Source organism: Hydrogenophaga sp. LT287 (assembly GCF_055702805.1).
The window spans coordinates 169701-281612 of record NZ_JBVPZC010000001.1 but is presented as its reverse complement, the minus strand read 5'-3'; the positions used below and the strand labels follow the sequence as shown (position 1 = coordinate 281612).

Below are 111912 nucleotides of genomic sequence, written 5' to 3'. Positions count from 1 at the left end.
CCAACGTGGTGCAAATCTACACCGGCCTCATCTACAAGGGCCCGGCCCTGGTGAAAGAATCGGCCTTGGCCATCAAGGCGCACGCTCAGCGGGCCTGATCACAGCGGGCCCGGTCACAACAGGCCAACGACGTGGTCCGCAATGGCCAGGCAACTGGTCAGCCCGGGTGACTCGATGCCCAGCAGGTTGACCAAGCCCGGCACGCCGTGCGTTTCGGGTCCCTGAATCAAAAAATCGGCGGCTGGGTCTTGTGGCCCGCTGATCTTGGGCCGAATGCCGGCATAGCCCGCCTGCAAAGCGCCGTCGGGCAGCGCTGGCCAATACCGGCGCACCTCGGCATAAAAAGCCTCACCCCGTGCCGGATCCACCTGCAAGTCGTCGGGTGAATCCACCCACTGCACATCAGGGCCAAACTTGGCCTGCCCGCCCAGGTCAAGGGTCAGGTGCACACCCAAACCTGCCAGGTGCCGGTCGGGCTCCGGCGCGGGGTAAATCAATTGGGAAAATGGCGAGCGTCCCGCGAGCGTGAAGTAGTTGCCTTTGGCAAAACGGGCCTCGGGCACATACCGGGTAGCCAACCCCTGGGTGCGCTGCGCCAGGTTGCATGCGCTCAAGCCGGCGGCATTCACCACCGTGCGCGCCAGCAAACGGGTGCCCTCCTGGGTGGTCAACTCCATGCCTTGGTCCACGGCGCGCAGCTGCGAAACCCCCGCATGAAAGGCCACCAAGCCTCCCGCATTTTCAAGGTCGCCCTGCAAAGACAGCATCAGCGCGTGGCTATCCACAATGCCTGTGGAAGGTGAATGCACCGCACCCAGACACGACAAGGCCGGCTCCATCGCCCTCGCCTCCTCGCTGGTCAACAAGCGCAGGTCGTTCACACCGTTGGCACGGGCCTTTTCCACGATGGCGGGTAGAGCCGCCAGCTGGCTTGGCGTGGAGGCCACGATGAGCTTGCCGCAGCGCCGGTGGCCAATACCGCGTTCGGCGCAATAGGCATACAGCTGGCTGCGCCCCTGCACACACAGCCCGGCCTTGAGCGAACCGGCGGGGTAGTAAATGCCCGCGTGAATGACTTCGCTGTTGCGCGAACTCGTGCCCGTGCCCACCGCTGCTTCGCGCTCCAGCACCATCACCTCGCGCCCGCCCAGCGCCAGCGCACGGGCCACTGCCAGCCCCACCACACCAGCGCCAATCACCACCGCGTCTACCCGGTCCATGTCTATTTCCTGCTCAACGTTGAGCGTGAAAGCATAGCGCCTGACCTCTGGTCATTGAACATTGGGATCCCGCCTCGCAGACTACAAGTCATTCCACCAGGCATTGCGGCCTTGCGCCCCCCCAAAAGCCAGAACGTGATCCCTACATCCCCAACCGGCAGGGCTGGAAGTGGCGGTACACGGACAGCTGCCTCCCAGCATAAAAAATGCATTCATCGGCCGGGCCACCGCAACGGCGCGGCCGGTAAAATCGCAGCTGTCTTTGACGTCAACCCCCCAGGAACTTCCAGCATGTCTCTTTTTTCAGCCGTTGAAATGGCTCCGCGCGACCCGATTCTGGGTCTGAACGAACAGTTTGCCGCCGACACCAACCCCAACAAAGTCAACCTTGGCGTGGGCGTGTATTTTGATGACAACGGCAAGCTGCCCTTGCTGCAGTGCGTGCAGGCTGCCGAAAAAACCATGATGGCCACGCCCAGCGCTCGCGGCTACCTGCCCATTGACGGCATTGCAGCCTACGACGCAGCCGTGAAGAGCCTGGTGTTTGGCGCCGACAGCGAGCCTGTGCAGTCGGGCCGGGTGGCCACGGTGCAAGCCATTGGCGGCACCGGCGGCTTGAAGATTGGTGCGGACTTTTTGAAACGCCTGAGCCCGAATGCCAAGGTGCTGATCAGCGATCCGAGCTGGGAAAACCACCGCGCGCTGTTCATCAACGCCGGCTTTGTGGTGGACACCTACGCGTATTACGACGCTGAAAAACGCGGCGTGAACTTTGAAGGCATGCTGGCCAGCCTGAACGCTGCCGAAGCCGGTACCGTGGTGGTGCTGCATGCTTGCTGCCACAACCCGACCGGCTACGACATCACCCAGGAGCAATGGGACCAGGTGATTGCCGTGGTGAAGGCCCGTGGCCTCACACCCTTCCTGGACATGGCCTACCAGGGCTTTGGCCATGGCATTGCCGAAGACGGCGCCGTGATCGGCAAGTTCGTGGCGGCTGGCCTCACCTTCTTTGTGTCAACCTCGTTCTCCAAAAGCTTCAGCCTGTATGGCGAGCGCGTGGGCGCACTGTCGGTGCTGTGCGAAAGCAAAGAGGAAGCTTCGCGCGTGCTGTCGCAGCTCAAGATCGTGATCCGCACCAATTACTCCAACCCACCCATTCACGGCGGTGCCGTGGTGGCCGCCGTGCTGAACAATCCGGAGTTGCGTGCCCTGTGGGAAAAGGAACTGGGTGAAATGCGCGTGCGCATCAAGGCCATGCGCCAGAAACTGGTGGACGGCTTGAAGGCCGCCGGCGTGAAGCAAGACATGGGCTTTATCACCAGCCAGATCGGCATGTTCAGCTACTCAGGCCTGAGCAAAGACCAGATGGTGCGCCTGCGCAGCGAGTTCGGCGTGTATGGCACAGACACCGGCCGCATGTGCGTGGCAGCGCTTAACAGCAAGAACATCGACTACGTGTGCCAGGCCATTGCCAAAGTGGTCTGATGGCTGCAAAGCCATGATCGGCGCTGCACAGCGCTGATTCAGCAGCAACGAAGCCCCCGACCGCCGGGGGCTTTTTTTCGCCTGCGCTCACCACGTGCAGGCGAAAAAAACCTGCCACGGTGTGTAGCAGGCTTTTCATGCCGTAAGGCTTGTTTGGGTGGTGGGACGTGCGGGGGTCGAACCCACGACAAACGGATTAAAAGTCCGCTGCTCTACCAACTGAGCTAACGTCCCAACAATTTCAGAGCCAACCCGAAGGGATGACCCCAAAACCTGGGTAGGAGAACCAGCAGAGCGTGGTTGCAACCTAAAAGACTGGTGGGACGTGCGGGGGTCGAACCCACGACAAACGGATTAAAAGTCCGCTGCTCTACCAACTGAGCTAACGTCCCACTTCGCTCCGCACAACAGTTTGCACCGTTCCGCGAAGCCTCAAATTATAGCGTCACTTTCACCCCTCTTTTAAGAGGCATCGGCGCTTTTTTTATTTTGCAGCCAGGGTGTTCAAAACCCAACCCGCTGCGCACAGGCCGAAGGTCGCGGTCACGCTCACCACGGAACCGTATCCGTGGCAGTTGAGCGAGCCGTCCACGTTGTCAATGGCGCAAGAAGCGTCGGGTGGTGCCACGGCCTCGCGGCTGAAGACACAAGCCACCCGCATGCGGCCTGTGCGCGCGCCGCCGTGCTGTTTGCGCAAGCGGTAGCGCAGCTGCGCCAGCAAAGGGTCGTGCGTGACGTCGGCCAGGTCATCCACCTCCACCGCCTGCGCCCGGCGTTTGCCACCGGCTGCGCCCACCGTGACGAAGTGCACCCCATTGGACGCAGCCCAGGCCGCCAGCGCGGTCTTGGCGCGCACCTGGTCGCAGGCATCGATGAGCGCACAGGGCATGGGTACACCAGGGCCCAGGGCTGCATGGAGCAAAGCGGGCCAGTTGTCGGGTGTGACGAAGTCGTCGATCACGTCAACCCTGCAGGTGGGGTGAAACAGCGCGATGCGCTCGCGCATGGCCTCGGCCTTGGATTGCCCCAGCGTGGGTTCCAGCGCATGAATTTGCCGGTTGATGTTGGATTCGGACACGTGATCGAGGTCGATCAGGGTGAGCCTTCGCACCCCGCTGCGCGCCAGCGCTTCGACCGACCAGGAACCCACACCACCAATGCCAACCACCACCACATGCGCATTGAAAATGCGCTGCGCACCCTCAACACCATACAGGCGACGCAAGCCACCGAAGCGGCGCTCAAAGGACTCGGCGGTGTCTGGCTGATTCGGTTCGGCTTGTGGCATCGCGCTCACTCGCGCTCCAGCAACCACATCTGAAAGCGAAAACCAACGATGGACCCAAGAAAGATGCCCGCGACCGCAATCATGCTGGTGAGGCTGAGTGTGGACAGACCCGACAAGCCCTGCCCCACCGTGCAACCCATGGCGGTGACGCCACCCACGCCCATGCACACGGCACCCACCAGGTGCAGTGCGGTGTCTTCGGTGCTGCGAAAGCCTTCCCAGCGAAAGCTGCGGCTCAGTTGGGCCTGCACGAAAGCACCCACGACCACACCAACCACCGTGACCACACCCAACGTCAAGACTTTGGAGGTGTCGCTGAAAAAGATCACCCAGTCCAGCGTGTAGGCCATAGGCGCGGTAAAGGTCAGCGACTCCATGCGACCGGTGTTGGTGGCCAGGTACACCGCCTCCAGGGTTTCAGGGTGCTCGGCCACAAAACCCAAGTGACCGCTGACCCACCACATGGCCGCAATGACCAACCCCAGGCCACCGCCAGCCAACAGGTTGTTGGCATTGCGGAAGTCGGTGCCAAGCAGAGCCCACACGATCAGCGCACCACCTACCAGCAAAGCCACCAGCATGCCGGTGGAGGCCGGGTCAAGGCCGAAGCCGGAAGCCACCCAGGCGGGCACAGCGCTGCCGGCGGGTATTTCAAAAGCCACGCGGTCAACCGTGTTGACGCGCAGCACGGCCAGCACGCCGCGCAAGGTGGCGAAGGCGGCGAAACCCATGACGAAAAAGACCACCAGGGACTTCAGGCTGCCGGCACCGATGCGCGCCAGGGTTTTGCTGCCACAGCCCGACGCCAGCACCATGCCAAAACCGAACAGGCCACCACCCACCAGGGCGGAAAGCCAGATGATGCGGCCCGAAGCGTAAATGGTACTTTTGGCATCGATCCAGCCCAGCCAGGCCATGGCGTGAAACCCGATCATGGCCACACCTACCGCCATGCCCCAGGTGCGCATGCGCGTCCAGTCGCCCATGTTCACGATGTCGCTGAGGGCGCCCATGGTGCAGAAATGGGTGCGTTGCGCAATGAAGCCAAACGCCACCGCGACCGCGAAAGCGGCCCACAGCACCAGGGTTTGCAGTTTTATAAGGTCAGCGATTTCCATGGCCGCCATTGTAGGAGCACGCAGCCATGCTCCGCCCGCGCGGGGGCGTTCAATAAACGCTGAAACGGCCTCAGCGCAGACGGGCGAGACGCTCCCGGCCAGCGGCCGCTGCTTCCGAGTCGGGGTGGGTCTTGACCAAGTCTTCCAGGGTACGGCGCGCAGAGCGGACGTCCTTCAGCTCAATCTGGCTGTTGGCCATGGCCAGCATGGCTTCTGGCGTGCGCATATGGGCTGGAAACTGGGTAACGAGCCGGCGGTGGCTCTCCATGGCCTCTTTGTAGGCGCGGCTGGCGTACTGCGCGTTGCCCAACCAGTAGAGGCTGGATGGGGTATAGCCGCTGTCTGGGTAGCGGCGCAAAAATGCTGCGTAGGCTGTGGCCGCCGCTTCAAATTCGGAACGGCGAAGCACTTCCATGGCGGCGTCGAAGTCGCGCTTTTCGGCAGGGGCTGCGGTGAAGCTCAACCCGTCGTGGGTGATGCGCAGGGGCTCGACCTGGCGCAACCGTTCGTCCAGTCCCGTCTGCGCGTCTTTTTGCTGGCGCTGCAGCTCGGACACTTCACGCGAGAGTTGTTCGTTTTGACCACGCAAGCGCGCTATTTCGGCCCGCAACTGTTCGAGCTGGTTGGCCAGATCGAGCAGGCTGCGGCGGGTGACCGCCTGTCCCTCGCGAGCTTCGGCTGCGGCGGCGTCCGTCACCTGTCGGTTGGCGTCTACCTTCTGACGCAAATCGATGATGGCTTTGCGGGCTTCATCGTCGCCAAAAAGAGCGTGAGCCTGCAATGGCCACAGCGCCGAAGCGCCCAGCAGCAAGGCCGACAGCGCGGGAGAGAAGGAACGAAGAGAAGTCGGCATGGTGTTCAACGGTAGGTCAGCTCAACCCGGCGGTTCTTGGCGAAGGCGGCTTCATCAAACCCGACCACGGCGGGCTTTTCTTCACCAAAGCTCACCGCTTCCATCTGGGCTTCGCTCACACCCAGCAGCGACAGCGCCCGGCGCACCGCCTCGCCCCGCTTCTGGCCGAGTGCGAGGTTGTACTCGCGCCCACCACGTTCGTCGGTGTGCCCTTCCAGGGCCACTCGGCGGCTGCTGTTGGCCGCCAGGTATTTGGCGTGGGCTTCCAGCGTGGCGGCAAATTCGGCGCGCACCTCGAAGCTGTCGTAGTCGAAATACACGGTACGCGCCATGGCGTTGGGCTGAGCAACATCACCGCCGGCGACCTCGACGCCCGAAACCCCGCGCTGATCGGCGGCACCCGTGCCGGCTGAGCCTCCAGCCTGTGCCAACGTGCTGGCGTCCGTACCGCTGCGGTCAACCACCGGCACGTCATCCAGCTTCACGTTGGAGCCACAGGCAACCAGGGTCGTGGCCACCAGAGCCGTGGCCAGGACACCGGCCCAGCGGCGACCGGACGATGGGCGGGCAAACGATCCGTCAAAGGCCTGCATCGGCTCGGCTGGGGTGCGTGTGTCATTCAACATGGGGTGTCCTCTTGGGGTGGTCGTTGGGGTGTTTGAAAGAAAAGCGAGATCGCCGCCGCGCGGCAGCGCATGGCGGCATGGGTTAACGCAAGAAGGGACCCCATTCAGGTTCGCGAATATCCCCCTGCGCGCCGGCCAGCCGGGTCTTGATGCGGCCGTCGACACTGGTGGTCATCAGCGCCTCCTGGCCTTTGTCCCGGGTGGCATAAATGACCATGCGGCTGTTGGGCGCAAAGCTGGGGCTTTCGTCCGCGGCGCTGTCGGTCAGTGCCGTCACCGTGCCGCTGGCGAGCTCCATCACGTGCAGGCGAAAGGCTCCATTGACGCGGGAGATGAACGCCAGCCAGCGGCCATCGGGGCTGGGTGCGGGCGAGATGTTGTAGTTGCCAGCAAAAGACACCCGCTCGGCGTTGCCGCCCTGCGCACCCATGCGGTAGATCTGGGGTGAGCCGCCGCGATCGCTGACGAAATAGATGCTCTTTCCGTCGGCACTGAACACGGGCTCGGTGTCGATACTGGCCGTCTGGGTCAGGCGGCGTGGCTGACCACCGTTGACGTCCATGGCATACACCTGCGCATTGCCCGAGAGCGACAAGGTGGCAACCAGCTGGCGGCCGTCCGGTGACCAGGCGGGCGCGCTGTTAGAGCCTTTGAAATTGGCCAAAAGGCGGCGCTTGCCCGAGGCGACGTCGTGCGCGTAGATCACGGGCTTGCGCGCTTCAAACGACACATAGGCCAGCTGCGAACCACCCGGCGCCCAGCTGGGGGAGATGATGGGTTCTGGGCTGGTCAGCGCGGCACGGGCGCTCTCGCCGTCTGCATCGGCCACCCACAGGTTGTAGCGCGGCCCAGCTTTGGTCACATAGGCGATGCGGGTGGAAAACACGCCCTTTTCGCCGGTGATCTTTTCGTACACATGGTCGGCGATGCGGTGTGCGGCCAGCCGCAGCTCTTGCGCGGACACCGGGTAGCTCAGGCCACCCAGGTCTTGACCGCGCACCACGTCCCAGAGCCTGAAGCGCACATCAAAACGGCCATCGGCCAGTCGCGTCACGCTGCCCGTGAGCAAGGAATCGGCGCCCTTGTCGCGCCAAGGGGCGAGTTCGGGACGCGAGGTCTCGTCAAATCCGCCGGTGATGGGCGGAACAAACCGGAATTGGCCGCTGCGCTCCAAGTCGGCGCGCACGATGGCGGCGATGTCTTGGCCGGCTCCGTCGTTGCCACGGAAGCTCACAGCAGAGAAAGGGAACTGGGTCAAACCCACGCCAGAGACTTCCACTCGAAACTGTGCGCGGGCATCGCGAAGCGGCCAGGTGAACAAGGGCAAGGCCGCCATGGCGCCCAGCACCGTGCGCCGTTGGGCCGAAAGTCTGAGGTCAAATCGGGTCAAATCCAGCATCCTTTTGGGGTATTGATCAAGCCTGTGCAGATCCCATAAGGGACCGGCTGGGCCACTGCGACCGATAATAACGGACACCTAAAAGAGGCCCGTGACAAGATGTGCGCACCGCCAGACGGTTGCCCATGACACGCCACACCCACAGTACCCTGCTGATTTCCGATTCCCCGATGGGCCGAAACGTTCCTCAAGCTCCGAATTTTTTGATCGCCATCCGTTGACTTCCATTCCCATCACGCCCATGTCCATCCCGACCGATACCGTGTTGCAGCGGTTGAAACGGTTGTGGCCCTATTTCCGCTCCGCACGCACCGGCATCGTCTTGGCGGCGGTGGCCACGCTCATCGGCGCGCTCACCGAACCCCTCATCCCGGCCCTGCTCAAAACCTTGCTGGACCGCGGCTTTGCCCAGGGCAATATCGACCTCTGGATGGTGCCGGTGGCGCTGCTGGGTTTGTTTGGCGTGCGCGGGCTGGCCGGCTTCGTGGCGCAGTACGCCCTGTCGTACACCGCCAGCCTGGGCATGCTGAACATGCGCCGGGCCATGTTTGTGAAGCTCAATGAAGCGCAAATGACGCTGTTTGCCCGCCAGAGTGCCAGCAAGCTTTCAAACACCTTGGTTTACGAGGTGCAGACCGGTTCGACCATGCTGGTGGCTGCCATGCTGACCCTGACCAAGGACAGCCTCACACTGCTCGCCCTGCTCGGGTATCTGATGTACCTGAACTGGAAGCTCACGTTGATCGTGCTGCTGCTGTTTCCGGGTCTGATTTTGATCATGCGGGTGCTCTCGCGGCGGCTCTACAAACTCACCCGCGCCAGCCAGCAGGCCACCGACGAGCTGGCCTACGTGGTCGAAGAAAACGCACTCGCCCACCGCATGGTGCGCTTGCACGGTGCCCAGCAACGCCAGACCCAGCGCTTTGACAACCTGAGCGTGGCGCTGCGCCGCCTCGCGCTCAAGTCGACCGTGGCCATGGCGGCCATGACACCGCTGACGCAGATGCTGGCCGCCACGGCGCTGTCGGCCGTGATCGCGGTGGCCCTGTGGCAAAGCAGCCAGACCGGCGTGACGGTGGGCAACTTTGTGGCGTTTGTCACCGCCATGCTGATGCTGATCGCACCCATTCGGCACCTGGCCGAAATCGCCGGGCCCATCACACGGGGGCTGACAGCGCTCGAACGCGGGCTGGACCTGATTGAAAACACCCCCGTGCAAACCGGTGGCACGCACACAGCGGGCCGTGCGCTGGGCGCCATTGATCTCGACGACGTGTGGGTGCGCTACCCCGCAAAAGACGGCGCAACACCGGGCGCCGACGACGACGACAGCCGCACCGCCCTGCGCGGCATCCACCTCCGCATTGCGCCGGGCGAGGTGCTGGCCTTTGTCGGGCCTTCAGGTTCGGGCAAGACCACGCTGGCCAACCTGTTGCCCCGGTTCGTCGAAGTGCAGAGCGGTGTGGTGCGCCTTGATGGCGTGCCCCTGCCCGACTGGAGCCTGCCCAGCCTGCGCCAGCAGTTCGCTATGGTCAGCCAGGACGTGGTGATGCTCAACGACACCCTGGCCGCCAACGTAGCCCTGGGGTCAACCGACAACGCCATCGACGAAGCCCGCGTGCTCGCGGCCCTGCAGTCGGCCAATCTGGGCGACCTGATTGCCCGTTTGCCCCAAGGCATACACAGCACCGTGGGACACAACGCAGCCGAACTCTCGGGTGGCCAGCGGCAGCGGCTGGCCATTGCCCGGGCCATCTACAAAGATGCGCCCATCCTGATCCTGGACGAAGCCACTTCGGCGCTGGACAACGAGTCAGAGCGTCTGGTGCAAGACGCACTGTCCCGTTTGATGAAAGGCCGGACCACGCTGGTCATTGCGCACCGCTTGTCCACCATCGAGCACGCCGACCGCGTGGTCGTGCTGGCCGACGGCCAAATCAGCGAACAAGGCACCCACCAGCAACTGATGCGCGCCGACGGTCTTTACGCACGCCTGCACGCGCAGGGCTTCTCGACCAATGACACGGAAAAGCCTGCGGAATAAGTGACGCAAGCGCGTTTGCTGTGCGGAGCGCGTGGCCCAGCCCAGCACACTGCTTGGACCTACGCATCCGGCGCGCATCTCCACTCAGCACTCGCCGTGGAACCGGCTCAGCCGGGCCACCAGCGTGGTCCACCCTTGGGGGGAAGCCGCGCAGCGGCGCAGGGGGGGGCACTACAGCAGCACGATGTCGTATTGCTCTTGCGTCATCGAGCTTTCAGCCTGCAAGGAAATGGGCTTGCCGATGAAATCACTCAAACCCGCCAGGTGCTGGCTTTCTTCGTCCAGAAACAGCTCCACCACTTTGGGTGAAGCCACCACACGAAATTCGCGTGGATTGAAGGCCCGGGCTTCGCGCAAAATTTCCCTCAACACGTCGTAGCACACGCTGCGCGCTGTTTTCACCACGCCCTTGCCGCTGCACGCCGGGCATGTCTCGCTCAGCATATGGGCCAGCGACTCGCGGGTGCGCTTGCGGGTCATTTCCACCAGGCCGAGCTGAGAGAAACCACCCGTCATAGTTTTGACGCGGTCGCGCGCCAGCTGCTTGCGAAATTCGGTCAGCACCGCGTCCCGGTGGTCTTCGCGCACCATGTCAATGAAGTCGACAATGACGATGCCGCCCAGGTTGCGCAGGCGCAGTTGCCGCGCAATCGTCTGCGCTGCCTCCAGATTGGTGCGAAACACGGTGTCGTCAAAGTTCCGGGCGCCCACATAGCCACCCGTGTTCACGTCCACCGTGGTGAGCGCTTCGGTCTGGTCAATCACCAGGTACCCGCCCGACTTCAACTCGACCCGCCGGCTGAGCGCACGGGCAATGTCTTCATCGACGTTGTACAGATCAAAAATGGGGCGCTCGCCGCTGTAATGCTGCAGCTTGCGCACGGTGTCGGGCATGAATTCGGCGGCAAAAGCCTGCAACAAACCGTGCTGCTCGCGCGAATCGATGCGAATGGACTGCGTCTGCGTGCCCACCAGATCGCGCAGCACCCGCTGCATCAGGTTGAGGTCTTCGTGCAGCAGGGTGGCTGCCGGTTGGCGCGTGGCCGCCTCCTTGATGCGCAACCAGGTCTTGCGCAGGTAGGCGGTGTCTTCAATGAGCTCTTCGTCGCTGGCATCTTCGGCGTTGGTGCGCAAAATGAAACCCCCGGCAGCCGTGCCGTCGGCCGTGGCGGTCAGCCGCACCAGCCGTTGGCGCAGCGCTTCGCGCTGGGCCGGCGGTATTTTCTGGGACACGCCAATGTGGGTGTCTTGCGGCAGAAACACCAGCAAGCGCCCGGCAATGCTGATTTGCGCTGTTAAGCGTGCGCCTTTGGTGCCAATCGGGTCTTTGAGCACCTGCACCATCAGCGCCTGGCCTTCAAAGATCTGGCGCTCAATGGGCAGCACCGGGTTGGGCGTGAGCACACGGGCGTTGCCGTTGCCGTTGCCGTTGCCAGGCTCAACTGGTGGCGCTGCAGGCTCAGCCACGGACCCGCCGGCCGCACGCTCGCGCGGTGCGGCGTGCTTGGCCGCTATGTTGGGCATCAGGTCGGCCACGTGCAAGAAGGCGGCGCGGTCCAGACCAATGTCAATAAAAGCGGACTGCATGCCCGGCAGCACGCGGGAAATTTTGCCCAGGTAGATGTTGCCGACCAAGCCACGCTCCAGCGTGCGCTCCAGGTGGACTTCTTGCACCGCCCCCTGTTCCACCACCGCCACGCGGGTTTCCTGTGGCGCCCAATTGATCAGGATGTCCTGGCTCATGTGAATGGTTTGTCCCAGTTGGTTTTTTTAGAGCGCCGCGGCGTCAGATCAGGCGCACGCCCGCAGCGCCCAGCACCTGCGCGGTTTCGTGTGCAGGCAGGCCCATGATGCCCGAATAACTGCCGCTGATGTGGCTAGCCCACAGCGCAGCGCGGCCCTGAATGGCATAAGCGCCCGCCTTGCCCATGGGCTCACCGGAGTCCACATAACGCCGGATCTGCGCGGCGCTCAGTGCCTCGAAAGTGACCCACGAGGTGGACAGCGCCGCCCAGCTTTTGGCACCGCGCGCGCCCGGTCGGCCCACGGCCACCGCTGTCAACACCCGGTGGCGGTGCCCGGCGAGGTCGGCCAGCATCTGGCACGCATCGGCGGCGTCGGCCGGTTTGCCCAAAATGCGCCGCCCCAGCGCCACCGTGGTGTCGGCACACAGCACCGGCGCAGGCGGCAGCCCCCTGCGTTTGAGCCGCGCCAAAGACGCCTGCAGCTTCAACCCGGTCACACGCTGCACGTAGGTGGCCGGAGCCTCGCCGGGCGCCACGGCTTCGAGCGCTTCGACGTCTTCGTCAGCGTCGGGCAGCAGCAGTTCGCAGCGCACACCCCATTGCTCCAGCAACTGCAGGCGGCGCGGGCTTTGAGAAGCCAGGTAGATGAAGTCAGACATGGTGTTTCGGTTGGGAGGGAGCAGAGCAAGCGGCGACAACGCGTGCCCCGTCGGCAGCGGCAGGCCCGATGGGGCTAGGCCCTCGCCGGCTTCATTCCCGGTGGTAGGGGTGGTTCGCGTTAACCGACCAGGCTCGGTAGAGCTGCTCAATCAACAGCACGCGGACCATGGCGTGCGGCAGGGTGAGGTCTGAGAGGCGGATGCGCTGGTGTGCGGCCGCCCGGAAAGCGGGTTCCAGTCCGTCGGGGCCGCCAATCACCAGCGCCACGTCGTCGCTGTCCAGTTGCCACTGCTGCAGCTGTTGCGCCAGTGCTTTGGTGGTGAGCGTGGTGCCGCGCTCGTCCAGCACTACCACGCGGCAGCCACGCGGCAGCACCGCCTGAATGCGTTCGCGCTCAGCGGCCAGCAGCGTGTCCAGCGTTTTGGAGCCACGCGGCTCGGTCTTCACCGTTTTGAGCTCCACCCGAAGCTCGGGTGGAAAGCGCTTGGCGTAATCGTCGTAGGCGGTTTGGGCCCAGTCGGGCACCCGTTGCCCGACTGCGACGATCAGCAGCTTCATGCCTTTTTCTTGGCGGCCGGTTTGGCTGCGGCTTTGGGCGCGCTTTTGGCTGCAGGCTTTGCAGCCGCCTTGGGCGCAGCTTTAGGTGCCGCTTTGGGGGCTGCCTTGGCAGCTGGCTTGGCCGTGGCGCGGGGCTTGTTCACCACCAGCTTTTGCAACGTGGCCTTGGGCTGAGCGGTCGTACCAGTGGCCGTCTTGCGGGCGGTGGTGGTTTTCTTGGCTGCCGCGGTTTTCACCGCGGTCTTGCTTGCGGGCTTCGCCGCTGCCTTCGGGCTGGTTTTCGCGGCTGGCGTTGCGGCGGCGGTTTTGGCTGCTGACTTGGCTGCCGAGCGCGCCACGGTTTTGGCGGCAACGGCTTTCACCGGCGCGGCGGCTTTGCGCTTGCTGGTTTTGGCGGCAGGCTTTTCGGCCACGGCTGGCTTGGGCGCGCCGTGCTTCAGTCGCACAGGGGTAGCGCCCCAAATTTCTTCCAGACGGTAATACTGGCGGATGACGGGTTGCATGATATGGGCCACGGCAGCGCCGCAGTCCACGATGATCCATTCGCCGTTTTCTTCGCCTTCGATGCGCGGCTTGTCAAAGCCGGCTTCGCGCACCGCATCGCGCACGCTGGCAGCGAGGGCTTTCGTCTGGCGGTTGGATGTGCCACTGGCCACAATCACGCGCTCAAACAGGGGCGAGAGTTGTTCCGTGTTGAAGACCACGATGTCCTGGGCCTTGACGTCCTCGAGTCCATCGACGATGGCCCGCTGAAGTTTCTGGATGTCTTTTTTGGCTGTGGTTTCGCTGGTCATGAATGGTTCTGATAAAGGGAATGGTGTGAAATATAGCCTGCGACGGCCTCGGGCACCAGAACGTCGAGTGCGCCGCTGCGGCTCACGGGTCGCTCAACGTGGGCGCGCACGGCTGTGGCGCTGATGTTTTTGAGCGGCATGTGCAACCGCTCAAAGGGCAAATCAACGGCGGAGAGGTCCATTTCCTGAACCTGGTCCAGCGCACCGTCTGCCCCAATATTGGTGGCGCGGTTGGCCACCGCCAAGGTGGCTTGGGACAACACCTCGGGCCAACGCACCCAGCTTTTGAAGGCCAGCAACTGGTCGGCACCCAGCACCAGAAAGAGCTGGGCTCCGGGGTATTCGCCCGCCAGCTCACGCAAGGTGTCGGCCGTGTAGCTGGGGCCTCGGCGGTGAACTTCGCGCGCATCCAGGCGGGTGCGCGGCAGGTCACCAAACGCCAGCTCGCACATGGCCAGCCGGTGCTCGGCGGGCGTCAGCACGCGCGATTTGTGCCACGCCTGGCCGGTGGGCAAGATATGCAGCACGTCCAGCCCCAGCTGGCTCAGCGCCGCTTCGGCCAGCGCACGGTGCGCCCAGTGCGGCGGATCGAACGCGCCGCCAAACACGCCCACACGCGCAGGCTGCGCGCCCGCAAAAGACGCGTCGGTTGAAAGAGCGTCCGTTGGCACGCGGTTCAAACCCAGTCCTTGCGAACCAGGAATTCTTTGTACAGGCGGTCTTCGGGCGTGCCCTTTTTGCTTTGGCGGTTGTAAGCCCAGCTCACCAGGGGCGGCATGGACAGCAAAATGGATTCGCTGCGCCCACCGGACTGCAAGCCGAAATGCGTGCCACGGTCCCAGACCAGGTTGAACTCCACGTAGCGGCCGCGCCGGTACAGCTGAAAGCTGCGCTCGCGCTCGCCGTAGGGCATGTTTTTGCGGCGATCCACGATGGGCAGGTAGGCATCCAGAAAGGCGTCGCCCACCGAGGTCATCATGGCAAAGCTGCCGTCAAACCCCAGTTCGGAAAAGTCGTCAAAAAACACGCCGCCAATGCCGCGCTGCTCGTCCCGGTGCTTGAGGTAAAAATACTCGTCGCACCAGGTTTTGAAGCGGGGGTATTTGTCCACGCCGAACGGATCGAGGGCGTTTTTGCAGGTGGTGTGGAAGTGCACCGCATCTTCCTCAAAGCCGTAATAGGGCGTCAGGTCCATGCCGCCTCCAAACCAGCACACCGGCTTGCCATCGGCCGGGGTGGCCGCGATCATGCGCACGTTCATGTGCACCGTGGGCACGTAGGGGTTGCGCGGGTGAAATACCAGCGAAACGCCCATGGCCTCAAAAGGTGCGCCGGTGAGTTCAGGGCGGTGTTGGGTGGCGGAAGGCGGCAGGCGCGGCCCGCTCACATGCGAAAAACCGCAGCCAGCGCGCTCAAACACCACACCGTCTTCGAGGATCTGCGTGATGCCGCTGCCCTGAAGGGTCTCACCGGCTGGTTTCTTCCATTTGTCCACCAGAAACTGGCCGCCGTCGACCAAGGCCACGGTCGAGGTAATGCGCTCCTGCAGATCGGTCAGGTAGTCGCGAACGTCTTGGGTCGGGTTGTTCATAAAAATGGAATGTACTGGGTACTGCGGCGCCGCGCCGGCAGCGGCGGTTGGCGCCAAGCGATCAAAGCGCCCGGTAACCGATGTCTCGGCGGTACTGCATGCCGTCAAACCGGATGCCGTCGATCAGCGCATACGCGCTGCGCTGCGCATCGGCCACGGTGGGCGCCAACACGGTGGCGCACAACACGCGGCCGCCGGCGGTGAGCACCGCCCCGGCGCCGTCGGCGGTGCCGGCATGGAACACCATGCGGTCGGCTTCGTCGGCCGGCAGGCCGGTGACGGCATCGCCCTTGCGGGGGTTCATGGGGTAACCGGCCGCAGCCAGCACCACGCCCAGTGCCACACGGGGGTCCCATTCCAGGGTCACGCGGTCCAGCTCGGTGCGGGTGGCAGCCAGCAGCACCTGCGCCAGGTTGCTTTGCAGCCGCATCATGATCGGCTGGGTTTCGGGGTCGCCCATGCGGCAGTTGAATTCCAGCGTCTTCACGCGGCCGTCGGGCGTGATCATGAGGCCCGCGTACAAGAAGCCGGTGTACGGAATACCGTCGGCGGCCATACCGCGCAGCGTGGGCAAAATCACCTCGTCCATCGCACGCTGGTGCACCGCCGGCGTGACCACCGGGGCCGGCGAATACGCGCCCATGCCGCCGGTGTTGGGGCCTTGATCGGCATCCAGCAGTCGCTTGTGGTCCTGGCTGGTGGCCAGTGCGAGCGCATGCTCGCCGTCGCACAACACGATGAAGCTGGCTTCTTCGCCTTCCAGGAACTCTTCGATGACCACCCGCGCGCCGCCTTCGTTGTGGGCCACACCCAGGGTGTTGTCCAGCAGCATGAAGTCAATGGCTTCGTGCGCCTCGGCCAGCGACATCGCCACCACCACGCCTTTGCCCGCGGCCAGGCCGTCGGCCTTGACCACGATGGGCGCACCCTTGGCGTCCACATAGGCGTGCGCCTGCTGCGGGTCGGTAAAGGCCTGGTACTCGGCCGTGGGGATGCCGTGGCGCTGCATGAAGGCCTTGCTGAAAGCCTTGGAGCTTTCAAGCTGTGCGGCTTGTTGGGTCGGGCCAAAAATGGCCAGACCGTGCGCGCGAAACTCGTCCACCACACCAGCGGCCAAGGGCGCCTCGGGCCCCACCACCGTCAACCCAACGCCGTTGGCCTGAACCCATTCGCGCAATGCCACCTTGTCGGTGATCGGCAGGTTGACCAGTTGCGCGTCACGGGCCGTGCCGGCGTTGCCCGGTGCCACAAACACCTGGCTCACGCCCTCGGACTGCTTGAGCTTCCACGCCAGCGCGTGCTCGCGACCACCGCCGCCAATGACCAAAACTTTCAAATCTATCTCCAAATTCAATCAGCGCACCGAACAGACCTGCCGGAGCGAATATGCCCACCCAGGCTGCCGCAGAACCGGCTTTGCCGGGCTGCCAGCAGCGCCCCCTTGAGGGGGTGACGCGCGCAGCGCGGCGCGGGGGGAGCGCCATTAAATGCTCGCGTTGTGAAAAACTTCCTGCACATCGTCCAGGTCTTCCAGCACGTCCAGCAACTTTTGCATGCGCACCGCGTCTTCGCCGGTCAGCTCAATCGTGTTTTCTGCGCGCATGGTCACTTCAGCCACCTCAGGCACCAGGCCCGCCGCCTCCAGTGCGTTTTTCACCGCCTCGAAATCGGTGTACGCGGTCAGCACCTCGATGGCGCCATCGTCGTCGGTGATCACGTCTTCGGCGCCCGCTTCCAGCGCCACTTCCATCACTTTGTCTTCCGAAGTGCCGGGGGCAAAAATGATCTGGCCGCAGTGCTTGAACTGAAACGCCACCGAGCCGTCGGTGCCCAGGTTACCGCCGTATTTGCTGAAGGCGTGGCGCACTTCGGCCACCGTGCGCACCTTGTTGTCGGTCATGGTGTCCACAATGATGGCCGCGCCACCAATGCCGTAACCCTCGTAACGAATCTCTTCCAGCGCCTGGCCTTCGAGGTTGCCCGAGGCCTTGTCCACGTTGTACTTGATTCGGTCAGCCGGCATGTTGGCGGCCTTGGCTTTGTCAATGGCCAGCCGCAAACGGGGGTTCATGGCCGGGTCGCCGCCACCGGTGCGTGCTGCCACGGTGATTTCACGGATGGCACGCGTCCAGATCTTGCCCCGCTTTTCGTCTTGACGACCCTTGCGGTGTTGAATATTTGCCCATTTGCTGTGTCCGGCCACGAAAGATTCCTTATGCCTGCTGAGGGTTTGATCTAATAAGCCAGCGATTTTACGATTTACCCAACCACCCCCAAACGTCAACACCCGAAAGAAGCTGACCCCATGGCCGAACCGATGCTGATTGCCCAGAACGCCCACACCACCTGCCAACTGCTGCCCGGCTTGGCCAACCGCCACGGTCTCATCACCGGCGCCACCGGAACGGGCAAAACCGTCACCCTGCAAACGCTGGCTGAGCAGTTCTCCAACATTGGCGTGCCGGTGTTCATGGCCGACGTGAAGGGCGACCTGACCGGCATCAGCCAGCGCGGCAGCTTTGGCGAAAAGCTCAGCGCCGTGCTGAAAGAGCGCGGCATCACCCTGCCCGCCTCGCAGGCCTGCCCCACCACGCTGTGGGACGTGTTTGGCGAGCAGGGCCACCCGGTGCGCGCCACCGTGAGCGACATGGGCCCGCTGCTGCTGGCGCGCATGCTCAACCTGAACGACACCCAGGCCGGCGTGCTCAACCTGGTGTTCAAGATTGCCGACGACAACGGCCTGCTGCTGCTGGACATGAAAGACCTGCGCGCCATGCTGCAGCATGTGGGCGACAACGCCAAGCAGTTCACCACCGAATACGGCAACGTGAGCGCTGCCAGCATCGGCGCCATCCAGCGTGGGCTGATGCAGGTGGAGCAACAAGGGGGCGACCAGTTTTTTGGCGAACCCATGCTGGACATCCAGGACTTCATGCAAACGGTGGACGGCAAAGGCGTGATCAACATCCTGGCGGCCGACAAACTGCTGAACGCGCCGCGCTTGTACGCCACCTTTCTGCTGTGGATGCTGTCGGAGCTGTTTGAAACCCTGCCCGAGATCGGTGACCCTGAGAAGCCCAAACTGGTGTTCTTTTTTGACGAGGCGCACCTGCTGTTCAACGAAGCGCCCAAGGTGCTGGTGGAGCGCATCGAACTGGTGGTGCGGCTGGTGCGCTCCAAAGGCGTGGGAGTGTATTTCGTGACCCAGAACCCGCTGGACATCCCCGACAGCGTGCTCGGCCAGCTGGGCAACCGGGTGCAGCACGCGCTGCGCGCCTTCACCCCGCGCGACCAAAAAGCGGTAAAAGCCACCGCGCAGACTATGCGCCCCAAGGCCGGGCTCGACATTGAGGCCGCCATCACCGAACTGGCGGTGGGCGAAGCGCTGGTGAGCCTGCTGGACGCCAAAGGCCGCCCCTGCGAGACCGAGCGCGTGTTTGTGGTGCCACCGGGCAGCCAGCTCGGCCCCATCACCACCCAGCAGCGCCAGGCCTTGCTGCAGGGCTCGCTGGTGGCCGGCGTCTACGAAGCCACTGTGGACCGTGAAAGCGCCCACGAAATCTTGCGGGCCCATGTGGTGGCGCGCACCGCAGAGCAGCCGGCACAGGCGCCCGGCACCCCGAAGACACCCCGCATTCCGGGCGCACCACAGCAAGCCCCTGAAGCCACTGGCGGCGGTATCGGTGGCATGGTGAACGAAGCCCTGTTTGGCCGTACCGGGCCGCGCGGTGGCCAATACGATGGCCTGGTGCAGACCATGGCCAAAACTGCGGCCCGCAGCGTGGCCAGCGGCATTGGGCGCCAGATCGTGCGCGGCGTGCTGGGCGGCCTGTTTGGCGGCAAGCGCTGAACTGCGCATGACCCCCATGAAACTCTTTTCTATTGCCCTGCCTGTGCTGCTCGGCGTGGGCCTGCTGGCCGCGCAGGGAGGCGCCCTGCGCGGTACCCAGCCGACCGATCTGGGTGTGAAGGACGGCCGCCTGAAAGCGCCCTCTGCCACCCGCAACAGCGTCAGCAGCCAGGCTGCGCTGTATCCGGAACACCCGCAAAAAGGGTATGCAAGCATTGAGCCGCTGCCGCTGAAAAACCGCGATGCGGTTGCCTCTCTGACGGCGTTGTCAAAAGCGCTGCAGTCGGTACCAGGCGTGACCGTGGTGGACCAGCAGCCCGACTACGTGTACGCACAAGCCCAGACCCGCTGGCTCAAGTTTGTGGACGACATGGAGTTTTGGGCCAACCCCGCCACGGGTATGGTGGAGTTGCGCAGCGCCAGCCGCCTGGGCCGAGAAGACTTTGGTGCCAACCGAGAACGCATTGAAGCGGTACGCGCCGCCTACCTGGCGCAGCCCTGAGCGACACGCCCAAGCCCCGAGCGCAGCGCTAACAACGCGACCGCAACGAAAAAGGCCCGGTCACCCGGGCCTTTTTCTTGGCGCCTTGACGCCAGGGGTCAGAACATCGCTCAGCCCGCGGTGGCTTCTTCCGGCTTGGCCTTGCCCTCTTTCTTGGGCAGCGGCAGGATGTCGAGCTTGACCTCTTGGGTTTCCTTGCCGTCTTCGCCGGTCTTGGTTTCCAGGTCCACCGTGAGGCGGCCACCGTCGGTGAGGCGGCCAAACAGCAACTCGTCGGCCAGGGCCCGGCGAATGGTGTCCTGGATCAGGCGCTGCATCGGGCGTGCGCCCATGAGTGGATCGAAGCCCTTCTTGGCCAGGTGCTTGCGCAGCGCGTCGGTGAAGGTGACTTCAACCTTCTTCTCCGTGAGCTGGCCTTCCAGCTGCAGCAAGAACTTGTCCACCACCCGCATGATGACGTTTTCGTCCAGCGATTTGAATCCGACGATGGCGTCCAGGCGGTTGCGGAACTCGGGCGTGAACAGGCGTTTGATGTCGGCCATTTCGTCGCCGGCTTCACGCGGGTTGGTGAAGCCAATGGTGGCCTTGTTCATGGTCTCGGCGCCCGCGTTGGTCGTCATGATGACGATCACGTTGCGGAAGTCGGCCTTGCGCCCATTGTTATCGGTCAGCGTGCCGTGGTCCATCACTTGCAACAGCACGTTGAAGATGTCCGGGTGCGCCTTCTCAATCTCGTCGAGCAGCAGCACGCAGTGCGGCTTCTTGGTCACGGCTTCGGTGAGCAAACCACCCTGGTCAAACCCCACGTAGCCGGGAGGCGCACCGATGAGGCGGCTCACGGCGTGGCGCTCCATGTATTCCGACATGTCGAAACGGATCAGGTCGATGCCCATGATGTAGGCCAGCTGCTTGGCGGCTTCGGTCTTGCCGACGCCGGTGGGGCCGCTGAACAGGAAGGCGCCGATCGGCTTGTCGCTCTTGCCCAGGCCCGAACGCGCCATCTTGACGCTGGACGCCAGCACCTCCAGCGCTTTGTCCTGGCCGAACACCACGCTTTTGAGATCACGCTCCAGCGTCTGCAGCTTGCCGCGGTCGTCGTTGGACACGTTGGCTGGGGGAATGCGGGCGATTTTCGCCACGATCTCTTCCACCTCGGTTTTGCTGATGGTTTTCTTGCGTTTGGACGCTGGCAAGATGCGCTGGGCTGCGCCCGCCTCGTCGATCACGTCAATCGCCTTGTCAGGCAGGTGACGGTCGTTGATGTATTTCGCACTCAGCTCGGCCGCGGCCTGCAAGGCGGCCAGGGCGTACTTCACACCATGGTGCTCCTCAAAGCGCGACTTCAGGCCCTTGAGGATGTCCACCGTCTGCTCGACGGTGGGCTCGACCACGTCCACCTTCTGGAAGCGGCGGCTGAGCGCAGCGTCTTTTTCAAAAATACCGCGGTATTCGGTGAAGGTGGTCGCGCCAATGCACTTCATCTGACCGCTGGACAAAGCTGGCTTGAGCAGGTTGGACGCGTCCAGCGTGCCACCCGACGCCGCGCCAGCGCCGATCAGGGTGTGAATCTCGTCGATGAACAAAATCGCGTTGGGCTTGTCCTTGAGCGACTTGAGCACACCCTTGAGGCGCTGCTCGAAATCACCGCGGTACTTGGTGCCGGCCAGCAGCGCGCCCATGTCCAGCGAATACACCAGCGACTCGGCCAAGATCTCAGGCACATCGCCCTGGGTGATGCGCCAGGCCAGACCCTCGGCAATCGCGGTTTTGCCCACGCCAGCTTCGCCCACCAGCAGCGGGTTGTTCTTGCGGCGGCGGCACAAAATTTGAATCACGCGCTCGACCTCGTACTCGCGACCGATCAGCGGATCGATCTTGCCGTCTTTGGCCATCTGGTTCAGGTTCTGCGTGAACTGCTCCAGCGGTGAGGCTTTTTCGTTGGACTTGCCCTCAGTGCCCTGCTCTTCGTTTTCAGCAGCGCTCTCGCCGGGCTTGGCCGCCTCGGGCGGGTCGCTCTTGCGAATGCCATGGGCAATGAAATTGACCACATCCAGACGCGTCACGCCCTGCTGGTGCAGGTAGTAAACGGCGTGTGAGTCTTTTTCACCAAAAATTGCCACCAGCACGTTGGCACCGGTGACCTCTTTCTTGCCATTGCCCGTGCTCTGCACGTGCATGATGGCGCGCTGAATGACGCGCTGGAAACCGAGCGTGGGCTGGGTGTCCACCTCGTCCGTGCCAGCGACCTGTGGCGTGTTGTCCTTGATGAAATTCGTCAGGGATTTGCGCAGGTCATCGATATTGGCCGAACAGGCGCGCAGCACCTCGGCGGCGCTGGGGTTGTCGAGCAGGGCCAGCAGCAGGTGCTCGACGGTGATGAATTCGTGTCGTTGCTGACGGGCCTCGACAAAGGCCATGTGCAAGCTGACTTCAAGTTCCTGGGCGATCATGGACACGTCCTTTGGGCTATGGGTGATTTGAAAAGCTGACGTTCGGGAAACGGGATATCAGAGAGGATCGCCATCAAGTGGGGTGGTTCCGCCTTTATTCAACGGGCTCGCTCACACACTGCAACGGATGCCCCGCGCCGCGCGCGGCCTGGAGCACCTGGTCCACCTTGGTACTGGCCACATCGCGGGAATAAACGCCGCAAATGCCTTTGCCTTCCAAGTGGATCTTCAACATGATCTGGGTCGCGGTTTCGCGGTCTTTGCTGAAAAACTCTTGAATGACGTGGACAACAAACTCCATGGGGGTGAAGTCGTCGTTGAGCAGCACCACCTGAAACATTTGTGGTGGTTTGGTGCGCTGGGTACGGCGCTCAAGCACCACCGAATCGTCGCTGCCCACGCTGGGCGGTGACACCGGGTTTTCGGGTTTTTTGGGGTTCTGGGTTGCCATGAAATTGATTCTAGCGGTGTGCGACCACCCCCGATGGCCAACGGGCATAGGGAAACCCTTGCACCGCCCGGGGCACGACCTTGGACACACCTTTCTAGACGCAGCGATACACCCTTTTTCATACCCCATTGTGAAGTGCGCACCCAAAACAAAACCGCCGAGGAAGCGGGCTTCCTGGCGGCTTTTTAGGTGCTTGCGCTGCAACGGGTTGGGTCTTGCTGTCAACGACACGGCGGGTGCAGACCCGGCTGCCCAGAACCCCGGCAAATGCCGGACAATGCGCAACACCCATGACCCACGCACCTGCACCATGAACCGCCGTTTAGCCTCTTTGTTTTGCTTGTTGGCGCTGAGCGCCTGGCCCGCCTGGTCTCAAGACAAACCACAAACCCAGCTGCCGCGGGTGGCGCTGTCAGCCGGCATGCACCTGATCAACGCCCAGGTGGCGGCCACCCCCGAGCAGCGCGCCATCGGGCTGATGCACCGCCGGGAGATGCCCACCAACGAAGGCATGCTGTTTGCCTTTGAGCAAGCGGGCGTGCAATGTTTCTGGATGAAAAACACATTGCTGCCGCTGACCGCCGCCTTCGTGGCCGACGACGGCACCATCGTCAACCTGGCCGACATGAAACCACAGACCCTGGACTCGCACTGCTCGGCCCAGCCGGTTCGGTTTGTGCTGGAAATGAACCAGGGCTGGTTTGCCAAGCGCGGCATACAGGCCGGCAGCAAGCTGGGTGGCGCACCCTTCAACCGGCCCAAGTGATCGACCCGTCGCCCTGAAGCAAAAAAGGCGATTTGGACAGCCGAAGCCGTCCAAATCGCCTTTGTGGGCGAGGCGCTGTGCTTTGACAGCGCTTCGGCCCAAACAAACGAGCCGTTTTACGCGGGCAGCGCCTGCAGCGCAGCGTTCAGCGTGGGGCTTGGGCGCATCACAGCCTCCAGCTTCGCAAAATCGGGCTTGTAGTAACCGCCAATGTCCACTGGCTTGCCCTGCACGGCGGCCAGTTCGGCCACGATGGTTTGCTCGTTGTCGGTGAGCTGCTTGGCCAATGGGGCAAACTTGGCGGCCAGGGCCGCATCTTCGGTTTGCTCGGCCAGCGCCTGGGCCCAGTACATGGCCAGGTAAAACTGGCTGCCGCGGTTGTCCAGCTGCCCGGTTTTGGGGGACGGGTTCTTGTTGGTGTCCAACAATTTCCCGGTGGCGGCGTCCAGCGTCTTGGCCAGTATCTTGGCCGAGTTGTTGCCGGTCTTGATGCCGAGGTCTTCCAGCGACACCGCCAGCGCGAGGAACTCGCCGAGCGAATCCCAGCGCAGGTGGTTTTCTTCCACCAGTTGCTGTACGTGTTTGGGCGCCGAGCCACCCGCACCCGTTTCGTACATACCGCCGCCCGCCATCAGCGGCACGATGGACAGCATCTTGGCCGAGGTACCCAGTTCCATGATGGGGAACAAGTCGGTCAAGTAGTCACGCAAGATATTGCCGGTGGCGCTGATGGTGTCCAGCCCGCGCACCACGCGCTCCAGCGTGTAACGCATGGCACGCACCTGGCTCATGATCTGGATGTCCAGGCCCGCGGTGTTGTGCTCGTGCAGGTACATCTTGACCTTGGTGATCAGCTGGGCTTCGTGTGGGCGGTACTGGTCGAGCCAGAACACCACCGGCATACCGGAGTTGCGGGCGCGGTTCACGGCCAGCTTCACCCAGTCGCGGATGGCGGCGTCTTTCACCTGGCACATGCGCCAGATGTCGCCCTTCTCCACGTTCTGGCTCAGCAGCACCTCGCCGGTGGCGAGGTCGGTGATGTTGGCGACGCCGTCTTCTTGGATTTCAAAAGTCTTGTCGTGCGAGCCGTATTCTTCGGCTTGCTGAGCCATCAGGCCGACGTTGGGCACGGTGCCCATGGTCTTGGGGTCGAAAGCGCCGTGCCATTTGCAGAAGTTGATCATCTCCTGGTAAATCCGGGCAAAGGTCGACTCGGGCATCACGGCCTTCACGTCTTTCAGGCGGCCGTTGGCGTCCCACATCTTGCCGCCGTTGCGGATCATGGCGGGCATGGAGGCGTCCACGATCACATCGTTGGGCGAATGGAAGTTGGTGATGCCTTTGGCCGAGTCCACCATAGCCAGTTCGGGGCGGTGCTCGTGGCAGGCATGCAGGTCGCGCTTGATCTCGTCCTGCTTGCTCTGGGGCAGCGTGGCGATCTTGGCGTACAGATCGGCCATGCCGTTGTTGACGTTGACACCCAGTTCCTTGAACAGGTCACCGTGTTTGGCAAACGCGTCTTTATAAAAGATCTTGACGCAATGGCCGAACACGATGGGGTGCGACACCTTCATCATCGTGGCCTTGACGTGCAGCGAGAACATGACACCGGTCTTGCGGGCGTCTTCGATCTCTTTTTCGTAGAACTCTTCCAGCGCCTTCTTGCTCATGAACATGCTGTCCACGACCTCGCGGTCCAGCAGACTCACCTTGGGTTTGAGCACGATGGTCTGGCCGCTCTTTGTCACCAGTTCCATCTTCACATCGCGGGCTTTGTCCAGCGTGATCGACTTTTCGCCATGGTAAAAGTCGCCGTGGTGCATGTGCGAAACGTGTGAACGCGAGGCCTGGCTCCACTCGGCCATGCTGTGTGGGTTCTTGCGCGCAAACTCTTTCACGGCGCGTGGCGCACGGCGGTCAGAGTTGCCTTCGCGCAGCACCGGGTTCACCGAGCTGCCGATGCACTTGGCGTAGCGGGCACGAATGGCCTTCTCTTCTTCGGTCTTGGGCGCCTCTGGGTAGTCTGGGAGCGCAAAACCCTTGGCTTGCAGCTCCTTGATGGCGGCCACCAACTGGCCCACCGAGGCGCTGATGTTGGGCAGCTTGATGATGTTGGCTTCGGGCTTGAGCGTGAGCTTGCCGAGTTCGGCCAGGGTGTCCGGCACCCGCTGCTCTTCGGTCAGGTACTCGGGAAACGAGGCCAGCACGCGCGCGGCCACCGAAATGTCGCTGGACTCGACGTTGATGCCAGCGGGCGCGGTGAACGTGCGGATGATCGGCAAAAAGGCACTGGTCGCCAACAGCGGCGCTTCGTCGGTCAGCGTGTAGATGATGGTGGGTTGCTGGGTGCTCATGTTGTTTCTCCAGATATCGTTGTAGGCATCCCGCTGGCCTGCATGAGGGACCAGCCGAATCGAAGGATCGTCCAAGATTTTGCTTTCAGTGCTCTGACCCAGAGCCCGCTTTTTGAACCGTTATCTCACAATGCGGGAAGCGAAAGCAAATAATCCAATTTTTATGTGATTCAGGTTGCAAGCTTAGACCTTGGACAACCGACCCGACAACATCCACCCGAAAAAAAGGCCCGACGGCAATGCCGTCGGGCCTTCTCAAGCAAGCAAAACCAGGGTCAGGCGAAGTTGGCTTCTGCAAACGACCAGTTCACCAGTTTGTCGAGGAAAGTTTCAACAAACTTGGGACGCATGTTGCGGTAGTCGATGTAGTAGGCGTGTTCCCACACGTCCACGGTCAGCAGGGCCTTGTCACCGGTGGTCAGTGGGGTGCCAGCGGCGCCCATGTTGACGATGTCCACGGAACCGTCGGCCTTCTTCACCAGCCAGGTCCAGCCCGAACCGAAGTTGCCCACGGCGCTCTTGACGAAGGCTTCTTTGAACGCTGCGTAGCTGCCAAATTTGGCGTTGATGGCATCGGCCAACGCGCCAGAAGGCTCGCCGCCGCCGTTGGGCTTCATGCAGCTCCAGAAGAAGGTGTGGTTCCAGATCTGGGCCGAGTTGTTGTAGATGCCACCGCTGGACTTCTTGATGATGGACTCCAGGTCCATGCCTTCAAACTCAGTGCCCTTTTGCAGGTTGTTGAGGTTGACCACGTAGGCGTTGTGGTGCTTGCCGTGGTGAAACTCCAGCGTTTCCTGGGAGTAATGCGGCGCCAGGGCGTCAATCGCGTAGGGCAATGCGGGCAGGGTATGTTCCATGGGGTTCCTCGTTCGGTGGGTGTTGGAGAAGTCAAGCCAGCGGGCGCTGCGCCTGCGGACTGTGCCGACCGCGCATTGTAGGCAAGCCCGCAGCTAATTGGACAATCAGGGTTTCTGCAGCCGCCGCTTCAGCGGTCAACGGTGAGCCCCAGTTCACCGTCAGCCAGGGTGGCGCGCAGCGCTTGCCCGGGCCGGGCCTGGCTGGCACGCGTGATGGCAAGGCCCTGGGTATCGGTCAAGAAGGCGTAGCCTCGCTCCAGCACCAGGCGCGGGTCCAGAAGACCCAGCGACGTTTCACAGCGCTGCAACCGTCGGCTGTGCTGGTCCACCGCGCGTTGCAGCGCCACCGGCAACAGGCCTTCCAGCGCTTGAAGCCGGCTGTGCTGGCGCTGGCTGGCCAGCAGCAGCGCGCTGTGCAAACGGTGCTGCAGCGCGCTCAGTCGCTGGTGGCTGCCATGCACGCGGGCCGAAGGACGGCCCATGCGCTGAGCCAGGCGGTCCAGTTGCTGCGCGCGCTGGTCTATGGCGCCATAACTGGCTTCGTTCATGCGCTCCTGCAGGTAGGCCAGTTCACCCAGACGCAGTTCGCGCGCAGGCGCACACAACTCGGCCGCCGCGGTGGGCGTGGGCGCTCGCAGGTCGGCCACAAAGTCGGCCAGGGTGAAGTCGGTTTCATGCCCCACACCGCACACCACCGGCATGGGCGCCAGCGCCACGGTGCGCACCACCGACTCGTCGTTGAACGACCACAGGTCTTCCAGTGAGCCTCCGCCGCGCACCAGCAACAGCACCTCGCTTTCACCGGTTTCGGTGTGTCGGCGGTAGGCCGTTTTCAAGGCAGCGCAAAGCTCTCCCGGGGCTTGAAGCCCCTGCACAGCCGCCGGATAAATGACCACCGGCACATGCGGCACCCTGCGACGCAAGGCGGTGACCACGTCACGCAAAGCTGCCGCACCCAGCGAGGTCACCACACCAATGCTGTGTGGCTGCGCAGGCAAAGCACGCTTGCGCGCCGCTTCAAAAAGGCCCTCGCTCTCCAGCTGTGCCTTAAGGCGCAAAAACTGCTCAAACAGCGCACCTTGCCCGGCCGGCTGCAGGCTGTCCACAATGAGTTGCAAATCGCCCCGCGGGCCGTAAACGTCCAGCTTGCCGCGGGCTTCCACCCGCTGACCGTCGCGCGGACTGAAGCTGAGCTGGTCGGCCGCCCGGCGAAACATGGCGCAACGCACCTGCCCCGTTTCGTCTTTAAGCGAAAAGTAGCAATGACCGCTGGCTGCGCGCGAAAAGCCCGAAATCTCGCCGCGCACCGCCACCGGGTTGAAACGGGCTGCCAGCGCGTCAGCGATGGCGCGCATCAGCGGACCAACCGCCCACACCCGGCCTGCAGGCGCTGTCTCGGATTCAAAAAATGCTTCAGCCATGGGCGATACCAAGGGAAAACTGTCCACAACCCGCGCGTACGCTGGGGCTGCGCTCGACAACCCGAGCCAGGCTGCTGGCTTGTGCCCAAGCCGTTGATTTCACTGCGTTTTGTGCTGCCTGTTTTCTCATCGTTCTGTCCAAATTGAAGCGGGGCGCGGGTTCGCGCCGCAGCGGGGGCAAGTTCTTCACAAAGTTATCCACAGAATCTGTGCACGAAAGGGTTTGTGCGCCACAGGTCTGCGGGGCAATCGTTCTGCGCATGAGGTGCATCAAGGGCACGCGGGGCAGGCTGCGGTGGATGGGCACTGAGCCATAATCCCAAAGATTGCACTTGGGCCGCCAACGCATGGCGGCATTTGCCTGGAGCCCCGATTTGTTTTCCATCATACAAGCCGCCGGCTGGCCCATCTGGCCACTGATCATCTGTTCCGTGCTGGGAATGGCCCTGGTGATTGAGCGTTTCATCACGCTGAAAACCGCGAAGATCGTGCCACCCAAATTGCTGGACGAAGCCATCATGGTGTCCCGCAACGGCATCCCCGGCCCCGACGTGGTCACCCAGCTGGAGCAGAACTCGGTGCTCGGCGAAGTGCTGGCCAGCGGCTTTCGTGCGCTCAGCACCAACCCCCGCGCCAGCGAAGATGACCTGCGCTCCAGCCTGGAAGGCGCAGGCCGCAAAGCCGCCGCCAAGTTGCAGCGCTATTTGGGGGCCATCGCCACCATCGCTTCGGCAGCACCCTTGCTGGGGCTGCTGGGTACGGTCATCGGCATGATTGAGATTTTTGGATCGCAAGCTGGCGACGGCGGCATGGGTGCGGTACCGGGTGGGGGCAACCCCGGCCAGCTGGCGCACGGCATTTCGATCGCGCTGTACAACACGGCGTTCGGTTTGATCGTGGCCATTCCAGCCCTGATTTTCTGGCGCTACTTCAGGGCGCGGGTTGACGATTACCTGCTCTCCATGGAGCTGGCCGCTGAGCGCTTTGCCCGGCACCTGGTGAGCTTGCGCAAATGAGCGCGCAAATTTTCGGGGTCGCCTCGCCTGCCTTTTCGGGAGCGCTGCGGTGAACTTCAGACCCGGCAACCGCGACGAGCCCGAGATCAACCTGATCCCGTTCATCGACATCTTGCTGGTGGTGCTGATCTTTTTGATGCTCACCACCACGTACAGCAAGTTCACCGAACTGCAGGTCAACCTGCCGGTGGCTGACGCGCAGGCCCAGCGCGAAAACCCGAAGGAAGTGATCGTGGCCATCAGCAGCGATGGCCGCTACTCGATCAACAAAGAGGTGCTCGAAGACAGCGGTGTGGACACGCTCACCCGGGCGCTGGCAATGGCCAGTCAGGATGACCGCGAGGTGGTGGTCATCATCAGCGCCGACGCAGCAGCCACCCACCAGTCGGTCATCAACGTCATGGATGCGGCCCGGCGCGCCGGTCTGGTGCAAATCACCTTTGCCACCCAGCAGTCTGGTGGCAAGGCGCCTCGGACCAAGCCCTGAGCGCGGCACCGCCCGGCATGGCAACTCCGCCTGAAGGTTCCGCAGGCCGCCAGGCCCGATGGCAGGCCAGCGCCCAGCAGCGCGGGCTGCAAGCCTGGCTGCTACGGCCCATTGCCTGGGTCTACGGTTGGCTCATGGCCGTACGCAGCCGCTTTTATGCGTGGGGCCTCCTCACTTCACAGCGTCTGCCCGTGCCGGTCATTGTGGTCGGTAACGTGGTGGTGGGCGGCGCGGGCAAAACCCCCACGGTGATCGCCTTGGTGCAGTACCTGACCGCCCAAGGCTGGCACCCTGGCGTGGTCTCACGTGGCTACGGACGCAGCAGCGAAGCCCTGCTGGAAGTGACAGCGGCCATGCCAGCCAGCGAGAGCGGGGACGAACCCGCCCTGATCCAGCGGGCCACAGGCGTTCCGGTGTTTGTGGCGCGCCAGCGGGCCGCCGCTGCGCGGGCGCTGCTGGCGGCACACCCCCAGGTAAACGTGCTGCTGTGCGACGACGGTCTGCAGCACCTGGCCTTGCACCGAGACATGGCCATTGCCGTGTTTGACGAGCGTGGCAGCGGCAACGGCTGGCTGCTGCCCGCAGGACTGCTGCGCGAGCCCTGGCCTCCAGCACCCGGTGCGGCCTACCGGCCTGATGTGGTGCTGCTTCAGCACCGCGAAGGGTCAGCACCAACCAACATCGCATCGGTACCGGGCATCCCGGTCTTTACCGCCGTTCGCCGCCTGGCACACCACGCGGTGGGGCTTCGCGGACAACGCATCGCGCTGGCGCAACTGCAAGGCCAAGCCATCACCGCGGTGGCGGGCATTGCGCGACCCTCGGTGTTTTTTGACATGCTGCGCACCCGCGGCCTCACCCTCGCACGAGAAGTGGCCCTGCCCGACCACGCCGAGCCCGCGGCCTACACAGCATGGTGCAAAAGCCCAAACACCCCCATGGTGTGTACCGAAAAAGACGCGGTGAAGTGCTTTGCGCAAGCAGCCCTTGAAAACGGCACCGACCACGCCGCCGTATGGGCCGTGCCGTTGGAACTGGCGCCGGAAGCCGCCTTTTTGGCCGCCATAGACGAGCGCCTGGCCGCCCTCAAAACCCACCGCTGACGCGTCACCGTGCGCAGCCGGACTATCATCCCGCCATGGACACCAAACTGCTCGAACTGCTGGTCTGCCCGGTCACCAAAGGACCGCTGATTTACGACCGCGACAAACAGGAACTGCTCTCGCGCAGCGCCCGCCTCGCCTATCCCGTGCGCGATGGCATTCCCATCTTGCTGGAACACGTGGCCCGCACGCTCACCGAGGAAGAAGCTGCGCGGCCACCGGCACCCGCACCGCGCCCATGAAGCCCTTGCCCCAGGGCGCCGGCTTCACCGTTCTGATTCCAGCGCGGATGTCGTCCAGCCGCCTGCCCAACAAACCCCTGGCCGACCTGGCGGGTGTACCCATGGTGGTGCGCGTCGCCCAGCGCGCGCGCATGAGCCAAGCCAGCCACTGCGTCGTGGCGGCTGACGACGTGCGCATCGTGCAAGTGTGCGAAGCGCACGGCATCCCGGCGCTGCTGACCCGCACCGACCATGTGTCAGGCAGCGACCGCCTGGCCGAAGCCTGCGCACTGCTGGGCCTCGCCGACGACGCTGTGGTGGTCAATGTGCAAGGCGATGAGCCCTTGATTGAGCCTGATCTGATCAATGCCGTAGCGGCCGAGCTGCAGCGCCGGCCAGACTGCGTCATGAGCACGGCAGCGCATGCCATCGATGGCATGGCTGATTTTTTGAACCCCAATGTGGTGAAAGTGGTGCTGGACAAAGCCCAAACGGCGCTCTACTTCAGCCGCGCGCCCATACCCTGGTGGCGCGACGGCATGGCTTCGCTCGCCGGCGCCCCAGGGGCGGGTCTGCCGTCACCGGCGCCGCTGCGGCATATTGGTATTTACGGCTACCGGGCTGGTTTTCTGCGGCAGTTTCCAACGCTCGAAACGGCCCCATTGGAAAGCCTCGAATCGCTGGAACAATTGCGCGTGCTGTGGCATGGCGAGCGCATTGCCGTGCATGTCAGCACCCTCGCACCAGGCCCCGGCGTGGACACGCCAGAAGACTTGGAACGGGTGCGCGCGCTGCTTTTGCGCGGCTGAAAAAGCGCGTTGTAGCACCAATGAAGTGCGATTTTTTGCACGAATTGCGTGTAAGCCAGCGTCGGGGAAGCCCGTGCTATCCTCGCCCGGTCGCCCCCGGCCCCCGGTCCAGGGGGCTGCCGCAGTAGACAAGCGGCTCCCCATTGAAACTCTTAAAAGGAATGCGATGAGACTGATTTTGTTGGGCGCTCCGGGTGCGGGCAAGGGTACGCAAGCCACCTTCATTTGCCAAAAATACGGCATCCCCCAAATCTCCACTGGCGACATGCTCCGCGCAGCGGTCAAGGCCGGCACACCGCTGGGCCTCGAAGCCAAGAGCGTCATGGAATCCGGTGGACTGGTCAGCGACGATCTCATCATCAATCTGGTCAAAGAGCGCATCGCCCAGGCCGACTGTGCCAACGGGTTCCTGTTCGACGGTTTCCCCCGCACCATTCCCCAGGCCGACGCCATGAAGGCTGCCGGCGTCAAGCTGGACTACGTGCTGGAAATCGACGTACCCTTTGAAGCCATCATTGAGCGCATGAGCGGTCGCCGCTCGCACCCAGCCTCCGGCCGCACCTACCACGTCAAGTTCAACCCACCCAAAGTGGAAGGCCAGGACGACGTGACGGGTGAGCCCCTGATCCAACGCGAAGACGACAAGGAAGAAACGGTCAAAAAGCGGCTGGAGGTTTACAGTGCGCAAACCCGTCCTCTGGTGGATTATTACAGCCAGTGGGCACAAAACGACGCAGCCGCTGCGCCAAAATACCGCGCCATCAGTGGCATGGGTTCGGTGGACGACATTACCGCCCGTGCCTTTGAGGCCTTGGCCAAATAAGCCCGCTTGCCTCAATGAAAAACCCGGTCTCGCACCGGGTTTTTTTATGCCTGAACGCCGGCCAAAAGTTCCAGCGCCAGGGCAATGCGCGCCTTGACCGGGGACAAACCCGACACCGCTGCCAACCGATGTCCAGCGTGCGCCAGCACGCGGCCCCGCGCACAGCGGCTGGTTCGCACCACACGCACCCCTTGCGCCTCAGCCTCTACCAAAGCGGACTCCAGGCATGCATGAACGGAGCCGTTGCCTGTGCCGGCGACCACGATGCCGCGCAGGGGCTGTGCCGCATCGCAGCCAGCCTGGGTCAACGCCTTCACCAATAGCCCGTCGTCATCGGCGTGGCTCGTCACCAAGACCACGCGGGGCAAAGCAGAGCAAGCCTGCACCCGGGCATGGGCTGATGCATCGAAGAAACCCGCCTCACACGCTGCAGGCCAGGGTCGAAACTGCCTAAGTACGCCCTCTTCCACGCAGCCCAGCGCGCCGGCGTCACCGGAATCAAAAGCGTCCACGCGGTAGGTGTGGACCTTGGCCACGTCCACGGCGCTGTGCACCTGACCGGCACACACCACCACCACGCCGAACGCGCCCGCCTGGCGCGCCACGGCCACCGCATCGCTCAGATTCTGAGGTCCGTCGGGCACCAGGGCCGTGGCTGGACGCATGGCGCAGGTCAACACCACCGGCTTGCCGGGCCGCAAGACCGACTGCAGAAAAAAGGCGGTTTCCTCAATGGTGTCGGTCCCGTGGGTAATGACAATGCCCGCCACCTCGGGTCGTTCCAGATGAAATGCCACACGCGCTGCAAGCGCCTTCCACACAGCAAACCCCATATCCTTGCTGTCGAGCTGAGCCACCTGCTCCACATCCAGCGGCAAGCCCTGCAACAACGGAACAGCGCCCACCAGATCGGCCACTGACACCTGGCCGGCCACGTAACCCACGTTGTCCCCCGCCCGGGCAGACTGCCCAGCAATGGTTCCGCCCGTGCCCAGAATCACCAGGCGTTTTTCAGCCTGCGCCTGCGTTTCATGAATTGCCACTTGCCAAGACTCCAAAACTGATTAAAAATACAGGTACTGGATAAGAACACAGTCGCTCTGAAAATGATCTTGGCGGCTGTACCGAATCCCTTCATTGCCAGATGCCGACTGCCCTCCTCGTGAGCGCTCTTCAAAAGGTCACCCATGCTTGAGTCCCAGCCCTATCCGCCCAAACTCACGGCCCGCCAGCAGCAGATTCTGGAACTCATCCAGACAGCCATTGCACGCACCGGCGCGCCGCCCACCCGCGCAGAAATTGCCACAGAGCTGGGCTTCAAATCGGCCAATGCGGCAGAAGAGCATTTGCAGGCCCTTGCCCGCAAGGGCGTGATTGAGCTCGTCAGCGGCACATCGCGCGGCATCCGCCTGCGCAGCGAAGACCTTCAATCCATCAACAACTCACGGGGACGCCAGCTTACACTGCCGCTCCCCAGCCTCGCCCAGCTGATGCTGCCTCTCATTGGCCGTGTGGCGGCTGGCTCGCCCATCCTCGCTCAAGAGCACGTGGACCAGACCTACCACGTTGAGCGCAGCCTGTTTCAACGCACACCCGACTACTTGCTCAAGGTGCGGGGCATGTCCATGCGCGATGTTGGCATCATCGACGGTGACTTGCTCGCCGTACAGGCCACCAAAGAAGCCAAGAATGGCCAGATTGTGGTGGCTCGCCTGGGTGAGGACGTAACCGTCAAACGCTTCATGCGCCGGCAACACCTCATTGAGCTGCACGCTGAAAATCCAGACTACAAGACCATTGTGGTCGAGCCTGGTGAGCCCTTTGAAATTGAAGGACTGGCCGTGGGCCTGATCCGAAACAGCTTCCAAGTCTGACCCGCAGGGGTTCACGTCGCCTCAGCAGGTGGCGGGCGTTTGGTCCGGAAGGCGGTTTTTGCACTGCCTGAACGGCACAACCCTGCGTTGGCGATTCCTTTAGCAATCCTGCCTGTGTTCAACCCCTTTTGGAGTTTCGCATGGGAATCCGTTTCACGACCAACACTTGGCGCGCGCCGCTGCAGCTCATCGACAGCTGGCTGCCCGCACCTACTGTGATTAAGCAAGCCAAGACCGCCCCGAAAGTTGTGCAACTGTTCACCCGCGCGGGCTGGCTCGGTCGCAACACCACCACAGCCGCTGCCGCAGCGGCAAATGACCCGACCAGCCCGCATGCGCCATCGGCGCACCGGCCATCTCGGGTGCGTGTGGTGCGCAACACCGACGCTGGCGCAAGTTGCCGAATGGACGCCCGCCTCGTGATCTCCGGACGCATCAACGATGTGTGTGCCGAACTCGACAGGCTCGCTGCGCTCGAAAACCAAGCACGCCGTCAGCGCGCCTGAGAGCCCTGCACAACGACAAGCCAACGCCCACCCCGGCGATGCGGAACAAGTCCCACCCCGGTGCACGCCCCCTTATCAGTAGGGGTTGCAAGGCGTGAACCGCAGACATAGCCGAGACAATGGCGGGTATTGACAGCGCCGCAAGCTGACCGAGACGGAGATGCGCTCGCCGTGTAGACATTTCTTGAGCACCGCACTGAGGGCCGCACTGGTTGGAGCGCACTTCACAAGGTAACCAGGTGCGTACCGCACAGCAATCGCACTTGGGCATGCGGGCACAATAGAGCCCATGAATATTGTGATCCTTGATGATTATCAAGACGCTGTCCGCAAGCTGCGTTGTGCCGAAAAGTTGGAACCTTACCCGGCCAAAGTTTTCACCAACACGGTCAAGGGCGTGGGTCAACTGGCTGTGCGCTTGCGTGATGCAGATGTCTTGGTGCTGGTTCGGGAAAGAACGCAAGTCACGCGGCAGCTGATTGAAAAATTGCCGCGCTTGAAGCTGATCGCTCAGACTGGGCGCGTCGGCTCGCACCTGGACGTGGCGGCTTGTACCGAACGGGGGATTGCGGTGGCTGAGGGCGTGGGTTCGCCGGTGTCCACAGCTGAGCTGACTTGGGCGTTGATCATGGCGTCCATGCGCCGCATCCCCCAGTACGCAGCCAACCTCAAGCACGGTGCCTGGCAGCAGTCGGGCCTCAAGGCCGCGTCCATGCCCGTCAACTTCGGGCTGGGCATGGCACTCAAAGGCAAAACGCTGGGCATCTGGAGCTATGGACGCATCGGTTCTCTGGTGGCGGGCTACGGCCGGGCGTTTGGCATGCGGGTCATCGTCTGGGGCAGCGAAACATCGCGGGCTCGGGCGCTGTCTGACGGCTACGATGTGGCCACCAGCAAAGAAGGTTTCTTTGAAACGGCCGATGTGCTTTCGCTCCACCTTCGCCTGGGTGACAGCAGTGCTGGTTGCGTGACGCTGGAAGACCTTTCGCGCATGAAGCCCACCTCGCTGCTGGTGAACACATCCAGGGCTGAGCTCATTGCACCCGAGGCGCTGCTGGCTGGGCTGAACCGCGGGCGCCCCGGCATGGCAGCCGTGGACGTATTTGAATCAGAACCAATTCTTCAAGGGCACGCGCTGCTGCGCCTGGAAAACTGCATTTGCACACCGCACATCGGCTATGTCGAGCAAGACAGCTACGAGGCTTACTTTGCCTCAGCCTTTGACAATGTGGTCAATTACATCAAGGGCACACCCACCAACATCGTGAACCCGGGCGCCCTACAGGTTCGACGCTGATACCAAGCCATCGAGCTGGCAGAAATCGCGCATAAAAAAGCCGGGCTAGCCCGGCTTTTTCCCATCAGTCCGTTAGCTCAAGACGTCAAAGCACAACCAACCTCAAGCTTTGTCAGACGGCTTCGGAGCGGGCTTGACATCCTCATCGGTCATGAAGTCAAGCATCTCGAAATCAATCAGATTGTCCATCGGCTCACGGCCCGCGCTTCGTGGTGGCGGTTCTGGCTGGGCTGTTGGCTCCACCAGCACGGACACCTCCGGCAAAGAGGCTTCGAATGCTGAAAACTCTGACAAATCGTTCAAATCAACATCGAGACCCAGGCGCGGAGAAGCTGGCGGTGCGGTGTCAAAGGGCTCGGTATCGCGCCCCCCTGCGGCCTCAGCAGATGCAATGAGTTTTCCAGCGGCCTTCAACGGCTGAACAGCCGTGTGCTGAAAGTCGTTGGGCGCATGGGCTGCCGCCACATCGCGCTTGATCATGTCCTTGGCCATCGCATGCAACAGCAACAGCTCGCGGTAGGCCTCAAGGTCAAATACCTCAGAGTCGGGATCGTTAGGGTCCCGGAAGATGGATTGCTCGATGACATCCAGCACCCGGGGCTGTGGCCACAGCGCCTGAATACGTCCAAATGCGGTCTCGTAAGCCTCAAGACCAAGGCTCTCGTCTGAATACTGGTCAAAAGGAGGAGCCCCCGCATTGAATACGTGGTTGAACTCCTCGCGTGAACGCTCGTAGTCGGCTTTGCGTCCAAGACGGTGGTAAATCTTGAGCAGATCCAGATAGGCCAACGCACTGGGCTCATGGCTCTCGATGAGATGGCTGCGCAAGACTTGAATGGCCTGTTCGTCTTCACCCAGCGAAACGAAAAAGTCAGCCTGCTGCTGGACGTCGAACAACTCTTCGGTGGCAACCGAGCGCGAGGCGCCAATCATGCTGGGCGCAAAATCTCGCTTCTCTTTTTCTTCCCTCAAGGGTGCCGGTGCGCTTTCATCGAGCGGCGACAAGCTGTCTTGCCCCTTGCGAGCACCCTTGGCAGAAGCAGCTCCGCGCTTGTAGGCACCAAACGAAGATTCCCGGCCGAGGTCAAGATCCAAGTCAAGATCAACATCAAGGTCTTCTGGCGCCGCTTTGGACGCTGCTTTCTCAGCCTTGTTTCCGCCTTCAGAAGCCCACCAAGCCTTGACAGCGTCCGCCCCCGAAGCCTGATCGCGGCGGCGCCACAGGGCGGCCAATGCCATCAAGGCCAACAGCAGCGCAGCACCCAGCAGGTAGACCAGCCAGTTCATGTAGCGCTCGGCTTTGGCAGCCTCCAGTTTGCTGCTCAGCTCGGCAATGGCCGCCTTGCTTTGGTTCTCCGCATCGCGCAAGCCTTTTGACTCGGTCTCAAGCACAGACAGCTTCTGTGCATCGCTCAAGATTTCTTCGGGAGACGCGTTGATGGCCTTCCAGAGCAGCGCGGCAGCGGCTCGGGTTTCGTCGGATGTCGTGGGCTCGCTCAACAGCGAAATGGACATCTTGAGCACGGGATCGCGCTCAATCGCCAAACTCAGATCGACCGCCTCCAGCTGCAAACGCGGGGTGTTTTCTGCCGGGGGTGCCACGGGCCGACGCACCACGCTGGGCGCTTTGGGCCTGGGTGGACGAGCCACGGGCTGGGCAGACTGGACATCGGCCAATGGCCTGGCACTTGGCGCACGAACGGCTTGTTGATCGCCAACAATGGTGGCAGGGGCGGCGTCTGAGAGACCACGAGCACCTGCGGCAGTGCCGCCTGCAAGCGCAGCGTTTACGGAGGGCAAACGCTCAGGTGAAGCGAGGGAACCGGCTCCGACCCGGCCGTCTGTTGCGGGTGTAGGCGCTGGCTGTACCGCCGGTTCGGTGATCGGGTCCGCCAACAAAACGAATCGCCGAGTAAATGGCGTGTTGCACCCCGCCCTGACATACACGGTGACGATGGGCTCGTTCACGGCCTGAAAAGACTGGATCCGGACAAAACCTTCCGCTTCGGATGTTGTTTTTTGCGGCGTGCTGCGCACCTGGCTACCCGGCACCTGGGCGTCGCCGTAAAACACGTCTGACCCGATACACAAACCGCCAATGTCTTCGCCGGGTGCCAGCAAGACCTGTACCCTCACGTCCAACGGGCGGCCGATGACAGCCGCGCCACTGTGCCTTCCGAGCGTCACAGCGGCACTGCTCACCGCAGTTGATAGCAAAATACAGCCTACCCAGATCTGGCGCACGTCAGACATCCTTGTTTTCAATGTTGGAACATTTTGTCATGGCTTGCTCTGGCCGAAACCCGAATAACACTTTCATATGCAATCCATCTTTAAAACCGTGGGAATAGTTGGCACCGGTGCCATGGGCCGGGGCATCGCGCAAATGGCCGCGCAGGCTGGCAGCCAAGTGCTGTTGTTCGATGTGCAATCGGGCGCTGCCGAGGCGGCCATGAAGGCGCTGCAAAGCACCTGGCAAACGCTGCAGACCAAAGGCAAGCTCGATGAAAGCCAAGTGGGGACCTATGTCGCCAGGCTTCAGATCGCGGAATCGGTGGCCGCGCTGGCTTCGTGCGACCTGGTGGTGGAAGCTGTGGTGGAGCGACTTGACGTAAAACAACGTCTGTTTGCGGAACTCGAAGACATCGTGAGCCCAACGGCTGTGCTCGCCACCAACACCTCGTCGCTGTCGGTGACGTCGATTGCTGCCGCCCTGAAGCGGCCGGGCCAGCTCGCTGGTTACCATTTTTTCAATCCGGTTCCCCTGATGCGGGTGGTAGAGGTGATTGCGGGCCTGAAAACCAGCGATGTGGTCTGCCAGCAACTGACGGACTACACCCGGCAATTTGGGCATACCCCTGTATCGGCACAAGACACCCCGGGCTTTATCGTCAATCACGCGGGGCGCGGTTACGGCACCGAGGCCTTGCGTGTCGCGGGCGAACGCGTGGCCGATTTCGCCACCATTGACCGCATATTGAAGGACCAGATGGGCTTTCGGCTCGGTCCATTTGAGCTGATGGACCTGACGGCGCTGGATGTCTCGCACCCGGTGATGGAGTCCATCTACCGACAGTATTACGACGAACCCCGTTACCGCCCCAGCGTGATCACGGCGCAGCGCCTGGCAGGTGGTGTGGTGGGCAAAAAGGTGGGCGAAGGCTTTTACAAATACGAGGCGGGTGTGGCCCAAGTGCCCCCTGAGCCTGCTGCGCCGGTGGTGGCCGAACTGCCGCCGGTCTGGGTGTCGCCCAAGGCCGCCCGGCGCGCCGAGCTGTACCAGTTGCTGAAAAATCTGGGGGCCAGCATTGAAACCGGCGCTGCGCCGTCCAGCCAAGCGCTGATTTTGGTGGCGCCCCTGGGTCTGGATGTGACCACGCTCGCCGCCGTGGAGCGGCTGGACGCGACCCGCACGATGGGCATTGACATGATGCTGGACGACGCAGCCACCAAGCGCCGCGTGCTGGCGACCAACCCGGCCACCCGCCCCGACATGCGCGATGCGGCGCACGCCCTCTTCGCCCGCGACGGCAAGGCCGTCAGCGTGATCCGCGACAGCGGCGGTTTCGTCACGCAGCGCGTGGTGGCCACCATCGTCAACATTGCCGCCGACATGTGCCAGCAAGGCATCTGCACACCCGCAGACCTGGACGTGGCGGTGACACTCGGCCTGGGTTACCCCATGGGTCCGCTGGCCATGGGGGATCGCATCGGGCCCACCAATGTGCTGGAAGTTCTGTTCAATATGCAAACGGTGTACGGCGACACGCGCTACCGCCCCTCGCCCTGGCTGCGCCGCCGTGGCGCCCTGGGCTTGAGCCTGACGCACGAGGAGGAATAACGATCCCTGCGGCGCTTCGCGCCTTCACCCCAGGATGGAGCACACCGGCGGCCGGCACAGCCCGTTCCACGGTGTGAGCCCAGCCAACCTCTGCGAAATTTTTGAAAGGGTATCCCTTGACCGCCAGCCTCAAGAGCCACAGCCATGGTCAGACCATGGTGTTGACCATCAGCAACCCCGAACACCGCAACGCCCTGGGCCCTGACCTGTATGCCGCTGGCGTGGAAGCCCTCAACGTGGCAGAGAGCAGCCCCGAGGTCCGCAGCGTCGTCATCACCGGCGAGGGCAACCACTTCTGCGCGGGCGGCAACCTGCAGCGGCTGATGGCCAACCGCCAACAGCCTCCCGAGGTGCAGGCGCAAAGCATTGAGGGCCTGCACAACTGGATCGAAACCATCCGCGCCTTTCCCAAGCCGGTGGTGGCCGCGGTGGAAGGCTCTTGCGCAGGGGCAGGTTTTTCACTGGCATTGGCCTGCGACATGGTGGTGGCCGCGCACAACAGCGTGTTCGTCATGGCCTACAGCAACGTGGGTTTGTCCCCAGACGGCGGTGCCACCTGGAGCCTTATGCGCGCCATGCCAAGGGCCACCGCGCTGCAGTTGTTGATGGGTGGCGAGCGCATCTCGGCCGAGCGCCTGCAGCAGTTGGGCGTGATCAATGCGGTCAGCGGCACCGGTGAAGCGCTGGGCGATGCCCTGGCTTTGTGCGAGCGGCTCAGCGCGCGCGCGCCGAATGCGCTGGCCAGCATCAAAGAGCTGGCGAACGACGCGCCCACCGTGAGCCTGCATACCCAACTGGGCCATGAGCGCGACCACTTCGTGCGCAACCTGCACCACGGCAATGCGGGCGAAGGCATTGCGGCCTTCATGGAAAAGCGCCCAGCGAACTACCGCTGAAGCGCTGCGACAGGCCGCCCCGCCCAGCGCACGGGACGCTTGCGGGACAGCCCTGGCTACTTTACCCACGCAGTCGCCCGGTCTCTGTGGCGACAATCATCCCGTTTTCAGTCACTCATAAGACAGCCCATGGACGAACCGATTCTGACAATGGAAGAACGCGAGGCGATCAACAGTGGTCGCTGGTTCAGCAGCCTTTCACCCTCCCTGCGTCACGACATACTCCGATGCGCCTACGTCAAGCGATTCAAAGACAGCGACCTGATCGTTGCCCGCGGCGACCCGCCCACCGAGTGGACGGCAGTGGCCAAGGGTGCGGTGCGCGTGAGCTCGACCTCGCTCTCGGGCAAACAGATCACGCTGACCTATGTGGAGCCCGGTGTGTGGTTTGGCGATGTGGCCATGTTCGACGGCGACCAGCGCACGCACGATGCCTACGCCCACGGTCCCACCACCCTGCTCTGCGTGGCCCGCAACGATTTTCAAAAGATTCTGAGCGTGCATGTGGAGCTGTACGAAGCGCTGATGCGTTTGCAGGCGCGGCGCATCCGCACCCTGTTTGGTCTGGTGGAAGACCTGAACACCCTGCCCCTGCGCGCCCGGCTGGCCAAACAGCTGCTGCACCTGGTGCGCAGCTACGGTGTGCCGTGTCTGTCGGACGGCAACGAAATGCGCATCGGCCTGCAGCTGGCGCAAGAAGAACTGGCGCAACTGCTGGGCGCTTCACGCCAGCGCGTCAACCAGGAACTCAAGTCGATGGAGCGCGAGGACGCGATCCGCATCGAGCAGGGCGGGCTGGTGGTGCGCAACCGCGAGATGCTGATGCGCATCGCCGAAGCCGACGCCTGAACGCTGCAGCCGAACAGGCGCGGGGAGTCTGGGCTCCTATTTTTTCTCTCACGAGGCTTCCCGCATGAGCGATACGGAAAATTTCACCGGCACCCGCCCGGTGTCAGACCAGCACGTCTTTGACACAGCCGCCCTGCAACAGTGGTTGCAAGTCCACCTGCCCAGCTTCAGTGGGCCGCTGATGGTGGAAATGTTCAAAGGTGGCCAGTCCAACCCGACCTACAAACTCATCACGCCTGAGCGGTCTTACGTGATGCGCGCCAAGCCTGGCCCGGTGGCCAAGCTCTTGCCATCGGCCCACGCCATCGAGCGGGAATTTCGGGTGATGAGCGCACTGCACGGCACGGGCGTGCCGGTGGCGCAAATGCACGTGCTGTGCGAAGACGAGTCTGTCATCGGTCGCGCCTTTTACGTCATGGAGTGTGTGGATGGCCGGGTCATGTGGGACCAAGCCCTGCCCGACATGACCCGCGAGCAGCGCGGCGCGATTTACAACGAAATGAACCGCGTCATGGCCGCCCTGCACACGGTGGATCCGATCGCCATCGGGCTGGAAAGCTACGGCAAGCCGGGCAATTACTTTGAGCGCCAGATCGGCCGCTGGAGCAAGCAGTACGAGGCGTCCGTCACGCAACCCATTGCCGAGATGGACCGACTCATGGCCTGGCTGCCAGACAACATTCCGGCCATGGCGCGCGACGCGTCCCTGGTGTCGGTGGTGCATGGCGACTACAGGCTCGACAACCTCATGTTCCACCCCACCGAGCCGCGCGTGCTGGCCGTGCTGGACTGGGAGTTGTCCACCCTGGGCCACCCGCTGGCCGACTTCAGTTACCACTGCATGGCCTGGCACATACCGCCGGGTTTGTTTCGCGGCATTGGCGGACTCGACGTGCAGGCGCTGGGCATTCCCACCGAGGCCGACTACATCGCCCTGTATTGCGAGCGCACCGGCTTCGCCACGCCCGAGCAGTTGAAGGCCGACTGGAATTTTTACCTCGCTTACAACATGTTCCGCCTGGCGGCCATCTTGCAGGGCATTGCCAAGCGGGTCGAAACCGGCACCGCGTCCAGCGCACAGGCGGTGAAGTCTGCCGCGGGCGCCCGACCCATGGCCGAACTGGCCTGGCGCTTTGCCCAAACGTCTTGAAACCTCACACCCCCATCACCACCCCCAAGGAGCCACGATGAACTTCGATTACACAGACAAAGTCAAGGACATGCGCGCTCGCCTGCTCGCCTTCATGGACGAGCACATCTACCCGAATGAAGCCCGCTTCTTCGCCGAAATTGCGGCCAACCGCGCCAAGGGCAATGCATGGATCCCCACCACCCTGATTGAAGAGCTCAAGCCCAAAGCCCGCGCCGCTGGTTTGTGGAACCTGTTCCTGCCCAAAAGCCCGCGCGCACCCGAAGGACTGTCCAACCTCGAATACGCCCCCATGTGCGAAATCATGGGTCGGGTACCGTTTGCTGCCGAGGTGTTCAACTGCTCGGCGCCCGACACCGGCAATATGGAAACCTTTGAGCGCTACGCCAGCGAAGAACTGAAAGACCAATGGCTGGAACCCTTGCTCAAGGGTGAGTTTCGATCAGCCTTCCTCATGACCGAGCCCGAAGTGGCCTCGTCAGACGCGACCAACATCCAGTGCCGCATCGAGCGCGACGGCGACGAGTACGTGATCAACGGCCGCAAGTGGTGGTCGTCCGGCGCCGGCGACCCACGCTGCGCGGTGTACATCGTCATGGGCAAGACCAACCCCGACGCGCCCCGGCACTCACAACAGTCCATGATCATCGTGCCGTCCAACAGCAAAGGCATCACCATCGTGCGCCCGCTGTCGGTGTTTGGCTACGACGACGCGCCCCATGGCCACATGGAAGTGCTGCTGGAAAACGTGCGCGTTCCCGTGGGCAACTTGCTGCTCGGCGAAGGCCGCGGCTTTGAAATTGCCCAAGGCCGCTTGGGCCCCGGACGCATCCACCACTGCATGCGCTCCATCGGCGCTGCCGAGCGTGCGCTTGAACTGATGTGCCAGCGCCTAAACACACGCATTGCCTTTGGCAAACCGGTGTCGGCCCAGTCGGTCTGGCACGAACGCATTGCCGACGCACGCTGCCGAATTGAAATGGCCCGCCTGCTCACGCTCAAGGCCGCCTACATGATGGACACCGTGGGCAACAAGGTGGCCAAGGCGGAAATCGCCATGATCAAAGTGGTGGCACCCAACATGGCCTGCGACATCATCGACATGGCCATCCAGGCCCACGGCGGTGGCGGCGTGAGCGACGACTTCCCGCTGGCCTACAGCTACGCGAGCCAGCGCACCTTGCGCCTGGCAGACGGCCCGGACGAAGTGCACCGCCAATCCATAGCCAAACTGGAACTGGCCAAGCACATGGTGGTGAAGACCGATGTGGACGTGCCGGTCACGCGCGGCTGCTGAAACACACCCACCCCTTAGCGGCCAAACAGTTCCACTGCGCGGCGGCTGAGGTGTTCAAAGCTTGTCAGCATGCTCAAGGCGGCGCCATGGTGACCCCGCCCGGCATTTCCCATGCGCAAGTACGTTTTGCCGCGCATCAGCATCAACACAACGGGCATGTGTTCATCACCATCAGGAGGCCAGTTCATCAGCTGCTCCAAACCCTCGCCAGCAAGCCAATGCCGCGCCATTTCGGGCGCATCGGTGAGCACCGCGTAGCGACGCCAAAAATCGTTCTCCGGGCCCGCCCATCCCGCATCGCGAAACATGGACAACCAACGCAGTTCTTCAGGCAAAGCCTTGGCCGTGGTGTGCACCGTATCGGTCACATCCGAATACAGGCTGTTGGCCTGGGCTTCCAGGGCGCGTTTGAGCGCACGGTTCATCACGACCACCGAACCATCAAAGCGAAGCCCGAGATCGGCTTTAGCCAACACCGCCATGCCGTCGATGTAGTCCCTCGTAGACGCTGCTCGCTCGGCACGAAACGGCCGATCAAGCAAGCGGCCGGACATGGCCCAACCGCCACCCCAAACCGAGCCAAAGTCCAGAGACCGATCGCGAGCCCACTGCGCCAACGCTGCGTCGCGCTCACGTCCGTTCGTGCGGTTGCCCATGGCGGCTTTCAGGCGTTCAAACATTGGCGTATTTTTACTCTGGGAATCTTGGGAAAATGATCCATCCGATGCAACAGCGAAAGGCCGTACAACCATGATCGACGTCTATTCTTGGCCCACACCGAACGGACACAAGGTCCACATCATGCTGGAAGAGTGTGGTTTTCGGTTGGGGCGCGACTGGCAGGTTCACCCCGTCAACATCGGTCAGGGCGATCAGTTCAGCCCGGAATTTTTGAAGATCAGCCCCAACAACAAAATACCGGCCTTGGTCGACCCTCATGGGCCCGATGGAAAACCCATCAGCCTGTTTGAGTCTGGCGCGATCCTGCTTTACCTCGCATCCAAAACGGGCAAGCTTCTGCCCAAATCCGACCGCGCAAAATTTAAAACCCTGGAATGGCTGATGTTTCAGATGGGAGGTCTGGGTCCCATGCTGGGGCAAGCGCACCACTTCCGCATTTACGCGCCCGAAAAAATTGAGTACGCCGTGAACCGCTACACCAACGAAGCCAAGCGGCTGTACGGTGTGATGGACCGGCAGTTGATCACCCAGAAATTTATCTCGGGCAATCAGTACACTGTGGCCGACATCGCCATTTTTCCCTGGCTGCGCAGTTGGCAAAATCAGGGCATCGACTGGGCCGATTATCCGCACCTGAAAGACTGGTTCGAGAAGATCGCTGAACGTCCCGCCGTGCAGCGCGGCGTGGCGGTGCTGGCGGACGCACGCAAGCCACTGACCGACGACAAGGCCCGCGACACCCTGTTCGGACAGGGCCAATACAAAAAACGTTGAATAAAACCAGGAGCGGCACAAAATACCCCTCCAAAGTGTCTATAATTCGAAGCTTAGTCGGAGCGTAGCGCAGCCTGGTAGCGCATCTGCTTTGGGAGCAGAGGGTCGCGAGTTCGAATCCCGCCGCTCCGACCATAGAAAACGAAAAAGGCCCACTCTGTGGGCCTTTTTTCATTGTCTCTTCGCGATCTTCGTTCTTGTCTGCCCGTAGCTCAACCGGATAGAGCAGCTGCCTTCTAAGCAGCAGGTCGGGGGTTCGAGTCCCTCCGGGCAGGCCATTGTTCGCCGAGGCGTACCGCCACATCTCCTTCGGTGGCGGGTCATGGCCGCAAGCCCCCCCCCTCACACCCCTATCGACCGAACAGGACTGTGGATTTCCGTTGGAGGAAACCTGTGTACAGCGTTCATTCTCCAAAACGGGAATCAAGGGTTTTCACCCATCGGCATTCATGGCTTCATGCAATATATTGCGTGTCAATCCATGAAAAAAGTTCGCAAACTCAAAATCCTTGTTGGCACGATGACCAACACCGCCGAATACGTGGCGCAAGCCATTGAGATGGACTGCGCCGAGCTGGTTGATGTCATCGAGGTGCAGATGATGGACGGACTGGACATCAGCACCTTTGACGAAGATGCACTATATGTCATCTGCACATCCACTTATGGTGCGGGCGACGTGCCCGACAACGCCCAGGCGCTGTACGCCTCGCTGGAGAGCCACCCTCGCTTTCTGGGCGCTGTGCGTTATGGCGTGATCGCGCTGGGTGACAGCGCTTACCCCCAGACCTTTTGCAATGGCGGACGCCGTTTTGACGAGCGTTTGACCGATCTGGGCGCCGTTCGAATCGGAGAGATTTTTCTCCACGATGCTTCGGCAGGCACGGAACCGGAGACCGAGGGTGTGGCCTGGTGCCGGGAGTGGCTGCCCATTGCACTGGCTGCAAGCTGATCGCCATCCACTTCCGTGCTCACCAGTAGCCATTTACACATCAATACTTTAGGCTTCAAGTACGGGTAAGTCACTATCCCCAAAGCAGCCCGACGCGCCTACATTGATGCGCTGAACCATAACCCCAACCAGGAGACTGACCATGACCACCCGCCGACTTGTTCTTACCCGCAGCGCCGCCGTGATCGGCGCCGCATCCACCGGCCTGCTGCTGCCCCAAATCGTGCGTGCACAGTCCGACAAGCTACGCGTCGGCTTCATGTTGCCCTACACCGGGACCTTTGCTCAGCTGGGGGTGGCCATTGAAAATGGGTTTCGCATGGCCTTGAACGAACAAGGCGGCAAACTGGGTGGCCGCGAGGTGGAGTTCTTCAAGGTAGATGATGAATCCAATCCGGCCAAGGGCATTGAAAACGCCACCCGACTGGTGCAGCGCGACAAGGTGGACGTGCTGGTCGGCACGGTGCATTCGGGTGTGCAAATGGGCATTCACAAGGTGGCACGCGACACCGGTGTGCTCAACCTGATTCCCAACGCCGGCGTGCATGTGGCCACGCGCGCCCAGTGCTCACCCAACGTGTTCCGTACCTCGTTCTCCAACTCGCAGCCTACGCTGGCCCTGGGCAAAGCCATGGTGGACCGCGGCCACAAAAAGGCCGTGTGGATCACCTGGAACTACGCGGCAGGCGACGAGGCTTATGAGGGGTTTGAGAAAAGCTACACCGAGGCGGGCGGCACCATCATCAAGAAACTCGGCCTGCCCTTCCCCAACGTGGAATTCCAGGCCCTGCTGACCGAGATCGCCTCGCTCAAGCCCGACGCCGTGGCCTGCTTCTTCGCCGGTGGTGGCGCAGCCAAGTTCATGCGCGACTTCCACGCCGCGGGCCTGAGCAAGAACATTCAGCTGTATGGCTCGGGCTTCCTGACCGAAGGCGTGCTGGAAGCCGCCGGCCCAGCCGCCGATGGCGTGTTGACCACCATGCACTACAGCGACTCGCTGGACACACCGCGCAACAAGCAGTTCCGCCTGGATTACGCCAAGGCTTTCCGCATGCAGCCCGATGTGTACGCGGTGCAAGGTTACGACACCGGTCTGCTGCTGATCAGGGGCGCCAACGCGGTCAAAGGCGATATGTCCAACAAGAAAGCGCTGTACGCCGCCATGGAAGGTGCGGTGATTGACAGCCCGCGCGGCAAATGGACCATGAGCAAGGCCCACAACCCGATTCAGGACATGTACCTGCGCCAGGTATCCAACAAAGAAAACAAGGTACTTGGCATTGCGGCCAAAGCCGTGGCCGACCCGGCCACCGGTTGCCGCATGGGCTGAACCTCCACCCCACCCACAGAAGCCACCCACAAACAGGCCCCGCAAGGGCCTGTTTGACGGGAATGTTTTGCCCATTTCCGAGCCCATTGCCCCCTTATGGATTTCGCCAACTTCCTGATTCAGTTGCTCAACAGCCTGCAATATGGCTTGTTGCTGTTCATGCTGGCCGCTGGCCTCACACTGATTTTCGGGATCATGGGCGTGGTGAACCTCGCCCACGGCAGCTTCTACATGTTGGGCGCCTACATGGCCTGGTTTCTGGCCACCCAGTTTGACAGCCTGGTGCTGGCCATTCTGGTGGGCACGGTGATCGCCGTGGCGCTGGGCTGGGTGCTGGAATGGCTGCTGTTTCGACATTTTTACCACCGCGACCACTTGGACCAGGTGCTGCTCACCTTCGGTCTGATCTACATCTTTGAAGAGGTGCGTTCCATTCTTTGGGGCGACGACGTGCACGCGGTGCAGGTGCCCGAGCTGGTGAACTGGTCCATTCCGCTGACAGAAAACCTTTCTTATCCCATTTACCGGTTGGTGATTTCAGCGGTGTGCGTGGGCTTGGCGCTGGGGCTGTACCTGCTGATTTCCAAAACCCGCCTGGGCATGAAAATCCGCGCCGGTGCCTTCAACCGGGAAATGACCGAAGCGCTGGGTATCAACATCCGCTTGATTCATGGCGTGGTGTTTGCGCTGGGCGTGGCGCTGGCCGCCATCGCCGGCATGATCGCCTCGCCCATCGCCAGCGTGTACCCCGGCATGGGCAGCTCGGTGCTGATCATGTGTTTTGTCGTGGTCGTGATTGGCGGCATCGGCTCGGTGCGCGGCGCCCTGGTGGCCGCCTTGCTGGTGGGCCTGGTGGACACCTTTGGCAAGGTGCTGGTGCCCCAGATTGCCGGCATGGCGGTTTACATGCTGATGGCCGGTGTGCTGCTCTACAAGCCCGAAGGCTTGTTCAAACAATGATGACGACCCTATGAGCTCCCCCAAAGCCACCCTCGAATTGCTGCCCAAGAGCGTGCAGGTGCTGCTGGGTACCGGTGCCCTGGCCCTGGCCGCCTTCCCGTTTGTCCCGGTGGAAGGCAGCGACTTCTATCTGCAAATGCTTTCGCAAATGATGATCCTGGCCATCTTTGCCATGAGCCTCGATTTGCTGCAAGGCGTCACCGGCATGGTCTCGCTCGGCCATGCGGCCTACTTCGGCCTGGCAGGCTATGCACTGGCCTTCTTGACGCCTGCCGACACGCCCATCAGCCTGTGGTGGGCGCTGCCTGTGTCGGCGCTGGGCGCTGGCCTGGCCGCGCTGATCATTGGTTTCTTCGTGGTCCGCACCCACGGCATCTACTTCATCATGGTCACCATGGCGTTCGCGCAAATGGTGTTCTTCCTGTTTTTTGACAACAAGGCTCTGGGCGGCTCGGACGGCCTGTACGTGAACTTCCGGCCCGACGCAACGCTGTTTGGCTGGACCGGCATCGATCTGGAAAACAAGACCACCTTCTATTACTTCACGCTGGCCGTGCTGGTGCTGGTGTATGCGTTTCTGCGGCGCCTGCTGTTCTCGCCTTTTGGCCGGGTGCTCTCGGGCATTCGGGTGAACGAACACCGTATGCGCGCCGTGGGCTACGGCACCTTTGGCTACAAGCTGGCGGCCTTCACGCTGGCGGGCTCGCTGGCCGGCGTGGCAGGTTTTTTGTGGGCCGCACAAACGGGCTACGTGAACCCCGAACTGATGGGTTTTCACATGAGCGCGCACGCCATCATGATGGTGATTCTGGGCGGCATGGGCAACTTTGCCGGCGCCATCGTGGGCGCTTTTGCGTTTGAATACGTCATGCATTTCTTCAAAGACCTGACCAAACACTGGCAACTGCTCATGGGTGGTTTCATTGTGCTGGTGGTGGTGCTGGCGCCGCGTGGCCTGCTGGGTCTGGGCGAGCGCCTGTTGGGCAAGAAAGAACATTGAAGCCATGTCCGAACTGCTGCTCTCAGCCCAACACCTCACCAAGCGCTTCGGCGGTCTGGCCGCGGTCAACGACGTGTCGGTCGATCTGTTTCGCGACCGCATCCACGCGGTGATTGGCCCCAACGGCGCGGGCAAATCGACCCTGACCAACCTGCTTTCAGGCGACCTGCCCCCCACCTCGGGGCGCATCACGCTCAATGGCGTCGAAACCGCAAGCCAAAGCCCTGAGCGCATTTCGCGTCTGGGCCTGGGCCGCAGCTACCAGAAGACCAACATTTTTCTGCCCTTCACCGTGTGGGACAACGTGCGCCTGGCCGCGCAGTCCAGCGAACGCCACTCGCCCTGGAACCCCCTGCGCTGGCTGGGCCGCGCCGACCAGCTGCGCGCGGTGAACCAGCGCTGCGAACGCGCCCTGGAGCTCGCCGGCCTCACCCACCGCGGCCCCACGGTGGCGGGCACCATCAGCCACGGCGAACAGCGCCAGCTGGAAATTGCCATGACGCTGGCCACAGAGCCCACCGTGCTGCTACTGGACGAACCCCTGGCCGGCATGGGCCAGGCCGAAGCCGAAAGCATGGTGGCGCTGTTGCAAAAACTCAAAAAAGACCACGCCATGATGCTGGTGGAACACGACATGGACGCTGTCTTTGCGCTGGCCGACCAGCTCACCGTGATGGTCAATGGCCAGGTGATTGCCAGCGGCACGCCTGCGCAGGTCCGCGCCGACCCCGCTGTGCAAGCCGCCTACTTGGGCGAGGAGCACGCATGAGCACCACGGCATTGATTCAAGCCACCGGCTTGAACACCCACTACGGCGCCAGCCACATCCTGCGCGGCATGAACTTCACCGTCGGCGAGGGCCAAACCATTGGTCTGATGGGCCGCAACGGCATGGGCAAAACGACCCTGCTCAAATCCATCATGGGTATCGTCAAACCCAGCGGCGGCAGCGTGCAGATCAAGGGCAAGGACATGACCGGGGGTTCAACCTTCGAGATTGCCCGCCAGGGCCTGGCCTATGTGCCCGAAGGCCGCGGCATTTTTGGCAACCTGAGCGTGCGTGAAAACCTGGTGATGGCCGCCCGCGCAGGCACCCAGGGACAACGCGACTGGACCTACGAGCGCGTGCTCGACACCTTCCCGCGCCTGGCCGAGCGCCTGAACCACGGCGGCCAGCAACTCAGCGGTGGCGAACAGCAGATGCTCACCATTGGACGGGCGCTGATGACCAACCCCGACGTGCTCATTCTGGACGAGGCCACCGAAGGCCTGGCACCCCTGATTGCCCGGGAAATCTGGCGCATTTGCGGCGTCATTCGCGAAAGCGGCATCAGCAGCGTCATCGTGGACAAAAACTGGAAACACGTGACGCAAATTACCGACCGCAACGTGATTCTGGTGAAAGGCGAAGTGGCCTTTGAAGGCAGTTCGGAAGAACTGTTGGCCAAGCCGGAATTGCTGGAACAGTACCTGGGGGTCTGATCAGACGATTTCCGTGCGGCCTCAGAGCAACGGTCTGAGCTCCCTGGCGGCATCCAGCAGCAACGGCAGCAAATCCTTGCGCATCACCGCCGGCTCTAGCCGCTCGGGCGAGGCCACCACGTTGAGCGCCGCCACGGTTTTGCCTTGCATGTTGCGCAGCGGAACCGCCAGTGCGTGCACGCCCAACTCATGCTCTTCGCTCGCCACAGCAAAGTCATCCATCCGAACCTGAGCCACGATGGCGCGGAACGCCTTGTGGTCCACCGTGGTCAGTGGTGTCAGGCGGGCCAGCTCGCGCCCCTTGAGCCATGCGCTGAAGGCGGCACGCGGCAAGGCCGCCAGCAACACCCGCCCGGTGGAGGTGGCGTGCACCGGCAGGCGCGCACCCAGGTGCAGGCCGTAGGCCATGAGCCGCTGGCCGCCAATGGAGGCGCTGCGCGCCACGATCACCACCTCATCGCCGTCCAGCACCACCGCAGAAAAGGACTCGCGGGTCTGTGCTGCCAACCGGTTCAGGGTGGGCTGCAACAACCGCGGTAAACGAGCGGAAGCCAGGTAGCTGCCCGAAAAACGCAACACTTTGGCCGACAACCAGTAATGGCTGCCGTCGGTGTCCAGGTAGCCCAGATAGGCCAGCGTCAGCAAGTGGCGCCGCGCGGCCGCCCGCGTCAGGCCAGCGCGCTCTGCCGCCTGGGTGGCGTTCAGGCGCTGGCGTTCGGTGTCAAAGCTCTCCAGCACCGCCATGCCTTTGGCCATGCCTTCGATGAAGTCGGCCTTCGCGATTTGGTTGGGTTCATTGCTCATACCGCGCGATGATCGCACAAGACATTCAATCACCGCGCAATAGGGCACATGCAGTCTTGTGTTGCAACCGCGGTGTTTTTAAGCTTCATCTTGTATTTCAGCAACGTCCTGCCGGTGGCCATTGAACCGCCGCAAGCCGTCACCGCTCACCCCCACAGGAGACCTTCTTCATGCGTACCCAAGTTGCCATCATCGGCGCAGGCCCCTCCGGCCTGTTGCTCGGACAGTTGCTTCACAAAGCCGGCATCGACGCCATCATCGTCGAGCGCCAGAGCCCCGACTACGTGCTCGGACGCATCCGCGCGGGCGTGCTGGAACAGGTGGCCATCGACCTGCTGGACGAGGCTGGCGTGGGCCGGCGCATGCATACCGAGGGGTTGGTGCACAGCGGATTTGACATGCTGTTCAACGGTGAGCGCCACCGCATCGATCTTGAAAAGCTCACCGGCGGCAAAAAAGTGATGGTGTACGGCCAGACCGAAGTCACGCGCGACCTCATGGACGCGCGCACCGCCGCCGGTCTGCCCACGGTGTACGAGGCTTCGAATGTGCAGGTGCACGATTTCGACACCCAAACGCCGAGCGTGACGTATGAAAAAGACGGCCAGACGCACACCGTGCATTGCGACTTTATTGCTGGCTGCGATGGCTTTCACGGCGTTTGCCGGGCCAGCGCACCGCGCAACGCCATCAAGGAATACGAAAAGGTGTACCCGTTTGGCTGGCTCGGCTTGCTGTCGGACACACCGCCTGTGCACCACGAATTGATTTACGTGAACCACCCGCGCGGCTTTGCCCTGTGCTCACAGCGCAGCGCCACCCGCAGCCGCTATTACCTGCAGGTACCGCTGACCGACAAAGTGGAACAGTGGAGCGACGAGGCATTTTGGAACGAACTGAAATTGCGCCTGGACCCGGAGGCCGCCGCCAAGCTGGTGACCGGCCCAAGCATCGAAAAAAGCATTGCACCGCTGCGCAGCTTTGTGACCGAGCCGCTGCGCTTTGGCCGCATGTTTCTGGCGGGAGACGCCGGCCACATCGTGCCGCCCACCGGCGCCAAGGGCCTGAACCTGGCGGCCACCGATGTGAAGTACCTGTCCAGCGCTTTCGTCGAGTTTTACCAAGACAAAACCGAAGCCGGCATTGACAACTATTCCGAGCGCTGTCTCAAGCGCATCTGGCGCGCCGAGCGTTTCTCCTGGTGGTTCACGTCGATCATGCACAACTTCGATGGTGAAGGTGCCATCAACGGCAAGCTGCAACAGGCCGAGCTGGACTACCTGATGCACTCCGAATCGGGCTTGCGCACGATTGCTGAAAACTACGTGGGACTGCCCCTGAACTTTGGGGAATGAGCGCCTGGGCAAGATATCTGTCGCCTGCGTTCGGATACCGGAACGACATGGCGGTACATTGACGAAAACGTCAACCGGTACCGCCATGGCATCCTCTGTCGAATCTCCCAGCAAAACCCTCAAACCGCTGCGCGGCGTGCGCGTCCTCAGCCTGGCACTGAACCTGCCCGGGCCGGCCGCGCTCATGCGGCTCAAAGCCATGGGCGCCACCTGCCTCAAAGCCGAGCCGCCGGCGCCCAAGGGCGCACCGGCTGGCACCAGCGGTGACCCGATGGGGCAATACAACCCGCAGGCCTACGCCACGATGCACAGTGGCATCAAGGTGCTGAGCATCGATTTGAAAACCGACAAGGGGCAAGCGGCACTGCACAAGGAACTGGCACGCACCGACCTGCTGATCACCTCGTTCCGCCCCTCGGCTTTGGTCAAGCTCGGCCTGGGCTGGAAGGCGCTGCACAAGGCCTACCCAGCGCTGTCGGTGGTGGCCATTGTGGGCGCGCCGGGTGTCCGCGCGGAAGAGCCAGGCCACGACCTCACCTACCTCGCCGACGCCGGCCTGGTGACCGGGCTTGAGCTGCCCGCCACACTGTTTGCCGACATGGGCGGCGCGTTGATGGCCAGCGAGGCCGCGCTCAAGGCCGTGCTTGCGCAAAAGACCAGCGGCAAAGGCTCGTTTCAGGAAGTGGCACTGTCAGACGCCGCCGCCTGGCTCGCCCTGCCCCGACACTGTGGTCTCACGCAGCCCAAGGGTGCCGTGGGCGGTGCGCACGCAGGCTACCGCGTGTACCCCTGCAAAGACGGCCGCGTGGCTGTGGCCGCACTGGAACCGCACTTTGCAGCGGCACTGTGCAGTGCGGCCAGCGTACCGATGACCGGTATGGCCACGCTGTTTCAGCCTGCCACACACGCCGCCATTGCCGCGTTCCTGGCCAGCCAAACCCGCAAACAGCTCGACAAGCTGGCTGCAGCAAAAGACATTCCGCTGCACACCTTGGCGGGCTGAGGGCCGCGTCAGCGCTGGGTGGGATCGGGTGACAGCACCCGCTGAGCCCAAGCCGGCAGGGGCTCAGCCTGCCAGACCACCCAACCCGCCCGCAACCGCGCCACCAGCCGAGGCGGCTGAAACGTATCGCCAGCGGGTCGGGATGTGTCGTACAGCAACGCCAGATCTGCCCGGCGCACCGCCACACCCAGGTGGCGCACCGTGCGCGGGTAGCGCCCCAAAATGCGCTCGGGCGGTACCGGGTGGCCGCCCTCCTCCACGCGCCGGCTCACGCGGCCCAGCAATTGCTGCGGGTCGTCAACGCACACCACCAGCAGCACCACAGAGAAACCGGCTCGCCGGGCTGCGGCCATCAAATCGAGCTTGGAGGTGTGCGAAAACACGGTTTCGCTAGCGAACGAAAGCCCCTTGGCCAGACACTCGGCCCGCCGAGCGTCAGCCCATGCCCGGGCCTGCAACGAGCGCGCCTGCGGATCTGCCAGGTGCTGCAAATGGGCCGCCTCGTACAGGTCAGCGTTCACAAATTCCGCTGAAACGGGGATCAGACGCTCTGCCACAGCCGCACGGTAGAGGGTGGATTTGCCAGCGCCGTTGGGCCCGGCCAGCAAGTAGAAAACCGGGGCTGGCACGCGTCAGGCTGCGCGGCGGGAATCGGGCAATGCTCGGCGGTTGGCCAGCACCGTTTCACGCACCGCCTGCGCCAGGCGGCCGCTTGTTTCGGCCGCCAGAAAGCGCGCCTCAATGGCGTCCAGCGACTCGTCTGCGGTGCCAGCCTCGCGCTGGCGCGCGTCGTACAGGGCAATCGCTTCGCGCGCCTCTTGCACCGTCAGCCCGGTTTCGTCGGCAATGCGCCCCAGCGTGGCCCAGTATTCGATCTGGCCAGCAACCGAACGGCGCTGTGGCTGGGCAGCTTCGCGGGCCTGCTGGACCAGGCTTGCGGACAATTTCACGGAAGCAAACGGGCTGGATGACGCGGCCATGATGTACTCCTTTATGGCGCATTTTGCGCCACTTTACCCATTTCTGCAACAACGGCATAATCCGCAACAAACAAGCCAACAGCACCGAAAAACAGCATGAGAAAACAGGGAACCGTGGTTCGGTGGAGCGGTGCCAAAGGCTTCGGATTCATCAAAAGCGATCAGACGCCCGCCGACATCTTCTTCCACATCCGCGACTTTTCGGGTGCCCCGGTACCCACAGAAGGGTTGCAGGTGGGCTTTGAAGAAATTCAGGTGGGCGGCAAAGGCCCACGGGCCATGCAGGTCAGTCCGCTGACCAGCGTGAAAAATCCGAACTTCACCAGACAACCCGCCAGACCGCGGCGCGCAGAGCAACCGAGCAGGCGCGCGCCAGAAACGGCAAGCCCAGCCCAGCCCAACGGCCTGGTGATGGCGCTGATGCTGGTGTGGTTGGTGCTGCTGGTGGCTGGCGCATTCACCGGCCGTTTCACCTGGTTTGTATTGCCCGCGGCATTGGGGCTGAACCTGATGACTTTCTACACCTACTGGCAAGACAAACACGCCGCCCGCCAAGGGGCCTGGCGCATCAAGGAAGACACCCTGCACCTGCTGGGCTTGGCAGGCGGCTGGCCAGGCGCCTGGTTTGCCCACCAGATTCTTCGGCACAAATCGAGCAAGCAGGCTTTTCGCGCGGTGTACTGGGCCACGGCCATTTTGAACACCGTCGCCTTGCTGGCCTGGGTGGCGCTGCCCTGGTTTCAGCGCTGAAACGCCGCCTACAAATAGAGACCGGCCGGGTCAACCGGGTTTGCGTTTCGCGGCGCCACCGGTCTGGCGGGGTGGCAAACCGGTGTGCTGGGTCAGCATCTGGCCTTTGCGGGGCTGAGCCGGATGGGCACCGGGCTTGACCACCGCCGCAGCCCGCTCGCTGGCTTTGCCCAACGGCGTGCTGTTTTTGCGGCGCGCACTCTGGTAGCTGCCGTCTGTGAGTGGCTGGAAGGTGGGGATCAGGTGGTGCTTGCCGTTGCCGATCAGGTCCGAACGGCCCATGGCCTTGAGGGCTTCGCGCAGCAGCGGCCAGTTGTTGGCGTCGTGGTAGCGCAAAAACGCCTTGTGCAGGCGCCGGCGCTTGTCGCCACGCACAATGTCCACCCGCTCGGCACGCTCGGGATCGCGGCTGATGCCCTTGAGCGGGTTCATGCTGCTGTGGTACATGGCCGTGGCCGTAGCCATGGGGCTGGGGTAAAAGGTTTGCACCTGGTCGGCACGGAAACCATTTTTCTTCAGCCACACGGCCAAGTTCATCATGTCCTCGTCGCTGGTGCCCGGGTGGGCGGCAATGAAGTACGGAATGAGGAACTGCTTCTTGCCGGCTTCTTCGCTGTATTTTTCAAACAGCTGCTTGAACTTGTCGTAGCTGCCAATACCGGGCTTCATCATCTTGGACAGCGGCCCGCCTTCGGTGTGCTCGGGCGCGATCTTGAGGTAGCCACCGACGTGGTGCTGCACCAGCTCTTTCACGTACTCGGGGCTCTTCACGGCCAGGTCGTAGCGCAGGCCAGAACCGATCAAAATTTTCTTGATGCCGCGCAGCTCGCGCGCGCGGCGGTAAATTTTGATCAGCGGGCCGTGGTCGGTCGTGAGGTTGGAGCAGATGCCGGGATACACGCAGCTGGGCTTGCGGCAGGCGGCTTCAATCTCGGGGCTCTTGCAGCCCAAGCGGTACATGTTGGCGGTGGGGCCGCCCAAATCTGAAATGACACCGGTGAAGCCTGCAACCTTGTCGCGGATGTCTTCCACCTCTTTGATGATGGATTCTTCCGATCGGCTCTGGATGATGCGGCCTTCATGCTCGGTGATGGAGCAGAAGGTGCAGCCCCCAAAACAGCCCCGCATGATGTTCACGCTGAAGCGGATCATTTCCCAGGCCGGGATCTTGGTCGCACCGTCGTGTTTGCCGTGCTCGTCGGCGTAGTCGGGGTGCGGGCTACGGGCGTAAGGCAGGTCGAACGCGTAGTCCATTTCCGCCGTGGTGAGCGGAATGGGGGGCGGGTTGATCCAGACGTCGCGGGCCGTGGCCCCGTCGCCGTGGGCCTGCACCAGCGCGCGGGCATTGCCGGGGTTGGTTTCCAGGTGCAGCACGCGGTTGGCGTGGGCGTACAGCACGGCGTCGCTCTTCACCTGCTCGTAGCTGGGCAGACGAATCACGCTGCGGTCACGCGCGGGTGCCTTGCGCTTGCTGACCAGCGCCGGATTGGGCATGAATTGCAACGGCTGGATCGCAGGGTTGGTTTCGGCTGCTCCTGAGCCGCCCTCTTCCTTGCTGCACGTCTGGCCCTGCGCCTGCGCCTGCTCGCTGGTGGTCAGATAGGGGTTGAGGTGGTCTTCCACCCGGCCCGGCATGTCCACGTCGGTCGAATCTATTTCGATCCAGCCTTCGGCGGTGGGGTCGTTCGGGCGGCGCACAAACGCGGTGCCGCGCACGTCGGTGATCTGGGCAATGGGCTCGCGCGCCGCGATGCGGTGCGCCACTTCCACCAATGCGCGTTCGGCGTTGCCGTACAGCAGCAGGTCGCATTTCGCGTCCACCACGATGCTGCGGCGCACCTTGTCGCTCCAGTAGTCGTAGTGGGCAATGCGGCGCAAGCTACCTTCGATGCCGCCCAGAATGATGGGCACGTCCTTGTAGGCTTCGCGGCAGCGCTGGCTGTAGACGATGGCCGCGCGGTCGGGGCGCTTGCCGCCCACGTCGCCAGGCGTGTAGGCGTCGTCGCTGCGAATTTTGCGGTCCGCCGTGTAGCGGTTGATCATGGAATCCATGTTGCCCGCGGTCACACCCCAAAACAGGTTGGGCTTGCCCAGCGCCTTGAAGGGCTCGGCGCTTTGCCAGTCGGGCTGGGCAATGATGCCGACCCGGAACCCTTGCGCTTCGAGCACCCGGCCAATCACGGCCATGCCGAAGCTGGGGTGGTCCACATAGGCATCGCCGGTGACCAGAATGATGTCGCACGAGTCCCAGCCCAGGCGCTCCATTTCGGTGCGGCTCATGGGCAAAAACGGCGCTACGCCGAACCGCTTGGCCCAGTAAGGGCGGTAGCTGGTGATCGGCTTGGCAGCGCGCGCGAAAAAGGAGACGTCGACGGGGGCGTTCATGGTACGGGTGAAAAGTGACCGCGAAGTGTACGGTTTTAGCCCCCGCACAGGAAACCAAGGGTTAAGGAGGCCCCCGCAACCTGCCGTCCGGATGCGCTCGCACATCGCGAGCGGTGCCGGTTACAGCTGGATGCACAAGCAACCAAGGCTTTACCCGGCATCTTGCGCTTGATCAATCTTCGTCAGAGGCAGCGAACCACAATAAGTCACCAGCAAATACCGCACGGGGTATCCAATGCTCTTGGTAAATGCGTGGGATGGTTCTCGGAAAAACCTCTATTTCTCATCAAGGAGTCGTCATGAAAAAGCATGTATGGATCAAGGCGCTGGCGCTCACGGTTTCGCTGGCAGGTGTCGGCATGGTGGGCGCACAAGATCAAACACGAACGCAAGACCAGCTAAAAACACAGGGCCAGGACCAAATGCGCGATCAGGACCGCATTTACGCGCACGAGCTGATGACCGATGCTGAGCGTGCGGCCTACCGCGAGCGCATTCGCTTGGCCAAAACGATCCAGGAGCGCGAACGCATCCGGGAAGAGCACCGGATTCAGATGGACGCTCGCGCCAAAGAGCGTGGTGTGGTGATCATGCACGGAGGCCCGGGCGCACCCGGCGGCGCGGCTGGTGGCTCCGGCGGTGGCGCAGGTGGACGGAACTGACGACCTATTCCATGGCCGCCGGCAGATTCAGTGCGTCTTGGCTCAACACGCACACGCTCAGATGGGCTCATCGCTCGCGGTCTCCAACAAACAAAGGGACACTTTCATGAAAAACCGAACCTCGATCAAAACCGCCCTGGCCGCTTTGGCCTTGAGCGCGCTGGGAACCGTCTTGGCACAAGACATGAACCGCAACCTCACAGAGGAGCAGTTGCGCACCCAACAGCAAATGCAATTGCAACTGCAGGAGCACAACCGCATTTATGGCCATGAGTTGATGAGCCAGGAAGAGAGCAATGTGTACATGGAGCGACTGCGACTGGCCTCGAGCGAGCAAGAGCGGGAGCGCATTCGCAACGAGCACCGGGAGCGCATGGATTTGCGCAAGCGTGCCTTGAACGGGGTGGGCAACCGTGGCGCGGGCGCCGGTGCGGGTGGCGGCATGGGCGGCAAGTCGCCAGTGATCATTCCCGGCCCCAGAGGCGGCGGTCGCAACTGTGCGACGGGCGCACCCACGGGCCCACGGCCCTCAACGGCTGGCCGCAAGCGGTCAGCCGTTTTTCGTTTTGGCCTCGCCAGGGCAACACCCGCGACCAGACGCAGCGTGCATCTCGTTACCCCTCTTACGGTACAGACCAGAATGTAAGCCACGTGGCCATTAGCATGACTGCTTCACTTTTTGAAGGAGCTGGCATGGCACTGCACTTTGGCAAACGAGAACCCGAATCCCTGAAACCCCTTAACGCCAGCGTGACGCCGCAGCGTTATGGCGGCCTGAACGCTGGCACGGTCGCACCCACCGCACCGGTGGCTGCCGAACCCGAACGGGCCTCGGCCCCAGACAGCTCCGCCACCGGCGCCATGCCCGAAGGCGGCAGCAAGCTCACGGTGGGGCCCAACATCAAGCTCAAGGGCGTTGAAATCACCGACTGCGACACCCTGGTGGTGGAAGGCATGGTGGAGGCCACCATGGACTCGCGCGTGATTCAGATTTCGCAGCAGGGCGAGTTCAAGGGGTCGGCCGAAATCGACATTGCCGAGATTCGTGGCTTGTTCGACGGCAACCTGACCGTGCGCCAGAAACTGGTGATTTACGCCACGGGCAAGGTGACCGGCAAGATCCGCTACGGCAAGGTGGTGATTGAAGAAGGTGGCCAGCTGTCCGGCGACATTGAATGCACCGTGAACGGAGCAGCAAAGACCGCCACCAAGCCAGCCATGGCGCTGGCAGCCTGACCCACCTGTTTACAAGGCAGCCGCCCGCGCCGCGCAGGCGCTGCCTTTTGTGAATCTTCTGTTGGGCGGGCGGTTTGACCCGCATTTGCCCGACCCCGGCGCCGCCGTTATCCTCAAGGGCATGTACGCCGGTTATTTTGGCCTCAAGCAGGCCCCCTTCTCCATTGCCCCGGACCCGCACTACCTCTTCATGAGCGAGCGCCACCGGGAGGCACTGGCGCACCTGCTCTACGGCATTGAAGGCGGCGGCGGCTTTGTGTTGCTCAGCGGCGAGATTGGTGCGGGCAAGACCACCATTTGCCGCTGCTTCCTGGAACAACTCCCCAAGCACTGCAACGTCGCCTACATCTTCAACCCCAAGCTCACCGTGGGCGACCTGCTCAAAACCATTTGCCACGAGTTTCAGGTGGCGGTGGAGCATGAGGGCGTGGGGCCGGCCACCATCAAAGACTACCTGGACCCTTTGAACGACTACCTGCTGCGTAGCCACGCGGCCGGGCAGCACAACATCTTGATCATCGACGAGGCGCAAAACCTCACCCCCCACGTGCTGGAACAGTTGCGTCTGCTGACCAACCTGGAAACCAGCGAACGCAAGCTGCTGCAGATCATCCTGATTGGCCAGCCTGAGCTGCGCCAGATGCTGGCCCGCCCAGACCTGGAACAGCTCGCCCAGCGCGTGATTGCCCGCTTTCACCTGGGCACGCTCACCGAAACCGAATCGCGCCAATACATCCAGCACCGCATGGGCGTGGCGGGCCTGCAAGGCCCGTTGCCGTTTTCAGACGACGCGCTGCGCCGCATCCATGCGCTCACGCGCGGCGTGCCGCGCCGCATCAACCTGCTGTGCGACCGCGCCCTGCTCGGCGCCTACGCCACCGGACAGCCCCGGGTGGAACGCGCGGTGGTCGACAAGGCCGCCGCCGAGGTGTTTGAGTCCGAAGCGCTGGCAACCGCGCCTGCAGCTGCACCGGCCCAGGCGCTGGCCCAACGTCTGGGCACGCTGGCCCTGGGCGCCTTGGGCGGTGCTGCCTCGGCGGCCGCGCTGTTCTGGCTGTGGACGGGAAGCACCCTGGCGCCCGCACCCCACACGCCGGACAGCCAAAACGTGCCAACCGCCACGGCGCCCGTGCTGCCCCCTCCACCGCAGACCGAACCGGCGGCCGCTGCAGCCACCGCCTCGGCCGTGCCACCCGAGCCACCTGTCGCGGCCCCGCCAACGCCAGAACCCACACCGGGGCCACTACCCTTTTCGGCCCTGTGGCGCAACGAAGCGGCCGCCCTGCATGCCATGGGCCCCTTGTGGGGCGCGGCACTCAGCCAAACCGCGCCTTGCACAGACGCGCCACGCGAACAACTGCAATGCTTTCGTATCGGCCGCATGACCCTGCACGGCCTGCGGCAAATGGACCGCCCCGCAGCGCTCTTGCTTCGACTGCCAGGCCAAGGCAACGGCTGGGCAGTGCTGACGGCCATGACGAGCGAAACGGCCACGCTGCGCACCGAAAACGAACGCTGGCTCGTGCCGCTCACCGCGCTGGCCGACATCTGGCGCGGTGACTATGCAACCCTGTGGCGCACACCACCGGGCCAGCAAGGCCGTTTGAACAACGGCAACACCGGCCCGGCAGCCGACTGGCTCGCACAGCAACTGGAGCAACTGCAATCCACCGGCCAGATCGCTGCTGAGTCGACCGATTTTTCGGCACGCGTCCGCGCGTTTCAGCGCAGCCAGGGCGTTGATGGCGATGGCCTGGCGGGCCCCATGACCTTCATGCTGGTCAACCGGGCCAGCGGTGTCGATGAACCCCGTCTGGGCCTGGACTGAGCGCTCGCACCCCGCGTCTAACCGACCCAATCCCCAAGACCTGCCGATGTCCTACATTCTTGACGCACTCAAACGCGCCGACGCCGAACGGGAGCGCGGCCACGTGCCCGGCCTGCACACGCACAACGTGCCGCCTGAAGCAGCCCCACGCGGTCGCAAAAATGGGTGGATCATCGCGGCCGTCCTCGCGCTGGCGGCTATGGCTGTGGCGTTGGCCGCCTGGTGGATGCAACCACCCGCACCTGCCCAGCCCTCTGAGGCCGGCGCCGCAAGCCACGCAGCCATGCCGACCGCCTCGCAGCAGCAGGCACCCACCACCCCAGACCCCACCCCGGCCGTCAACCCCGAACCCAGCGCACCACCGCCCGTGCTCGCGGCGCCACCCGAGGCGGTGCTGCCCCTGCTGGCTCCGCCACCCCCTGCCCCGCTCACCACGCTGCCCGAGGCCAAAAGCGCGGCAACCAGCACCCCGAGCGCGTCACCCGAAGCCCCTGCAACCGCCAGCAGCGGCCCCAGCACGCAGCCTCCCGCAGCAGGCGCCGCAGCACCTGCGCCGGTGCGCAGCTTCGCCGAGCTGTCACCCGAAGCACGCGCAGCGTTGCCAGCGGTCAATGTGAGTGGCTCCACCTACTCGCAAAATCCGGCGCACCGCATGCTCATTGCCAACGGCAAGGTGGTGCAAGAGGGGCAAGAAGTTGCGCCGGGGCTGGTGCTGGAAACCATCGGGCCAAGCAGCGCGGTGCTGAACCACCGTGGCCTGCGCTACCGCATTGGTTATTGAATCTGCGCAACCCCAGACCCCAACGGAACAACCTCATGAACACCGAGCGTCCCTCCTTGGTCGAGCCCGTTTTGAAAGCCGAACAGCTGTGTTTTGCATGGCCCAACCGCCCGCTGTTCAACGCGCTGAGCTTCAGCATACCGCCCGGCTTGAGCCTGGTTAGGGGCGACGACGGTTGTGGCAAAAGCAGCCTGATCCGGTTGATGGCCGGTGATCTGGCGCCCGATTCAGGCACCTTGAGCATCCGCGGCACCCGGCTGGACGAGCAGCACGGTGCCTACCGCCAGCAGGTGTTCTGGATCGACCCCCAGACCGAAGCGCACGATGCCATCAGCGCTGCGGGCTACCTGGAAAGCCTGAGCCACCACTACCCCCGCTTCAACACCGACGCACTGGCAGACCTGGTGGCCGGGTTCGCCCTCGAACCGCACCTGAACAAGCCGATGTACATGCTCTCGGCGGGCAGCAAGCGCAAGGTGTGGCTGAGCGCGGCCTTTGCCGCAGGCACACCACTCACCCTGATCGACCAGCCCTTTGCCGCACTCGACGCACCATCGATGCGGTTTTTGACCGAGCTGCTGCAAGAAGCCGCCAGCCACCCGAGCCGGGCCTGGGTCATCGCGGATTACGAGGCGCCAGCGGGCATCGCACTGGCCTCCGTCATCAACCTCTGAGCGACCGGGCCATGCGGGCGGTTACCGGCCGCCCAGACCCATGCCGCGCGAAATCACTTCTTTCATGATCTCGTTGGTGCCGCCGTAAATGCGTTGAACCCGCGCGTCGGCGTAGGCCCGTGTGATGGGGTATTCCCACATGTAGCCGTAGCCACCAAAGAGCTGCACGCACTCGTCCATCACCTTGCATTGCAGATCGCTGCACCAGTACTTGGCCATGCTGGCGGTGGCGGTGTCGAGCTGGTCCACGGCCACCAGTTCGCAGCATTTGTCCACAAACACGCGGGCCACCTGCACCTCGGTCTGCATCTCGGCCAGCTTGTAGCGCGTGTTTTGAAACGCGGCCACGGTCTGGCCAAACACCTTGCGGTCTTTCACGTAGGTCACTGTCCAGTCAATCGCAGCCTGCGCGGCCGACACCGCACCGATGGCGATCTGCAGCCGCTCCCAGGGCAGCTGTTCCATGAGGCAGATGAAGCCCTTGCCTTCGGCGCCGAGCAGGTTTTCGGCTGGAACGCGCACGTTATCGAAAAACAGCTCGGACGTATCCTGCGCCTTCATGCCCAGCTTTTTCAGGCGCTTGCCCTTCTCAAAGCCCGGCATGCCGCGTTCGATCAGCAACAAGCTCGTGCCCTTGGCGCCCGCAGCCGGGTCGGTCTTGGCCACCACGATCACCAGATCGGCGTGCCAGCCGTTGGTGATGAAGGTTTTGCTGCCGTTGAGCAGGTAGCTGCCATCGGTCTGCTTGATGGCAGTGGACTTCACGCCTTGCAGGTCGCTGCCGGCGGCGGGCTCGCTCATGGCAATGGCGCCCACCATGGCGCCGCTGGCCAGCAGCGGCAGGTACTTTTGCTTTTGCGCTTCGGTGCCGTAGTGCAAGATGTACGGCGCCACAATTTCGCTGTGCAGCCCGTAGCCGATACCGCTGAAACCCGCGCGCGCCAGCTCCTCCATCTGCACCACCGAATACAGCTTGTCGGCGTCCGAGCCCCCGTAGGCTTCGGGCATGGTCATGCACAAAAAGCCGTTTTCGCCGGCCTTGTTCCACACGGCGCGGTCCACATAACCCTGCTCTTCCCAGGCCTCGTGAAAGGGCGCAATTTCCTTGTCCATGAAGCGGCGAAAACTGTCGCGAAAGGCTTCGTGGTCGGCGTTGAAAAGGGTGCGGTCGATCATGGTGTCACCTATCAGACTGGGTGGGTTTATTTTTACAAAGCAAATGCTTGGCAAAAGTCTATACTGTTCCGTCCGTTCCATCCAGAGGGACGCCACAGGGACAGTTCCCAAGGAGACAGCATGACTGAAGCCTACGTTTTTGATGCGATCCGCACGCCGCGCGGCAAGGGCAAGAAGGACGGCAGCCTGCACGAGGTGAAGCCGGTCAACCTGCTGGCCGGCCTGCTGACCGAGCTGCAACGCCGCAACGACCTGGATACCGCCGCCGTGGACGACGTGGTGATGGGCGTGGTCTCGCCCATCGGCGAGCAGGGCTCGGTGCTGCCCAAGGTGGCGGCGCTGAAAGCCGGCTGGGACTGGCGCTGCTCGGGCGTGCAGATCAACCGGTTCTGCGCCTCGGGCCTGGAAGCGGTAAACATGGCCGCCATGAAGGTGAAAAGCGGTTGGGAAGACCTGGTGGTGGCTGGCGGCGTGGAAAGCATGAGCCGCGTGCCCATTGGCTCCGACGGCGGCGCCTGGGCGCAAGACCCCGAAACCAACAGCGCCACGCTGTTTGTGCCGCAGGGCATTGGCGCGGATTTGATCGCCACCCTGAGCGGCTTCAGCCGGGCCGACGTGGACGCCTTCGCACTCGAATCGCAAAAACGCGCCACGGCTGCGCGCGCCGCCGGTCACTTTGACCGCTCGGTGGTGGCGGTGAAGGACGCGCTGGGCCAGACCATTCTGGCGCAGGACGAGTTCATCAAACCCCACACCACGCTGGAAGGCCTGGGCGGGCTGAAGGCCGCTTTTGAGCAGCTCGGCGCCATGGGTTTTGATGCCGTGGCCCTGCAGCGCTACCCGCAGGTGGAGCGGATCCACCACGTGCACCATGCCGGCAATTCGTCGGGCATTGTGGACGGCGCAGCGGCCATCCTGATCGGCTCTGAAGCAGCCGGAAAGACGCACGGGTTTACGCCGCGTGCACGCATCGTGGCCGTGGCGCTCTCGGGCGCCGACCCGACCATCATGCTCACCGGCCCCATGCCGGCGGCGCGCAAGGCACTGGCCAAGGCGGGCCTCACCATCGACCAGATCGACCTGTTTGAGGTCAACGAAGCTTTTGCCGCCGTGCCCATGAAGTTCATGCAGGAGATGGGTGTGTCGCATGAAAAGGTCAACGTCAACGGCGGCGCGATTGCGCTGGGCCACCCGCTGGGCGCGACGGGCGCAATGATTTTGAGCACGCTGATCGACGAGCTGCACCGCACGGGCAAGCGCTATGGCCTCGCCACCCTCTGCGTGGGCGGTGGCATGGGCATCGCCACAGTCGTCGAAAGGGTCTGACGACCTACCCCCGCGCCACGCTTCGCGTGTCACCCCCTGTGAGGGGGCAACGCCAGCGGCCCGGCAAAGCCGGTTCCACGGCGTTCTCTCACAGACACCTCGCTCGCAAGGCACCTCAGGAGCCCTGACATGATCACGAAAACCATCCGCTACGAACTCGCCAACGCTGCACTCGGCACGGTGGCCACCATCACCTTCGACGAGCAGGGCTCGCCGGTCAACACCATGTGCCTGCAGTGGCAAGACGACCTGGACGCCGTCGCGGCCCAGGTGGTGAAAGACAAGGCCCAGCTCAGAGGCATCGTGCTGGCCTCGGCCAAGAGCACCTTTTTTGCTGGCGCCGACTTGAAGGGCGTGATGCGCTCCACCGCTGCCGACGGACCGCGCGTGTTCACCGAAATCGAGCGCATCAAACGCAACTTTCGGACCCTTGAAACCCTGGGTGTGCCCGTGGTGAGCTGCCTGAACGGCGCAGCGCTCGGCGGCGGCTGGGAGGTGGCGCTGGTGGGCCACCTCCGCATCGCCGTCAACAGCCCCAAGGTGCAATTTGGCCTGCCCGAGATCACGCTGGGCCTGATTCCCGGCGGCGGCGGCATCACCAAGATGACGCGGGTGCTGGGCCTCATGGCCGCGCAGCCCTATGTGCTGGAAAGCAAGCTGTTTGGCCCCGAGGAAGCTTTGAAAATCGGCGTGGTGCACGAGCTGGTGGCCACACCCGACGAGCTGATGCCGCGCGCGCTCGCCTTCATTGAAGCGGCGCAAGGCAAGCCCGAGGCCGCGCAACACGTGTGGGACCGCAAGGACTACAAAATGCCCGGCGGCACACCGAGCAACCCCAAGATCGCCGGCATGTTGAGCGTGGCGCCCGCCGTGCTGAAGCAAAAGACCCGGGGCCTCTACCCCGCCCCCGAAGCGGCGCTGGCCGCCATGGTCGAAGGCGCCATGGTGGACTTCGACACCGCCATGCGCATCGAGAGCCGCTACCTGGCCGGGCTGATGGTCAGCCCCGTGGCCAAGAACATGATCAACACCTTCTTCTTCAACCTGAACGCCATCAAGGGCGGACAGTCAAGGCCGGGCCCTTCGACTGGCTCAGGACGAACGGAAAAATACCAGCCGAAAAAAGTGGGCGTGCTCGGCGCCGGCATGATGGGTTCGGGCATCGCCTATGCGCAAGCGACCCGAGGCATCGCCACCGTGCTCAAGGACGTGAGCCTTGATGCCGCCGAAAAGGGCAAGGGCTACACCGCCAAGCTCACGCAGAAGCGCGTGGACAAGGGCCAGATGAGCGCCGAGAAGCAGCAAGGTATCCTGAGCCTCATCAAGCCGACCGACAGCGCACAAGACCTGGCAGGCTGCGACCTGATCATCGAGGCCATATTTGAAAACCGCGCGCTGAAAGCCCAAGTGACCCAGGAGGCCGAGCCCATGCTGGCCGACGGTGGCTTCTTCGCCAGCAACACGTCCACCCTGCCCATCTCCGGCCTGGCCCAGGCCAGCGCCAAGCCACAGAAGTTCGTCGGCATCCACTTCTTCAGCCCGGTGGACAAGATGAAGCTGGTGGAGATCATCCGAGGCAAAGACACCGACGACGAGACCATCGCCCGCGCCTACGACTACGTGCAGGCGCTGGGCAAGCTGCCGATCGTGGTGAACGACTCGCGCGGCTTCTACACCAGCCGCACCTTTGGCACCTTTGTGATGGAAGGCGCGGCCATGCTGGGCGAAGGCATTCCGGCCGCGGTCATTGAAAACGCCGCCATGCAGGCCGGTATGCCGGTGGGCCCGCTGGCGGTGCTGGACGAAACCGCGCTCTCGCTCTCGGTGCATGTGCTCGACCAGACCCGCGCCGACCTGGCTGCCGAGGGCAAGACCTACACCGCCACGCCGGGCGAGTTGCTGGTGGAGCGCATGGTGAAAGCGCTGAACCGCGCAGGTCGCGCCGCCGGCGGTGGCTTTTACGACTACCCCGTGGGGCAAAAAAAGCACCTGTGGCCCGAGCTGAAAACCCTGTTTGAACAACCGGGCGCAGTCTGGGACTTGCAGACGGTGAAAGACCGCCTCCTGTACCGCCAGGCGGTGGAGACCGCGCGTTGCCTGGCCGAGGGCGTACTCACCAGCGTGCACGACGGCAACATCGGCTCCATTTTCGGCATCGGTTTCCCGGCCTGGACCGGTGGCGCCCTGCAGTTCATCTACGGCATGGGGATTGAAGCCTTTGAGCAGCGCTGCGGTGAACTGGCCGCCCAACACGGCCCGGGATTTGCCTTGAGCGCCGGCGTGACGGCCGCCCTGCGCCGGCACCAGCCTGTGTACTGATGCCGGTGAAGGCCCGTCGTTGAACGCCTCCAAACTGTCGCCCGGCGACCTGCTCGGTGCGCTGGCGGTGGTGGTCATCTGGGGGCTGAACTTCGTGGTCATGAAGGTCGGCCTGCAAGATGTGGGGCCGATGCTGCTGGGTGCCCTGCGTTTTGCGGTGGCCGCCGTGCCTTTCTTGCTGTTTGTGCCGTTTCCCCGCCTGCCTTGGAAATACGTTGCCGGCTACGGGCTGGCACAGGGCCTGGGCCAGTTTGGCTTCCTCTTTCTCGGTCTCCACATGGGCATGACGGTGGGCATGGCCTCGGTTGTGATGCAGACCCAGGCGTTCTTCACCCTGCTGCTGGCGGTGCCGCTGCTCGGCGAGCGCGCTCGTCCGTCGCAGTGGTGGGGCCTGGCAGTGGCGCTGGCCGGCCTGCTGATGATCGCCAACGCCAGCGGCGAAGGCGCCGGCCAGATGACGCTGGCGGGTTTCGTGCTCACGCTCTCAGCGTCCTTTATGTGGGCCGTGTCCAACCTGATCGCGCGCCTGGCGAGCAGGGTGGCCGACTACGAGCCGTTTCCCTTCATCGTCTGGAGCAGCCTGTTTCCGGTGGTGCCCTTCCTGGCGCTGGCGGCGTGGGCCGACGGCCCTTCGACGGTGTGGCGCCAGCTCATGGGCATGGATGGACGCGCCTGGCTGGCGGTGCTGTTTCTGGCCTGGCTGGCCACACTGCTGGCCTACAGCCTGTGGACGCTGCTGCTGAAACGGCACCCGGCTGGCCGGGTAACGCCGTTCTCCCTGCTGGTCCCGGTGGTGGGCCTTTGGGCGGCCTGGATGTTCTCGGGCGAACTGCCGCAGCGCTGGCAGTGGGCCGGCACGGCGGCGGTGTTGCTGGGTCTGGTCATCAACCAGGCTGGCCCGTTGAGAGCCCTGGTCAAGGGCATCGCTGAGCGCCGGAGCCAACCCGCCGACTGAAACCCAGCGGGGCAGCGCACTGGCCTCGTGCCTCTTTGCCGCTGGCCCGATTACCGCAACAAAACGATGTTGCGGTAGCCCAGGCGGATCAGCCCCTGGTCCTGAAAGCGCTGCAGCTGCTGGTTGACGCGCTGGCGCGACGCATTGGCCGCTTGCGCCAAGTCGGCCTGACTCACCCGCAGCTGCAGTCCATCGGCCACCGCCACACTGTTGTACTTGGCAATGCGCTCCAGCGCAGCCCACACACGTTGCCGCAGGCTGTGCATGCCCTGATCAGCCAAGGTGTCAAACAACTGGTTGATCCGCAAACCCAGAATCCGCAAGAGGTCGACCGCCACGGCGGCATCCCGGCTGATCAGGTCGACCATTCCCGCCCGCTCCACATGCAGAACCTGGCTGGGGCCTGCAGAGACCAGATCGGCTGGGTAGGTGGTTTCAGCAAAGACCGAGCTCAAGCCCGATATCTCGCCCGGCAGCATCCAGCGCAGCAATTGCTCCTCACCTTCAGGGGTCGTGACGCTGACGCGCAGGCGCCCCTTGATGAGCAGCAGCGCCGTGGCGGTCGATTGCCCCCGGCTCAGCAACACCTGGCCTTCGGTCCAATTCCGAAGCACGCCCACGCTTTTCAGGGCCTGGGTGGAGCGCGGCGTCAGCGCCGACTTTTCGGCCCAAGCTTTCGTGAACAGATCCGCATCCACAGCCTTGAAAGCCGGGGCAGCGGCCGGCGAGCGGCTTGAATTCAAAGGGCGGGAAGGCGGCAGGGGCATGGCTTGTCCAGAGGGCCTAAAAAGTAATTTTGAGTGCTTTCCCTTAAATTGTCACATCAGAAACAATTTGCCGGAAGGTTGCGGAATTTAATCCATTTCACACAGCTTGACGCAGATCAAGCCACTACCACCCCATTGGAGACGACATGACCCTTTCAACACCTGGATTCCTTCGCGCCACCCTGGGCGCTGTTGCGCTGAGCTTGGGCGCCAGCGCCATGGCGCAAACCGAAACCTTGCGCATTCAAGACTACCCCGGCCTGGGCAACATGATTGTTCGGGTGGCAGCGGCCAACGGCTATTGCGAGAAGAACGGTCTCAAGTGCGAGCTCAAGACCATTCCCTCGGGCCCACTCGGCATTCAGACCCTGATGGCGGGCGACATCGACATCGCGTTCGGCCCGGCCGAGGTGGTGATCCAGGCGGCCAACAAGGGCGCAGACCTGAAGATCATTGGCAACGCGGCGCGCGACAACATTTTCTTTTTGATGGCCGGTGCCCACACCGAAACACCCAATGCGGCCAAGGGCTACCCCGCTGTGATGGCCGACCTGAAGGGCAAGAAAATCGGCGTGACAGCCCGTGGCTCCGGCGCTGAATTTCAGTTGCTCGACCTGCTCAAAGGCGCTGGCATGACGGGCAGCGACGTGACCATCGTGCCCGTCGGAGCACCCAACACCGCCCTGCCCGCCATCGCCAACAAACAGGTCGATGCGGTCATGCTGTTCGCCCCCATGGACGGCTTTTGTGCGGCCATGAAAGTGTGCCGCGTGATCGTGGATCCGCGCAAAGGCGAAGGCCCCGACGCGATCACCAACCTCAACGGCGCCTCAGGGCCAATGACGGTGCGCGGCGAGTTTGCGCAAAAGAAAGGCGCCACGCTCGACGCCTTTGCCAAAGCCATGCGCGAGGCAGAAGCCTTCGCCCAGAACCCAGCCAACTTTGCTGCCGTGCTCAAGGTGATCAACGACACCTTCAAGATCGAAGGTCCCGCCGGTGCGGCCGCGATTGAAGCCTCCTTGCGCAATTCGATCAGCGGTGTGCGCTTCTCGCTGGACAGCAAGGCACTGCAGCACGCGGCTGACTACCTGCACAACACCCAGCAGATCGACAAGAAGTTTGACACCAGCAAAGTCTTGCAACTGCGCTGAACGCTCCACCCACAGCCCCACCGAACGACTGCATGAGCGGAGCAACCGAATTGAGCGCTACGACCCTGGCCATCGCCGCCGACGGCGTGCACCTGAGCTTTGATGGCACCAACCAGGTGCTTTCAGATGTCTCGCTGCACGTCCGCCAAGGCGAGTTTGTTTCGCTGGTGGGTCCCAGCGGCTGTGGCAAAACCACGCTGCTGAACCTGGCTGCTGGCCTGGTGCCGCACACCGGCAAGGGCGGCCTGCAGGTGGGCGGACAAGCGCCGCGCCAGGGCAACCCGCAGGTGGGCTACATGCTGGCCCGCGACAGCCTGCTGCCCTGGAAAACGGCGCTGGGCAACGCGATGTTTGGCATGGAGGTGCGCGGCGTGCCGCGTGCCCAAGCCGAGGAACGCGCCCGCAGCATGCTGCAGGAAGTGGGGCTGGCCGGGTTCGAGAAAACCTTGCCCAAGGCCCTGTCGCACGGCATGCGCCAGCGTGTGGCCCTGGCACGCACCTTTGCCATGGGCTCGCCGCTGCTGCTGATGGACGAACCCTTTGGGGCACTGGATGCACAAACCAAGCTGCAGCTCGAAGACCTTCTGTTGAGGCTGTGTCAGCAACACCAGCAGTCGGTGCTGTTCGTCACACACGACCTCTCGGAAGCGGTGGCCGTGTCCGACCGGGTGGTCGTCATGACGTCGCGCCCGGGCCGCATCGTGGCCGATATCGCCATCGACCTGCCCCGCCCGCGGTCCATCCGCGAGCTGCAAAAAGACCCGCACTTCCATGAGCTGTATGCACAGCTCTGGTCACACCTGGAATCTGGCTGGAGCAAACATGAAGGCTGAAACCATGCGCTGGGGCGCAGCCCACATCGTGTTCATTGCCGCGCTGCTGGCGCTGGGCGAATGGTTCACCGTCAAGGGCTGGCTCAATCCCACGTTTGTGGGCCAACCGAGCGGGGTGCTCAAGTTCCTGTGGGACAACATCGCCACCGGCAAGCTCTGGACCGACATGGGCTGGACCATGGCAGGCACCCTGATCTCGTTTGTCCTGGGCAGCACCGCAGCCATGGCGGTGGGCCTGCTGTTCGTGGCGTTCCCGCATGTCGAAAAATTCCTCGACCCGTATCTGAACGCCATGAACGTGATGCCCCGCATCGCGCTGGCGCCGCTGTTCATCCTGTGGTTCGGTCTCGGGCTGGGTTCCAAGATCGCGGTGGGTTGCAGCTTGACGTTCTTCATCGTGCTCTCCAGCACCGTGGCGGGCATCCGCGGCGTCAGCCAGGACCACGTGACGCTGTGCAAAACGCTGGGCGCCAGCGCCGTGACCACCTTCTTTCAGGTGACCCTGCCCGGCGCGGTGCCGGTGATTTTTTCGGGTCTGCGCCTGGGCCTCATCTACGCCTTGCTGGGCGTCATTGGTGCCGAAATCATCGCCTCTGAAAAAGGCCTGGGCCAGTCGCTGGCCTACCTGGGTTCCACCTTTGAGGTCAACGGCGTGATGGCGCTGCTGCTGGTCCTGGCCCTGCTGGGCGTGGCGGTGGTGCGCACCATGACCTGGATCGAGAAACGTTTGCTGCACTGGCAATGAGCCGGGCTGTTTTGTCATATCAAGGAGATACAAGCATGAACTTTCGGCACATCCAGGTCGACCCCATGACGCCCACCATCGGCGGCATGATCAGCGGCGTTGACTTGAACAACACCCGCTCCGAAGACGTCTACGAAGAGATCAAGCAAGCACTGTGGCAGTACGGCGTGGTGTTCTTCCGCAAGCAGGCCCTGAAGCCCGATGCCTACATCCGCCTGGGCCAGAACTTTGGCGAGATGGAGCAGCACGAATTTTTCCCGCACATCGACGGCCACCCCCAGATCCAGCTGATTTCGCACCAGGGCACCGACGCACCGGAAACCGACCGCTGGCACACCGACGTGACCTTCCGCAAGAAGCCCAACATGGTGTCCATTTTGCGCATCACCGACCTGCCCCCCTCGGGCGGTGACACCATGTGGATGCACGCAGGCGCGGCCTACGATGCGCTGAACCCCGGCCTGCAGCAGATGCTGCAGGGCTTGCAGGCCGACCACGATTTGCCCTGGCATTTTCGCCGCGCCAACATCCACGAACGCCTGGCACAGCGGGCCTCGGCCAAGAGCGGCATGATGGTCACCGCCAACGCGCAAGAGTGCAAGATGATCGAAAACACGCCGACGGTAACGCACCCGGCCGTGATCACGCACCCTTTCAACGGTCGCAAGATTTTGTTCGTCAACTCGATCTGGACCAAGCGCTTGCTGGGCATGCACATGGACTTGTCGGAAGCCGTGCTGAACATGCTCTACGAGTGGGTCAAGAAGCCCGAGTTCATGGTGCGCTTCCGCTGGGAAAAGGACTCGGTGGCCATGTGGGACAACTGCGCCACGCAGCACTACGCCGTGTTCGACTACGCACCGCACTACCGGGCGGGCCAGCGCATGACGTGCGGCAGTTTTGTGCCCACGTTGAATCCTGGTGCGGCCGCGGCCACCGGCCAGCCATCGGTCATGCGCCAGTTGCTCGACACCACCCGCATGCAAGCGGCCAACCCGCGTGAGCAGCAAGCGGTCGAGGCGATCTTCAGCGCCCTTGAAGGCGTGGACCTGAACGCCGTGGCCACAGCGGCCCAGCGCGGTTGAACCCGAGCCATCCCACAACATGAGCTCTATCCGTTCTACCGATCTGGCCGACCACGACCTGGCCGCCTTGCAGGAGGCCCGGGACTTGCTGGGCCGTGCCCGCCAGGCCGCCACCGTGCTCGCAGGCTGGACGCCCGAGGAGGCCAAGCACGTGGCCAAAACCGTGGCCGCCGCGTTGTTACCGCGTGCCGCGTTTTATGCCGAGTGGGCGGTGCGTGAAAGCCGCATCGGCAAAGTGGCCGACAAGATCGCCAAAAACCAGCTCGCCTGCACGCTCACCCCCAGCGCCTGGGACAACGTGGCCCTGGGCGGTGTGCGCCGCAACGACGCCTTGCGCCTGGTCGAGATTGGACGGCCCGCGGGTGTGGTGGTGGGGCTGTCCAACTCCACCTCGCCCGTGGCCACCATCATCTTCAAAACCATCATGTGCCTGATGACCCGCAACGCGCTGGTCATTTCGCCACACCCGGTGGCGCTGGGCTGCTGTACCGAGGTGGTGCGCGAACTGCAGGCGGCGATTGAGCAAGCCGGCGGGCCCGCCCACGCGCTGCAAATTTTGACGCGCCCCACGGTGGAAGCCACCAGCGCACTCATGCGAGACCCGCGCACAGACGTGATTCTGGCCACCGGCGGCACACCCATGGTGCGCGCTGCCTACAGCTCGGGCAACCCCGCCATTGGCGTGGGTTCCGGCAACGTCCCCATTTATGTGGATGCCAGTGCCGACCTGGACGCCGCTGCACCGCTCATCGTCACAGCCAAAAACTTCGATCACGGCAGTCCCTGCTCGGCCCCGTCGGTGCTGATGCTGCACGCCAGCATTGCGCCGCAGATGCAGCAAGCCCTGGCGCGCCAGGGCGCTCACATCTGCACCGAGCAAGAAGCCTTGCAGATCCAGCAATACGCTTTTCCCGGCGGCAAGTTCAACGGCAAGGTGGTGGGCCGCCCCGCGCACGAGATTGCGCAGGCCGCCGGTGTGCAGGTGCCCACTGGCTGTGAAGCGCTGGTGTGCTTGGTGACCAACCCACAGGCCGGCCACGCGCTGCTGCGGGAAAAACTCTCCCCCATCCTGGCCTGCGTGGTCGTGGACGACATCAAGCAGGCGATTGGCGTCGCCCAGTCGATGCTGCAGCACAGCGGCTCGGGTCATACCTCGGGCATCCATACGGCGTCACCCGAACAAGCGGTGTACTGGGGTGCAGCGCTTGACTACTACCGCGTGGTCGTCAACGGCAGTACGGTGCACGACAGCACCGGCGCCAACACCGGCCTGCCCTACACCTTCACCATCGGCACCGGCTACGCGGGCAAAAGCTCGGTGGACTGCAACGTTGGGCCCGAACTGCTGGTGAACTGGAAACGCGTGGCGTTTCCCCTGCCCGGTGGCTGGGCCGGCGCCATGACGCCGGTGGCCGCCCCGGCCGCCGCCACCACCGTCCAGCTCAACACCCTAACGCCTGAGCTCCAGGCCATGGTCCTGCGCATCGTGCAGGAAGAACTCGAACACCTTCGCTGAGAACCCGCCATGTCCACTTTGCGCAGCTACATTTTTCTGGACCGCTTGCAGCCACAACTCATGTGTCTGCTGGGGTCCACCGCCCGCGGTTTTCTGCCGCGCCACAACGATGCCGCCATGGTGATCGAAGTGGCGCCCGGCATGGACATCGAATGGCTGACCGACATCGCGCTGAAGCACGACAACGTCAAGCCCGGCAACCTGGTGGTCGAGCGCCAGTTTGGTTACCTGGAGTTCCACGGCCAGTCCTCCTCGTCCGTCAAGTCGGCTGGTGCGGCCGTGCTCGAAGCCATGGGGGTGAGCGAGAAAGACGTGCTCAAGCCTGAGATCCTCGCGTCCAAGGTGATCGATCGAGTGGACGGCTACCACGCGTTTCTGATCAACCGCAGCAAGTCCGGCAGCATGCTGCTGCCCGGCGAGTCGCTCTACATCATGGAAATGACGACCTCGTCCTACGCGCTGCTGGTGGCCAACGAGGCCGAAAAGTCGGCCAACGTGAAGCTGATCGACTGCCGCTTCATGGGGCCTGCGGGTCGCCTGTATTTGTCGGGCAATGCGTCCGATGTGCGCGCCGCCGCCGCCGTGGCCGAGGCCGTGATCCGCGATGCCGGAGGTACCGCATGAGCACCGAGGCCCTGCGTGCGCAGATTCGGGCGCAGTTGCGCACCGCGTTGAGCGCTTCACAGAGCGCGCCCGCTACCGACCATGCGGTGGCCGCCCTGATGCGGCGTTTCGAAGCCGGTTATGAGGCCGTCAGCGCCGAGGCCATCGTGGCCTGCTTTGCGCCCGACGTGGTGTGGAGTCTGCCCGACGCCCGCGTCCTGCGCGGTCGCGCGGCCTGCCTCGCGTTTTTGAAAGAGCGCTTTGCCAGCCCCGCTGGACCGAAGTTTTCGGATTCGCACATGAACGTGCTGGGCCAGACGGTGGTGCAAAACTACAAGGTCAGTGTGCCGCTGCCCGGTGGTCAGATGGGCACGTTTGACGGCACCGACGTGTACCAGATCCGCGATGGCCTGATTGCCCGCAAAGACGCTTACTGGAAACAAGTCGGTGCGGCCAAGCCGGCTGCGCCAGCGGCCCCTGCCCCCTCGGCCGCCCACTCGAACGCCCCCTCAGCGCCGGCTGGCGTGGTGGTGCCCTTGCGTGTGGGCACGGCTGCACAAGCCACCGCGCTGACCGAACTGTTCAAGCGCCTGGCCGCCAGCCCGGCCTTGCTGCAAGCGGCGCAAACGGGTTTGCTGCGCTTCGACATGCGGGTGGACGAAGCGGCGGTGAAAGCCGTGGCCGCCACAGGCGCATCGGCCATGGCCGCCACCACCGCCATCGATCCAGCCGCGTGCTGCCCCTCGTGCAAAGACGGCAAGGCCTGCGATTGCCCAGACGCGCATGGCGATGAGCCCGTACACAAGTCTGCCCAGACCGTGCCGGAACTCAAGGGCGTGATTGGCGAAAAGCTGGTCAAGACCCTGGCGCCTGGCGTGAAGCAGGTGCGATTGAACCCGAAGGCGGTGATGACCCCCTTGGGCAAAGAAGCCTTGCGCAAGCGCGGCATCACCATTGACCGAGGAGCTGCACCATGAAAACCGGAACCGTGATTGGCCGCATTGTGGCGAGCAAACGCCTGCCCGAGTTGCCCGCCGGCGCCCTGCTGGAGGTGCAACTCGACTACCCCAAAGATGTCGTCGTGTGCTACGACCCCATGGGCTGCGGCATTGGCGAGCGCGTGATGATCACCATCGGCGCACCGGCGGCCTGGTGGTTCGCGCCGGCCCACCCGCGCGTGGTGGCTGACGCGCTGATCATCGCTTCGCTCGACGGCTACGACACCCCTACGCCGATGCGTTGACGCAGCGGCAGATGTTCCCCTCACCCCGTCCCTCAACCCTTTCTTTTTTCAACCCATCAAGGAGACTCACATGTCACAAGCCATCGGAATGATCGAAACCAAAGGTTATGTTGCTGCTTTCGCGGCAGCCGACGCCATGGTCAAAGCCGCCAACGTCAACATCGTTGGCAAAAAAGAAGTCGGCGGCGGCCTGGTCGCCATCATCGTTTCGGGTGACGTGGGTGCTGTGAAGGCCGCCACCGAAGCCGGTGCAGAAGCCGCTGGCGCCATTGGTGAGGTGGTGTCCTGCCACGTCATTCCGCGCCCACACGCCGACGTGCAAAAAGCCTTTGACGGCAACTGATCCGCGAACGTCCACAAGGAGGCCGCATGGCCACAAGCAAAAAAGCCGCTGCACCCGCCAAACCGGCGGCCGAGCTTCGGGTCTACCTGACGCTCACCGACCTGCAACGCCAGTTTTCGTCGTGGATGAGTTCGCCCTTGGGCGCGCGAGGCTACGTGGCGATGCAAGGCACCCATTCGCTGCTGGTGGAAATTGCCCCCGGGCTGTCCATCCAGCGGGTGATTGACCTCGCCCTGAAAGCAGAGCCCAGCCTGGAGCCCGGCATCCTCGCTGTCGAGCGGCAGTTTGGCGTGCTGGAATTGCACAGCAACGACAGCGCGGCCCTGGAGCGTGCGGGCCAGGTCATCCTGGACTGGATGGGCGCCAAGGCCGAAGACCAGTTGCGCCCACAACTGCTTTACAGCGACATTCTGGAGAATGTGACCGATCAGCACGCCGTGCTGATGAACCGCACCCGCCAGGCCAGCATGGTGCTGCCAGGACAAAACCTCTTGCTCATGGAAGTGGCCCCGGCTTTGTTTGGCGCCCACATGGCCAACGAAGCCGAGAAAATTGCACCCGACGTGACGTTGGTCGAGTGCAGCATGATCGGCGCCAGTGGCCGCATGTACCTGAGCGGCAGCATGGCCTCCCTGACCCAGGCCAAAAACCATGTCGAAAAGCTGCTGGGCGAGATTCCGGGCCGCTGACATGGCCTTGAACTAGGGCACCGGGCGCGGCGTGCGCGTGCGCCCGGTGCACCTGGTCGGGGCGGCACGGCACTAAACCGATGCGACAGCCGACCGTCCAGATACCCCTGGGCTTTCCAGCACAATCTGTGGCTTCAACAGTTTGTCTCCACTGGAAACCACCATGAAACGACTCGACGGAAAGATCAGCCTCATCACCGGCGCAGCACAGGGCATTGGCCTGGCCACCGCCCTCAAATTTGCGCGCGAAGGCGCCGTCGTCATCGTCTGCGACGTGAAGCAAACGGCCGTGGACGACGCCGTGAAGCAGTGCGAGGCCCTCGGCGCCCAGGCCGTTGGGTTTGTGATGGACGTGACACAGCGCACCATGGTGGACGCGGTGGTGGCGCAGGTGCTGGAGCGCTTTGACCGCGTGGACGTGCTGGTCAACAACGCGGGCATTACCCAAGATGCGCGCCTGCAAAAAATGACACTGGAGCAGTTTGACCGGGTGATTGATGTCAACCTGCGCGGCGTGTTCCACTGCGCTCAGGCCGTGGCCGACTGCATGACCGCGCAAGGCAGCGGCGTCATTCTCAATGCGTCGTCCGTGGTGGGTATCTATGGCAACTTTGGCCAGACCAACTACGCCGCCGCGAAGTTCGGCGTGATTGGTTTCACCAAGACCTGGAGCCGCGAACTGGGGCCCAAAGGCGTTCGCGTGAACGCGGTGGCACCAGGCTTTATCGCCACGCCCATCCTCAGCACCATTCCTGAAAAAGTCATCAGCGAGATGGAACACCGCGTGCCGCTGCGCCGCCTGGGCCAGCCCGAAGAAATCGCCAATGTTTACGCCTTTCTGGCCAGCGACGAGGCCAGCTACATCAACGGCGCCGTGATCGAGGTCTCAGGCGGCATGTCGGTCTGACCGTCACAGGGCGCACGCAACGATGCCGGGAAGCCGGGCGCGGGATAATGTACTTTTTGGGGGTTCAACCGTCCGTGCGGCAAAGGCCGGCGGCCGCCTCTGCTTCAGCCAGCCGCCTACGCTCACCGCCACCCCATGCAATCTGCCCCCCAGCCTGAAAACGAAACCGAGCGCCTGGCCAAACTGGTGAGTTTTGGTGTGCTTGACACGCTGCCGCAAAAGGCCTTTGACGACATCACGGCCCTGGCCTCTTCCATTTGCGGCACGCCCGTGGCACTGATTTCGCTCGTTGACAAAGACCGCCAGTGGTTCAAGTCAAGGGTCGGCCTGGGTGCCACACAGACCGGTCGAAAAATGGCTTTTTGCTCGCATGCCATCCTCACACCCGAAGAGGTGCTGGTGGTCGAGGACGCGACCTGCGACGTGCGCTTCCACGACAACCCGCTGGTGCAAGGCACGCCGGACATCCGCTTTTATGCGGGCGCACCGATCGTCACCGACGACGGCTTCGCCCTCGGCACCGTGTGTGTCATCGACCAACAGGTGCGGCAACTCAGCGTGCCACAAGCCGACGCACTCCGCGCGCTGTCCAGGCTGGTGGTGACGCTGCTGGAGCACGAAAAGGCCCGCCAGCAGGAAGCCTTGCGCGAGGAAGAGGAAAACCGGCTGCGCAACCAGGCCCTGATGGCCATGGCCGTCTCGGGACTCGACCTGATGGCCTACATCGACAACCAGGGCGTGTACCAGGACGTCAACCAGACCTACCTGGACTACTGGGGTTGCGCGCGCGAAGCTGTTATCGGCCAGACCGTGCGCGAGCGGGTGGGCGAAGCGCTGTACCGCACGCTCATTGAGGACAAGCTCCAGCAAGCATTTGCCGGAACAGAGGTCTTTTATGAGCACACCGCCCACTTCACTGCACGCGGCGCCAGGCACCTCGAAGTGTCTTTGTTGCCCGTGCGCAATGCCACCGGCGAGGTGTTGGGGGTGGTGATGCGCGGCCACGACATACACGCGCTGAAACAGCAAGAAGTGCAACTGCAACAGACGGTGGGCATGTTGAAGGAAAAAACGCTGGAGCAAGAGCGTTACATCCACATGATCTCGCACGACCTGCGCGAACCCATCAACTCCATCAACAACTTCACCTCGCTGCTGGTGCAAGACCACACCGCCGATTTGCCCATCCATGCCCAGCGCTACCTCGGTTTCGTGCGCGCCGGCGGGGAACGCATGCGCACCCTGCTCGACGATCTGCTGCACTTCGTCCAGCTTGAAAAGCAGGTCATCGTCCCAGCCAGCATCGATCTGAACCACCTGTTCGCCGAGTTGCAGGACGACTTGTCTGCTGCCCTGGAGCGCTCAGGCGGCACCCTCACTTGCGCCGAACTGCCCACGGTCCAAGGCGATGCCTCACTGCTGCGCGTAGCGCTGCAAAACCTGGTGACCAACGCACTCAAGTTCGCACGCCAAGGCGTGCCGCCAGCGGTCCACATCAGCGCCATGGAGTCCGCTGGCTTCCTGGCGTTGCGTGTGACAGACAACGGCATTGGCATACCCGCCGAGCAGTTTGAACGCATCTTCGAGCTGTTCAAAAGACTGCACACCCGCAAGCAATACGCCGGTACCGGACTGGGTCTGTCCATCTGCCGCCGCATCGCCGAACTGCACGGTGGCGGCGTTACCGTCAGTTCGGAAACAGGCGCAGGAAGCTGTTTCACACTCACACTTTCCCGCAAGCCGACCCCACCCGAAGGAACGCCCTATGAAAACCGTTGAACGCTTCATCCTGGTGGACGACAACGAGGCCGACAACGTCTACCACGAGATCATGATCCGCAAGGCGGGCTTTGCAGGCGAGGTGCTGGTGTTTGAAACCGGGGTCGACGCGCTGGCGTTTTTGCAAACCGACACGCTGGATCAAGCCACCTGCATTTTTCTGGACATCAACATGCCCATGCTGGACGGCTTTGAGGTGGCCGAACGCGCGACCCCGATGATCGCGGGCAAGCCCACCGTGTTGCTGGTCATGCTCACCTCGTCTGGCTCCCCGCTGGACCGCCAGCGGGCTGACGAGATGCCGGTGATCCGGGGCTATGTCACCAAACCTCTGGCCGTAGCCATGGTCCAGAAACTCCTGGCCACCGGCATCTGATCCGCTCACCTCCGTGGCTTGGCAGCCACCGATAACCACGCCTATGCCACCCGAGCCCAGCACCGAACCCGCAGCGCCAAACCGACCGGCTTCGCGGGCAGACCTCTTCCTGTCGTTCACCTGGCTGGCCCTGCAAGGGTTTGGTGGGGTGCTGGCGGTGGTGCAGCGCGAACTGGTGGAAAAAAAGCGCTGGATGACGCGCGAGCAGTTCATTGAAGACTGGGCCGTGGCCCAGATCATGCCGGGGCCCAATGTGGTCAACCTCTCGCTGATGATCGGCGGGCGCTATTTCGGGCTGTCGGGCGCGCTGGTTGCGCTGGCGGGCATGCTGGCGGCGCCGCTGGTTGTGGTGCTCGTGCTTGCTGCCCTTTACGGCAGCGTGGCCGAGACCGCGGTGGCGCAGAACGCCCTGCGCGGCATGGGCGCCGTCGCTGCGGGTCTGATCACCGCCACCGGCATCAAGCTGATCGGGGCGCTGGACAAAAACGCCATGGGCATGGGACTGTGCATCGCGTTGGCAGCGCTCACGTTTGTGGCCATTGCGCTGCTCCGCTGGCCCTTGCTGTGGGTGCTGCTGGGCATTGGCGGTGGGGCTTGTCTGTGGGCCTACCGAGTGGTGGGCGCGGCGCCTGCCCACAGGGCAAACCGCCCATGAGCATGGCGCCCACACTGCCCAACTGGGTGGACCTGTTCGGCCACTTCGCCTCGCTGTCGCTGCTGGCTGTGGGGGGCGCCATCACCACCGCACCCGACATGCACCGCTACCTGGTGCACCAAAATGCCTGGCTGAGCGACGCCCAGTTCAGCTCGTCCATCGCTTTGTCGCAAGCTGCGCCAGGGCCCAACGTGCTGTTTGTGGCCCTGCTGGGGTGGAACGTGGGGCTCAATGCGGGCGGTGGCCCAGGCGGTGGCGCAGTGGCCTGGGCACTGGCCCTGTTGGGCGTGCTGGTAACCATGGTGGCCATCATGCTGCCGTCTTCGGTATTGACCTACACCGCCACACGCTGGGCACACCGCAACCGCGAGGTGCGCGCCGTGCGGGCCTTCAAGACCGGCATGGCACCTATCGTCATTGCGCTGCTGATCGCCACCGGCTGGTTGCTGACCGGCTCACACGACCACCCCACACGCGACTGGCGGCTGTGGCTGCTCACCGCTGTCGTCACGCTGCTGGTGTGGCGCACCAAAATGCACCTGTTGTGGCTGATTGGTGCCGGTGGCCTGCTGGGCGCCCTGGGCTGGGTTTGAGCCACACTTGATGGGTTTCTGGGCGGTATCACACCACACCCTGCAACGTGCAGCGCTCGTGGCTCAGCGCGGGTTCTCGAAGAACACCGCGTTGGTGTAATCGCTGATCTCGAAATACACCTTCTTTTCCCCGGGGTCTGCCAGCATGTTCAGGTTTTCGTCCAGCACACCGTAGCCAAATCGGTAAGCACGGGGCTTGCCATCGTCGGTGCCCAGCGCGGTGCTGATCTTGTCAATCTTCAGAAAACGGCGCACCAGTTTGTCACCGGCGTACACCTCCAGCACGCCGTTCGCACCAGTCCAGTTCTGAATTTCTCGGCCCAGCTTGTTTTGCTGCTCTTGGGTACAAGCGGCCAGCAGCGTGGTGGCCAGCGCAAGCGCCAACATGCGCACCCGGTCATGTTTCATGGTCGTCATCTGGGAATAAATGCAAGGCTCAGGTGCGCTGGCGGAGCGCTTCGTACAAGCACACCCCGCTGGCCACCGACACGTTGAGGCTCTCCACCGCGCCATGCATGGGGATGCTCACCAGCTCGTCGCAGGTCTTGCGGGTGAGCTGGCGCATGCCCTCGCCTTCGGCGCCCAGCACCAGCGCCGTTGGGCCCTTCAAATCCACCTGGTAAAGCGTCTTCGGTGCGTCGTCGCTGGTTCCAATGATCCAGATGTTGCGCTCCTTGAGCTCGTTGAGGGTACGCGCCAGGTTGGTCACCATGAAATACGGCATGGTCTCGGCCGCGCCGCTGGCCACTTTGGCCACGGTGGCGTTGATGCCCGCCGCGTGGTCTTTGGGCGCAATCACGGCGTGCGCACCGGCACCATCGGCCACGCGCAAACAGGCACCCAGGTTGTGCGGATCGGTGATCCCGTCCAGCACCAGCAGCAGCGGCACCGTGCCCTCGGCTTCCAGTTTTTCCAGCAACTCATCGAGCGAATGCACCTGCGCCAGCGCTTCCACACGCGCGGCCACGCCTTGGTGCCCATGACTGCCGGCAAGTTTGGCGAGGCGCAGACCGTCGGCCTCGATCAGCCGCACCCCGGCTTCACGGGCGCGGTCGAGGAACTGGCGCATGCGCATGTCGCGCCGCGTTGGCTCATAATAAATTTCAACGACAGATTTCGGCGCGGTTTTGAGACGCACGCCCACGGCGTGAAAGCCGAAGAGCACTTTGTGTGAGGACATGACGAGATTATCGCCGCCCGGCCAACGCCGCCGGCTCCAGGCTTCAGTCCATGGCGGCTTCGGCCACCACCTGCCCGGCTTCAATGGTGATGCGGTGCTCGCAGCGCTGCGCAATGGCGCGGTCGTGCGTCACCAGCACCAGCGTCGTGCCCAGTTCGCGGTTGAGCTCAAACATCAGCTCCATGATCTTGCCGCCGGTGGCAAAGTCCAGGCTGCCTGTGGGTTCGTCGGCCAGCAGCACCGCTGGCTTCACCACAAACGCCCGAGCCAGCGCCACGCGCTGCTGCTCGCCGCCGGAAAGCACTTTGGGGTAGCTGCCCAGGCGCTCGCCCAGGCCCACCCGCTGCAACATAGCGGCAGCCGTGGCGCGCGCATCGCGCCGACCCGCCAGCTCCAGCGGCAGCATCACGTTTTCCAGCGCTGTCAAATTGCCCAGCAACTGAAAGCTCTGAAACACAAACCCGACCTTCTGGGCGCGCAGTGCAGCACGCTGGTCCTCGTTCATGGCAAACAAATCAACACCATCAATGTGAACTGTGCCGCTGCTGGGCGTGTCCAACCCCGCAATGATGGACAGCAAGGTGCTCTTACCCGAGCCGGAGGCGCCCACGATGGCGGCGGTTTCCCCTTTGTTCAGGGTGAAATCGATATCGCGCAAAATGGTCAAAGATCCCGTGGAGTCGGTCACCGACTTGAACACGTGCTGTACAGCAATCATCACATCGGGCATGGAAGGACTTTTCAAGTTGAATCGACGTCACTTTAACGCGCTGGCCCTGCTGGCCAGCTCAATGGGGTTTTCTGGCACAGCCCTGGCGCAGTCAACAGCACAAGCCGCAGGCGCTAAAACGCCTACCGCGCCCCTCGTACTGGTGGTCGGTGATTCGCTCAGCGCCGAATACGGCCTCAGGCGCGGCACCGGCTGGGTGGCCCTGCTGGAACAACAACTGAGCCAAGAAAAAGTGCGCGCCCAGATCGTGAACGCCAGCATCAGTGGCGACACCACGTCGGGCGGGCGCTCCCGCTTGCCCACCTTGTTGAAACAACATACACCCGCGGTGGTGGTGATTGAACTGGGGGGCAACGACGCCTTGCGAGGCCTGCCGCTGAACATGACGCGCGACAACCTGGCCCACATGGCCCGCATCGCGCGCGAGTCGGGTGCGCGCGTGCTGTTGCTGGGCATGGAAATGCCACCCAACTATGGGGCCACCTACGGCCGGGAATTCCGTGAGATCTTCACGACCGTAGCGCAAACGGAAAAAGCGGCCTTGGTGCCATTTTTTCTGAAAGGGGTGGGTGACTTGAAAGACCCGACCCAGCTGTTCCAGGCCGATCGCATCCACCCCAACGAAGCCGCACAACCCATCATGCGAGACAACGTGTGGCCCGAACTGCGCAAGCTGCTGCCCAAACGATAATCGTGCATGCCTGTTCAAACCCTGCCTGCCTGCGACGCCCTGACCCGCCTCGCCGATTTCGACACCATCATTGACGCCCGCACCGAGGACGAATACGCCCTTGACCACGTGCCCGGCGCCATCAACTGGCCGACGCTCAACAACGCCGAGCGCATCACCATCGGAACGATGTACAAGCAGGTCAATGCGTTTGAGGCCAAAAAACGCGGCGCAGCGCTCTCGGCGCGCAACATCGCAGGCCACATCGAGCGCGATGTGCTCGACAAACCCCGCCAGTGGAAGCCCCTGGTGTACTGCTGGCGCGGCGGCAACCGCAGCGGCGCACTGGCCACCATTCTGGGCGCCATTGGCTTTCAGGTGACGCTGATTGAAGGGGGCTACAAGGCCTGGCGCGCAGCGCTGGTAGACGACATTCCCCGCCTGGCACAGCGCCTGCATTACCGCGTGGTGTGCGGGCCCACAGGCAGCGGCAAAACGCGCCTTCTGCACGCCCTGGCCGCTCAAGGTGCTCAGGTGCTCGACCTGGAAGCCCTGGCCAACCACCGCAGTTCGGTGCTGGGCCACATTCCCGGCGTGGAGCAACCCAGCCAGAAACGCTTTGACAGCCTGATCTGGGACGCGCTGCGCCAGTTGGACCCGGGGCGCCCGGTGTTCGTGGAAAGTGAAAGCAAGAAGGTGGGTAACGTGCGCGTACCCGATGCCCTGATCGACGCCATGCGCCAAAGCCCTTGCATTGACCTGCAACTGTCAGACGCAGAACGGGTGGCGCTGCTGCTGGAAGATTACGATTTCTTCGTGACCGACAGCGATCACTTTTGCCGCCGCCTGGAGGCGCTGACGGAGTTGCGGGGCAAGGCGGTGGTGGGCGGCTGGATCGAACAGGTGCAAGCGGGTCAGACGCCCGCCGTGGTGCTGGCGTTGCTGACCCAACACTACGACCCGATGTACGCGCAGTCGATTTCGCGCAATTTCGCCCAGTTTGCTCAAGCGAGCCGCTGTGTGCTGCCCCATCGCTCTGCGGCTGCGCTGGCCTTCGCAGCTAGCCAACTCATTGCCAGCGAAACAGAAGCCGCTGAACACTGAGCGCCCGTACCGAAGCAGGGGCGCTCACACTTGGCGTCACGCGGGGTTGGCAGACCCCTCGCCGGCTGCCGGCGTTGAATCTGCAGCACCGGCGTCATCTGCGCCCTGGCCTTCGGGCGTATCGGGATCGTTATAAGGCTTGCCAGCGGCCTTGGCCTTCAGCTTCTCTTCTTTCTTCTTCTTTTTCGCGAGTTCACGCTGGCGTTTTTCGTATCCGTAATTGGGAGTAGCCAAAGCAGTCTTTCTGGTCGGTAGTTAAGGGGTGAGGGTCAGGAAATAAATGGCGCAACGAAATGGCGCAACCGGTCAGGCAAACAGGGCCGGCAGGGCTTGGGCCAGATCGGCTCGCAAGTCGTCCACAGCCTCCAGGCCGACCGCAAAGCGTACCAGACCGCCGGCATGCGGCCACCGGGTGGTGCGGATGGCCGGCACATCATAAGGCGCGCACAGGCTGATGGGGCCGGCCCAACTCCAGCCGAGCTTGAACAGCTTGAGGCTGTCGCAAAAGGCGTCAATCTGGCGCTGGGCAATACCGGGTTCAAACACCACACTGAACAAGCAAGCGGCGGCCTTGGCTTCACGCTGCCAAACCGCATGGCCGGGCGAACCTGACAAAGCCGGGTGCAACACCTGCGCCACGCCGGGTTGTCCCTGCATCCAGCTGGCCAGCTCACGCGTGGCGGCATCTTGCGCGGCGTAACGCAGCGCCATGGTGCTCAGGCCGCGCAGCACCAGCTCCACATCGTTGCCACTCACGCCCAGGCCCAGTCGCATGTGCGTCATCAGCACCTGCTGGTGCAGAGTTTCGTCGCGTGTCACGACGGAGCCCATCAGCACGTCGGCACCACCGCTGGGGTATTTGGTCAGGGCCTGCATCGACACGTCAACACCCATGTCGAACGCGTTGAACGCAATGCCAGCGCCCCATGTGTTGTCCAGCGCGGTCAACACAGCACGGGCTGAGGGCTCACGCGCTGCGTTGGCTTGTTTCACCACGGCCACCAGCGCAGGCAGGTCGGGGTATTCGAGAGTGATAGACCCCGCAGCCTCCAGCCACACCAGCCGGGTGGCAGTGCTGATCTTGGCCGCTAGGTCGGCCGGATTTTGCGGGTCGTAATAGCGGTGCGTGATGCCCCAAGCAGACAGCTCCGCAGTGGCAAATGCCTTGTTGGGACCGTATGCATTGTCAGGAATCAGCAGCTCGTCACCCTGACGCAGAAAAGCCATGTCAACCAGCGCCACCGCCGAAAGGCCGCTGGGCACCAACACACAAAACAGTCCCCCCTCCACCGTGGCAATGCGTTCCTCGAGAATGAACGAGGTGGGCGTGCCATGCAGCCCATAGGTGTAGCCGCTCTTGTCTTTCCACTCTTGCGTGCGCAGCGCTTGCACATTGGGAAAAATGACCGTGGAGGCCTTGTGCACACCCGGCGCTACCGCCTCAAAGCCTTCCGGTGGCCGGTAAGGATGGTGGATCAGGCGCGTAGCGAGGTCGCTCATTCAGCTCAGAGCTTCCATTTTTCGAGCAATTGCGCTGGACGCATTGCGTCGTAGCTCTCGAATGGCTGGTGAATCCACGGATTGGTGGGCAGGTACTCGACCGAATAATCGGGCGTGAAGGTGGACAGCTCTTTGGTCCAGATCACGGCACTGCGCAGCTCGGTGATAGGCGCGTAGTTGTTTTTCAACAAGCCAATCACCGCTTTGAGCGTGTGGCCAGAATCCGCGAGGTCGTCCACCAGCAACACCTTGCCCGCGATTTCGCCCTTGGGTGTGGTGATGTAGCGCGCAATGTCCAGCTCACCCTGCACCTTGCCGGCTTCGGCGCGGTAAGAGCTGGTGGACATGATCGCCAGCGGCTTGTCAAAAATGCGCGACAGGATGTCGCCTGGACGCATACCACCGCGTGCCAGGCACAAGATGGTGTCGAACTCCCAACCCGACTGGTACACCTTCAGCGCCAGCTTCTCAATCAGGTTGTGGTACTCGTCGTAGGAAACGTAAAGGTGTTTTCCGTCTTCGGTCAGCATGCAAGCTCCGGGTGGAATAGTGTTTTTGAATTCTGCACGAAACGGCTGCCAGCGGTCATCAGGCGTGGTACGGGTGGCGAATCAGAATCGTGTGGTCGCGATCGGGACTGGTGGACACCACATGAATGGGCACACCCGTGGTTTCCTGAATGCGGTCCAGGTAGCGCTGGGCGTTGAGTGGCAGCTTGTCGTACTGCGTCACCCCCACCGAAGAATCCGTCCAGCCCGGCAGGGTCTCGTAAATGGGGGTACAGCGTGCAATGTCGTCGGCACCCATGGGCAAGATATCGATGGTCTCGCCATCCAGCTCATAACCCGTGCACAGCTTCAGTTCGGTCAGGCCATCCAGCACATCCAGCTTGGTGATGCACAAGCCCGTGAGACCGTTGACTTGCGCGGAGCGCTTGAGCAAAGCGGCGTCAAACCACCCGCAACGGCGCGCGCGCCCGGTGGTGGTGCCCCGCTCGGCACCCACCGTGGACATGTGCCAGCCCGGCGTGCCTTCCTTGTCCCATTCCAGCTCGGTCGGGAACGGACCGCCGCCGACGCGCGTGCAATAGGCCTTGGTGATGCCCAAGACATAGTGCAACAGGCCCGGGCCTACACCGGCACCCGCCGCCGCATTGCCCGCTACACAGTTGCTGGATGTGACGAACGGGTAGGTGCCATGGTCGATATCGAGCAAGGTACCCTGCGCGCCTTCAAACAACAGATTGACGCCGGCCTGGTGAGCCGCATTGAGTTCGCGCGAGACGTCAGCAATCATGGGTTTGAGCAGCTCGGCCTGTGCCATGGCTTCGGCGTAAACCGGCTCAAACTGGATCTCGCCGTCCTTCATGTAGGCGGCAATTTTTTCGTCCCACGCCATGCCTGCCGAGCCCAGATGCGTGGTCAGCAGGTGGTTGTGCAGGTCAAGCAACTCGCGCAACTTGGTGGCAAAACGCTCAGGGTATTTCAGGTCTTGAACACGCAGTGCACGGCGGGCAATCTTGTCTTCGTAGGCCGGGCCAATGCCGCGGCCGGTGGTACCGATCTTGGCCGTTCCAGCCTTTTCTTTCGCCGCTTCGCGCGCGATGTCAATGGCGGCGTGGAAAGGCAAGATCAACGGACAAGCTTCGCTCACGCGCAAACGCGAACGCACTTCAACGCCGGCTTTCTCAAGCCCAGCAATTTCTTCGAACAACTTGCCCACCGACAACACCACACCGTTGCCGATGTAGCACTTGACGCCAGCCCGCATGATGCCGCTGGGGATCAGGTGCAAAGCAGTCTTCACGCCATTGATCACCAATGTGTGGCCGGCGTTGTGCCCGCCTTGAAAGCGCACAACGCCTTGTGCCGTTTCGGTCAGCCAGTCAACCAGCTTGCCCTTGCCCTCGTCACCCCATTGGGTGCCAACCACGACCACGTTGCGCCCAGGTACGGCGGCGCTGTTGCTGCTTTTCATCATTTGCGGGTTTCCATTTCAATGTTCCGGACGGTCCATGCGTTTGCACGAGCGGGGTCTTGTACCAACTCGCGGTCGCAGTGAAATTCATCAACTTCTTGTTCGTGGCCGGGCAGGACGCATACCACGGTGTGCCCCTGCGAGCGCAAGGCAGCAACGGCCTCCCGCAAGCTGGTGTCCATACCCCAAGGCGCGCGAACTGCAGCGACCAAGGCACGGGGGGACACCGCCGAGACCAACTCTTTCAGGTCCAGACTGAAGCCCACAGCGGGGCGCTTGCGGCCAAAAATCGCACCCACTTCGTCGTAGCGCCCGCCACGGGCGAGTTCAACCGATTGACCCGCACGTCCTTGCTGGCCCGAGGCAAACAAGGCGAAACGCATGCCGGTGTAATAGGCGTATCCCCGCAAATCAGCGAGGTCAATGGACACGTCAAGCCCTTGCGCATGCGAAGCGAGCCAACGCAAGTTGTCGAGTGCCGCATGCAGTTCGGCTGTGGGCTGGAGCACTTGCCGCGCCTCATCCAGCACGGACAAATCACCAAACAAACGCGGCAACGCGCACAAATCGTGGCGCACAGCAGTGGGCAAATCGCGGGCCAGTGCGTCCAGTTCGGCCACATCTTTGGCGGCCAGGGCGGCGTGTATGCGCAGCACCTTGGCTGCGCTCAGCCGCACCGGCGACAACACGGCATCAATCACCCGGACATCCGCCATGTCGAGCTGCAAACGGCCTACACCAGCAGAGCTCAGGCAGGCCTGCGCCAATTCGATGATCTCGAGATCGGCCTCAAGACCGGCGTGGCCATAGATTTCGGCGCCAAACTGCAACGGTTCGCGGCTGGCAAGCGGACGTTCAATGCGCGTGTGCACCACCGGTCCGCAATAGCTCAACCGTGCAACCCCTTGGCGGTTGAGCAAGTGCGCATCAATGCGAGCAACCTGGGGCGTACTGTCGGCGCGCAAACCGAGGGTGCGCCCCGACAACTGGTCAACCAGTTTGAAGGTTTGCAAATCGAGCGCTTCACCGGTCCCCGTGAGCAGGGATTCGAGGTGCTCAAGCAGGGGCGGCATGACCAGCTCGTAGCCGTAGCCACGCGCTGTGTCCAGTAAACCCCGGCGGAGTTCTTCGATGTGACGGGCCTCGGAAGGCAAGACATCGGCAATGTGATCCGGGAGGACCCAGGCAGACATGGGCATTTTCAGGAGCTGTTAAAACCGTGATTTTACCGGCCCCGCAAGGCGCTTCCCCGCGCGGCTCGGGCGGACGATGGCAAATCACGAAATTGAGGCAGAAATGCCTCGGTGTTTGAGGGGCAGGTCAGCCCAGCGACCACCACAGCAGCAAGCCACCGCCGAGTGTCATCAGGCCGAAAAACCGAAGCTGCCCGTCCCGCAGCTTCAGCATTTCACTGAACGTGCGGCGCCAGACCGACGGAGCCACCAAAGGCAGCAATCCTTCAAAAATGAGCACCAGCGCCACCGCCAGCCAGAGTGCCTCTGACGGTGGCCAGGTCATCAGCGGGCCAGGTTGCTGCTGCGCATGCCCTTAAAGAATTCAGATGACGGATCGATGACCATCACGTCCGACTTGCCGGCAAAGCTGGACTTGTAGGCTTCCAGACTGCGGTAAAACTGGGCAAACGCAGGGTCGCGGCCAAAGGCATCCGAAAAAGACGCCGCAGCTTTGGCGTCGCCTTCACCCTTGATGAGCTGGGCCGCACGGTAAGCCTCGGACACGATCACTTCGCGCTGGCGGTCGGCATCAGCACGGATTTTTTCACCTTCAGCAAAACCGGTCGAACGCAGTTCGTTGGCCACCCGCTTGCGCTCGGCTTCCATCCGCTGGTAGACGGATGCCGTGATGCTTTCAGCGTAATCGACTCGCGTGATGCGCACATCGACCACGTCCATGCCCCAAGGCTTGTCTGGGCTGCTCACGGCGTTCAGCACCTCTCGCTTCACGTCGTCCATGAGTTGCTCCCGACGGGTCGAAAGTAGTTCGTTCAAGGTGCGCTTGTTGACTTCTTCCTGGAACGAGTTGCGCACCACCCGGTTAAGTTGCAAAGCGCCTGCACTTTCGTTGATACCAACGTTGCGGATGTAAGCCTGAGGGTCGCTGATGCGCCAACGCACATACCAGTCGATCACCACGCGCTGCTTTTCGGCCGTCAGGGATGGCTCGGTGTCGGTGCTTTCCAGCGTCAGCAGACGCTTGTCGATGTACGACACGTTTTGAAACGGTGGCGGCAGCTTGAAGTTGAGCCCTGGCTCGGTCACAACCTGCTTGATTTGCCCGAGTTGAAAGACCACGCCAAATTGGCGCTGATCCACAACAAACAGCATGGAACTGGCGATGGCCAAGGCCACCAGCACAGACGTGATGAAAAAACCCAGTTTATTCATGTTGATTGCTCTCTTGTCGCTTGGGTTAACGTCTTGACTCAGCGACTTTCACGCTCACGCGAGCGCGCAGCGTTGGTGCTAGGAGCCGGTGCCGGGCTGGTCGTCAGCGGAACGGACGACGTCGGTGCGGCTGCGCCGGGTTGTGCCGTCTGGGCGGTCATTTGCATGATCTTGTCCAAAGGCAAATAAAGCAAGTTGGAGCCGGCCTTGGTATCCACCAACACCTTGGTGACGTTGGAATAGATTTCCTGCATGGCGTCCGTGTACATGCGCTCGCGGGTCACCTGTGGTGCTTTCTGGTACTCGGCCAGCACCGAGCGGAAACGTTGCGAATCACCTTCTGCCTGCGCCACGATGCGGGCACGGTAGCCTTCGGCTTCTTCCGTCAATCGCGATGCAGCACCACGAGCCCGTGGCACCACGTCATTGGCGTAGGCCTCGGCTTCATTCTTGGCTCGCTCGCGCTCTTGCCCGGCCTTGAGTACATCGTCGAACGAAGCCTGCACTTGCTCGGGTGGGCGCACACCGCCCTGCTGGAGGTTGATACCCACCACCTCAATACCCACCTTGTAGCGGTCAAGAATGGTCTGCATCAACACCCGAACGCGAGGCGCAATCTGGTCGCGCTCCTCAGCCAGCGCCGCGTCCATTTTCATCTTGCCGATCACTTCGCGAACCGCGGTTTCGGCGGCTTTCACCACCGACGCGTCCGGGTCACGACTCTCGAACAGAAATGCACGGGCATCGTTCAATCGGTATTGCACGGCAAACTTGATCTCGACAATGTTTTGATCAATCGTCAGCATGGCCGAATCGCGCAGGCCCGTCGCCGGCAACACCGTGTCCCGCCCAACGTCAACCGAGCGGATCTGGGTGACAAAAACCGTCTCATGGCGCTGGATCGGAAACGGCAAACGCCAGTTAAAACCCGCACCCACCGAGCTGTGGTACTTGCCGAACTGGGTGATGACAGCCTGCTGACCTTCTTGCACGATGAAGAAACCCGTGCCCAACCACACCAGCGCAGCAACACCTGCAACCAAGCCAACGCCGATGCCTGTGCTCTTGGGGCTGGGGTTAAAACCGGGCATGCCGCCGCCACCAGAGCCACCGCCACCGCCCTTGCCGCCCAGCAGGCCGCCGAGCTTGCGGTTGAAGTCACGCCACAGCTCGTCCAGGTCTGGTGGCCCTTGGTTGGGGCCCTGTGCCTTGGGCGGTCGTTGTTCGCGGGGCGGTTGACGCCCTTCGTCTTCACGACCCGCTTCAGGCTCCTTTGGGGCACCGCCGTCACCGTCTCCACGGCCCCAGCGAGGATCGTTCAAATTGAACATGCCGAGCAACGCGCGCACTGCCCCGCGACCAGAACCCAGCAGGCTACCGGTGTTGCGCGAATCGCGAGAAGAATTATTCAGGTTCACGTCCATGTGTTACCAACTTTTATACGAAACAAAACCACCACATTGTGCCCAATCAGGGCAGCGTATTTTCGGTACCGTCCAACGACCCTTGAACATCCGGGTACATGTCAACGGCCTGGGTCAGCACCCGCTCGGCAAGCATGCCGCGCAATTCGGCGAGGCCCTGCCCACTGCGAGCGCTCACATAGATACGAGGCACCGACTGTCCGTCCAGTTCCATCAAATCCACCAAAACCGACGGAATCGTTGCAGGATCCATCGCATCCAGTTTGTTGAACACCAGAACTTGCGGGATGTGGTCTGCGCCGATGTCTTTCAGCACGCCCATCACCGAGGCAATTTGCTCAGGATGTGCAGGGTTTGACGCATCCACCACGTGCAGCAACAGGTCGGCATCGACGGCTTCTTGGAGCGTGGCCGCAAACGCATCCACCAACCCGTGTGGCAGGTCGCGAATGAAACCCACCGTGTCAGACAATGACACCGAGCGCTCCGCCTCGCCCAAGTAGAGCTGGCGCGTCGTCGTATCCAGCGTGGCAAACAACTGGTCTGCCGCATAGGCACGCGCCTTCACCAACCCGTTGAAGAGCGACGACTTTCCAGCGTTGGTGTAGCCCACCAGAGAGATGTTGAACGCGTCACGGCGTTCGCGTTGTCGGCGCTGGGTGGCGCGCTGTTTTTTCACCTTGCCCAAGCGCTCTTTGGTGCGCTTGATGGCTTCACTGATCAATCGGCGGTCCAACTCAATCTGTTTTTCACCTGGGCCACCACGCATACCGATACCACCGCTCTGGCGCTCCAGGTGAGACCAGCGGCGCACGAGACGGGTAGAGAGGTACTGCAAACGGGCCAGTTCAACCTGCAGTTTTCCTTCATGGCTGCGGGCACGCTGGGCAAAAATCTCGAGAATGAGCAGCGTGCGGTCGTTCACCGGAATGCCCAAGTGCCGCTCAAGGTTGCGTTGCTGCGCCGGGCTCAACGCCTGGTCGAACAGGACTTCGGATGCACCCGTGGCCTGCGCCAGCAATTTGATTTCATCGGCCTTGCCCGAACCCACGAACAGCGCTGGATCGGGCGCCCGGCGTTTGCAGCTGACACGATCGGCGACGGTGTAGCCCGCCGTTTGAGCCAACAGGCCCAGCTCTTCGAGCTCTCCGTCAAAGTGGGGAAGGCCGAAGTCAACGCCCACCAAAATAACCGAGGGCGCAACAGAATTCGAGGGGGAGGAATTCAAATCAGTCAAGCTGGATGCAGTGGCGGCGTTTGACCGCCACTGTACGCAGCACGAGGTCTGGCGACATCAGGGACCGATTCAGGTGGCCGCAGGCTCGTCCGGAGCGGCGGCAGAAAACTGCACAGGGCGGCCAGGCACGATCGTGGAGATGGCGTGCTTGTACACCATCTGGGTCACGGTGTTGCGCAACAGCACCACGTACTGGTCAAAAGATTCAATCTGACCCTGAAGCTTGATGCCGTTGACCAGGTAGATCGAAACAGGAACGTGTTCCCGGCGAAGCTGGTTCAGGAAGGGATCTTGCAAGAGTTGGCCTTTGTTATTGCTCACGATATGTTCCGTGTTCAAATGAAGTTGATAAGGGTTCCACCTTACCACACTGGGCAACAGCAGAACCCACAACCCTTTTCACACCTCAGTCCTTGAAGGGATTGGTCGAGGTTTTGAATTCGATGCGCAACGGCGTGCCCACGAGGTCGAACGCTTTGCGAAAACGCCCTTCGAGAAACCGCTTGTAGGACTCGGGCACATGCTCCAGGGAATTGCCATGAATCACGATTACCGGTGGGTTCATGCCGCCTTGGTGCGCGTAGCGCAGCTTGGGCCGGAACATGCCGCCGCGCTGGGGCGCCTGAAACGCCACCGCTTCCAGCAACAGGCGCGTCAACACCGGCGTGGACATTTTGCGCATGGCTGAAGCGTGTGCCAGGCCAATCGACTTCCACACCGGCGCAAGGCCTTGCCGCTTCTGTGCCGAAATCAAGTGCAGCGAGGCAAACTTGAGAAAAGCCAGGCGGGTTTCAATTTGGCGCTCGACTTGTTCGCGCTGGTAAGCGTCCACCGCATCCCATTTGTTGATGGCGATGACCACCGCTCGGCCGCTCTCCAGAATGAAACCGGCGATGTGGGCATCCTGGTCGGTCACACCCTGCGTGGCATCCAGCAACAGCAAAACCACGTGGGCGTTTTCGATCGCCTGGAGCGTTTTGACCACGGAGAACTTTTCGATGGCTTCGAACACCCGGCCCTTGCGGCGGATACCCGCTGTGTCGATCAGCTCAAACTTTTGTCCATTGCGCTCAAACGGCACAGAGATGGCGTCTCGTGTCGTGCCCGGCATGTCAAACGCCACCAGCCGCTCTTCCCCAAGCCAGGCATTGATGAGGGTGGACTTGCCCACGTTGGGGCGCCCTGCCACCGCCAGACGGATAACGGTCGGATCGACAGGTTCTTCGTCTTCACCTTCCAGCGAAAACCCCGGGATACTTTCCAGCGCTTTGTCCAGCATGGAACGGATGCCCTGTCCATGCGCGCCCGACACGGGCATGACTTCGCCCAGGCCCAGCTCAAAGAACTCCACGAGCTGCAGGCCCTGGGTCATGCCTTCGGCTTTGTTGGCCACCAGCACCGTGGGCTTGCCGAGGCGACGCAGGTACTGCGCAATCTCGTGGTCCTGAGCGCTGATGCCAGCCCGTGCGTCCACCACAAAAATGACCACATCCGACTCGGCCACAGCCTGCCGGGTCTGCTTGGCCATTTCACGGTAGATGCCCTCGCTCGCGTCGGGCTCAAAGCCACCGGTGTCGATGACGATGTACTCACTCGCGCCCATGCGCCCGTTGCCATAGTGGCGGTCACGGGTCAGGCCGGCAAAGTCGGCCACGATGGCGTCGCGTGAACTCGTCAGGCGGTTAAACAGGGTGGACTTGCCCACATTGGGGCGTCCCACCAGAGCGATGACGGGTTTCACGGAAAAAGCTTTCGTTCAGGACACCATGTGCAACATGCACACGGTCATCAAATCGTTATTGGGGACGCCAGGCGAAGACACCGCCATTGCGCGTCTGCACCACCAAGGCGTCACCCGCGAGCACTGGCGCCACCAAAATGGCGGAGCCATCGGCGGTCATGCGGGTCATTTCGGAACCGTCTTCGCGCGACAGCAAGTGCACCAGACCCAGACTGTCCCCCACTGCCACCACGCGGCCAACCGCCAGCGGTGCGGTGAGGCCACGGTATTTCAGGCGGTCCACTAGCCAGCCGCTCCCGCCGCTGGTGCGCTGCCAGGCTTGCACACGTCCATCGGCCTCGGTGCCGAAGACCAAGCGGTCGTCTCCATGCAAGCCCGTGGTGCCTTGTGCGGGCCGCGCCCAAGCTACGGTGCCACGACCTGCATCAACACAAGCGACCGCGGCCGAATAGGCACGGGCGCAAACACTGTTGCCCACCCGGCTGACAGGGCCAACCACATCGACCAGACGCTCGACCTCGTTGGTACCGCGCGACGTGGCTACCGGGACGTCCCAACGGATCGAACCGTTGAGCGGATTCAATCCGGCCAGGCGGCCGGCCAAACCAGCCACCAAGGTATCACCCACGGCAATCAGGGCTCCGCTCTGGCTCAGCACCAGCGGCTCGGCAGGGCGCGACTGAGCCCACAGCCGGGCCCCCGTTTCGCCGTCAAAGGCCCGCACCGTGCGGTCTGCGGTCAACACGAACACGCGCTTACCAGCCACCAGCGGGGCTGTAAACGAGCGTGCAGGCAGGCGCACACGCCAAACTTCTTTGCCGTCGCGGATGGTCACAAGGTCGTTGCCTTGCGTGATCACTGCGGCCAAATCACCGTCTGAACCCACGCCTGCAGCTATCGGCTGGGACAGATTCAAACGCCATACGTCCTGGCCAGTCGCGGCGTCCAGCGCCACCACCGTGCCGGAACCGCCCGCAGCGAACACCCGTCCGGCCACAGCGCTGGGCGCCAGCATGGCGTGCGACGCACCCACCTGGGAAGACCAGGCCAAGGAGGTGCCCATGAGAGCGGCGACTGGCGCAAGCTGGGCAGGCTGGGGTTTCTCTGGGCTGGACGAGCACGCCGTGAGCACCAACGCGATCACGGCACCGGATACAACCCATGCAGAACGGCTCAGCCGCCCACGGACCCCAAGCAACGCGCTCACCGTGCCACCTCTGCCGTGTCGGCGAGGCTGGTCACAGCTACGCCCAGCGAGGCCAGTTTGACCTCCACCAGCCGGCGGTATTCCGCACGATCGCTCAGACCGCGCCAAGCCGCTTGGTACTGCGTCTTGGCCTCTTCCGTTTTGCCTTGGGCCATGAACACGTCGCCCCGGCGGTCGGCCACCAACGGCTCAAACGACTTCGGCACCGGTGCTTCCAGGGTCTTCAGGGCCTGATCGAAAGATTTGGCCTCGATGTCCAACCCCACCAGACGCAAGCGGGCCACGGCTTTGTAAGCGTCATCTGGAGCGCTCTCGGCCACCCAGGACAGCGCAGCGCGCGCGCCGTCGGTCTTGCCCGCGTCAAACAGTGTCTTGCCGGCCAGCAACCCGCCCTGTGCTGCGAAGGTGGTTCCGCCGAACTTGTCCTTCATGTCAGACAGCGCGCGTTCCATGCGATCGGCATCGCTGGCCAGTGCCGCGCGCTCTATTTCGTCGTAGAGTGCGGCCGCCTTGGTGGCCTGGCTGCGCTGCCAGTAGTTCCAACCATTCCAGGCTGCCATCGAGCCAAACACGGCGATCAGCACCCAGGTGATGAGGTTGCCGTACTGTGCCCAGAAGTGTTTGATCTGGTCGAGTTGTTCCTGCTCTTCGAGGTCGAGGTGTTTGGCCATGGGTGCTTGTCGGTGAATAACAGGGGATTGTAGGCGGCTGCCAGCAGCAGGTGATTTCGGTCAAGCGCCGCGCAGGCCGTCTGCCCACTGCGCCACGTCGGCCAGTGGCTGCATGGTCTGGGCTGGCAGATCGGTACCGGCCTCACCGGGCCTAGGGCCCCGCAACGGTTTCACGGCCACCATGCCCTGCTGCAATTCGTCCGCACCAAAGATCAAGGCAAAGCGGGCGCCACTGGCGTCGGCCTTCTTGAACTGCGATTTCATGCTCCCCATGCCCTCGGCACCGCCAGCGTGCATCTGCACCGACACACCAGCCTGGCGCAGCGCACGCAGCACCGGCATCACCTGCGGCACGCTGGCGGCATCGGGCACCACAGCGTAGGCATCTGGCGTGGGTTGTTCCGGCAAAAGGCCCTGCTCTTTGAGCAATTCCAGAATGCGCTCCATGCCCAGTGCCCAGCCAACCGCCGGCGCGGCTTTGCCACCAATTTGTTCAAACAGGCCGTCGTAGCGCCCGCCCGCGCACACCGTGCCCTGCGAACCGAGCTGGGTGGTCACGAACTCAAACACCGACAGGTTGTAGTAATCCATGCCACGCACCAGGCGAGGATTGATGCAGTAGGCAATGCCGTGAGCATCCAGCAAACCGCGCAGGCGGTTGAAATGATCGAGCGACTCGGCACCCAGGTGGTCCATCAGCCGTGGCGCGGCATTGACCAGGTCTTGCATGGCTGGATTTTTGGTGTCCAGGATGCGCAAGGGGTTGCTGTGCAGACGGCGCTTGGCATCTTCATCCAACTGGTCGGCATGGCCTTCCAGGTAGGCAATGAGCGCCTGGCGGTGGGCCATGCGCTCAACTGGCTGGCCCAGGCTGTTGATTTCCAGCTCGATGCCGGTCAAGCCCAGCTCGGCCCAAAGGTCGCAGGCCAGCACGATCAGCTCGGCGTCCACATCGGGCCCGGCAAAACCGAGGGCCTCAGCGCCAAACTGGTGAAACTGGCGGTAGCGCCCCCGCTGCGGGCGCTCATGGCGAAACATGGGGCCCATGTAATACAAGCGCTTGCCACCGTCGTACAGCATGGACGCCTCCACCACAGCGCGCACCACGCCGGCGGTGTTTTCAGGCCGCAAGGTGAGTTGTTCGCCGTTCAGACGATCCTCAAAGGAGTACATCTCCTTTTCGACGATATCGGTCACCTCACCCAAGCCGCGAACAAACAGCGCCGTGGGCTCCACGATCGGTGTGCGCAGGTTGCGGTAGCCATAGCGGCGCATCAGCGCGCGCAATGTATCTTCCAGCCACTCCCAGTGCGCGGACGCCGGGGGTGCTATGTCGTTCATGCCTTTGACGGCGGTCAGTTTTTCTGCCATGGATATTCTTGCGTTTGAGGCACGGCGCCTTGCTGGCGCGGGCCGCTGGGCGGCTTGCTGGACCTTCAAGGTCCGTTCAGTCAGGCTGCGGAGCCGTACCGTTTTTCAATGTAGTTTTCGACAATTTGCTGAAACTCGTGCGCGATGCGGTCACCGCGCAGCGTCAGCGCCTTTTCACCGTCAATATAGACGGGTGCGGCGGGCGCCTCGCCGGTGCCGGGCAGGCTGATGCCAATGTCCGCGTGCTTGCTCTCGCCGGGTCCGTTGACGATGCATCCCATCACCGCGAGCTTGAGATTTTCCACGCCTGGGTAGCGCGCGCGCCAGACCGGCATGGAGCCGCGCAAGAAGTCGTCAATTTGCTTCGCCAACTCCTGAAAGGTGGTGCTGGTGGTGCGACCGCAACCGGGGCACGCCGTCACACTGGGCACAAAGGCACGCATACCGAGCGCCTGCAAAATTTCCAGCGCAATCACCACCTCTTGGGTGCGCGACTCGCCCGGCTGCGGCGTGAGCGACACGCGAATGGTGTCACCAATGCCCTGCTGCAGTAGCACCGACAAGGCGGCAGCCGACGCCACAGCCCCTTTGGTGCCCATGCCAGCTTCGGTCAGACCGAGGTGCAGCGGATAGTCGCAGCGCTGCGCCAGCTCTTGGTAAACCGCAATCAGGTCTTGCACGCTGCTGACCTTGCACGACAGCGTGATGTTGTTGCCGCTGAGGCCGATGGCTTCGGCCTTTTTCGCTGAATCGAGCGCCGAGGTGATCAAGGCCTCGTACATCACCTGACGGGCATCCCACGGCTGGCTGCGTTTGGCGTTCACGTCCATCAGGCGGGCGAGCAGGTCTTGGTCCAGGCTACCCCAGTTCACCCCAATGCGAATCGCTTTGTCGTACCGTGCGGCAATTTCCACCATCTGGCCAAACTGGCGATCGCCCTTGTCGCCGCGACCGACATTGCCCGGGTTGATGCGGTACTTGGACAGCGCCTCGGCACAAGCCGGGTGATCGCTCAGCAAGCGGTGACCGTTGTAATGGAAGTCGCCGATCAGGGGCACGTCCACACCCATGCGGTCGAGCTGCTCGCGGATATAAGGCACGGCCTTGGCCGCTTCGTCGTTGTTGACCGTGATCCGCACCAGCTCAGAGCCGGCCAGGGCCAGTTCTTTCACCTGGATGGCGGTACCCACCGCATCGGCGGTGTCGGTGTTGGTCATTGACTGCACCCGCACCGGGGCACCACCGCCCACGGTCACGCGCCGGTCGCCCCAGGACACCACACCCGGACGGGTGTTGCGCTGCAGCACACGGCTCAGGGGAATGGGCCGCGCCTCCGCACTTTCAAGCGGGGCTGCGGTAGCCAGACCTAGGCGTTCGACAGGTTCCATGGTCATTTCACCTCAAAGCGGGCCACGCCATTGCGGGAGAAAGACGTGGTGTCAAATGCGCGTCCGCGCACCACCACCTCGGCGTTGTCCACCCGACCAACCACCACCGCGTAAGGCGGCGCTGCGGAAAAATCCACTACGTCGCCCGACTTGAGCATGCGCTGTATCACGACAACGCCGGTGCCGTTTGTCACTTCCACCCAGGAATCCCCGGTGGCGCGAATCATCAGCAATTTGCTGGCGTCGGCCGCTTCAGCTGCGGCAGTTGCAGAAGGGGTGGTCTGTGCCGCCACCGACGGCGTAGCCGCGGGCAATCCGGACAACAGCGCAGGCGCCAGGGCAACCCCGGTACCGCCTGCCTCGGCAGGCGCCGCAGGCTGGTCCTGCGAAGCCGTGTCAGGGGTTGCACCCTGTACGGGTTCAGAAAAAACGGGCGCCATCGATGGGCTGGGTGCCGCGTCGCCCAAGGGAGCGCTCGCTTCAGGCTCCGAAACCGTGGCCATATCGGGCAAAAACACCAGCACGAGCGCGCCGAGCATCAGCGCAATGGCGGCCAGCACCGCGGGGCGCGAAAGCCACCCTACCGGGTTGGCTGGTGCGCCACCAGAAGCCGCCTTAAAAGGCGTGTTGATGGCCATGCCTGAGTCACCCAGCTGGGGAGTCACCCCAGCGGGAATTTGCTCAAGAATGGGCGCTGGGTCCACTTTGAGTTGTCGGCAGGCGCTGGAGGCCAACGCGCGCGCAAAAACCATGTCGGGCAGTTCACCGTAGCGCCCTGCTTCCAGCGCTTCCAGTTTCTTGACCGGAACCTTCAAGGCGGCAGCCAGCGCCGCAATGTGCAGCCCTGCGGCCTCCCTGGCCTGGCGCAGCAGCACCGGACGGGGCGCGTCGCTGTTCGCCGTATCAGGTGCCGTCGCGCCTTGTGCTGACCAATCACTCATCGAACGCCCCACGCTGGTAAAAAGTCCACTCCCGCGACTGCGGGTAGCGGCGGCTCAACTGCTGAGCCAACTGCTGCATGGCTTCGGTGTTGCCGAGCCGGCGCTCCACCTTGATACCCAGCCAAAGCGTTTCGGCATTGGCGAGATCGGAATTGTTCAATCGCCGAATGTAAAACTGGGCCCGAGAGTCGTCACCGCGGCGAAACAACAAGGAAGCCAGGTTGTAACCGGTGATCGGGTTGCCGGCATCCAGCTCGTACGAGCGCGCAAAACTGCCTTCGGCCTCTGGGTATTGCCCCATGCGGGTCTGGCAAATGCCTTTGGCCATGTAGGTCTTGGCTTGGCCGGCGTAAACCGGGCTGGCGAGCGCACGCGTGAAAAGCTCAACCGCTTGCGCGTTGCGACCCAACTGGCATGAAAACCAGCCGTAGTTGTGCAGGGCATCCGGGTCGCGCGGGTTGATTTGCAGTGCCCGCTGAAAACTCTCTTCGGCCAGGCGGTTGTCATTCAGACGCATGTACACCAACCCACGCAAAACAAAGGCCGGGCCATAGGTCGGATCGGCAGCCAGCGACTGCTTGATTTCATCCAGGGCCACGGTGGTCTGGCCCTGCTCAAAATAACCCGAGGCCAGCTCCAGGCGCAGCCGTGCCCGCTTGCGGGCATCGGGCTCGTCAAAATCGGTGACCGGCTCAGCGGTAGCGGTCGCGGCACCCACCCCACCCGCGCAACCGCTGAGCGACAACTGCACCCATGCCAGTGGCATCAAAAGCAACAGCCAGGTCAGCGCGCGGCGCAAAGCGCCATCCAGCCTGAAGCCGTTCGGCGTCCGTGACCCAGGGCGAATCGCTTGTGTCATGTCTGTCTTTCTCGTGCTGAAGGATGGAACCGAATGGGCTGCTCGGCGGCTGTGCGCCGCTGGGCCAGTCGCTGCGCTGCGTTGGTGCGGTCCAGGACATCACCCGCCAACTGCCCGCAAGCGGCATCAATGTCGTCGCCGCGCGTTTTGCGCACCGTCGTCACCAGACCGCCTTCATTCAGGATCTGCCCAAATCGCAGCACCACGGCACGGGGTGAGCACTTGAGACCGGAATCCGGAAACGGGTTGAAGGGAATCAAATTGATTTTGCAAGGCACACCGCGTGCACCATGGCCTTTGACAAGCGCCAACAGCTGCTGCGCGTGCTCGGGCTGGTCGTTGACGCCATCGAGCATGCAGTATTCGAACGTGATGAAATCGCGCGGTGCGGCCGGCAGGTAGCGCAGACAGGCGTCCAGCAATTCGGCAATGGGGTATTTGCGGTTCAGCGGCACCAGAGAATCGCGCAGGGCGTCGTTGGGCGCGTGCAGCGACACGGCCAAAGCGACCGGGCAATCTTTGCCCAGCCGGTCCATCATGGGCACAACGCCCGAGGTGGACACCGTCACGCGCCGGCGCGACAAGCCGTAGCCGTGGTCGTCCAACATCACGCGCAGCGCGGGTACCAGGGCACTGTAGTTTTGCAAAGGTTCGCCCATGCCCATCATCACCACATTGGTAATGACACGCTCGGTTTTGCCCAGGTGCTTGCGCAAAAAATGCTCGGCGTGCCACAGCTGCGCCACGATCTCACCGGTGGTGAGGTTGCGCGAAAAACCTTGGTGACCGGTGGAACAAAAACGGCATCCCACAGCACAGCCGGCTTGGGATGAAATACACAGGGTGCCGCGGTCTTCTTCGGGGATAAAGACGGTTTCAACAGCGTTACCGCCGCCCACGTCAAACAGCCACTTGATGGTGCCATCCGCGGAATCCTGCCGTGAGAGCACAGGCAGGTCGGTGATGTGGCACACGGAGGGGAGCTTCTCGCGCAGGCTGCGCGCGAGGTCGGTCATCTCGTCGAAACGGGACGCCCCCTTTTGATGAATCCAGCGAAACAGCTGAACGGCACGAAACCGCTTTTCGCCCAGCTGTTCGCAAAAGACGGCCAAGCCTTCCAGATCGAAATCGAGCAGATTGGCCGTCATGAGAGCAACGTGGCGCTCACACGCCCCCTGCTGGCCGACACCCGCTGGGCGGACAGCGACACAACGTGGAGCGTGCTGACCATGTTCAACGCGAGTAAACGTTCATGCCAGCGAAGAAAAACGCGATTTCGGCAGCGGCCGTCTCAGCCGCGTCGGAACCGTGCACGGCGTTGGCATCGATGCTGTCAGCGAAATCGGCGCGGATGGTGCCGGCAGCGGCTTTCTTCGGGTCGGTAGCGCCCATCAGGTCGCGGTTTTTGGCAATGGCGCCTTCGCCTTCCAGGGCCTGGATCATCACGGGACCGGAGATCATGAAGTCCACCAGGTCTTTGAAGAAAGGACGCTCTTTGTGCACGCCATAGAACGCTTCGGCTTCGCCGCGCGACAGATGGGCCATGCGAGCAGCCACGACTTTCAGGCCAGCAGCTTCGAAGCGGGCGTAGATCTGGCCGATGACGTTTTTGGCAACAGCGTCGGGCTTGATGATGGAGAGGGTGCGTTCGATGGCCATGTTTTTCCTTGAATTGACAAATAAATGAGGGTGTTTTGCGCTAAGTCGCAAAGCCCATGATTCTACATTGCCCACATGAAATTCATGGGGCACGGGTTGGGCTACGGGCTACGCAAATCACCGCATACCGTGCCCACCGAGGCCGGGTCAGCGGCTGCCAGAGCGCCCACCACCCGAACCGCCACCGCTACCGCCCCGGCGGCGCCCACCCGCTGGGCGGCTGGACTCTTCCTCGCGCCGGCGCTGCAGCGCGTCCTGACCGATGTAGCCAAAGGACGTTTTCATCGGATCAGGCTGCGATGAGCCGCCGCCTGGCCCCTTGCCGCCTCGGCCCTTGGGTGCGTTGGCGTTGCTGGTGGGCATGGCAAACATGCTGCTGCGCCGCACTGCGGGGGCTTCACCACGGCTGCCCGCCGGGTTGCCGTAGTTGCGGCCACCGGTCTTGGGCGCCTGCTTGCCGCGAGCGGCCGGCTGGCGACCGCCGGGGCGGGCTTGCCGCTCGGCAGCTGCACCCGGGGCGGGCATGCCGGCGGCTTTCGTGAGCCGGTCAATATCTTGCTGGTCCAGCTCCACCCACACACCACGCTTGAGGCCGCGCGGCAGCATCATGGCGCCGTAGCGGATGCGGATGAGGCGGCTGACCGCATGGCCCACCGCCTCAAACATGCGGCGCACCTCACGGTTGCGGCCTTCGCCAATGGTCACGCGGTACCAGCAATTGGCCCCTTCGCCACCACCGTCTTCAATGCTGGCGAACTGGGCCATGCCGTCATCGAGCCGCACGCCATCGAGCAGGCGCTGCTTTTCTTCGTTGGACAAAGCACCCAGCACGCGCACGGCGTATTCGCGCTGCAGGCCAAATCGCGGATGCATCAGGCGGTTGGCCAACTCGCCGGAGTCGGTCAACAGCAGCAAGCCTTCGGTGTTCAGGTCCAGCCGGCCCACCGACTGCCACTTGCTCTGGTAAAGCCGCGGCAGGCGGCGAAACACGGATGGGCGGTTTTGCGGATCGTCATGCGACACCACTTCACCCGCGGGCTTGTGGTAGGCCAGCACGCGCGGCGGCGGCGGCGTCATGCGCACCCGAACCTGCTTGCCATTGACACGGATCACATCGCCCAGCTGGATGCGCTGGCCGACGTGGGCAGGCTCGCCGTTGACCGAAATGCGGCCTTCCAGGATGAGCTGCTCCATTTCAAGACGCGACCCCATACCAGCTTGCGCCAACACCTTGTGCAGCTTGGGCGACTCGGCTTGCGGCGCAAGCACCCGCTTGGTGGGCACGGGTAGATCCAGCTCTTGCTCGGCATCAAACGCACCACTCACGACGTCGTCGAACTGCAGCGCCTCAGGCTCCGCAGAGCGCTGGGGGGTTGCGGGTTTGGAGGCATCCGGTTGCGGTGCGGCAGCGGACGCGCCCACCACAGCCGAAGCCTCGGGCGCGGTATCTGGCGTGGCGTCAGGCGGATTGTTGGGGTTTTGTGCCGGGTTCATGGTGTTCCTGTGTGGAGGGTTCCAACAGCAGTGGGTCGGATACGGGGGCGGAGAAAAGGTTGCCAGGGGCCGCATCAGCAGCGCCTGCATCGGATGGTGTGGGCGCAGCGGACCCCACACCAGCCACGGCATCAACCGGGAGGTCGGCTGCATCGGGCTGAAGGCTGGAAGCAAGCGATTCGAAGTCCAGCCGGTCAAGCGCCGACTCCTGCACTTCGCTGCCGTCCAGGGGCGGCAGTTGGTCGAGGGAAGCCAGGCCCAGATCGTCCAGAAACTGGCGGGTGGTAGCAAACAAGGCGGGGCGACCCACCGTTTCGCGGTGACCGATCACCTCGACCCAGCCCCGGTCTTCCAGCTGCTTGAGGATCAACGAGTTGATGGTCACGCCGCGAATGTCTTCCATGTCGCCACGGGTCACCGGCTGACGGTAAGCAATGATGGCCAGCGTTTCCATGGTGGCCCGGGTGTACTTGGGTGGCTTTTCGGGGTGCAGCCGGTCAAGGTAGGGGCGCAATTCGGGGCGGCTCTGAAACCGCCAGCCACTGGCCACCTGAACCAGCTCGACACCGCGCCCCGTCCATTCAAGCTGAAGGTCGGCCAACAAGGATTTGAGCGTGTCGGAGGACACTTCCATCTCGAACAGCACGCCCAGTTCCCGCACCGTCAGCGGTTGGGGCGCGCAGATCAATGCGGTCTCTAGGACGCGCTTGGCATCCGCGGTATTCATCGTGTGTATCTGTTTAAAACCGGCTTGCGGCTGGGGCGGGGTCAAACACCATGCAACAACAACCCATCGTGGCGAGCCCGTCAAGGAGGGGTAGGCCGGGAAAGGCATCCGAACATCGGACTGCAGCAAGGATCAGCAGGCTTGTGTCGTCCAAAGCGCTGAAAAGCATCAGGAAGCTGGGGAAAGGAGGTGCTGCAGTGTCATGCACCTCACCAAAACCTGCAAACAGGTGTCTTTGGTATCAACCCAGCGATGCGAGATTGTACCGGAGGCCGCTTTGCTCCAGTGCATCCATGAAATCGGCTGGTGGTGCGGACTGAAAATCAAGCGCTTGCCCGCCTGTGGGGTGCTTCAGACGCAAGCGGGTGGCGTGCAGCGCCTGACGGCCCATGCCCCACAAGACCCGGCCGCCATACAGCGTGTCGCCAACCAAGGGGTGTCCCAGCCAAGCCATGTGCACGCGAATCTGGTGGGTGCGGCCGGTGTGCAGCTTGCAAGCCACCAAGCAGACCTGGTCAGAACCTTCCAGCCATGTGAACGTGGTTTGGGCTGGCTTGCCGGAGGTACCGTCCTGCAACACCACGGCCATGCGAAGACGGTTGCGGATGTCGCGCCCGATGGGCTGATCGACCCCCTGCTCCACCGCCCCGGTCCAACGCCCATGCCCCAGCGCCAGGTACTGCCGGTTGACCTCGCGCGCAGCGATGGCCCGCACCAGCGCTTCAACCGCCTGGCGGCTTTTGCCCACCAGCATCAGGCCCGAGGTGTCTTTGTCCAGCCGGTGGACGATGCCAGCGCGCGGCAAGCTGGCCGCGCCGGCGTGGTGAGCGAGCAAGCCATTGAGCAATGTGCCGCTCCAGTTGCCTGCGGCGGGGTGCACCACCAGCCCAGCCGGCTTGTTGATCACCAGCAGATCAGCGTCCTCAAACACCACGTCCAGCGCCATGGCCTGCGGGACAAACGCCATGGCCTGCTGCGTGGGACGCAACTCCACCTGCAGCTGGTCACCCGCTGCGATGCGGGCGGCCTGCTTGCGCAGCGCCGCGCCGCGCAGCTGCACGGCGCCGTCGGCCATGAGCTGCTGCAAGTAAGAGCGCGAGAATTCGGGGATCAGGCGAGCCAACGCACGGTCAATGCGCCAGCCGTGCATGTCGGTGGGCACCTCGCACAGGCGAATTTCGGCTTCTGCCAGCCCTTCTTCGGCCGCAGAGGCGCCATCCAGCGCATCATCGGATGCCTGCGTGGGCGGTAACACCCCCGTCGATATAATTTCAGTGGCCAAAACCTGGTTGTTCCGTTGTAAAGGTATGCGAGTGATGCTTCTGTCCAGATTATCTGCTGTGTCACTGTGTTGGATGGGCGCTGCCCTGGTGCTCGCTGGCTGCGCCGGCGGCAAGACGGTGGACGAAACCGCCGGCTGGAGCCCCAACAAGCTGTACACAGAAGCGCGCGACGAGCGGGATGCCGGCAACTTTGAGAAAGCCATCACGCTGTATGAAAAGCTGGAAGGCCGTGCGGCCGGCACGCCTTTGGCACAGCAAGCACAGCTGGACAAAGCCCACACACACTACAAAGCGGGCGAACCCGCACAGGCGCTTGCGGCCATCGACCGCTTCATGCGGCTGCACCCGTCCAGCCCAGCGCTTGACTACGCTTTGTACTTGAAGGGGCTGGCCAGCTTCAACGACAACCTGGGTCTGTTTGGATCGCTGTCGCGCCAGGATCTTTCTGAACGCGATCAGAAGGCGGCCAAAGAGTCGTTTGAAGCCTTCCGCGACCTGGTGACACGCTTCCCCGATTCGCGCTACACACCTGACGCGCGCTCGCGCATGACCTACATCGTCAACTCGCTGGCTCAGTACGAGGTGCATGTGGCCCGCTATTACCACACCCGAGGCGCCCACTTGGCCGCCATTGGCCGCGCACAGACCGCGCTGGTGGACTACACCGACGCACCGGCGCTTGAAGAGGCCCTGTACATCTTGGTCCAGTCTTACGACGCCCTGGGCATGACGCAGCTGCGCGACGACGCCCGGCGGGTCATGCTGGCCAGCTACCCGAACAGCGAATACCTGAGCAAGGGTTTCAAGAGCTCGAACGATCCCTGGTGGAAGCTCTGGTAAGCACGGCCCAACGGGCAATCAGCCCTGTGACGGCACACCTTGCACCTTCAGCGCCAGCGTGTTCAATGCCGACACCATGTCTGCCTCGTCCACCAGCCGCAGCATGGGCGGCAAGGCTGCCAACAGCGCGCTTCCGTAAGACCGCGTGACCAGGCGACGGTCTGCAATCACCAGCACGCCCCGGTCGGTCTCTGAACGAATCAACCGGCCAGCGCCCTGCCTGAGCGCCATGGCGGCTTCAGGCAAGTAGCAGCCGGCAAACGCACGCTGCCCCACCGCCTCCAGCTGGCGCGCGCGGGCTTCGATCAAGGGATCGTCGGGCGGCGGAAACGGCAGCTTGTCGATCACCAGCAACTGCAACACATCGCCGGCCAGGTCCACGCCCTCCCAGAACGAGGCCGAGGCCACCAAGATCGAACCGGGGGCCCCGGTCTGGATGTATCCGGCGGTGCGAAAGCGGGCCAGCAGCGTCCGTTTGGACATGTGCCCCTGACCCAACACCGACATCGGCGCACACCGCCCCTCGGCCACCAGCATTTGGAGATGCTCGGTCATGCGGTGGGCCGCTCTCAGGGTGGTGGTCAGCACCAGCGTGCGCCCACCCAATACCGAAGCCCAGCGCGCCACCGTCTCAGCCAGCGCCGGCGTGTGGGCGGCGTCGGCTGGCTCGGGCAACCCATGGGGTATGTACAGCGCAGCCTGGGCTGAGTGGTCAAAGGGACTGGGAACGCGCAGGGTGCGCACACTGGGGAGTGCGTCCAGGCCGAGGCGTTGGGTGAACCAGCTCAGGGCGTCATCGTGCCCCAGCGTGGCTGAGGTGAACACCCAGCTGCGCCCCTCGGCCGCATTGCCGAGCAACTCACCAAAAAACCCGGCGCTGTCCACCGGCGCCGCCACCAAGCGCCAAGCCATGGCAGGAGCCTGCCCGCCACCCCACTCCAGCCAGCGAATCAACCCGTCTTGCGGCGCATCAGCGGCTGCGGACTGCGTGAGCCGGGCCCACATGGCCTGTGTTCGCAACACCCGCTGGTGCAGGTGGACCAACTCGGCCGCGGCGTCACAGGTTTGCGCCAGCGCGTGTTGCACAGCGGACAGGGAGCCGGCAACGCCAGCCACCGCCAGGCGCCAGCCGCTCGCGTCCAGCCCCTCGGGCACTTGTTGCTGCCACCGGCTGCGCCGCCCACCGCCCGGCGCAGCGTGCAGCAACGGGGACACCTGCCGGGCTGCGTGCTCCAGCTCAAACGCCAGGTGGCTCCAGGGACGCATGCCGCGCGCCCATTGCTGCCCCAGGCTCGACACTTCGCGGGCGAGGTCGCGCAGCAGGCTGGAGCCCACAGACTGACCCAAAAACTGAACGCCGGCATCGTTCAACTGGTGCGCCTCGTCAAAAACCACCACCTCGGCGCGGGGCAACAAGCTGTCCCGCCCCGCCTCTTGCACCTCCTGATCGGCAAAAAACAGGTGGTGGTTGATCACCACCCAGTCGGCTTGCAGCGCTTCGTGGCGTGCCCGGTTCACATGGCATTGCGCCAGCCGGGGGCACGCGCCGCCCAGACAGTTGTCGCGGGTGGAACTGATCAGCCCGCGTAGGGGCGAGGCCTCGTCCAGGCCGGGAAGCTCGGCCAGATCACCACTGACCGATGCCATGGCCCAACGCTGCACCTGCTCCAGGCCCGCGGTCAGCGCCGGGTCTCGCAAGCCCACGCGCGCACCGCTTCTCGCCTGCTCCAGGCGCTGCACACACACATAGCTGGAGCGGCCCTTGAGCAAGGCCGCCCGCACCGGCACGCCCAGCGCCCGACTCACGGCGGGTATGTCGCGTGAAAAAAGTTGGTCTTGCAGCGCCTGGGTGGCGGTGGACAACAGCGCCCGCCGGCCACTCAGCAACACCGGCACCAGATAGGCAAACGTTTTGCCCACCCCTGTGCCCGCTTCCACCACCAGGCAGTCCCTGGCATCCACCGTGCGGGCCACGGCAGAGGCCATGTCCAGCTGGGCCGGGCGCGGGCGCAGGCCATCCGTGCTGCGCGCGAGCGGCCCACCCTCGGCAAATGCGGCCACCACGTCCAATTCCAGAGCCGTCAAACAACCTCCGCAGCGCTTGCCACACCACCCTTCAGCGGGCCATATGACACACCCAACCAAGGAACGAGCCGCGGTGGGGCGTTCATGAAAGTTTTGATCATAGATGGCGGGGCCTGTAGGCTTTAGTGGTTACCATCAGATTCATTGTTTGCACGCTGCTCAAGTCGCTCGGCGGAACTCCCCCAGAACGACGGCACACCTTGCCTCCGGCAGGGTTGGGGCGCTCACCTCACTACTGCAAAACCCTGCTATGTCAAAAGGCTACCGCATCCAGGCATCGACCGGCATTCACCGCGGCGATCGCGACTACCAGCAAGACCAGGTCTGCTTGCTTCACCACCCGCGCCACACAGGCTGCCTGCTCGCGGTGGTGGCCGATGGCATGGGCGGGCGCAGCGGGGGGCGCAAAGCGTCAGACCAGGTGATGCTCACGGCCCGCCAGTTGTTTGAACGGTACGACCCTGACACCGACGATGCCTCGGCGCTGTTGCGTCAAATCGTTGAAGAGTCGCACCTG

The 111912-nt window shown here is 63.1% G+C and carries 112 protein-coding genes and 4 tRNA genes (2 of these 116 running past the window's edge); 60 read left to right on the top strand and 56 right to left on the bottom strand.

What is annotated here, in order from left to right; genetic code table 11:
- On the top strand, positions 1–98 hold the 3' portion of the coding sequence (locus AC0GNR_RS01345) for a quinone-dependent dihydroorotate dehydrogenase (protein ID WP_472899207.1). 997 nt of this gene lie to the left of the window's left edge; only the last 98 of its 1095 coding nucleotides appear in the window; its start codon lies beyond the left edge, outside the window; its stop codon occupies positions 96–98.
- A gap of 15 nt (positions 99–113) precedes the next feature.
- Here AC0GNR_RS01345 and AC0GNR_RS01340 read toward each other — a convergent pair whose 3' ends face one another.
- Positions 114–1220 (bottom strand): NAD(P)/FAD-dependent oxidoreductase, encoded by a 1107-nt coding sequence (locus AC0GNR_RS01340; RefSeq protein WP_472899206.1) that lies wholly within the window; start codon positions 1218–1220, stop codon positions 114–116.
- Between the two features lie 291 nt (positions 1221–1511).
- On the opposite strand from AC0GNR_RS01340, the gene AC0GNR_RS01335 reads away from it, so the two are divergent.
- Positions 1512–2708 carry an amino acid aminotransferase gene (locus tag AC0GNR_RS01335; protein WP_472899205.1) on the top strand — a complete coding sequence of 399 codons (1197 nt, stop codon included), beginning with the start codon at positions 1512–1514 and terminating at the stop codon, positions 2706–2708.
- A 158-nt stretch (positions 2709–2866) separates the two neighbouring features.
- On the opposite strand, the gene AC0GNR_RS01330 is transcribed toward AC0GNR_RS01335, so the two are convergent.
- The 7 genes from AC0GNR_RS01330 to tolB form a co-directional block, all read right to left on the bottom strand.
- Positions 2867–2942 (bottom strand) — tRNA-Lys (locus AC0GNR_RS01330).
- Positions 2943–3024: 82 nt separating this feature from the next.
- Positions 3025–3100, bottom strand: a tRNA-Lys gene (locus tag AC0GNR_RS01325).
- 92 nt (positions 3101–3192) lie between these two features.
- Complete coding sequence (locus AC0GNR_RS01320) at positions 3193–3996, bottom strand: tRNA threonylcarbamoyladenosine dehydratase (protein ID WP_472899204.1); 804 nt, start codon at positions 3994–3996, stop codon at positions 3193–3195.
- 5 nt (positions 3997–4001) lie between these two features.
- Positions 4002–5114: a YeeE/YedE family protein gene (locus AC0GNR_RS01315; protein ID WP_472899203.1), complete on the bottom strand. Its 1113-nt coding sequence runs from the start codon at positions 5112–5114 to the stop codon at positions 4002–4004.
- Between the two features lie 70 nt (positions 5115–5184).
- A complete protein-coding gene (gene ybgF / locus AC0GNR_RS01310) occupies positions 5185–5967 on the bottom strand; it encodes a tol-pal system protein YbgF (RefSeq protein ID WP_472899202.1) in 783 nt (260 codons plus the stop codon).
- A 5-nt stretch (positions 5968–5972) separates the two neighbouring features.
- The gene (pal, locus tag AC0GNR_RS01305; protein WP_472899304.1) at positions 5973–6560 is read right to left on the bottom strand and encodes a peptidoglycan-associated lipoprotein Pal; all 588 of its coding nucleotides are present in this window, start codon (positions 6558–6560) and stop codon (positions 5973–5975) included.
- 115 nt (positions 6561–6675) lie between these two features.
- Complete coding sequence (gene tolB / locus AC0GNR_RS01300; protein ID WP_472899303.1) at positions 6676–7929, bottom strand: Tol-Pal system beta propeller repeat protein TolB; 1254 nt, start codon at positions 7927–7929, stop codon at positions 6676–6678.
- Positions 7930–8233: 304 nt separating this feature from the next.
- On the opposite strand from tolB, the gene msbA reads away from it, so the two are divergent.
- Positions 8234–10036 carry a lipid A export permease/ATP-binding protein MsbA gene (gene msbA / locus AC0GNR_RS01295; protein WP_472899201.1) on the top strand — a complete coding sequence of 601 codons (1803 nt, stop codon included), beginning with the start codon at positions 8234–8236 and terminating at the stop codon, positions 10034–10036.
- Positions 10037–10207: 171 nt separating this feature from the next.
- On the opposite strand, the gene AC0GNR_RS01290 is transcribed toward msbA, so the two are convergent.
- The 8 genes from AC0GNR_RS01290 to AC0GNR_RS01255 form a co-directional block, all read right to left on the bottom strand.
- Positions 10208–11779 (bottom strand): Rne/Rng family ribonuclease, encoded by a 1572-nt coding sequence (locus AC0GNR_RS01290; protein WP_472899200.1) that lies wholly within the window; start codon positions 11777–11779, stop codon positions 10208–10210.
- 43 nt (positions 11780–11822) lie between these two features.
- The gene (locus tag AC0GNR_RS01285) at positions 11823–12440 is read right to left on the bottom strand and encodes a Maf family protein (RefSeq protein ID WP_472899199.1); all 618 of its coding nucleotides are present in this window, start codon (positions 12438–12440) and stop codon (positions 11823–11825) included.
- Between the two features lie 91 nt (positions 12441–12531).
- Positions 12532–12999, bottom strand: a complete 468-nt coding sequence (gene rlmH / locus AC0GNR_RS01280) for a 23S rRNA (pseudouridine(1915)-N(3))-methyltransferase RlmH (RefSeq protein WP_304830895.1) — start codon at positions 12997–12999, stop codon at positions 12532–12534.
- The gene (gene rsfS / locus AC0GNR_RS01275) at positions 12996–13793 is read right to left on the bottom strand and encodes a ribosome silencing factor (protein WP_472899198.1); all 798 of its coding nucleotides are present in this window, start codon (positions 13791–13793) and stop codon (positions 12996–12998) included. Before rsfS ends, rlmH begins: the two co-directional genes overlap by 4 nt.
- Positions 13790–14464: a nicotinate (nicotinamide) nucleotide adenylyltransferase gene (gene nadD, locus AC0GNR_RS01270; RefSeq protein WP_472899302.1), complete on the bottom strand. Its 675-nt coding sequence runs from the start codon at positions 14462–14464 to the stop codon at positions 13790–13792. The genes rsfS and nadD overlap by 4 nt, the downstream gene beginning before the upstream one ends.
- Before the next feature lie 5 nt (positions 14465–14469).
- Complete coding sequence (gene hemF, locus AC0GNR_RS01265; protein WP_472899197.1) at positions 14470–15384, bottom strand: oxygen-dependent coproporphyrinogen oxidase; 915 nt, start codon at positions 15382–15384, stop codon at positions 14470–14472.
- Between the two features lie 61 nt (positions 15385–15445).
- The gene (gene purD / locus AC0GNR_RS01260; RefSeq protein ID WP_472899196.1) at positions 15446–16720 is read right to left on the bottom strand and encodes a phosphoribosylamine--glycine ligase; all 1275 of its coding nucleotides are present in this window, start codon (positions 16718–16720) and stop codon (positions 15446–15448) included.
- A gap of 147 nt (positions 16721–16867) precedes the next feature.
- Positions 16868–17587 (bottom strand): YebC/PmpR family DNA-binding transcriptional regulator, encoded by a 720-nt coding sequence (locus AC0GNR_RS01255; RefSeq protein WP_472899195.1) that lies wholly within the window; start codon positions 17585–17587, stop codon positions 16868–16870.
- Positions 17588–17689: 102 nt separating this feature from the next.
- Here AC0GNR_RS01255 and AC0GNR_RS01250 point away from each other — a divergent pair, with 102 nt between their 5' ends.
- The gene (locus tag AC0GNR_RS01250; protein ID WP_472899194.1) at positions 17690–19234 is read left to right on the top strand and encodes a helicase HerA-like C-terminal domain-containing protein; all 1545 of its coding nucleotides are present in this window, start codon (positions 17690–17692) and stop codon (positions 19232–19234) included.
- Positions 19235–19250: 16 nt separating this feature from the next.
- The gene (locus AC0GNR_RS01245; protein ID WP_472899193.1) at positions 19251–19736 is read left to right on the top strand and encodes a DUF1499 domain-containing protein; all 486 of its coding nucleotides are present in this window, start codon (positions 19251–19253) and stop codon (positions 19734–19736) included.
- A gap of 110 nt (positions 19737–19846) precedes the next feature.
- Here the strand turns inward: AC0GNR_RS01245 and clpA are convergent, their stop codons facing one another.
- On the bottom strand, positions 19847–22186 hold the full coding sequence (gene clpA / locus AC0GNR_RS01240) for an ATP-dependent Clp protease ATP-binding subunit ClpA (protein ID WP_472899192.1): 2340 nt from the start codon (positions 22184–22186) through the stop codon (positions 19847–19849).
- 94 nt (positions 22187–22280) lie between these two features.
- Positions 22281–22646, bottom strand: coding sequence for an ATP-dependent Clp protease adapter ClpS (gene clpS, locus AC0GNR_RS01235; RefSeq protein ID WP_463142697.1), 366 nt, complete (start codon positions 22644–22646; stop codon positions 22281–22283).
- A gap of 301 nt (positions 22647–22947) precedes the next feature.
- Between clpS and AC0GNR_RS01230 the strand changes: the two genes are divergently transcribed.
- Complete coding sequence (locus AC0GNR_RS01230; RefSeq protein WP_472899191.1) at positions 22948–23403, top strand: DUF192 domain-containing protein; 456 nt, start codon at positions 22948–22950, stop codon at positions 23401–23403.
- Between the two features lie 116 nt (positions 23404–23519).
- Here AC0GNR_RS01230 and AC0GNR_RS01225 read toward each other — a convergent pair whose 3' ends face one another.
- From AC0GNR_RS01225 to xseA, 3 genes are all read right to left on the bottom strand, one after another.
- Positions 23520–25757: an NADP-dependent isocitrate dehydrogenase gene (locus tag AC0GNR_RS01225; RefSeq protein ID WP_472899190.1), complete on the bottom strand. Its 2238-nt coding sequence runs from the start codon at positions 25755–25757 to the stop codon at positions 23520–23522.
- A 275-nt stretch (positions 25758–26032) separates the two neighbouring features.
- The gene (locus AC0GNR_RS01220; RefSeq protein ID WP_472899189.1) at positions 26033–26614 is read right to left on the bottom strand and encodes a superoxide dismutase; all 582 of its coding nucleotides are present in this window, start codon (positions 26612–26614) and stop codon (positions 26033–26035) included.
- A 128-nt stretch (positions 26615–26742) separates the two neighbouring features.
- Complete coding sequence (xseA, locus tag AC0GNR_RS01215) at positions 26743–28035, bottom strand: exodeoxyribonuclease VII large subunit (protein ID WP_472899188.1); 1293 nt, start codon at positions 28033–28035, stop codon at positions 26743–26745.
- 374 nt (positions 28036–28409) lie between these two features.
- On the opposite strand from xseA, the gene AC0GNR_RS01210 reads away from it, so the two are divergent.
- The 6 genes from AC0GNR_RS01210 to adk all read left to right on the top strand — a co-directional run bounded on the left by AC0GNR_RS01210 (position 28410) and on the right by adk (position 32494).
- Entirely contained in the window at positions 28410–29051 is a 642-nt protein-coding gene (locus AC0GNR_RS01210; RefSeq protein ID WP_472899187.1) for a MotA/TolQ/ExbB proton channel family protein, read from the top strand.
- A 49-nt stretch (positions 29052–29100) separates the two neighbouring features.
- Complete coding sequence (locus tag AC0GNR_RS01205) at positions 29101–29538, top strand: ExbD/TolR family protein (RefSeq protein ID WP_472899186.1); 438 nt, start codon at positions 29101–29103, stop codon at positions 29536–29538.
- A 17-nt stretch (positions 29539–29555) separates the two neighbouring features.
- Positions 29556–30641, top strand: coding sequence for a tetraacyldisaccharide 4'-kinase (gene lpxK / locus AC0GNR_RS01200; protein ID WP_472899185.1), 1086 nt, complete (start codon positions 29556–29558; stop codon positions 30639–30641).
- 35 nt (positions 30642–30676) lie between these two features.
- On the top strand, positions 30677–30883 hold the full coding sequence (locus AC0GNR_RS01195; protein ID WP_472899184.1) for a Trm112 family protein: 207 nt from the start codon (positions 30677–30679) through the stop codon (positions 30881–30883).
- On the top strand, positions 30880–31671 hold the full coding sequence (gene kdsB, locus AC0GNR_RS01190) for a 3-deoxy-manno-octulosonate cytidylyltransferase (protein WP_472899183.1): 792 nt from the start codon (positions 30880–30882) through the stop codon (positions 31669–31671). The genes AC0GNR_RS01195 and kdsB overlap by 4 nt, the downstream gene beginning before the upstream one ends.
- A 166-nt stretch (positions 31672–31837) precedes the next feature.
- Positions 31838–32494 (top strand): adenylate kinase, encoded by a 657-nt coding sequence (gene adk / locus AC0GNR_RS01185; protein ID WP_472899182.1) that lies wholly within the window; start codon positions 31838–31840, stop codon positions 32492–32494.
- Positions 32495–32538: 44 nt separating this feature from the next.
- On the opposite strand, the gene AC0GNR_RS01180 is transcribed toward adk, so the two are convergent.
- The gene (locus tag AC0GNR_RS01180) at positions 32539–33537 is read right to left on the bottom strand and encodes an asparaginase (protein WP_472899181.1); all 999 of its coding nucleotides are present in this window, start codon (positions 33535–33537) and stop codon (positions 32539–32541) included.
- 144 nt (positions 33538–33681) lie between these two features.
- Between AC0GNR_RS01180 and lexA the strand changes: the two genes are divergently transcribed.
- From lexA to AC0GNR_RS01165, 3 genes are all read left to right on the top strand, one after another.
- The gene (lexA, locus tag AC0GNR_RS01175; RefSeq protein ID WP_472899180.1) at positions 33682–34368 is read left to right on the top strand and encodes a transcriptional repressor LexA; all 687 of its coding nucleotides are present in this window, start codon (positions 33682–33684) and stop codon (positions 34366–34368) included.
- Between the two features lie 140 nt (positions 34369–34508).
- Positions 34509–34874, top strand: a complete 366-nt coding sequence (locus AC0GNR_RS01170) for a hypothetical protein (RefSeq protein ID WP_472899179.1) — start codon at positions 34509–34511, stop codon at positions 34872–34874.
- Between the two features lie 289 nt (positions 34875–35163).
- Positions 35164–36171 (top strand): D-2-hydroxyacid dehydrogenase family protein, encoded by a 1008-nt coding sequence (locus tag AC0GNR_RS01165; RefSeq protein WP_472899178.1) that lies wholly within the window; start codon positions 35164–35166, stop codon positions 36169–36171.
- A 102-nt stretch (positions 36172–36273) separates the two neighbouring features.
- Here the strand turns inward: AC0GNR_RS01165 and AC0GNR_RS01160 are convergent, their stop codons facing one another.
- Positions 36274–38424: a hypothetical protein gene (locus AC0GNR_RS01160; protein ID WP_472899177.1), complete on the bottom strand. Its 2151-nt coding sequence runs from the start codon at positions 38422–38424 to the stop codon at positions 36274–36276.
- Between the two features lie 67 nt (positions 38425–38491).
- Between AC0GNR_RS01160 and AC0GNR_RS01155 the strand changes: the two genes are divergently transcribed.
- The 5 genes from AC0GNR_RS01155 to AC0GNR_RS01135 all read left to right on the top strand — a co-directional run bounded on the left by AC0GNR_RS01155 (position 38492) and on the right by AC0GNR_RS01135 (position 44204).
- Positions 38492–40012, top strand: coding sequence for a 3-hydroxyacyl-CoA dehydrogenase (locus AC0GNR_RS01155; protein WP_472899176.1), 1521 nt, complete (start codon positions 38492–38494; stop codon positions 40010–40012).
- Positions 40013–40128: 116 nt separating this feature from the next.
- Positions 40129–40908 (top strand): oxepin-CoA hydrolase, alternative type, encoded by a 780-nt coding sequence (locus AC0GNR_RS01150; RefSeq protein ID WP_472899175.1) that lies wholly within the window; start codon positions 40129–40131, stop codon positions 40906–40908.
- A gap of 129 nt (positions 40909–41037) precedes the next feature.
- Complete coding sequence (locus tag AC0GNR_RS01145; RefSeq protein WP_472899174.1) at positions 41038–41757, top strand: Crp/Fnr family transcriptional regulator; 720 nt, start codon at positions 41038–41040, stop codon at positions 41755–41757.
- A 64-nt stretch (positions 41758–41821) separates the two neighbouring features.
- Positions 41822–42907: a phosphotransferase family protein gene (locus AC0GNR_RS01140; protein WP_472899173.1), complete on the top strand. Its 1086-nt coding sequence runs from the start codon at positions 41822–41824 to the stop codon at positions 42905–42907.
- A 37-nt stretch (positions 42908–42944) separates the two neighbouring features.
- A complete protein-coding gene (locus tag AC0GNR_RS01135) occupies positions 42945–44204 on the top strand; it encodes an acyl-CoA dehydrogenase family protein (protein WP_472899172.1) in 1260 nt (419 codons plus the stop codon).
- Positions 44205–44218: 14 nt separating this feature from the next.
- On the opposite strand, the gene AC0GNR_RS01130 is transcribed toward AC0GNR_RS01135, so the two are convergent.
- Positions 44219–44758, bottom strand: a complete 540-nt coding sequence (locus tag AC0GNR_RS01130) for a hypothetical protein (protein ID WP_472899171.1) — start codon at positions 44756–44758, stop codon at positions 44219–44221.
- 196 nt (positions 44759–44954) lie between these two features.
- On the opposite strand from AC0GNR_RS01130, the gene AC0GNR_RS01125 reads away from it, so the two are divergent.
- The 9 genes from AC0GNR_RS01125 to AC0GNR_RS01085 all read left to right on the top strand — a co-directional run bounded on the left by AC0GNR_RS01125 (position 44955) and on the right by AC0GNR_RS01085 (position 51383).
- On the top strand, positions 44955–45659 hold the full coding sequence (locus tag AC0GNR_RS01125) for a glutathione binding-like protein (RefSeq protein ID WP_472899301.1): 705 nt from the start codon (positions 44955–44957) through the stop codon (positions 45657–45659).
- A gap of 58 nt (positions 45660–45717) precedes the next feature.
- Positions 45718–45794 (top strand) — tRNA-Pro (locus tag AC0GNR_RS01120).
- A 66-nt stretch (positions 45795–45860) separates the two neighbouring features.
- Positions 45861–45937, top strand: a tRNA-Arg gene (locus tag AC0GNR_RS01115).
- 179 nt (positions 45938–46116) lie between these two features.
- Entirely contained in the window at positions 46117–46611 is a 495-nt protein-coding gene (locus tag AC0GNR_RS01110; protein ID WP_472899170.1) for a flavodoxin domain-containing protein, read from the top strand.
- 142 nt (positions 46612–46753) lie between these two features.
- Complete coding sequence (locus tag AC0GNR_RS01105; protein WP_472899169.1) at positions 46754–47941, top strand: ABC transporter substrate-binding protein; 1188 nt, start codon at positions 46754–46756, stop codon at positions 47939–47941.
- A 96-nt stretch (positions 47942–48037) separates the two neighbouring features.
- Complete coding sequence (locus AC0GNR_RS01100; protein WP_472899168.1) at positions 48038–48901, top strand: branched-chain amino acid ABC transporter permease; 864 nt, start codon at positions 48038–48040, stop codon at positions 48899–48901.
- Between the two features lie 10 nt (positions 48902–48911).
- The gene (locus AC0GNR_RS01095; protein WP_472899167.1) at positions 48912–49901 is read left to right on the top strand and encodes a branched-chain amino acid ABC transporter permease; all 990 of its coding nucleotides are present in this window, start codon (positions 48912–48914) and stop codon (positions 49899–49901) included.
- A gap of 4 nt (positions 49902–49905) precedes the next feature.
- Entirely contained in the window at positions 49906–50670 is a 765-nt protein-coding gene (locus AC0GNR_RS01090; protein WP_472899166.1) for an ABC transporter ATP-binding protein, read from the top strand.
- A complete protein-coding gene (locus tag AC0GNR_RS01085; RefSeq protein ID WP_472899165.1) occupies positions 50667–51383 on the top strand; it encodes an ABC transporter ATP-binding protein in 717 nt (238 codons plus the stop codon). Before AC0GNR_RS01090 ends, AC0GNR_RS01085 begins: the two co-directional genes overlap by 4 nt.
- Positions 51384–51404: 21 nt before the next feature.
- Here AC0GNR_RS01085 and AC0GNR_RS01080 read toward each other — a convergent pair whose 3' ends face one another.
- Entirely contained in the window at positions 51405–52187 is a 783-nt protein-coding gene (locus AC0GNR_RS01080) for an IclR family transcriptional regulator domain-containing protein (RefSeq protein WP_472899164.1), read from the bottom strand.
- 170 nt (positions 52188–52357) lie between these two features.
- Here AC0GNR_RS01080 and pobA point away from each other — a divergent pair, with 170 nt between their 5' ends.
- Positions 52358–53542 carry a 4-hydroxybenzoate 3-monooxygenase gene (pobA, locus tag AC0GNR_RS01075; protein WP_472899163.1) on the top strand — a complete coding sequence of 395 codons (1185 nt, stop codon included), beginning with the start codon at positions 52358–52360 and terminating at the stop codon, positions 53540–53542.
- Between the two features lie 85 nt (positions 53543–53627).
- Positions 53628–54545 (top strand): CoA transferase, encoded by a 918-nt coding sequence (locus tag AC0GNR_RS01070; RefSeq protein WP_472899162.1) that lies wholly within the window; start codon positions 53628–53630, stop codon positions 54543–54545.
- Between the two features lie 8 nt (positions 54546–54553).
- Here AC0GNR_RS01070 and AC0GNR_RS01065 read toward each other — a convergent pair whose 3' ends face one another.
- Both AC0GNR_RS01065 and AC0GNR_RS01060 read right to left on the bottom strand, forming a co-directional pair.
- The gene (locus AC0GNR_RS01065; protein ID WP_472899161.1) at positions 54554–55174 is read right to left on the bottom strand and encodes an AAA family ATPase; all 621 of its coding nucleotides are present in this window, start codon (positions 55172–55174) and stop codon (positions 54554–54556) included.
- A gap of 3 nt (positions 55175–55177) precedes the next feature.
- Positions 55178–55525, bottom strand: a complete 348-nt coding sequence (locus AC0GNR_RS01060) for a TA system antitoxin ParD family protein (protein WP_472899160.1) — start codon at positions 55523–55525, stop codon at positions 55178–55180.
- A gap of 96 nt (positions 55526–55621) precedes the next feature.
- Between AC0GNR_RS01060 and AC0GNR_RS01055 the strand changes: the two genes are divergently transcribed.
- Entirely contained in the window at positions 55622–56275 is a 654-nt protein-coding gene (locus AC0GNR_RS01055; RefSeq protein WP_472899159.1) for a DUF1294 domain-containing protein, read from the top strand.
- A 30-nt stretch (positions 56276–56305) separates the two neighbouring features.
- On the opposite strand, the gene AC0GNR_RS01050 is transcribed toward AC0GNR_RS01055, so the two are convergent.
- Positions 56306–58660, bottom strand: a complete 2355-nt coding sequence (locus AC0GNR_RS01050; RefSeq protein WP_472899158.1) for a YgiQ family radical SAM protein — start codon at positions 58658–58660, stop codon at positions 56306–56308.
- 299 nt (positions 58661–58959) lie between these two features.
- On the opposite strand from AC0GNR_RS01050, the gene AC0GNR_RS01045 reads away from it, so the two are divergent.
- The 6 genes from AC0GNR_RS01045 to AC0GNR_RS01020 all read left to right on the top strand — a co-directional run bounded on the left by AC0GNR_RS01045 (position 58960) and on the right by AC0GNR_RS01020 (position 63841).
- Complete coding sequence (locus tag AC0GNR_RS01045) at positions 58960–59322, top strand: hypothetical protein (protein WP_472899157.1); 363 nt, start codon at positions 58960–58962, stop codon at positions 59320–59322.
- Between the two features lie 106 nt (positions 59323–59428).
- Complete coding sequence (locus AC0GNR_RS01040; protein WP_472899156.1) at positions 59429–59968, top strand: hypothetical protein; 540 nt, start codon at positions 59429–59431, stop codon at positions 59966–59968.
- Positions 59969–60015: 47 nt separating this feature from the next.
- Positions 60016–60558, top strand: a complete 543-nt coding sequence (locus AC0GNR_RS01035; protein ID WP_472899155.1) for a bactofilin family protein — start codon at positions 60016–60018, stop codon at positions 60556–60558.
- A 121-nt stretch (positions 60559–60679) separates the two neighbouring features.
- Positions 60680–62386, top strand: coding sequence for an ExeA family protein (locus AC0GNR_RS01030; protein ID WP_472899300.1), 1707 nt, complete (start codon positions 60680–60682; stop codon positions 62384–62386).
- 46 nt (positions 62387–62432) lie between these two features.
- Positions 62433–63167 (top strand): general secretion pathway protein GspB, encoded by a 735-nt coding sequence (locus AC0GNR_RS01025; RefSeq protein WP_472899154.1) that lies wholly within the window; start codon positions 62433–62435, stop codon positions 63165–63167.
- Positions 63168–63202: 35 nt separating this feature from the next.
- Positions 63203–63841, top strand: coding sequence for an ABC transporter ATP-binding protein (locus tag AC0GNR_RS01020; protein ID WP_472899153.1), 639 nt, complete (start codon positions 63203–63205; stop codon positions 63839–63841).
- A gap of 21 nt (positions 63842–63862) precedes the next feature.
- Here AC0GNR_RS01020 and AC0GNR_RS01015 read toward each other — a convergent pair whose 3' ends face one another.
- Positions 63863–65017, bottom strand: coding sequence for an acyl-CoA dehydrogenase family protein (locus tag AC0GNR_RS01015; protein WP_472899152.1), 1155 nt, complete (start codon positions 65015–65017; stop codon positions 63863–63865).
- Between the two features lie 120 nt (positions 65018–65137).
- Here AC0GNR_RS01015 and AC0GNR_RS01010 point away from each other — a divergent pair, with 120 nt between their 5' ends.
- The 3 genes from AC0GNR_RS01010 (at position 65138) to AC0GNR_RS01000 (ending at position 69617) form a co-directional block, all read left to right on the top strand.
- The gene (locus tag AC0GNR_RS01010; protein ID WP_472899151.1) at positions 65138–66343 is read left to right on the top strand and encodes an acetyl-CoA C-acetyltransferase; all 1206 of its coding nucleotides are present in this window, start codon (positions 65138–65140) and stop codon (positions 66341–66343) included.
- A 129-nt stretch (positions 66344–66472) separates the two neighbouring features.
- Positions 66473–68662 (top strand): 3-hydroxyacyl-CoA dehydrogenase NAD-binding domain-containing protein, encoded by a 2190-nt coding sequence (locus AC0GNR_RS01005; protein WP_472899150.1) that lies wholly within the window; start codon positions 66473–66475, stop codon positions 68660–68662.
- Positions 68663–68681: 19 nt separating this feature from the next.
- Complete coding sequence (locus AC0GNR_RS01000) at positions 68682–69617, top strand: EamA family transporter (RefSeq protein ID WP_472899149.1); 936 nt, start codon at positions 68682–68684, stop codon at positions 69615–69617.
- Between the two features lie 50 nt (positions 69618–69667).
- Here the strand turns inward: AC0GNR_RS01000 and AC0GNR_RS00995 are convergent, their stop codons facing one another.
- On the bottom strand, positions 69668–70384 hold the full coding sequence (locus AC0GNR_RS00995) for a Crp/Fnr family transcriptional regulator (RefSeq protein WP_472899148.1): 717 nt from the start codon (positions 70382–70384) through the stop codon (positions 69668–69670).
- 146 nt (positions 70385–70530) lie between these two features.
- Here AC0GNR_RS00995 and AC0GNR_RS00990 point away from each other — a divergent pair, with 146 nt between their 5' ends.
- The 15 genes from AC0GNR_RS00990 (at position 70531) to AC0GNR_RS00920 (ending at position 82902) form a co-directional block, all read left to right on the top strand.
- Positions 70531–71535 carry an ABC transporter substrate-binding protein gene (locus AC0GNR_RS00990; protein WP_472899147.1) on the top strand — a complete coding sequence of 335 codons (1005 nt, stop codon included), beginning with the start codon at positions 70531–70533 and terminating at the stop codon, positions 71533–71535.
- A 32-nt stretch (positions 71536–71567) separates the two neighbouring features.
- Positions 71568–72368 carry an ABC transporter ATP-binding protein gene (locus AC0GNR_RS00985; protein ID WP_472899146.1) on the top strand — a complete coding sequence of 267 codons (801 nt, stop codon included), beginning with the start codon at positions 71568–71570 and terminating at the stop codon, positions 72366–72368.
- Entirely contained in the window at positions 72358–73113 is a 756-nt protein-coding gene (locus tag AC0GNR_RS00980) for an ABC transporter permease (RefSeq protein ID WP_472899145.1), read from the top strand. The genes AC0GNR_RS00985 and AC0GNR_RS00980 overlap by 11 nt, the downstream gene beginning before the upstream one ends.
- A 35-nt stretch (positions 73114–73148) precedes the next feature.
- Positions 73149–74198, top strand: coding sequence for a TauD/TfdA dioxygenase family protein (locus AC0GNR_RS00975; protein ID WP_472899144.1), 1050 nt, complete (start codon positions 73149–73151; stop codon positions 74196–74198).
- A gap of 19 nt (positions 74199–74217) precedes the next feature.
- Positions 74218–75714: an aldehyde dehydrogenase family protein gene (locus tag AC0GNR_RS00970; RefSeq protein WP_472899143.1), complete on the top strand. Its 1497-nt coding sequence runs from the start codon at positions 74218–74220 to the stop codon at positions 75712–75714.
- A gap of 9 nt (positions 75715–75723) precedes the next feature.
- Entirely contained in the window at positions 75724–76338 is a 615-nt protein-coding gene (locus AC0GNR_RS00965) for a BMC domain-containing protein (protein ID WP_472899142.1), read from the top strand.
- Positions 76335–77294, top strand: coding sequence for a nuclear transport factor 2 family protein (locus AC0GNR_RS00960; protein ID WP_472899141.1), 960 nt, complete (start codon positions 76335–76337; stop codon positions 77292–77294). The genes AC0GNR_RS00965 and AC0GNR_RS00960 overlap by 4 nt, the downstream gene beginning before the upstream one ends.
- The gene (locus AC0GNR_RS00955) at positions 77291–77560 is read left to right on the top strand and encodes a EutN/CcmL family microcompartment protein (RefSeq protein WP_439113429.1); all 270 of its coding nucleotides are present in this window, start codon (positions 77291–77293) and stop codon (positions 77558–77560) included. The genes AC0GNR_RS00960 and AC0GNR_RS00955 overlap by 4 nt, the downstream gene beginning before the upstream one ends.
- Positions 77561–77630: 70 nt before the next feature.
- Entirely contained in the window at positions 77631–77903 is a 273-nt protein-coding gene (locus AC0GNR_RS00950) for a BMC domain-containing protein (RefSeq protein WP_053168996.1), read from the top strand.
- 26 nt (positions 77904–77929) lie between these two features.
- Positions 77930–78592, top strand: coding sequence for a microcompartment protein (locus AC0GNR_RS00945; RefSeq protein ID WP_472899140.1), 663 nt, complete (start codon positions 77930–77932; stop codon positions 78590–78592).
- Between the two features lie 163 nt (positions 78593–78755).
- Entirely contained in the window at positions 78756–79499 is a 744-nt protein-coding gene (gene fabG / locus AC0GNR_RS00940; protein WP_472899139.1) for a 3-oxoacyl-ACP reductase FabG, read from the top strand.
- A 135-nt stretch (positions 79500–79634) separates the two neighbouring features.
- Entirely contained in the window at positions 79635–81278 is a 1644-nt protein-coding gene (locus tag AC0GNR_RS00935; protein WP_472899138.1) for a sensor histidine kinase, read from the top strand.
- Positions 81265–81654, top strand: a complete 390-nt coding sequence (locus AC0GNR_RS00930) for a response regulator (RefSeq protein ID WP_472899137.1) — start codon at positions 81265–81267, stop codon at positions 81652–81654. The genes AC0GNR_RS00935 and AC0GNR_RS00930 overlap by 14 nt, the downstream gene beginning before the upstream one ends.
- Positions 81655–81697: 43 nt before the next feature.
- Positions 81698–82309, top strand: coding sequence for a chromate transporter (locus AC0GNR_RS00925; protein ID WP_472899136.1), 612 nt, complete (start codon positions 81698–81700; stop codon positions 82307–82309).
- Positions 82306–82902, top strand: coding sequence for a chromate transporter (locus AC0GNR_RS00920; protein ID WP_472899135.1), 597 nt, complete (start codon positions 82306–82308; stop codon positions 82900–82902). The genes AC0GNR_RS00925 and AC0GNR_RS00920 overlap by 4 nt, the downstream gene beginning before the upstream one ends.
- Before the next feature lie 63 nt (positions 82903–82965).
- Here the strand turns inward: AC0GNR_RS00920 and AC0GNR_RS00915 are convergent, their stop codons facing one another.
- From AC0GNR_RS00915 to AC0GNR_RS00905, 3 genes are read right to left on the bottom strand one after another with little or no spacing between them, the layout of a single operon-like run.
- Complete coding sequence (locus AC0GNR_RS00915; protein ID WP_472899134.1) at positions 82966–83310, bottom strand: hypothetical protein; 345 nt, start codon at positions 83308–83310, stop codon at positions 82966–82968.
- Between the two features lie 28 nt (positions 83311–83338).
- Entirely contained in the window at positions 83339–84082 is a 744-nt protein-coding gene (gene rlmB / locus AC0GNR_RS00910) for a 23S rRNA (guanosine(2251)-2'-O)-methyltransferase RlmB (RefSeq protein ID WP_472899133.1), read from the bottom strand.
- A 43-nt stretch (positions 84083–84125) separates the two neighbouring features.
- Positions 84126–84812 (bottom strand): ABC transporter ATP-binding protein, encoded by a 687-nt coding sequence (locus AC0GNR_RS00905; RefSeq protein WP_472899132.1) that lies wholly within the window; start codon positions 84810–84812, stop codon positions 84126–84128.
- Here AC0GNR_RS00905 and AC0GNR_RS00900 point away from each other — a divergent pair.
- Both AC0GNR_RS00900 and mnmH read left to right on the top strand, forming a co-directional pair.
- The gene (locus tag AC0GNR_RS00900; protein WP_472899131.1) at positions 84811–85503 is read left to right on the top strand and encodes an arylesterase; all 693 of its coding nucleotides are present in this window, start codon (positions 84811–84813) and stop codon (positions 85501–85503) included. The two genes, AC0GNR_RS00905 and AC0GNR_RS00900, sit on opposite strands and share 2 nt — an antisense overlap.
- Before the next feature lie 6 nt (positions 85504–85509).
- Positions 85510–86586: a tRNA 2-selenouridine(34) synthase MnmH gene (mnmH, locus tag AC0GNR_RS00895; RefSeq protein WP_472899130.1), complete on the top strand. Its 1077-nt coding sequence runs from the start codon at positions 85510–85512 to the stop codon at positions 86584–86586.
- A 36-nt stretch (positions 86587–86622) separates the two neighbouring features.
- Here mnmH and AC0GNR_RS00890 read toward each other — a convergent pair whose 3' ends face one another.
- The 22 genes from AC0GNR_RS00890 to AC0GNR_RS00785 all read right to left on the bottom strand — a co-directional run bounded on the left by AC0GNR_RS00890 (position 86623) and on the right by AC0GNR_RS00785 (position 108469).
- A complete protein-coding gene (locus tag AC0GNR_RS00890) occupies positions 86623–86820 on the bottom strand; it encodes a hypothetical protein (protein WP_472899129.1) in 198 nt (65 codons plus the stop codon).
- Positions 86821–86892: 72 nt separating this feature from the next.
- Positions 86893–88086 (bottom strand): PLP-dependent transferase, encoded by a 1194-nt coding sequence (locus AC0GNR_RS00885; protein ID WP_472899128.1) that lies wholly within the window; start codon positions 88084–88086, stop codon positions 86893–86895.
- 5 nt (positions 88087–88091) lie between these two features.
- On the bottom strand, positions 88092–88616 hold the full coding sequence (locus AC0GNR_RS00880) for a phosphoribosyltransferase (RefSeq protein WP_472899127.1): 525 nt from the start codon (positions 88614–88616) through the stop codon (positions 88092–88094).
- A 58-nt stretch (positions 88617–88674) separates the two neighbouring features.
- Positions 88675–90063 carry an adenylosuccinate synthase gene (locus AC0GNR_RS00875; protein ID WP_472899299.1) on the bottom strand — a complete coding sequence of 463 codons (1389 nt, stop codon included), beginning with the start codon at positions 90061–90063 and terminating at the stop codon, positions 88675–88677.
- A complete protein-coding gene (locus AC0GNR_RS00870) occupies positions 90063–91256 on the bottom strand; it encodes an ATP phosphoribosyltransferase regulatory subunit (protein ID WP_472899126.1) in 1194 nt (397 codons plus the stop codon). Before AC0GNR_RS00870 ends, AC0GNR_RS00875 begins: the two co-directional genes overlap by 1 nt.
- Before the next feature lie 127 nt (positions 91257–91383).
- On the bottom strand, positions 91384–91581 hold the full coding sequence (locus tag AC0GNR_RS00865) for a DUF2065 domain-containing protein (protein ID WP_472899125.1): 198 nt from the start codon (positions 91579–91581) through the stop codon (positions 91384–91386).
- Complete coding sequence (gene hflC, locus AC0GNR_RS00860; protein WP_472899124.1) at positions 91581–92468, bottom strand: protease modulator HflC; 888 nt, start codon at positions 92466–92468, stop codon at positions 91581–91583. The genes AC0GNR_RS00865 and hflC overlap by 1 nt, the downstream gene beginning before the upstream one ends.
- Positions 92469–92506: 38 nt before the next feature.
- Complete coding sequence (gene hflK, locus AC0GNR_RS00855; protein WP_472899298.1) at positions 92507–93799, bottom strand: FtsH protease activity modulator HflK; 1293 nt, start codon at positions 93797–93799, stop codon at positions 92507–92509.
- A gap of 139 nt (positions 93800–93938) precedes the next feature.
- Positions 93939–95120: a GTPase HflX gene (hflX, locus tag AC0GNR_RS00850; protein WP_472899297.1), complete on the bottom strand. Its 1182-nt coding sequence runs from the start codon at positions 95118–95120 to the stop codon at positions 93939–93941.
- 78 nt (positions 95121–95198) lie between these two features.
- A complete protein-coding gene (gene hfq, locus AC0GNR_RS00845; protein ID WP_472899123.1) occupies positions 95199–95468 on the bottom strand; it encodes an RNA chaperone Hfq in 270 nt (89 codons plus the stop codon).
- Positions 95469–95535: 67 nt separating this feature from the next.
- Positions 95536–96870 carry a ribosome biogenesis GTPase Der gene (gene der / locus AC0GNR_RS00840; protein WP_472899122.1) on the bottom strand — a complete coding sequence of 445 codons (1335 nt, stop codon included), beginning with the start codon at positions 96868–96870 and terminating at the stop codon, positions 95536–95538.
- A gap of 55 nt (positions 96871–96925) precedes the next feature.
- Positions 96926–98014 carry an outer membrane protein assembly factor BamB gene (gene bamB, locus AC0GNR_RS00835; protein WP_472899121.1) on the bottom strand — a complete coding sequence of 363 codons (1089 nt, stop codon included), beginning with the start codon at positions 98012–98014 and terminating at the stop codon, positions 96926–96928.
- Between the two features lie 59 nt (positions 98015–98073).
- Positions 98074–98748 carry a YfgM family protein gene (locus AC0GNR_RS00830; RefSeq protein ID WP_472899120.1) on the bottom strand — a complete coding sequence of 225 codons (675 nt, stop codon included), beginning with the start codon at positions 98746–98748 and terminating at the stop codon, positions 98074–98076.
- A 60-nt stretch (positions 98749–98808) separates the two neighbouring features.
- Positions 98809–100119, bottom strand: a complete 1311-nt coding sequence (gene hisS / locus AC0GNR_RS00825) for a histidine--tRNA ligase (protein WP_472899119.1) — start codon at positions 100117–100119, stop codon at positions 98809–98811.
- A gap of 80 nt (positions 100120–100199) precedes the next feature.
- Complete coding sequence (gene ispG, locus AC0GNR_RS00820) at positions 100200–101507, bottom strand: flavodoxin-dependent (E)-4-hydroxy-3-methylbut-2-enyl-diphosphate synthase (protein WP_472899118.1); 1308 nt, start codon at positions 101505–101507, stop codon at positions 100200–100202.
- 2 nt (positions 101508–101509) lie between these two features.
- Positions 101510–102448 (bottom strand): RodZ domain-containing protein, encoded by a 939-nt coding sequence (locus AC0GNR_RS00815; protein WP_472899117.1) that lies wholly within the window; start codon positions 102446–102448, stop codon positions 101510–101512.
- A complete protein-coding gene (gene pilW, locus AC0GNR_RS00810) occupies positions 102441–103307 on the bottom strand; it encodes a type IV pilus biogenesis/stability protein PilW (protein ID WP_472899116.1) in 867 nt (288 codons plus the stop codon). The genes AC0GNR_RS00815 and pilW overlap by 8 nt, the downstream gene beginning before the upstream one ends.
- Positions 103304–104455, bottom strand: a complete 1152-nt coding sequence (gene rlmN / locus AC0GNR_RS00805) for a dual-specificity RNA methyltransferase RlmN (RefSeq protein WP_472899115.1) — start codon at positions 104453–104455, stop codon at positions 103304–103306. The genes pilW and rlmN overlap by 4 nt, the downstream gene beginning before the upstream one ends.
- Before the next feature lie 85 nt (positions 104456–104540).
- On the bottom strand, positions 104541–104966 hold the full coding sequence (ndk, locus tag AC0GNR_RS00800; RefSeq protein ID WP_472899114.1) for a nucleoside-diphosphate kinase: 426 nt from the start codon (positions 104964–104966) through the stop codon (positions 104541–104543).
- A gap of 147 nt (positions 104967–105113) precedes the next feature.
- Positions 105114–106460 (bottom strand): pseudouridine synthase, encoded by a 1347-nt coding sequence (locus tag AC0GNR_RS00795; RefSeq protein ID WP_472899113.1) that lies wholly within the window; start codon positions 106458–106460, stop codon positions 105114–105116.
- Entirely contained in the window at positions 106426–107187 is a 762-nt protein-coding gene (gene scpB / locus AC0GNR_RS00790; RefSeq protein WP_472899112.1) for an SMC-Scp complex subunit ScpB, read from the bottom strand. The genes AC0GNR_RS00795 and scpB overlap by 35 nt, the downstream gene beginning before the upstream one ends.
- A 241-nt stretch (positions 107188–107428) precedes the next feature.
- Complete coding sequence (locus AC0GNR_RS00785) at positions 107429–108469, bottom strand: RluA family pseudouridine synthase (RefSeq protein WP_472899111.1); 1041 nt, start codon at positions 108467–108469, stop codon at positions 107429–107431.
- A 34-nt stretch (positions 108470–108503) separates the two neighbouring features.
- Between AC0GNR_RS00785 and AC0GNR_RS00780 the strand changes: the two genes are divergently transcribed.
- Positions 108504–109310 (top strand): outer membrane protein assembly factor BamD, encoded by an 807-nt coding sequence (locus AC0GNR_RS00780; protein ID WP_472899110.1) that lies wholly within the window; start codon positions 108504–108506, stop codon positions 109308–109310.
- A gap of 18 nt (positions 109311–109328) precedes the next feature.
- Here the strand turns inward: AC0GNR_RS00780 and AC0GNR_RS00775 are convergent, their stop codons facing one another.
- Complete coding sequence (locus tag AC0GNR_RS00775; RefSeq protein ID WP_472899109.1) at positions 109329–111395, bottom strand: ATP-dependent DNA helicase; 2067 nt, start codon at positions 111393–111395, stop codon at positions 109329–109331.
- A 250-nt stretch (positions 111396–111645) separates the two neighbouring features.
- Here AC0GNR_RS00775 and AC0GNR_RS00770 point away from each other — a divergent pair, with 250 nt between their 5' ends.
- Positions 111646–111912, top strand: partial view of a PP2C family protein-serine/threonine phosphatase gene (locus AC0GNR_RS00770; RefSeq protein ID WP_472899108.1) — the 5' portion only. The gene runs 492 nt beyond the window's last position; only the first 267 of its 759 coding nucleotides appear in the window; it begins with the start codon at positions 111646–111648; the stop codon falls past the right edge of the window.

Bases quoted from the DNA above. Each gene is read 5' to 3' on its own strand.
- AC0GNR_RS00925 (WP_472899136.1), top strand. From the start codon at position 81,698: ATGCCACCCGAGCCCAGCACCGAACCCGCAGCGCCAAACCGACCGGCT.
- hemF (WP_472899197.1), bottom strand. From the start codon at position 15,384: ATGAACAACCCGACCCAAGACGTTCGCGACTACCTGACCGATCTGCAG.
- hflC (WP_472899124.1), bottom strand. From the start codon at position 92,468: ATGAATAAACTGGGTTTTTTCATCACGTCTGTGCTGGTGGCCTTGGCC.
- AC0GNR_RS01140 (WP_472899173.1), top strand. From the start codon at position 41,822: ATGAGCGATACGGAAAATTTCACCGGCACCCGCCCGGTGTCAGACCAG.
- clpA (WP_472899192.1), bottom strand. From the start codon at position 22,186: ATGATCGCCCAGGAACTTGAAGTCAGCTTGCACATGGCCTTTGTCGAG.
- pilW (WP_472899116.1), bottom strand. From the start codon at position 103,307: ATGACACAAGCGATTCGCCCTGGGTCACGGACGCCGAACGGCTTCAGG.
- AC0GNR_RS01105 (WP_472899169.1), top strand. From the start codon at position 46,754: ATGACCACCCGCCGACTTGTTCTTACCCGCAGCGCCGCCGTGATCGGC.
- AC0GNR_RS01250 (WP_472899194.1), top strand. From the start codon at position 17,690: ATGGCCGAACCGATGCTGATTGCCCAGAACGCCCACACCACCTGCCAA.
- AC0GNR_RS00920 (WP_472899135.1), top strand. From the start codon at position 82,306: ATGAGCATGGCGCCCACACTGCCCAACTGGGTGGACCTGTTCGGCCAC.
- AC0GNR_RS01195 (WP_472899184.1), top strand. From the start codon at position 30,677: ATGGACACCAAACTGCTCGAACTGCTGGTCTGCCCGGTCACCAAAGGA.
- AC0GNR_RS01290 (WP_472899200.1), bottom strand. From the start codon at position 11,779: ATGAGCCAGGACATCCTGATCAATTGGGCGCCACAGGAAACCCGCGTG.
- AC0GNR_RS01220 (WP_472899189.1), bottom strand. From the start codon at position 26,614: ATGGAACATACCCTGCCCGCATTGCCCTACGCGATTGACGCCCTGGCG.
- AC0GNR_RS01245 (WP_472899193.1), top strand. From the start codon at position 19,251: ATGAAACTCTTTTCTATTGCCCTGCCTGTGCTGCTCGGCGTGGGCCTG.
- lpxK (WP_472899185.1), top strand. From the start codon at position 29,556: ATGGCAACTCCGCCTGAAGGTTCCGCAGGCCGCCAGGCCCGATGGCAG.
- ybgF (WP_472899202.1), bottom strand. From the start codon at position 5,967: ATGCCGACTTCTCTTCGTTCCTTCTCTCCCGCGCTGTCGGCCTTGCTG.
- AC0GNR_RS00885 (WP_472899128.1), bottom strand. From the start codon at position 88,086: ATGAGCGACCTCGCTACGCGCCTGATCCACCATCCTTACCGGCCACCG.
- adk (WP_472899182.1), top strand. From the start codon at position 31,838: ATGAGACTGATTTTGTTGGGCGCTCCGGGTGCGGGCAAGGGTACGCAA.
- AC0GNR_RS01005 (WP_472899150.1), top strand. From the start codon at position 66,473: ATGATCACGAAAACCATCCGCTACGAACTCGCCAACGCTGCACTCGGC.
- msbA (WP_472899201.1), top strand. From the start codon at position 8,234: ATGTCCATCCCGACCGATACCGTGTTGCAGCGGTTGAAACGGTTGTGG.
- AC0GNR_RS01320 (WP_472899204.1), bottom strand. From the start codon at position 3,996: ATGCCACAAGCCGAACCGAATCAGCCAGACACCGCCGAGTCCTTTGAG.
- rlmN (WP_472899115.1), bottom strand. From the start codon at position 104,455: ATGACGGCCAATCTGCTCGATTTCGATCTGGAAGGCTTGGCCGTCTTT.
- AC0GNR_RS00975 (WP_472899144.1), top strand. From the start codon at position 73,149: ATGAACTTTCGGCACATCCAGGTCGACCCCATGACGCCCACCATCGGC.
- AC0GNR_RS01055 (WP_472899159.1), top strand. From the start codon at position 55,622: ATGAGAAAACAGGGAACCGTGGTTCGGTGGAGCGGTGCCAAAGGCTTC.
- rlmB (WP_472899133.1), bottom strand. From the start codon at position 84,082: ATGTCCTCACACAAAGTGCTCTTCGGCTTTCACGCCGTGGGCGTGCGT.
- AC0GNR_RS01230 (WP_472899191.1), top strand. From the start codon at position 22,948: ATGAACCGCCGTTTAGCCTCTTTGTTTTGCTTGTTGGCGCTGAGCGCC.
- fabG (WP_472899139.1), top strand. From the start codon at position 78,756: ATGAAACGACTCGACGGAAAGATCAGCCTCATCACCGGCGCAGCACAG.
- xseA (WP_472899188.1), bottom strand. From the start codon at position 28,035: ATGGCTGAAGCATTTTTTGAATCCGAGACAGCGCCTGCAGGCCGGGTG.
- AC0GNR_RS01160 (WP_472899177.1), bottom strand. From the start codon at position 38,424: ATGTCTGACGTGCGCCAGATCTGGGTAGGCTGTATTTTGCTATCAACT.
- AC0GNR_RS01110 (WP_472899170.1), top strand. From the start codon at position 46,117: ATGCAATATATTGCGTGTCAATCCATGAAAAAAGTTCGCAAACTCAAA.
- AC0GNR_RS01135 (WP_472899172.1), top strand. From the start codon at position 42,945: ATGAACTTCGATTACACAGACAAAGTCAAGGACATGCGCGCTCGCCTG.
- AC0GNR_RS01095 (WP_472899167.1), top strand. From the start codon at position 48,912: ATGAGCTCCCCCAAAGCCACCCTCGAATTGCTGCCCAAGAGCGTGCAG.
- AC0GNR_RS00905 (WP_472899132.1), bottom strand. From the start codon at position 84,812: ATGCCCGATGTGATGATTGCTGTACAGCACGTGTTCAAGTCGGTGACC.
- AC0GNR_RS00875 (WP_472899299.1), bottom strand. From the start codon at position 90,063: ATGAAAAGCAGCAACAGCGCCGCCGTACCTGGGCGCAACGTGGTCGTG.
- AC0GNR_RS01225 (WP_472899190.1), bottom strand. From the start codon at position 25,757: ATGAGCACCCAGCAACCCACCATCATCTACACGCTGACCGACGAAGCG.
- hisS (WP_472899119.1), bottom strand. From the start codon at position 100,119: ATGGCAGAAAAACTGACCGCCGTCAAAGGCATGAACGACATAGCACCC.
- AC0GNR_RS01285 (WP_472899199.1), bottom strand. From the start codon at position 12,440: ATGTCTGACTTCATCTACCTGGCTTCTCAAAGCCCGCGCCGCCTGCAG.
- AC0GNR_RS00945 (WP_472899140.1), top strand. From the start codon at position 77,930: ATGGCCACAAGCAAAAAAGCCGCTGCACCCGCCAAACCGGCGGCCGAG.
- AC0GNR_RS01100 (WP_472899168.1), top strand. From the start codon at position 48,038: ATGGATTTCGCCAACTTCCTGATTCAGTTGCTCAACAGCCTGCAATAT.
- AC0GNR_RS00965 (WP_472899142.1), top strand. From the start codon at position 75,724: ATGTCCACTTTGCGCAGCTACATTTTTCTGGACCGCTTGCAGCCACAA.
- AC0GNR_RS00815 (WP_472899117.1), bottom strand. From the start codon at position 102,448: ATGAGTGATTGGTCAGCACAAGGCGCGACGGCACCTGATACGGCGAAC.
- rsfS (WP_472899198.1), bottom strand. From the start codon at position 13,793: ATGACCAGCGAAACCACAGCCAAAAAAGACATCCAGAAACTTCAGCGG.
- AC0GNR_RS01335 (WP_472899205.1), top strand. From the start codon at position 1,512: ATGTCTCTTTTTTCAGCCGTTGAAATGGCTCCGCGCGACCCGATTCTG.
- AC0GNR_RS00970 (WP_472899143.1), top strand. From the start codon at position 74,218: ATGAGCTCTATCCGTTCTACCGATCTGGCCGACCACGACCTGGCCGCC.
- AC0GNR_RS01025 (WP_472899154.1), top strand. From the start codon at position 62,433: ATGTCCTACATTCTTGACGCACTCAAACGCGCCGACGCCGAACGGGAG.
- AC0GNR_RS00915 (WP_472899134.1), bottom strand. From the start codon at position 83,310: ATGAAACATGACCGGGTGCGCATGTTGGCGCTTGCGCTGGCCACCACG.
- AC0GNR_RS01050 (WP_472899158.1), bottom strand. From the start codon at position 58,660: ATGAACGCCCCCGTCGACGTCTCCTTTTTCGCGCGCGCTGCCAAGCCG.
- AC0GNR_RS01155 (WP_472899176.1), top strand. From the start codon at position 38,492: ATGCAATCCATCTTTAAAACCGTGGGAATAGTTGGCACCGGTGCCATG.
- lexA (WP_472899180.1), top strand. From the start codon at position 33,682: ATGCTTGAGTCCCAGCCCTATCCGCCCAAACTCACGGCCCGCCAGCAG.
- AC0GNR_RS00995 (WP_472899148.1), bottom strand. From the start codon at position 70,384: ATGCCCCTGCCGCCTTCCCGCCCTTTGAATTCAAGCCGCTCGCCGGCC.
- AC0GNR_RS00900 (WP_472899131.1), top strand. From the start codon at position 84,811: ATGGAAGGACTTTTCAAGTTGAATCGACGTCACTTTAACGCGCTGGCC.
- AC0GNR_RS00955 (WP_439113429.1), top strand. From the start codon at position 77,291: ATGAAAACCGGAACCGTGATTGGCCGCATTGTGGCGAGCAAACGCCTG.
- AC0GNR_RS01030 (WP_472899300.1), top strand. From the start codon at position 60,680: ATGTACGCCGGTTATTTTGGCCTCAAGCAGGCCCCCTTCTCCATTGCC.
- AC0GNR_RS00865 (WP_472899125.1), bottom strand. From the start codon at position 91,581: ATGACCTGGCCACCGTCAGAGGCACTCTGGCTGGCGGTGGCGCTGGTG.
- AC0GNR_RS00780 (WP_472899110.1), top strand. From the start codon at position 108,504: ATGCTTCTGTCCAGATTATCTGCTGTGTCACTGTGTTGGATGGGCGCT.
- AC0GNR_RS01015 (WP_472899152.1), bottom strand. From the start codon at position 65,017: ATGATCGACCGCACCCTTTTCAACGCCGACCACGAAGCCTTTCGCGAC.
- AC0GNR_RS01125 (WP_472899301.1), top strand. From the start codon at position 44,955: ATGATCGACGTCTATTCTTGGCCCACACCGAACGGACACAAGGTCCAC.
- AC0GNR_RS01045 (WP_472899157.1), top strand. From the start codon at position 58,960: ATGAAAAAGCATGTATGGATCAAGGCGCTGGCGCTCACGGTTTCGCTG.
- AC0GNR_RS00795 (WP_472899113.1), bottom strand. From the start codon at position 106,460: ATGAACCCGGCACAAAACCCCAACAATCCGCCTGACGCCACGCCAGAT.
- hflK (WP_472899298.1), bottom strand. From the start codon at position 93,799: ATGTTCAATTTGAACGATCCTCGCTGGGGCCGTGGAGACGGTGACGGC.
- pobA (WP_472899163.1), top strand. From the start codon at position 52,358: ATGCGTACCCAAGTTGCCATCATCGGCGCAGGCCCCTCCGGCCTGTTG.
- AC0GNR_RS01165 (WP_472899178.1), top strand. From the start codon at position 35,164: ATGAATATTGTGATCCTTGATGATTATCAAGACGCTGTCCGCAAGCTG.
- AC0GNR_RS01040 (WP_472899156.1), top strand. From the start codon at position 59,429: ATGAAAAACCGAACCTCGATCAAAACCGCCCTGGCCGCTTTGGCCTTG.
- scpB (WP_472899112.1), bottom strand. From the start codon at position 107,187: ATGAATACCGCGGATGCCAAGCGCGTCCTAGAGACCGCATTGATCTGC.
- AC0GNR_RS01315 (WP_472899203.1), bottom strand. From the start codon at position 5,114: ATGGAAATCGCTGACCTTATAAAACTGCAAACCCTGGTGCTGTGGGCC.
- AC0GNR_RS00980 (WP_472899145.1), top strand. From the start codon at position 72,358: ATGAAGGCTGAAACCATGCGCTGGGGCGCAGCCCACATCGTGTTCATT.
- AC0GNR_RS00990 (WP_472899147.1), top strand. From the start codon at position 70,531: ATGACCCTTTCAACACCTGGATTCCTTCGCGCCACCCTGGGCGCTGTT.
- AC0GNR_RS01070 (WP_472899162.1), top strand. From the start codon at position 53,628: ATGGCATCCTCTGTCGAATCTCCCAGCAAAACCCTCAAACCGCTGCGC.
- AC0GNR_RS00930 (WP_472899137.1), top strand. From the start codon at position 81,265: ATGAAAACCGTTGAACGCTTCATCCTGGTGGACGACAACGAGGCCGAC.
- AC0GNR_RS00960 (WP_472899141.1), top strand. From the start codon at position 76,335: ATGAGCACCGAGGCCCTGCGTGCGCAGATTCGGGCGCAGTTGCGCACC.
- rlmH (WP_304830895.1), bottom strand. From the start codon at position 12,999: ATGAAGCTGCTGATCGTCGCAGTCGGGCAACGGGTGCCCGACTGGGCC.
- AC0GNR_RS01340 (WP_472899206.1), bottom strand. From the start codon at position 1,220: ATGGACCGGGTAGACGCGGTGGTGATTGGCGCTGGTGTGGTGGGGCTG.
- AC0GNR_RS01130 (WP_472899171.1), bottom strand. From the start codon at position 44,758: ATGTCCGGCCGCTTGCTTGATCGGCCGTTTCGTGCCGAGCGAGCAGCG.
- AC0GNR_RS01090 (WP_472899166.1), top strand. From the start codon at position 49,906: ATGTCCGAACTGCTGCTCTCAGCCCAACACCTCACCAAGCGCTTCGGC.
- AC0GNR_RS01010 (WP_472899151.1), top strand. From the start codon at position 65,138: ATGACTGAAGCCTACGTTTTTGATGCGATCCGCACGCCGCGCGGCAAG.
- mnmH (WP_472899130.1), top strand. From the start codon at position 85,510: ATGCCTGTTCAAACCCTGCCTGCCTGCGACGCCCTGACCCGCCTCGCC.
- AC0GNR_RS00880 (WP_472899127.1), bottom strand. From the start codon at position 88,616: ATGCTGACCGAAGACGGAAAACACCTTTACGTTTCCTACGACGAGTAC.
- AC0GNR_RS00950 (WP_053168996.1), top strand. From the start codon at position 77,631: ATGTCACAAGCCATCGGAATGATCGAAACCAAAGGTTATGTTGCTGCT.
- AC0GNR_RS00985 (WP_472899146.1), top strand. From the start codon at position 71,568: ATGAGCGGAGCAACCGAATTGAGCGCTACGACCCTGGCCATCGCCGCC.
- AC0GNR_RS01145 (WP_472899174.1), top strand. From the start codon at position 41,038: ATGGACGAACCGATTCTGACAATGGAAGAACGCGAGGCGATCAACAGT.
- AC0GNR_RS01020 (WP_472899153.1), top strand. From the start codon at position 63,203: ATGAACACCGAGCGTCCCTCCTTGGTCGAGCCCGTTTTGAAAGCCGAA.
- AC0GNR_RS01085 (WP_472899165.1), top strand. From the start codon at position 50,667: ATGAGCACCACGGCATTGATTCAAGCCACCGGCTTGAACACCCACTAC.
- AC0GNR_RS01035 (WP_472899155.1), top strand. From the start codon at position 60,016: ATGGCACTGCACTTTGGCAAACGAGAACCCGAATCCCTGAAACCCCTT.
- kdsB (WP_472899183.1), top strand. From the start codon at position 30,880: ATGAAGCCCTTGCCCCAGGGCGCCGGCTTCACCGTTCTGATTCCAGCG.
- ispG (WP_472899118.1), bottom strand. From the start codon at position 101,507: ATGGAACCTGTCGAACGCCTAGGTCTGGCTACCGCAGCCCCGCTTGAA.
- ndk (WP_472899114.1), bottom strand. From the start codon at position 104,966: ATGGCCATCGAACGCACCCTCTCCATCATCAAGCCCGACGCTGTTGCC.
- AC0GNR_RS01060 (WP_472899160.1), bottom strand. From the start codon at position 55,525: ATGGCCGCGTCATCCAGCCCGTTTGCTTCCGTGAAATTGTCCGCAAGC.
- tolB (WP_472899303.1), bottom strand. From the start codon at position 7,929: ATGGCGGCCTTGCCCTTGTTCACCTGGCCGCTTCGCGATGCCCGCGCA.
- AC0GNR_RS01080 (WP_472899164.1), bottom strand. From the start codon at position 52,187: ATGAGCAATGAACCCAACCAAATCGCGAAGGCCGACTTCATCGAAGGC.
- AC0GNR_RS00870 (WP_472899126.1), bottom strand. From the start codon at position 91,256: ATGTCTGCCTGGGTCCTCCCGGATCACATTGCCGATGTCTTGCCTTCC.
- AC0GNR_RS00830 (WP_472899120.1), bottom strand. From the start codon at position 98,748: ATGGCCAAACACCTCGACCTCGAAGAGCAGGAACAACTCGACCAGATC.
- AC0GNR_RS00935 (WP_472899138.1), top strand. From the start codon at position 79,635: ATGCAATCTGCCCCCCAGCCTGAAAACGAAACCGAGCGCCTGGCCAAA.
- pal (WP_472899304.1), bottom strand. From the start codon at position 6,560: ATGCAGGCCTTTGACGGATCGTTTGCCCGCCCATCGTCCGGTCGCCGC.
- AC0GNR_RS01170 (WP_472899179.1), top strand. From the start codon at position 34,509: ATGGGAATCCGTTTCACGACCAACACTTGGCGCGCGCCGCTGCAGCTC.